General features: G+C 32.5%; 73 protein-coding genes and 1 pseudogene. 14 read left to right on the forward strand and 60 right to left on the reverse strand.

Going from position 1 to position 88,518, the window contains the following annotated elements; genetic code table 11:
• Nucleotides 1-181 precede the first annotated feature (181 nt).
• Both SD960_RS19955 and SD960_RS19960 read right to left on the reverse strand, forming a co-directional pair.
• Nucleotides 182-589: a cupin domain-containing protein gene (locus SD960_RS19955; RefSeq protein ID WP_318805571.1), complete on the reverse strand. Its 408-nt coding sequence runs from the start codon at nucleotides 587-589 to the stop codon at nucleotides 182-184.
• A 161-nt stretch (nucleotides 590-750) separates the two neighbouring features.
• Nucleotides 751-2,049 (reverse strand): amidohydrolase family protein, encoded by a 1,299-nt coding sequence (locus SD960_RS19960; protein WP_318805572.1) that lies wholly within the window; start codon nucleotides 2,047-2,049, stop codon nucleotides 751-753.
• Between the two features lie 99 nt (nucleotides 2,050-2,148).
• Here SD960_RS19960 and SD960_RS19965 point away from each other — a divergent pair, with 99 nt between their 5' ends.
• The 4 genes from SD960_RS19965 to SD960_RS19980 all read left to right on the forward strand — a co-directional run bounded on the left by SD960_RS19965 (nucleotide 2,149) and on the right by SD960_RS19980 (nucleotide 5,517).
• Nucleotides 2,149-3,108 (forward strand): AraC family transcriptional regulator, encoded by a 960-nt coding sequence (locus SD960_RS19965; RefSeq protein WP_318805573.1) that lies wholly within the window; start codon nucleotides 2,149-2,151, stop codon nucleotides 3,106-3,108.
• A gap of 188 nt (nucleotides 3,109-3,296) precedes the next feature.
• The gene (locus SD960_RS19970) at nucleotides 3,297-3,944 is read left to right on the forward strand and encodes a hypothetical protein (protein WP_318805574.1); all 648 of its coding nucleotides are present in this window, start codon (nucleotides 3,297-3,299) and stop codon (nucleotides 3,942-3,944) included.
• Nucleotides 3,844-4,974 (forward strand): chromate transporter, encoded by a 1,131-nt coding sequence (locus tag SD960_RS19975; RefSeq protein ID WP_318805654.1) that lies wholly within the window; start codon nucleotides 3,844-3,846, stop codon nucleotides 4,972-4,974. Before SD960_RS19970 ends, SD960_RS19975 begins: the two co-directional genes overlap by 101 nt.
• 69 nt (nucleotides 4,975-5,043) lie before the next feature.
• The gene (locus SD960_RS19980; protein WP_318805575.1) at nucleotides 5,044-5,517 is read left to right on the forward strand and encodes a hypothetical protein; all 474 of its coding nucleotides are present in this window, start codon (nucleotides 5,044-5,046) and stop codon (nucleotides 5,515-5,517) included.
• Nucleotides 5,518-5,580: 63 nt separating this feature from the next.
• On the opposite strand, the gene SD960_RS19985 is transcribed toward SD960_RS19980, so the two are convergent.
• From SD960_RS19985 to SD960_RS20170, 38 genes are all read right to left on the reverse strand, one after another.
• On the reverse strand, nucleotides 5,581-6,177 hold the full coding sequence (locus SD960_RS19985) for a hypothetical protein (protein WP_318805576.1): 597 nt from the start codon (nucleotides 6,175-6,177) through the stop codon (nucleotides 5,581-5,583).
• A 40-nt stretch (nucleotides 6,178-6,217) separates the two neighbouring features.
• The gene (locus SD960_RS19990; RefSeq protein ID WP_318805577.1) at nucleotides 6,218-6,652 is read right to left on the reverse strand and encodes an SMI1/KNR4 family protein; all 435 of its coding nucleotides are present in this window, start codon (nucleotides 6,650-6,652) and stop codon (nucleotides 6,218-6,220) included.
• A 120-nt stretch (nucleotides 6,653-6,772) separates the two neighbouring features.
• Nucleotides 6,773-7,123: an immunity 51 family protein gene (locus SD960_RS19995; protein ID WP_318805578.1), complete on the reverse strand. Its 351-nt coding sequence runs from the start codon at nucleotides 7,121-7,123 to the stop codon at nucleotides 6,773-6,775.
• 12 nt (nucleotides 7,124-7,135) lie between these two features.
• A complete protein-coding gene (locus SD960_RS20000; protein ID WP_318805579.1) occupies nucleotides 7,136-7,636 on the reverse strand; it encodes an Imm26 family immunity protein in 501 nt (166 codons plus the stop codon).
• Between the two features lie 14 nt (nucleotides 7,637-7,650).
• Nucleotides 7,651-8,055: a hypothetical protein gene (locus SD960_RS20005; protein WP_318805580.1), complete on the reverse strand. Its 405-nt coding sequence runs from the start codon at nucleotides 8,053-8,055 to the stop codon at nucleotides 7,651-7,653.
• Nucleotides 8,056-8,128: 73 nt separating this feature from the next.
• Entirely contained in the window at nucleotides 8,129-8,752 is a 624-nt protein-coding gene (locus SD960_RS20010; RefSeq protein WP_318805581.1) for a hypothetical protein, read from the reverse strand.
• Nucleotides 8,753-8,945: 193 nt separating this feature from the next.
• The gene (locus SD960_RS20015) at nucleotides 8,946-9,641 is read right to left on the reverse strand and encodes a hypothetical protein (RefSeq protein WP_318805583.1); all 696 of its coding nucleotides are present in this window, start codon (nucleotides 9,639-9,641) and stop codon (nucleotides 8,946-8,948) included.
• A gap of 50 nt (nucleotides 9,642-9,691) precedes the next feature.
• Complete coding sequence (locus tag SD960_RS20020; RefSeq protein WP_318805584.1) at nucleotides 9,692-10,315, reverse strand: hypothetical protein; 624 nt, start codon at nucleotides 10,313-10,315, stop codon at nucleotides 9,692-9,694.
• 606 nt (nucleotides 10,316-10,921) lie between these two features.
• The gene (locus SD960_RS20025; protein ID WP_042566682.1) at nucleotides 10,922-11,356 is read right to left on the reverse strand and encodes a hypothetical protein; all 435 of its coding nucleotides are present in this window, start codon (nucleotides 11,354-11,356) and stop codon (nucleotides 10,922-10,924) included.
• An 8-nt stretch (nucleotides 11,357-11,364) separates the two neighbouring features.
• A complete protein-coding gene (locus tag SD960_RS20030) occupies nucleotides 11,365-12,030 on the reverse strand; it encodes an RHS repeat-associated core domain-containing protein (protein WP_318805586.1) in 666 nt (221 codons plus the stop codon).
• A 283-nt stretch (nucleotides 12,031-12,313) separates the two neighbouring features.
• Complete coding sequence (locus SD960_RS20035) at nucleotides 12,314-12,835, reverse strand: hypothetical protein (protein ID WP_318805587.1); 522 nt, start codon at nucleotides 12,833-12,835, stop codon at nucleotides 12,314-12,316.
• A 37-nt stretch (nucleotides 12,836-12,872) separates the two neighbouring features.
• Nucleotides 12,873-13,460 carry a DUF6707 family protein gene (locus SD960_RS20040; RefSeq protein WP_318805588.1) on the reverse strand — a complete coding sequence of 196 codons (588 nt, stop codon included), beginning with the start codon at nucleotides 13,458-13,460 and terminating at the stop codon, nucleotides 12,873-12,875.
• A gap of 2 nt (nucleotides 13,461-13,462) precedes the next feature.
• Complete coding sequence (locus tag SD960_RS20045) at nucleotides 13,463-14,128, reverse strand: RHS repeat-associated core domain-containing protein (RefSeq protein WP_318805655.1); 666 nt, start codon at nucleotides 14,126-14,128, stop codon at nucleotides 13,463-13,465.
• 39 nt (nucleotides 14,129-14,167) lie between these two features.
• A complete protein-coding gene (locus SD960_RS20050; RefSeq protein ID WP_318805589.1) occupies nucleotides 14,168-15,049 on the reverse strand; it encodes a hypothetical protein in 882 nt (293 codons plus the stop codon).
• 5 nt (nucleotides 15,050-15,054) lie between these two features.
• Nucleotides 15,055-15,954 (reverse strand): RHS repeat-associated core domain-containing protein, encoded by a 900-nt coding sequence (locus SD960_RS20055; protein ID WP_318805590.1) that lies wholly within the window; start codon nucleotides 15,952-15,954, stop codon nucleotides 15,055-15,057.
• Nucleotides 15,955-16,075: 121 nt separating this feature from the next.
• Nucleotides 16,076-16,663: a hypothetical protein gene (locus tag SD960_RS20060; RefSeq protein WP_318805591.1), complete on the reverse strand. Its 588-nt coding sequence runs from the start codon at nucleotides 16,661-16,663 to the stop codon at nucleotides 16,076-16,078.
• 7 nt (nucleotides 16,664-16,670) lie between these two features.
• Nucleotides 16,671-17,240, reverse strand: a complete 570-nt coding sequence (locus SD960_RS20065) for an RHS repeat-associated core domain-containing protein (protein WP_318805592.1) — start codon at nucleotides 17,238-17,240, stop codon at nucleotides 16,671-16,673.
• A gap of 242 nt (nucleotides 17,241-17,482) precedes the next feature.
• Entirely contained in the window at nucleotides 17,483-18,154 is a 672-nt protein-coding gene (locus SD960_RS20070) for a hypothetical protein (RefSeq protein WP_318805593.1), read from the reverse strand.
• Complete coding sequence (locus SD960_RS20075; RefSeq protein ID WP_318805594.1) at nucleotides 18,145-18,921, reverse strand: RHS repeat-associated core domain-containing protein; 777 nt, start codon at nucleotides 18,919-18,921, stop codon at nucleotides 18,145-18,147. The genes SD960_RS20070 and SD960_RS20075 overlap by 10 nt, the downstream gene beginning before the upstream one ends.
• Nucleotides 18,922-19,161: 240 nt before the next feature.
• Entirely contained in the window at nucleotides 19,162-20,091 is a 930-nt protein-coding gene (locus SD960_RS20080; RefSeq protein WP_318805595.1) for a hypothetical protein, read from the reverse strand.
• A 10-nt stretch (nucleotides 20,092-20,101) separates the two neighbouring features.
• Nucleotides 20,102-24,265 carry a DUF6531 domain-containing protein gene (locus SD960_RS20085; protein WP_318805596.1) on the reverse strand — a complete coding sequence of 1,388 codons (4,164 nt, stop codon included), beginning with the start codon at nucleotides 24,263-24,265 and terminating at the stop codon, nucleotides 20,102-20,104.
• Between the two features lie 2 nt (nucleotides 24,266-24,267).
• Entirely contained in the window at nucleotides 24,268-25,617 is a 1,350-nt protein-coding gene (locus tag SD960_RS20090; protein WP_318805597.1) for a hypothetical protein, read from the reverse strand.
• A 9-nt stretch (nucleotides 25,618-25,626) separates the two neighbouring features.
• Entirely contained in the window at nucleotides 25,627-27,396 is a 1,770-nt protein-coding gene (locus SD960_RS20095; RefSeq protein WP_318805598.1) for a type VI secretion system Vgr family protein, read from the reverse strand.
• Between the two features lie 29 nt (nucleotides 27,397-27,425).
• Complete coding sequence (locus tag SD960_RS20100; protein WP_318805599.1) at nucleotides 27,426-28,085, reverse strand: hypothetical protein; 660 nt, start codon at nucleotides 28,083-28,085, stop codon at nucleotides 27,426-27,428.
• Complete coding sequence (locus SD960_RS20105) at nucleotides 28,072-28,965, reverse strand: glucosaminidase domain-containing protein (RefSeq protein ID WP_318805600.1); 894 nt, start codon at nucleotides 28,963-28,965, stop codon at nucleotides 28,072-28,074. Before SD960_RS20105 ends, SD960_RS20100 begins: the two co-directional genes overlap by 14 nt.
• A 72-nt stretch (nucleotides 28,966-29,037) precedes the next feature.
• On the reverse strand, nucleotides 29,038-29,679 hold the full coding sequence (locus tag SD960_RS20110) for a hypothetical protein (protein WP_318805601.1): 642 nt from the start codon (nucleotides 29,677-29,679) through the stop codon (nucleotides 29,038-29,040).
• Between the two features lie 325 nt (nucleotides 29,680-30,004).
• Nucleotides 30,005-30,400: a type VI secretion system tube protein TssD gene (gene tssD, locus SD960_RS20115; RefSeq protein WP_042563897.1), complete on the reverse strand. Its 396-nt coding sequence runs from the start codon at nucleotides 30,398-30,400 to the stop codon at nucleotides 30,005-30,007.
• A 333-nt stretch (nucleotides 30,401-30,733) separates the two neighbouring features.
• The gene (locus SD960_RS20120; protein ID WP_318805602.1) at nucleotides 30,734-31,510 is read right to left on the reverse strand and encodes a DUF5457 domain-containing protein; all 777 of its coding nucleotides are present in this window, start codon (nucleotides 31,508-31,510) and stop codon (nucleotides 30,734-30,736) included.
• A 10-nt stretch (nucleotides 31,511-31,520) separates the two neighbouring features.
• Entirely contained in the window at nucleotides 31,521-33,845 is a 2,325-nt protein-coding gene (tssR, locus tag SD960_RS20125) for a type VI secretion system protein TssR domain-containing protein (protein ID WP_318805603.1), read from the reverse strand.
• Complete coding sequence (locus SD960_RS20130; RefSeq protein WP_318805604.1) at nucleotides 33,846-34,784, reverse strand: PKD domain-containing protein; 939 nt, start codon at nucleotides 34,782-34,784, stop codon at nucleotides 33,846-33,848.
• Nucleotides 34,774-35,244: a type VI secretion system TssO gene (tssO, locus tag SD960_RS20135; RefSeq protein WP_042566691.1), complete on the reverse strand. Its 471-nt coding sequence runs from the start codon at nucleotides 35,242-35,244 to the stop codon at nucleotides 34,774-34,776. Before tssO ends, SD960_RS20130 begins: the two co-directional genes overlap by 11 nt.
• A 9-nt stretch (nucleotides 35,245-35,253) precedes the next feature.
• Complete coding sequence (locus SD960_RS20140) at nucleotides 35,254-35,745, reverse strand: hypothetical protein (RefSeq protein ID WP_318805605.1); 492 nt, start codon at nucleotides 35,743-35,745, stop codon at nucleotides 35,254-35,256.
• A 10-nt stretch (nucleotides 35,746-35,755) separates the two neighbouring features.
• Entirely contained in the window at nucleotides 35,756-36,892 is a 1,137-nt protein-coding gene (locus tag SD960_RS20145; RefSeq protein ID WP_318805606.1) for a hypothetical protein, read from the reverse strand.
• A 73-nt stretch (nucleotides 36,893-36,965) separates the two neighbouring features.
• Complete coding sequence (locus tag SD960_RS20150) at nucleotides 36,966-37,847, reverse strand: TssN family type VI secretion system protein (protein ID WP_318805607.1); 882 nt, start codon at nucleotides 37,845-37,847, stop codon at nucleotides 36,966-36,968.
• Between the two features lie 35 nt (nucleotides 37,848-37,882).
• On the reverse strand, nucleotides 37,883-38,788 hold the full coding sequence (locus tag SD960_RS20155) for a hypothetical protein (RefSeq protein ID WP_318805608.1): 906 nt from the start codon (nucleotides 38,786-38,788) through the stop codon (nucleotides 37,883-37,885).
• Nucleotides 38,789-38,791: 3 nt separating this feature from the next.
• The gene (locus tag SD960_RS20160; RefSeq protein WP_318805609.1) at nucleotides 38,792-41,224 is read right to left on the reverse strand and encodes an ATP-dependent Clp protease ATP-binding subunit; all 2,433 of its coding nucleotides are present in this window, start codon (nucleotides 41,222-41,224) and stop codon (nucleotides 38,792-38,794) included.
• A 4-nt stretch (nucleotides 41,225-41,228) separates the two neighbouring features.
• Complete coding sequence (locus SD960_RS20165) at nucleotides 41,229-42,986, reverse strand: hypothetical protein (protein WP_318805610.1); 1,758 nt, start codon at nucleotides 42,984-42,986, stop codon at nucleotides 41,229-41,231.
• A gap of 8 nt (nucleotides 42,987-42,994) precedes the next feature.
• A complete protein-coding gene (locus SD960_RS20170; RefSeq protein WP_318805611.1) occupies nucleotides 42,995-43,414 on the reverse strand; it encodes a GPW/gp25 family protein in 420 nt (139 codons plus the stop codon).
• A gap of 158 nt (nucleotides 43,415-43,572) precedes the next feature.
• Here SD960_RS20170 and SD960_RS20175 point away from each other — a divergent pair, with 158 nt between their 5' ends.
• The 3 genes from SD960_RS20175 (at nucleotide 43,573) to SD960_RS20185 (ending at nucleotide 47,135) form a co-directional block, all read left to right on the forward strand.
• A complete protein-coding gene (locus SD960_RS20175) occupies nucleotides 43,573-44,028 on the forward strand; it encodes a hypothetical protein (RefSeq protein WP_083691681.1) in 456 nt (151 codons plus the stop codon).
• Between the two features lie 2 nt (nucleotides 44,029-44,030).
• The gene (locus SD960_RS20180; protein WP_056250647.1) at nucleotides 44,031-45,395 is read left to right on the forward strand and encodes a DUF5458 family protein; all 1,365 of its coding nucleotides are present in this window, start codon (nucleotides 44,031-44,033) and stop codon (nucleotides 45,393-45,395) included.
• A 747-nt stretch (nucleotides 45,396-46,142) separates the two neighbouring features.
• The gene (locus SD960_RS20185) at nucleotides 46,143-47,135 is read left to right on the forward strand and encodes an AraC family transcriptional regulator (protein ID WP_318805615.1); all 993 of its coding nucleotides are present in this window, start codon (nucleotides 46,143-46,145) and stop codon (nucleotides 47,133-47,135) included.
• 87 nt (nucleotides 47,136-47,222) lie between these two features.
• On the opposite strand, the gene SD960_RS20190 is transcribed toward SD960_RS20185, so the two are convergent.
• Nucleotides 47,223-48,053, reverse strand: a complete 831-nt coding sequence (locus SD960_RS20190) for an OmpA family protein (protein ID WP_318805617.1) — start codon at nucleotides 48,051-48,053, stop codon at nucleotides 47,223-47,225.
• A 399-nt stretch (nucleotides 48,054-48,452) separates the two neighbouring features.
• Between SD960_RS20190 and SD960_RS20195 the strand changes: the two genes are divergently transcribed.
• On the forward strand, nucleotides 48,453-48,902 hold the full coding sequence (locus tag SD960_RS20195) for a DUF1810 domain-containing protein (protein WP_318805620.1): 450 nt from the start codon (nucleotides 48,453-48,455) through the stop codon (nucleotides 48,900-48,902).
• A 103-nt stretch (nucleotides 48,903-49,005) separates the two neighbouring features.
• On the opposite strand, the gene SD960_RS20200 is transcribed toward SD960_RS20195, so the two are convergent.
• The 16 genes from SD960_RS20200 to SD960_RS20275 all read right to left on the reverse strand — a co-directional run bounded on the left by SD960_RS20200 (nucleotide 49,006) and on the right by SD960_RS20275 (nucleotide 79,268).
• Nucleotides 49,006-49,986, reverse strand: a complete 981-nt coding sequence (locus SD960_RS20200) for a M20/M25/M40 family metallo-hydrolase (protein WP_318805622.1) — start codon at nucleotides 49,984-49,986, stop codon at nucleotides 49,006-49,008.
• A 222-nt stretch (nucleotides 49,987-50,208) separates the two neighbouring features.
• Nucleotides 50,209-51,255 carry a sialidase family protein gene (locus SD960_RS20205; RefSeq protein ID WP_318805625.1) on the reverse strand — a complete coding sequence of 349 codons (1,047 nt, stop codon included), beginning with the start codon at nucleotides 51,253-51,255 and terminating at the stop codon, nucleotides 50,209-50,211.
• 71 nt (nucleotides 51,256-51,326) lie between these two features.
• On the reverse strand, nucleotides 51,327-52,655 hold the full coding sequence (locus SD960_RS20210; RefSeq protein ID WP_318805626.1) for a sugar MFS transporter: 1,329 nt from the start codon (nucleotides 52,653-52,655) through the stop codon (nucleotides 51,327-51,329).
• A gap of 190 nt (nucleotides 52,656-52,845) precedes the next feature.
• On the reverse strand, nucleotides 52,846-54,447 hold the full coding sequence (locus SD960_RS20215; protein ID WP_318805627.1) for a SusD/RagB family nutrient-binding outer membrane lipoprotein: 1,602 nt from the start codon (nucleotides 54,445-54,447) through the stop codon (nucleotides 52,846-52,848).
• Nucleotides 54,448-54,467: 20 nt separating this feature from the next.
• On the reverse strand, nucleotides 54,468-57,575 hold the full coding sequence (locus tag SD960_RS20220; RefSeq protein WP_318805629.1) for a SusC/RagA family TonB-linked outer membrane protein: 3,108 nt from the start codon (nucleotides 57,573-57,575) through the stop codon (nucleotides 54,468-54,470).
• A gap of 255 nt (nucleotides 57,576-57,830) precedes the next feature.
• A complete protein-coding gene (locus SD960_RS20225; RefSeq protein WP_318805630.1) occupies nucleotides 57,831-60,491 on the reverse strand; it encodes a glycoside hydrolase family 3 N-terminal domain-containing protein in 2,661 nt (886 codons plus the stop codon).
• Nucleotides 60,492-60,503: 12 nt separating this feature from the next.
• Nucleotides 60,504-62,744, reverse strand: coding sequence for a GH92 family glycosyl hydrolase (locus tag SD960_RS20230; protein WP_318805631.1), 2,241 nt, complete (start codon nucleotides 62,742-62,744; stop codon nucleotides 60,504-60,506).
• Between the two features lie 9 nt (nucleotides 62,745-62,753).
• Nucleotides 62,754-64,238 carry an alpha-L-fucosidase gene (locus SD960_RS20235; protein WP_318805632.1) on the reverse strand — a complete coding sequence of 495 codons (1,485 nt, stop codon included), beginning with the start codon at nucleotides 64,236-64,238 and terminating at the stop codon, nucleotides 62,754-62,756.
• A gap of 157 nt (nucleotides 64,239-64,395) precedes the next feature.
• Nucleotides 64,396-66,717: a beta-N-acetylhexosaminidase gene (locus SD960_RS20240; protein WP_318805634.1), complete on the reverse strand. Its 2,322-nt coding sequence runs from the start codon at nucleotides 66,715-66,717 to the stop codon at nucleotides 64,396-64,398.
• A gap of 6 nt (nucleotides 66,718-66,723) precedes the next feature.
• Entirely contained in the window at nucleotides 66,724-69,861 is a 3,138-nt protein-coding gene (locus tag SD960_RS20245; RefSeq protein ID WP_318805636.1) for a glycoside hydrolase family 2 TIM barrel-domain containing protein, read from the reverse strand.
• A 493-nt stretch (nucleotides 69,862-70,354) separates the two neighbouring features.
• Nucleotides 70,355-71,380 (reverse strand): N(4)-(beta-N-acetylglucosaminyl)-L-asparaginase, encoded by a 1,026-nt coding sequence (locus SD960_RS20250; protein WP_318805637.1) that lies wholly within the window; start codon nucleotides 71,378-71,380, stop codon nucleotides 70,355-70,357.
• A 210-nt stretch (nucleotides 71,381-71,590) separates the two neighbouring features.
• Nucleotides 71,591-72,670, reverse strand: a complete 1,080-nt coding sequence (locus SD960_RS20255) for a putative glycoside hydrolase (RefSeq protein WP_318805638.1) — start codon at nucleotides 72,668-72,670, stop codon at nucleotides 71,591-71,593.
• Between the two features lie 6 nt (nucleotides 72,671-72,676).
• Nucleotides 72,677-73,744 (reverse strand): carbohydrate-binding family 9-like protein, encoded by a 1,068-nt coding sequence (locus SD960_RS20260; protein WP_318805639.1) that lies wholly within the window; start codon nucleotides 73,742-73,744, stop codon nucleotides 72,677-72,679.
• A gap of 9 nt (nucleotides 73,745-73,753) precedes the next feature.
• Nucleotides 73,754-74,719: a glycoside hydrolase family 130 protein gene (locus tag SD960_RS20265; protein WP_318805640.1), complete on the reverse strand. Its 966-nt coding sequence runs from the start codon at nucleotides 74,717-74,719 to the stop codon at nucleotides 73,754-73,756.
• A gap of 393 nt (nucleotides 74,720-75,112) precedes the next feature.
• Nucleotides 75,113-76,990 (reverse strand): sodium:solute symporter family protein, encoded by a 1,878-nt coding sequence (locus SD960_RS20270; RefSeq protein ID WP_318805642.1) that lies wholly within the window; start codon nucleotides 76,988-76,990, stop codon nucleotides 75,113-75,115.
• 34 nt (nucleotides 76,991-77,024) lie between these two features.
• On the reverse strand, nucleotides 77,025-79,268 hold the full coding sequence (locus SD960_RS20275; protein ID WP_318805643.1) for a GH92 family glycosyl hydrolase: 2,244 nt from the start codon (nucleotides 79,266-79,268) through the stop codon (nucleotides 77,025-77,027).
• Nucleotides 79,269-79,389: 121 nt separating this feature from the next.
• Between SD960_RS20275 and SD960_RS20280 the strand changes: the two genes are divergently transcribed.
• Nucleotides 79,390-80,448, forward strand: coding sequence for a sensor histidine kinase (locus SD960_RS20280; RefSeq protein ID WP_318805644.1), 1,059 nt, complete (start codon nucleotides 79,390-79,392; stop codon nucleotides 80,446-80,448).
• 67 nt (nucleotides 80,449-80,515) lie between these two features.
• Nucleotides 80,516-81,229, forward strand: coding sequence for a LytTR family DNA-binding domain-containing protein (locus tag SD960_RS20285; protein ID WP_318805645.1), 714 nt, complete (start codon nucleotides 80,516-80,518; stop codon nucleotides 81,227-81,229).
• 327 nt (nucleotides 81,230-81,556) lie between these two features.
• Here SD960_RS20285 and nagB read toward each other — a convergent pair whose 3' ends face one another.
• Entirely contained in the window at nucleotides 81,557-83,470 is a 1,914-nt protein-coding gene (gene nagB, locus SD960_RS20290; protein ID WP_318805647.1) for a glucosamine-6-phosphate deaminase, read from the reverse strand.
• Nucleotides 83,471-83,614: 144 nt separating this feature from the next.
• A complete protein-coding gene (locus SD960_RS20295; RefSeq protein ID WP_318805648.1) occupies nucleotides 83,615-85,714 on the reverse strand; it encodes an alpha-L-fucosidase in 2,100 nt (699 codons plus the stop codon).
• 212 nt (nucleotides 85,715-85,926) lie between these two features.
• Between SD960_RS20295 and SD960_RS20300 the strand changes: the two genes are divergently transcribed.
• From SD960_RS20300 to SD960_RS20315, 4 genes and pseudogenes are all read left to right on the forward strand, one after another.
• A complete protein-coding gene (locus tag SD960_RS20300; protein WP_318805650.1) occupies nucleotides 85,927-86,946 on the forward strand; it encodes a proline-specific peptidase family protein in 1,020 nt (339 codons plus the stop codon).
• A gap of 244 nt (nucleotides 86,947-87,190) precedes the next feature.
• Nucleotides 87,191-87,376, forward strand: a pseudogene (locus SD960_RS20305) (transposase); the annotation flags it as partial.
• Nucleotides 87,377-87,521: 145 nt separating this feature from the next.
• On the forward strand, nucleotides 87,522-87,815 hold the full coding sequence (locus SD960_RS20310) for a transposase (RefSeq protein WP_318805651.1): 294 nt from the start codon (nucleotides 87,522-87,524) through the stop codon (nucleotides 87,813-87,815).
• Between the two features lie 139 nt (nucleotides 87,816-87,954).
• Complete coding sequence (locus SD960_RS20315) at nucleotides 87,955-88,338, forward strand: transposase (protein ID WP_318805657.1); 384 nt, start codon at nucleotides 87,955-87,957, stop codon at nucleotides 88,336-88,338.
• Here SD960_RS20315 and SD960_RS20320 read toward each other — a convergent pair.
• On the reverse strand, nucleotides 88,335-88,518 hold a 184-nt coding region (locus SD960_RS20320), incomplete at its 5' end, for a hypothetical protein (RefSeq protein WP_318805653.1). The genes SD960_RS20315 and SD960_RS20320 overlap by 4 nt on opposite strands.

Genomic DNA, 88,518 nt, shown 5'->3' on the forward strand with positions numbered 1-88,518 from the left:
GTTGTTACGATTGTTTTTAAATTGGTTTTCATTTGTTTTGTGTTTTAATTGTTATTTTAAAGTTTTGATTTTTTATCTCTGTCATTTCTTATTGACAGGACAAAATTGCGGATTTCTTAATTATAAATCAAATTAATAATTTTTAATACTTATAAATTATATTTATAATCGTGATTTATTATTACTTTTTCATTACCAGAACTGGTTTTCCTTTTTCTACTATATAGGTTGCCAGTTCAGAAGCTTTTGCGTGGCTGTTATTTCTTGCTGAGTGCACTACGCCTGCCGGGATAAAAAGTACTTCTCCAGCCTTTAAAATAACAGGAGACTGACCTTCAACCTCATACTCTAATTCGCCATCAAGGACATAAATAACTTCCTCACCCGGGTGAGAGTGCTTTCCAAAAGCGGTATGAGCTTCAAAATCAATACGTGCCTGAACCGTTTCGTATCCGGGAACGCTAAGATCGTAACGTTGTAAATCAGTGCGTTTTATTCCTGATTGCTGGGCAGAAGCAGTACTTGTAATAATTAATGCTAAAAAGCTAAGAGCAGAAACTGCGGTCGATGCAAAATTTAAAGTTTTCATGTTTTTAGTTTTATTTAATTTGTTGTTTTATTAATTTCCTTATCAAAAGTACCAAGGCATTACTTGTATTAAAATGACATTATAGCCCGAATGGACAAACGGAGTAATGAAGTGGACAAAAGTGGAGTTATGAGTATTATGGATTATAAAATCCTGAAAGATTAGATGTGATAAGATTCACCTTCTTTCCATATACCCATTATAGACAGAGAATCTGAAATATTTTTGGTAGGATCACCTTTAACTAATAGTAAATCAGCTCTCATTCCTTCGGCAATTAATCCCCTGTCTGATAAATTAAATCTTTTGGACGTTACTGATGTTGCAGATCTTAATGCCTCAATTGGGCTTAATCCGGCTTCTACCAACAGCTGCATTTCATGATGAACGCTCACACCATGTGCAAGACCGCCCAAATGAGGCATCGGTACCGATACATCTGTTCCAACAAGTATATCTACGCCTGCATCGCGTAAATCTTTCACGTTATTAAAGTTATCTTCCATATTGCCTTCCGGAAAAGTATTGAAACAAGAGCACATTGTCATTTTCCAGTCTTCATTTAATTTGTTTTCAACTCTTTCATCATGCGCAACATGACAGGCAGAATTCCCTATGATCGATGAATTCAATACCAGACAAGGCGTTACAAAAATTCCTTTGCTGGCAATTGATTCTATAAGATCTTGTGTCCAATCGGGTCTGTCAATAAATAAATGAGCCAGTCCATCAACACCAATTGCTACAGCTGTTTTTGCTGCTTCGGCTGTTAAAACGTGCGCTATGGCAATTTTGCCTAATTTATGAGCTTCGTCTACTGCCGCTTTTAATACGTGAGTTTCAATAACAGGTAAGCCCGGAGCATTCATTACGGTTCCTTCCTCAATCATTATTTTGAAATAATCTGCACCATTATTTACCTGACGATTCACAAAATCTATCGCTCCTTCAAGTGAGGTAACATCGGGGCCTAATTCCTCTTCTTCTTTCTGAGCCTGGTGGGCAGCTATAAATATGGCTTTTTCTTCTTCGCTCATTTTCTCCATTTCTTTTAACACAAATTCAGGAATTCCATTCCCTTTAGGAATCAGCTCGTCAGGATGACCGCCGGGAGCTGTCAGGCCCATTCCTGCAGAACGAACATCTGCAGCACCAGTGATTCCTTTTAATTGTGTATCACGTCCTTTTTTGGTAAACCCTCCCATCATTTCCAACTCGGTGGTGATACCAAATTTTAATGCATCTTTTAAAAATTCAACTGATGTATGAACATGGGCATCTATTAAACCCGGCAGAAGAGTACATCCCGTTCCATCGATCACCTCATCTATATCGTGTGGCAATTCATCAGCAACGAAAACAATTACACCGTCGATAAAAACAACGTTTTTTTTACCAATCACATTTTTACCATCAAACACGTTCGCATTTATGATGGCCTTACTTTTAGTATTTGTCATTTTGTATTTTTTTAAATTATTTTTTGCCAAAATTATCTAATCAATAAGGGTTAAAATAGCTACATTTGACACAATAACAGCTCTAAAAGGTCAAAATAAATGGAATTAAATGTTAGAAAAGAATTCGGTTTTTTAGAAGGTTTTTCAGATTTATTAGGTACCGAAGTAAAAAACGGACTATTAGTAATACCCGAAACTAAAGGCAAAGGATATCTAATGGGATTTAGATTAGATAATTCAATAAATATGCTTGTCAGTTTTTATGAGTATAATGATAATCTGCTTGCCAAGAGATTTGGAGGTCAAAATACATTAAACAGAATTCTATTTTCTTTTAATAATATTTTTCCGGACGCTCATTCAAAAAATAAATATTCAAGAGAAGATTTGCCTTCGATTCAAATTTTTAAAGGAAAACTAAATATTGAAACATTTTATCCGGGCAGAACCAAATTCAATTCTATTTTTATCGGAATTGATTCAGAGCAATTAGCAAAAATTTTAGGGTTACATATTGATAATGAAATTTTTAAAAACATTATTAACAGCGAACAATCCATTCTTTTTGAAGAGTTAATTTCTCCAAAAATCCAACAAGTAGCTTTGGAAATTATTCAGGCTGAAGTTCGGGATTCTTTAAGTGATTTTTTCTTTAAAATTAAAGCCGAGGAATTAATATATCTCACTTTAAAAGAGCTTTTTAAAAGAGAAAATCCTACCACGCACGCCCTGAACCAAATCGATGTTCAAAAAATTTATAAAGTGAGAGATCTGATTTTAACCGATATTAATGAACCTCCGGTTATTAAAGATCTTGCTTCTCAAATAGGAATGAGCGAATCAAAGTTTAAAAGATTATTTAAACAAATATTTGGGGACAGTTTTTTCAGTTATTACCAAAAATTCAGAATGAAAGAAGCTGCACGATTACTAAAAGAAAACGAAATGTCTGTTTCACAAGTTGGTTTTAGTGTGGGATTTTCTAACTTAAGCCATTTTGCTAAAGTTTTTGAAGAACATATCGGAATGAAGCCCAAATCTTTTCAAAAAAAGAAATGAATTCAGGATTAGACTGACGCTTAATTTCTATTTGATTTAAAACAAATTTCAAGCGAAATTAAAATCAATCCCTCCTATTTTTTTACCAAAAAAATAAAGAAAAGTAATCCAGATACAAAAGGTAAATAAGATTCTATTTACGGTGATTTGATAGTTATAGTTTTGTTTTTATTATTAAAAACAAAACTATGTCACTCAGATATTTACTCCTTTTGCTTGCCGTGCTTATAAGCCCGGTTTTATTTTCACAAACAGTTTATCCAAAAATTACAGGCTATTTTGGGATAATGCATCCGGTGGTTAGCTTTAGTGAACATGAAACCAATGTCAATTTTAGAGATTATTATGCTGTTGGTTTTCCAACCGGAATTAACATCTGGAAAAGTGAAAAAATCGGATTCTCTTTTGAAATAGTTCCCAACATAAAAGACGATCAGGGAACAGACAAAGTAACTAACTTATTATTTCATCCCGGTGTTCTTGTGGCTCTGGGCAATGGCTATACTTTTGCCGGAAGGGCTGCTTTTGAAAGCAGCGGCAGGTACGGTGTTACTCCGGTATTTAATAAAACCATCATAAAAAATAAAACCTGCAGTTACTATGCGGCAGTACCATTACCTGTTCGCTTTGGCAATGATCATCCCGCTTCTTTTACAATAGGTTTCCAATTGGGATTGCTTTTTAAATACTACTATCATGAGCGAAAATCAACAATATACCTTACGGGAATTAATCTTGTACTTTTTAAAGCTTGGCACAATTGGCTTTGGCGGTCCCGTTGCTCTGGTGGGTTATATGCACAGGGATTTAGTAGAAAACAGAAAATGGATTTCTGAAGAAGAATACAAACAAGGTTTGGCACTGGCACAATTAGCGCCTGGCCCTTTGGCGGCACAATTAGGAATTTATATTGGATTTGTACATTATAGAATATTAGGGGCGACTTTGGTTGGATTTGCCTTTGTTCTGCCTTCTTTTATAATGGTTTTACTCCTCGGAATTGTTTATCAGGCCTATGGTGGTTTATCCTGGATTCAGGCTATATTTTATGGTGTTGGCGCTGCCGTAATAGGAATTATCGCGTTGAGTTCTTATAAACTCACCTTAAAATCTATCGGGAAATTTAATTTGGAGTCTTTTAAATCTAAGTGGCTTTTATGGCTTTTTTTTATTTTTACAGTGATTATCACTTATATAACCGAACAAGAACAGGTACTTTTATTTATTGCCGCCGGACTTTTGTATATGTTTATAAAAGCACCAGCTAAATGGTGGAATACAAAAACAGTAAATTCAATAGTTCTTTTTCAATTTGCTTTTTGGAATCATGAAAGTACTTTACTTGTAAAAATTGCTGTTTTCTTTGGCAAGGCCGGCGCCTTTGTTTTTGGAAGCGGACTTGCTATTGTTCCCTTTTTGCATGCGGGCGTGGTAACAGAAAACCATTGGCTCACCGAACAGCAATTTCTGGATTCGGTGGCTGTAGCCATGATTACTCCTGGCCCGGTTGTTATTACAGTAGGTTTTATAGGATATCTGGTTGCCGGATTTCTAGGAGCCTTAACAGCTGCATTGGCAACATTTCTACCCTGTTATTTGTTTACAATTGCATTAGCGCCATACTTTAAAAAAATTGCCGAAAACAAATCTGTCAAAGCATTTGTCGAAGGGATAACTGCTGCCGTGATTGGCGCTTTGGTAGGATCTGTAATTGTCATTGCAAAAAGGAACATTATTGATATTCCTACCATTCTAATAGCTATTGCAACTATTTTTTCTTTACTTTATATAAAAAAAATTCAAGAACCTTATATCATTCTTATTGCGGCTGTTTTAGGAGTAATCATTAAAATAGCCATCGTTTAAAAAGGTAAATAATACTTTAGGTACGCTTTTTGTTTCACTATCATTATTAATAATTTAAAAAACAAAATTATGAAATCATTAAAATATTTATTCATAGGTTTTTTTCTTTTGACTATTCATTTTTCAAATGCGCAAGTGAATGTAAATGTCAATATTGGTACACCTCCGGCATGGGGTCCTGTTGGTTATAATGAGGCACGTTATTATTATTTGCCGGATCTAGAAACTTATTATGATGTAAGCACTTCAAATTATATTTACATCAGTAACGGAAAATGGTTAAGAGCCAGAACATTGCCTTCTGTTTATAGAAATTATGATCTTTACAACGAGTATAAAGTAGTACTAACAGACTATAGAGGAAATACCCCGTATGACAATTTTAAAACGCATAAAGTAAAATACGGAAAAGGTTATAAAGGAAAACCTCAAAAAACGATTGGACAAAAACCAGGAAAGGGAAATAATAAACAAGGAAAAGACAAGGGAAATAATGGAAATGGCAACGGCCACGGAAATGGTAAAGGAAACGGAAAACACTAAAATTAAGAGGCTTTTGATAGCCTCTTTTTTTATTTAGCAAATTTATTGGTTGTAAATTTATTTCTATTCTGGTTTGCTTATGATCGTGTTTCCAGCTAGAATATTTAATTCATCTTTTTTATTTTCTTTTATTAAATCAAATGCTTGTAATTGTATTTTGTACTCACTTTCAAAAATTGGATCTAAAAAATCATCTAAATCTTCCTCATCACAATTTATAACTTTAAAAAAATATTCAGAATTTAATTGATTAAGAATTTCTAAATTATTCTCAGAACAATTATAAATAAAATCTTCACTCTTTTCTAATTCAAAATTTAATAAATAATCCAATCCTTGGGCTACTAATGAAGCAACAGTATTTGGTACGTCATTATCAAAAATATCCTCAACATCTAAGATTAATGAATAACAGATATTTATTCTATTTTTAATTTCGGCAACTGAAGGATTATTTGTTTCTTTTAAAAATTGATATATAGACTTTAAAGTTAGAAAAGCTGTTCCTTTTTGAATATTTTTATCAGCTTTACTTATATCAATATTTAAATCAACATCTGCATATAAATCTATTATTCTGTCTAAACAAAAGAAACTGAATTCTTTAGTTTTCTCAAAATTTAATAAACTTATAGATTCTTGTACTAGTTTTTTATTCATAACTAAAATGACTTTTTCTTATTGTTGGTGTATCATACAATTACACCATCAAATTTTGTTCTATTAGTTCTTCAAAAGACTTATTTAATTCTTCCGTTTCATCATCATCATGATAATATATCCAAACTTTATTATCTGGCGAAATAAATACAGGATCTCCATTTCCACTTATAGAAATAACATAACTCAATTGTATTAATTCGCACCTGTTATCTATTGAATAACTATTTCTAAAATCCTTTGTCAAATCTATTACTGTTTCCTCTGATAACATTTCACAGTTATTAAAACCATACACTGGAAAACCTGTGTAACTGCCACCAAAAAGCCTTAAAAATTGAACATAGTCATTATCAAAATTCACATTAAGTTCCTTTTCAGCTTTTTTAATTGTTTCTTCATTAACAGATTTACCGGCGAAAAAATCATTAGTCGATAATGCTAACTTAATTTTACTTATTAACTCTTGTTTCATACCTCATTTTTCCTCTCTTTGTTTAATGTCTTTTAATATTGTATGATTTCTATGTAAAAAGACTGTCTAAAAAATAATTTTCAAGCAGTCTTTTTATTACTATTTAATATTTAAAATATATCAATCTAACTCTGCCCTTGAAAACAAATCAAGTATCAATGTTTTATCCTCACAAGCTTCTTTAAATGATATAATAAATGTTTTCAGCGCATCTGCATCAGAAGAGTAGGCACAAAACATACTCCCTTCTGGGTCAAACTTAACTATATTGATAAACTCAGGTTTTTTCTCCTCCAAAAAAACTTGTGCCAATGAAGCCCAGTCATATCCATTTCCTTCAAAACCTTCCTCTTCTCTTGTCTCAAAAATTTCCGTTTTGTAATCTCCTACGTTTACACATACCGAGACACTTTTATCATGTTCTACCCAAAAAAACGGGATAATTAATTCTTTAAAATTACTAATATCCATACTGTACTATTTTTAAATAATCATTGAAAAATCTTTGCTCCTAATAGCATCTTCAATTCTTGTCGGATGATGAACTACCCACCTTTTATATTTTTTGGCTTCCTCTATATTTATGTTAGACTTATTTCCTCCTTTCCATAGAATTGGTAGATCTCTATCTCCTAATAAAAAACAGATTTCTTTATAATTAGAATCTATTTCTTTATTATAGTTCTCTGTTTCAAAAATAAATCTCCATCTATTTTTACTAAATGCCATAGCTATATGAATAGGTTCAAATAATAAACCTGAATCCAATATTATTTTATTATTCTCGGGTATCGTTCCTATATAATTAAAAATTTCTATTAAATCTCCTGAAGATTTATTAATTTCAATTAATCTTCCAAAAGCATATTCTAAATTAGAATCATACTTAGAACGAGAGTAATTCTTTCTATTATCTTTAAAATCATTTGATAAAAACAATGGTAGACAAAATATATTTCCTTCTTTTTCTTCTAAATAATTCATAATTACTGATATTTTCACATTTCCAATATATGATTCCAAGCTCCTTTTCTATATACGGTTATTGTTTTTTGTTCTTCCTTTTCAGCATAACCTGAAAGTGCTATTCCAATTTGATCAAATATTAAAAAACCATATTTATAAACAGCATCATAATTTTGCTTAAATATTTCATGAAAAGTATCTGAAAAAACATCTAGATTTTCAAAAAATACCTGATCACTTTCCAGTATTGAAAATTCACTTAATTCATCATTTGTAAATTTCATTGAAACCATTCCCATTCCATCAATTATTTTCTTTTCTTTTTTGTTTTCGATTATTTGAATTTGATCATTCAAGGATTTTTTGGCTTCATCAAATAACATTCCTAATTTATAAGTTTCAGTTCCAATAAATGGAAGTATATTTAATTTATACATATTACCATAAAATTATTTTTTAACAAATTAACCTGCGTCTTAGAATATATTAATCTAACTTTCGTTGAAACAATCAAGTAAGTGATCTCGATAGCAATTTCTCAATTAATTCTGTATACATGTTTTTTGAATAATCACTTTTAGCGTCATTAATGCATTGCTCAAAAAAAACAATCGTTTCTTGTACATATTTATTCGGTAACTGGTTTAAGAAAAATTCGATTCTTTCTTTAAAGGAGGTTTCGGAATCTTTTAAAGGTTTAATATTTTTAATAGACATAATATATTCCCATTTTTTTTCATACTTATCAAATTGAGGCAAGTATGGCAAAAAGAAAGATACATAAAGAGCAATTTCTTTTGCTTGAGCTTTTTCTAAAAAAAAATTAAAGATTTCTTGGGATGATTCTAATTTGTATCTTTTTATCATATTACCCAATGCAGAAACTACATAAACATTCATTTTTGTATTTTCTGGATATTTATTTGCGATAGCAACTAAATTAGAAGCCAGCTTTTTATCAGATAACGTTTCTTCAAACCAAAATGATCCTTCATCTCTAGGTTTTTTCTCAAATTCCTTAACTATTTGAGAAACTTCTTGTTCAGTGTAAGATTTCCAATTATCTATTTGAGTTTTTAACGCTAAAATAATATCTAATTGTTTTTTTATTTTAACACTAATTATATTCTCCATATTAATGACATTTCATTTCAAACATAAGCATTAATTTTTAATTTTAACATGAAAAAACTCAAAAAAAATTATAATATATAAAAACGATTAATAATAACGTTTATACAAATTTCAAAGAGCTATTTGATAAACAAAACCCGCTAAATTAGCGGGTTTTGTTGTTATTCTCTTATAAAAGCTTGCGCTTACTAAATTATCTAAAATAAGTATTTAATATACTTTCTTTTTTTTCAGCATTCCCTCCTGCTGACAAAATATCTATCGCTACGCTATATTCTTCAGGGATTTCTCTATTGAAAACTAAATCTTTATAAGGATCTACATTTTTATCTAGTTTATAACATAAATAAAGTCTTTCATTTAATGAAGGATAAACAGCTAAATTTGTTAAATCATGCTTATCAATAATATCATTTGCATTTAATGGTATATCCTCCAATATTACAGAATCAATAACACCGCTTGGATGGGGTCTTGTGGGATTACCAGGTGTTGGTGACCACCATAAATTTTTTTTAACTAAACTACCTCCTGATTTCTCCCCTATTATCGTAAATTCTAATTCATTTTCTGTTCCAGCCCATGTTTTAACCTTCCTGAATCCACTATTTTGCTTTATCCAAGTATCTGAATCTTCTCTTTTAGTATCAGGTATTGCTTCTTTTATTATTGATATATTACTAGATTTTAGAAATTGTGCTATTACAGCAGTTACAGTTAATGTATCAAAAATACTTGTATCAACTTTCCCCCAATTCTCATCTTCTCTAAAGGCTTTATAAAACCTTATATAAGGTTCTTTTAACATTTGAGCCAATACAAATATGCCTTTTCTTGTTTCTATACTAATAATTTTACCTTCTTTCCAAGGTGTTGCTCTTTTTGACATATGACATAATCAAATTTATTTTAATTACTAAAAAACATCTAATGGATGATTTATTTCCAATACTTTTCTAATTCTTTATAATCTCCAAACCAAAACTTAAAAGCCTCTTTATTAATACCATCTTTACCAAGCCAGAAATCTACAGGGTAATTCCAATCAGAACTATGGGTTTTTCTTGGGGCAACAGCAAGATTAGTATATTCTTCTAATAAGCCTTTGTATTTTTCAGTCTCCAAAATACTACAGTACCCTAAAGTTTCTAGTAAAACTTTTCGGTCTTCTATTGTCGTCTTAAAGCCCTTAATTTTCCCTATGTTTTTCTGAACTTCTTTTTTTAAGGTATCACCTTCTTCTGCTTTAAGTATAATATCAATTATTTCAGAAAAAATTCGAATATCTTCGCCATTAATCTTTATATTTTCTTTTTCTTTTTTTTTGTTAAAATAATGCAAATAACAGAAATAACTAGTCAGTCGATGACCTATTAATCCCCCTGTATTTACGGACATATTTAGTATTTCTATATCTTCTTCTTCAAGTTCTTTAGGATAACCATAAGCTGTTGAGCAAATTCCACATGGAGATTCTCTTCTTAAATCTTGATTTTCCCTTAAAACAAATTTATGATTAGGGAATGTTTGCATTATTGCAAAAACTGGTAAAGCTGATCTCAAATCATGCTTATTGGAGATAAAACTTCCTATAAAAGATTCAATAACCTTTTCTTTAACACATTTTTTGTATTCTTAAACAATTTATCAATCCAAATATCGTGGATATTTTCTAGTTTTTCTTGCATATCAATTATTTACAACCTCTAAATTTACTGTCAAATTCTAACTCTTGAAGAGATGGCAATTCGCTTACTTTTTTACCGTTACGAAACTTATCTGCTTGACGTAGCCTATCTTTCCCAGTAACAGTTCCTTGTTTCGCTTCAGAAGTACCATTTATTTTATTATCTCTTGCTTTATCACTACCGTAGCCTAATAAATCATTTTCTTCAACACCTCTTTGTTCAATACCTCTAACTAAATCTTTATCTGAGATTTTACTTTGACATAAAAAAACCTCGTTATACTGACGAGGTTTTTTTATGTTTTGTCTTGTCCTAAAAAAAGTTGACTATAATTTATTAATTATGTCAACAGAAAGAAAAGAGTTTAAAAAACCTCACCGGAATGGCAAGGTTTCTCTTTTATGGTTACCAATTCAATTTAGAAATTCGAAGCCCGGAGATATTCCCACATATTTCAATAGGCTTGTAGAGCGGGTACTTATCAATTTAATTTAAAAAAGTATTCTAAAAATTCATTAAAACTATTCCACTTCTTATCAAAATAATTATCATTTGATAATTCTTTCATATTTTCCCCTTCTATTAACTTAACACTATCATCTTCAATATCATACAACAAATAGTCATCCAATTCTAAATTATAAAGAGAAAAATATTTAGTATTTAAATTATCTTGTTTTCTTAAATGTTGAGTTACACTATTCTCAAAGTCAATTAAATCATTAGCAACATCCATGATAAAACCTTCTTTTCCAGAATATTCATCACTATATTTAATCATAAATTCTAAAAAACTAGAATTTGTTTTATCATTAAAGCCCAATGCTCTAAGATTGTTCTCGTGTTTGATTTGAAATTCTTTCAATGTCAAATCTGCATTCTTTTTTAAGTATTTTAAAATTTTTTCTGATAACATAAAATTGATTATTTACATTTAATTTTTCTTCTAGCTTTTTCAACTCTTGCTCTTTTCCTCCAATATGAACCTCTATCTATATCAAATGCATCTCTATCAACAGGGAAATGTGGATGCTTTCCGGTACCATCACTCCCTAAAGGAGCTGTTCCTTTTGTTGCTCTCTGTAAATTTGTTCTCCCTTTATCATCTAATCTATCCCAATCTATATCTTGTTGATAAACAGTATATGTGTTTCCAGTCCCACTAGTAGGAGCCGTCCAGGTAATTGGATTAAATACATCTAAACCAAACACATCCACTTGACTGTTTGCATTATATACATATCCATACAAATTTGGATTATTTCCTGCTATTCCAATAGGATCTTGAGATAAATAAGTTCCTGTATTGGGCGAATAATACCTAAACCTATTATAATATAACGAAGTCTCTATATCTTCATACTGCCCAAGCTGTCTAAAAGGTATAAAACTTCTATCACCTTTTAGGTTTCTTAAATCCCCATATATATCATAATCGGTTTCCCAAACGAGATCGCCTTTTTCATTATATGCTTGTACAGGACGACCAATATAATCATTAATGATAGAAAATTTGTTGTTGCCAACAATCTTAGCACTTGGCACAAAACTTCCACCTTCATAGATAGACCCAGGTAATGAGATTTTCAATTGATTCCGGTTTGTCATAAACTAAATCATCATCAATGACAAGTTTTAGATCTCTCTTTTAGATTGTATTTTCCTTCATACAAAAAAACATTTCCATTCAAACATATTAAGAAGTTCTCATTCCAGATCTATATATCTTCGTATGGTCTAAAAGGTGTCCTTCATTTTTATATCCCGATTTCTGTATAAAATAAATACAACAAAAAACCCACTAAATTAGCAGGTTTTATTTTGTTTTAAATTGTTTTATCACACGAGTTAAAAGCTTACATCAGAATATCGATTAAACAATCTCAATTATTGGTGCTTTTTCATTATACATATCTGTTACAAAAAGTTTACTTCCTACTAAATCTTTTTGATAAAAATAGTTTCTATGTATCACTGAGTTTCCTTTTACTCCCATTCCAAAATTTTCGTCTTTTTTTAACTTATTTTTTATTGCATCAAATAGTTTCTTTATTGTTTTGTCTGGAGATTTAGATATTATTCTTAGAGAAATTCGTTCAATTCTATCTGTATCTACTCTACCTCCCATTCCTTCAATCGCATATTGACAAATTTCATCATCATAAAAACTTTCATTCGTACTTTCAAGCTTCTCTGTTGATATAAAAAAATTAAGATTTTTACTGTTATAATTTTTTAATATTTGATCAAACTCATTTTTTGCTAACAATACTTTACTAATTGAATTATCAACATCTCTTTGCTCTACATATATATAAGCATGATTGCTTTTTAAAATCTCCTCAGAATAAACAATAAAATCTTTAAGAGAGATAACTATATTTAAATTTGACATAAAAAATACCTATATTATTTAACATTGGAAATTTAATTTAGTAAATATTTTTACTCAAGAAATTAATATTTTCTATTATTTCATTTTCAACTTTCAACTTAGACATTTTTTCACTATAACCTAATTCACTAATAAAGAATAGTTTTTTTAATTGAACTATTCGATAATCATATTCTAATTCAATATTTCCACTTAAAATTGCTTCTCCAATTTTATCATACAATAAATCGTCTCCATCTAATCTTCTTTGCCTAGCTCTAGAATTTACCTGAACAGCCATTTCACTTCCAACATTAAATGCAGTTTTTATTTTTTCAATAGCTATAACACTATCTTCAATTTTTAATAAATCTCTATTAACTCTTGATATTAAGGTTAAAGAAGATTCAACCCAAGTCCAAATATTTTTATTAGAAGTTATCGCATATTCCAAAAAATAATCTTGAAATTGTAAAATAGCTTCTTTTTCATTTAAAATATACAACGCAAATAACAAGTCGTTTAAATTTTCTTGAATTTCAGGTTCTTCTAAATCCTCAGAATTATAGATAAGAAGATTAGCTATTATATATATTTTTTTATCTTTAGGAAGTATATCAATTATCTGTTTTATTATTTCTTTCATTTTTAATCTATAATGTTAATTTTTACTAATGTTCCTGGATCATATTCAGATAAAGCATTACCAATTGCTGAACCCGCCCCTCTGTTATCTGAAGGATTTATATATTTAACACTTGCTCCCGACCCTCCTTCTTTAAACATTGCCATTGGCCATTCATCTCTGTCAAATCCTTTTTTAGTTGGAATTCCGTCTAATGATGCTTTCCTATTTGCCCCAGCTGTTAATCTGTCAATAGTTACAATTTCTGGATGACCTTTTGCTATTGCCTCTTCTATATGTTTTGTCGTTTCAGGATAATCACTTCTTTTAATTGTTGCAACAATATCATGCGTAACGCCATCACCTGCTGATATTGTACATTTATTTAATCCAAATATATCTACAAAGCCATTTGGATTGTGAACATATCCATATAATTTACTTCCTCCAAACAATCTTATTGGGTCTTGAGAAATATATCCACCAGTTTCAGGGCTATAATAACGATGTCTATTATAATAAAGTCTTGTCTCTACATCTTCATACTGCCCAAGCTGCCTAAAAGGAATGAAATCTCGGTCTCCTTTTAGGTTTCTTAAATCACCATAAATATCATAATCTGTTTCCCAAACAAGATTTCCTAATTCATCATAGCATAAAAAACCTCGCCAATATCGCGAGGTTTTTATAGTTTACTGATTTGCGTTGTACAGAAGAGTTTAGGAAAATTAGGCGTAATCTATAACTAACGAGCTATATCCTTTTTCAAAAAAAACATTTTTCCCTATTCCTTTAAATGGATTATTACAAGATTTAATTAATATTCTTTTTATATTCTTATGTTCCAATATTTTTTCAACATTGATAACATTTTTAATATTTAATAAATTTAATTCTTCTAATTCTTCTAATTCAAGTAAAATCGTACAATCAAAAACAACAGAAATATTATTAATGTACAAGCTTTTTAGACTTTTAAATCCAATAATTTTTTCAATCAAAAAATTTTTATCAATACATGCAAACAATTCTAAAGTCTCAATTTTATGATTAAAAAAGAAAGGGAAAATATCTAATTTTTTTGCATGCCCAAATATTAGATGTTTTAAATTATTTAATTTTGATAGTTCGCTAATTCTATTAGTATTCTTTTCCGCAGCTAAATCGTAATCTATCCATTCTATATTTGGAAAATTTAAAATATCAAACACATATGGTTTTACAAGTTCTGGAATTGCTAAATATTTTAAATCATTTAAAACTAAATTACTTGGCCATTGGTGCTGGCTATCAAACTTAGATACAGGAGAAGTTAACTTTAAAACTTCAATACTTAGTGGTATTTCTATTTTATCTAACCAATCTATTGGAATAGTTAACGATTTTAAATTTAAAAGTTTTACAATAAAATCTGGATATTTTTTTATCTTATCCTCATCATTTGAAGTAATTGAAAAAGTAATTGTTCTAATATCTAAGTACTCTTTTTCTTGTGGAAAATCTAGATATTGTCGATATTCCACATTTCCACCAAAATCTTGCTTTTCAATTGAAAAATACCAATTTGTACTATCTGCATTTATAATTGTTTTTTTAATTTGTGTGTACATATTAATTATTTACATTTTATTTTTAGTCCTTTTGAAGCTTTTTTATCTTTTACAATACCAGCATTTCTAGTTTTTTTAATTGCGGCTTCTGGATTATTTGAGTTTAACATGTCATATTGCCCCGTATTTTTAACATTTTCAAACTCTTGTTGTTCAAAATGCCTTAAAATTCTGTTTTGACTTTTCCAGTCTTTCGCATCACCTAAGTCTACAGGCGTAAAATCAACTTTTGTATCAGGATGAGATAACATGGATTGTGCTTTTGTATGACTGGTGTCAGACATTCTACTATTAGCATCTAGTCCAGATCCAACATATGCTTCTCCTGTTGTTGGGTTTGTTAAAGTGTAGACTCCTGAAGAATTTGGAACACTAGAAGGTGCTTTTATTAAACCTAGTGGGTCGACCCAGGCATTTGAATCATGAACATAAGAATATAATCTATTCCCTCCAAATAATCTTATCGGATCCTGAGTCAAATACAATCCAGTTTCGGGAGAATAATATCTAAATCGATTATAGTACAATGAAGTTTCAATATCCTCATATTGTCCTAATTGCCTAAAAGGAATAAAACTTCTATCTCCTTTTGAGTTTATTAAATCCCCATAAATATCATAATCAGTTTCCCAAACCAGATTTCCTAATTCGTTATAAGCTTGTACAGGTCTGCCCATGTAGTCACTAACAATAGAAAAATTGTTACCGCCAATAATCTTAGCACTTGGCACAAAACTTCCATCCTCATAAATCCAAGCAATCAAATTATCAATTGGCTCCTGTTTATCGTAAACCAAATCATCACCATCAATGACAAGTTTAGGTCGATCCTTTAATTTGTATTTCCATTCATGAATAAGAACATTTCCATCCCAAACATAGCGATTTATTTCTTTTAAAAGCATTAAAAAACAGTATAAATATTACAATTTATACTGTTTTTTATTTCAACTATTTGAAACTCTATCAAACTAAAAAAGCAGGGAATAATATCCCTGCTTTTTTAGTTCTTTTTATAAGCTCGATCTAATATTTTGATATATTAAATAGGTATTTATCATCTTCCCTAGGATCCAAGTAACCATTAAATTCATTTACTTTTTTAAATTCAAATGAATAACCATAATTAGCCTCAGGATATTCTAACTTATCTTTTCTTTTATAACCAATTATATTAACAAGGTATTTACCACTTTCTAATTTGAATTTAAATGATTTATACAAAGTAATCCCATCTAATGTTTGGTATGATATACTATCGTTATTAGAATTTGTAAATTGTTCTACATTTAAATTTAATAAATTCCCGAACGATCCAACCCAAAATGTATTATCACTCAAATCAAGATTAAAATTTTCATATTTAAATTGCTTTTCCCAATCGTTATTGAAATAAATATCGTTTTCACTAATAATATATTTCGTTGATTCAATAGGTACAATAGGAATCCAAACACCTTCTTGCAATGACTTTATATACAAATCATGATTCTTTTGAAAAACTTCTAATATTTTTTTACTCTTTATTTTATTTTCTTTCAAAAAAACCAGTAATTTATCTACTGACATTATATATATTCCGTAATCTGTAATAGTTAATTTCTTTTCTAACATAATAATATTATTTACAAGGTATTTTTTTGCTTTTATATAATTCTTTTAATTTATCTAACGCTTCGCCAGGTGTCATATTTTCATATAAAATATCATCTGTTCCTGGTATCTTCATATATCCTTTGGTATCAATGTCTTTATAAGCTTTTGCTCCCTTATCAAAAAAATCATCAGCAGTTCCAGTAAATTTAGAACCATGATAAGGCACTCCTTCATTTATCAGATTTGTATGCATCTCGCCATGTAATGCTGCGGTATTTGCTCCATCATTAGGATACCAAGCAATAGAATTTGTCTGTGCCAATTCGGTTATACCTAAATTATTAGCTACAGATCTAGGCATAAGATGATGTCCCATACCGCTACCTAATAAATCTGAATACCATCCAAATTTATCAACCCGGCTATTTGGGTCCATTACATACGCATAAAATGCATTCCCTCCCAAAAGTCTAATTGGATCTTGAGACAAATATAATCCAGTGCTTACAGAATAATATCTAAAACGGTTATAGTATAAGCCTGTCTCTACATCTTCATATTGTCCAAGTTGTGAATTAGAACATTTCCATCCCAAACATAGCGAGTTTAATGTTTTTAGTTTGCTTATTCGCTTTGCGTAGAAAGAGTTTCCACACCATCATTGCGCATTATTTCAGATATAAAAAACCTCACATTTCTGTAAGGTTTTCTATTTTTATTCTTTGTAGACTCGCGAGACGTTCGCGCTAGCCGGGGGTGGTGTAGATGCAAACTAAAAGCTTTTGAAAGCTAAGATAATTCTAGAAGTCTTTCTAATAATCTCTAAAGCATTACCTTTTATTTTATTATTTTTATATCAACTCTATCTTTAAGACTATCTAAAAAATCATAATCCGTAAAATTTTTACATTTCTCAATAAGTAATTCTTTCAATGTTTCTAACTCTTTCAAAGCCTTTATATTTTCCAAAGCACTATTCCTTACTAATGACAATTTTTTAATAGGAAGCTTCTCAATACCGTTCAAATTTTGAATTTTAGAACTGTAAACATGTAGTATTTGTAGCTTATCTAGTTCCGATAACTCTTTTAGATTTATATTAGGAAGTTTTAAAAGCACCAAACTTTGTAATGAATACGCTTTGTTAAAATTGATTAATCCTTTCCAATATTCCCCTCCTAAATGTACAATTTTAGGAAACCTCGATATATCTATTTTAAATTTCTGCTTATGTTGAAAATATAATTTCTCAATATTTATTAATGAATAAATAGATTCTAAATTAATTACATTTTCTACAATACTAATGAATGAAAATACTTTTAGATATTCAGATATTTTTTCTAATTCCTTAAAATCAACTATATCCTTAATTCCAGAAACACCAATTAAATGGATTTGACTAATTTTTATCTGAGTCGCATAATCTATACCTTCCTTAAAGTAATCCGCATGAATAGTTATATATTTTCCATTCGAATTTTCTCTTATCGTTTTATCTAATGACATTTTATTCCTTTTACTTTATTAAATTTTGCTTCAAAATCATCTGCTTTTTTTACAATATCATTATACAATGCTTTGTCATTTTTATAAGCATCTGCTAAAAGTTTTTCTCCTGGCGAATTGATTGCGTTTTTATAATCAGCATCTGCAATAGCATCAGTTCTTCTCATAAGTTCTGCTTCAACCATTAGTCCTTTTGTATTATCCCCATAATCGACATGAATACCCTTTGTTACTTTTGCTTTCCCTCCAACTCTTTCTGTCATAGAGGCATACATACGGTCAGAAGGTCCTTTACCTATGTAAGAACTTGTTCCATCGGTAAACATATATGTTCCTGTTAATCCAAATATGTCAATCCAATAGTTAGAATCATGAACATAAGAATATAATCTTCTACCGCCTAAAAGCCCAATAGGGTCTTTTGATAAGTAAATACCGGATTCATAGTCATAATAGCGAAATCGATTGTACACAAGACCTGTCTCCTGATCTTCATACTGCCCCAGCTGCCTAAAAGGTATAAAACTTCTATCGCCTTTTAGGTTTCTTAAATCTCCATAAATATCATAATCAGTTTCCAAAACGAGATTTCCTTCCTCACTATATGCTTGTATTTGTCTACCAATATAATCATTAATAATAGAAAATTTGTTGTTGCCAACAATCTTAGCACTTGGCACAAAACTTCCACCTTGATAGACCCAGGTAATGAGATTTTCGATTGGTTCCGGTTTATCGTAAACCAAATCATCACCGTTAACAACCACTTTTGGTCTTTAGAAGTAACTTGTTTAACATCATAATCCGTTAATATCATATCACCCTGTCACTATAAGCCTTGTGCATTAATAACAATTTTCAATGTAGTAAAAATACTATTTAATATAAGAAAACAGGTTTTTAATTTTTACTATTTTAATCTATTGAAAAATATTTATAAAAAAAACAGGCAACTAAAAAAGTTGCCTGTTTTTTTTATAAATCTTAATATAGTTACCTAATTTACTCTACCAATTAACTAAATTATTATTAAAACCTTGTGCATTTGCAATTTTTTCAAAAGCATCATTTTCCGTTCTTGATTTACTTCTAAAATAAAAATTTATAAAATTTAATTTAGATAACTTAATTATTTCTTCAAAATCTACAGCAGAATCGGTAATAGCAATTTTGCTTAAATTACTCAATTTAAAAATCACCTCGATATCCTTTAATTTTTTGTTTGTTAACAATTGTATCTTAGTAACACTATTACTTACTTTAGGAAAGACCTCGATGTTAGTGTTATTTATTATTATAGTTTCTAAGCGTGTTAAATCTGTCAGAAAAGAAAAGTCTATGATTTTTTTACAGTTAACAAGTTCAACATTAACAATGCTTGGGTATTTTTCAGCTAATAATTTTTCATTGATCAACTCTTTAGAAATTTTGAAATGCTTTAAGTTTGGATTTACTTCAACTTTTGCTAAGTCTAACTTTTCTATTGCTAATTTTTCAAGATTAAAATTATCTAGTAATTTATATTTCTTACTATCACTTAACGCTTCAATTTCAAATACTTTTAAATTTTTAAACTTGTTTAAAACCTCTATGTTAATATTTTTATTGTAGAACCCTGATAATTTAAAACTATTTAAGTCAGTAATATTTTGAACGTTATTTATTTCTTCTAATTCTTTTGAAGAATTAGACAAAATGGATATACTATTAATATTATTTAAATAATTTAGAACATCTAAGTTTCTTTTTAAAATATCAGTACTCACTTTATTAGAGTCACAAACTAACACTAACTTTATTTCTTTTCCTTTAATTTGGCTGTTTAATTCTAGTAAAACTTCTTCTTTACATCCCTTTTCAATTGCAATTATTTTATCACTTAAAATTCGATTAAGATTAGTTTTTAAATCGGTAATTTCAATATTATCTATATCCATATTTATTTTATTATTTACACATTTTTAAAGGTCTATAATGATCTTTTACTCTTTTATCGATAACATCTTCATAATTATCTCCAAAGGTATCTTTTAACCATTTTTCTCCCAAATCTCTACGGAATATTTTCTTTTTATTTCCCATATCAACAGGTCTTTGCGCATTTGTTAAAGGATCTAATTCACCTTTTTCGACCATTTTATTCATTCTTTCATAAGTAATTTGTTCTACACCTTGCGCCGTGTCGGTATTGGGAATATCTTTAAAAATATCAGTTGCAGTAGATTTGTTTCCATATCTTCCAGCAGCATTATTTTTTGCTTTACCAACATAGACTTCTGCATTTCTTAAATATACAGTTGAAAGACCAAAAATATCAATCCAGAAATTCGTGTCTCTAACATAAGAATAAAAAGCACTTCCACCTTCAAGTCCTATTGGGTCTTGACTCAAATATCTTCCAGTTTCAGGACTATAATAACGATGTCTATTATAATATAATGCCGTTTCTATATCCTCATATTGCCCTAACTGTCTAAAAGGAATAAAACTTCTATCGCCTTTTAGGTTTCTTAAACCTCCATATATATCATAATCGGTTTCCCAAACTAGATCGCCTTTTTCATTATATGCTTGTATAGGACGACCAATATAATCGTTTATAATGGAGTATTTTTCTTCTCCTACAATTTTAGCACTTGGCACAAAACTTCCACCTTCATAGACCCAGGTAATTAAATTTTCAATTGGTTCTGGTTTATCGTAAACCAGATTGTCTTCATCGACAACTATAAGTTTCGGTCTTTGTTTTAAATCATATTTCCACTCATGTAAAAGAACATTTCCATCCCAAACATAGCGATTTATTTCTTTGTTTGCAATTTTTGCAGTACGTCTTCCAAGTGCGTCGTATTCAAAACTTACTGTTTTTCCGTCTGGTTTTTTTACGCTTTCGAGCATTCCGTTTGCCAGCCAGTTATATGCGGTATCTCCGTCCTGCCACTGCTCATGTTCTTCTTGTAAACTTGCTTCTTCGGCTTTATTGCCTATAAGCTTATCAAAGAAGTTTGTTGCTTTTTCAAAAACTAATGGCTTGGTAATATCACGGGGACTTTTGTGTATTAAATTCCCCAGTTTGTCGTATTTGTAATAATACTTTTCGTCTTTCAGCAATTTTCCACCTTTGCCATATTTACGGTCACTGCGGTCTATGGTTTTGTATAAATTACCCACTGCATCAGGGGTTTTGTACAGCTCTTCTTTTCCATCATAACTGGCTTTGGCAAGGTTTCCAAAATCATCATAATCAAAATAAGTTAAACTTTGGGTCATTTGGTTTACCGCGCTTCTTAATTGCTGGTTGGTATCCCAATTATAAAAACGCGCTCCGGTGCGTTTGCCATTGGCAAAAACTTCCTGCTCTTTTTGCTTGCCGCTATTGTTGTAACTCGTTTTTATGTGCAGTCCGCCTGTGGCAAAACGCTCTATTTCCCTGCCCAAATCGTCTCTTTTCAGCGTAGTTTCCCAAGCTTGGTGCTGTTCTTTCAGTTCGTTGCTTTGGGCTTCTATGCGCTCGAGTTCTCCTTTTTGGTTGTAATGGGTGTTTATATCTGCGCCAAGACTGGTGCTTAAACGGGTACGCTGTCCTAAAACATTGTACGTTGATGTAAGGGTTATGCCGTTTTCGTCAGCATCGAGCTGTTGCTTTTGGGTTTCTTTTATAATGCGCCCAACAGCATCTCGCTCAAAGTAGATGCTTACGTTTTGGTTAACGGCTTCTATCAGCTGTCCGTTTTTATTGTAGGAGTAGGTTTCCCAGGTTCCGTCATGATAATCGGCCCTTGTAATGCGTCCTAACGCATCCTGCTCGTATTCGGTATATTTTCCATCTCCGTGGTCTATTCGGGTAACTTCTCCGGCCAGGTTGCGGCTGTATTTTTTTTCGATACCATCAAAAGCGGTTTCCTTTACAATGTATCCGGCTTTGTTTCGAACAAAATAATAAGCTTCGTGGTCTTCGTTTTTAATGCCAACAAGCTGTTCCATCTTATCGTAGTCAAAACGCACTTTTACGCCGTTTTGCTCCCTTGTCGAAAGACTTCCTAATGGTGTGTAGGTAAACTTAATGCTGTTTTTGTTGTCTTTTAAGGCTACTACATCGTCATAACTATCGTAGCTAAATTGTATTACATTGCTGTCTTTCTCTACAATTTGCCTTACCCTGTCAAGCGCATCATAGCTGAAATAATCTGCCATTTGCATTGGGGTATAGATCGCACGTACGCGACCACGATGGTCATACTCCCATGTTTTTAGTTTCTTCTCGTTTTCACGCCATTCAATAAGGTTGTATTGCTCGTCGTAGATCAGTTCGAGTTCGTTATTATTCTTGGCAACCGTTGCTAAAAGTCCGTCAGCATTATAGGTAAAATGGGTACTGGTTTTGTCTGGTGCAATTATGGTTTTTAGCTGGTTCGGGTTTTGGGCATGGTACAAATAAATGGTCTTTTGTCCTTCAGGATCAATGGCAATCGATGGACGGTTCTGGTCATCATAAATCATCATTTCTTCGGTACCGTCCGGGTAAACAGTACCTGTTTTATTGCCTTTTTCATCGTAAATGAACCCGGTAATTCGGCCTTCCTGATCGATCTCGCGATAGAGTTCCATAAACTCGGTATAGTCATAAAAAACACTGTTGCCCATTGGGTCTTTTACCTGGGTTACCAACTGGTTGGGCTCATAATAGTAGGTAGTTACCGCTCCGTTGGCATCGGTTACAAGGTTGTAGCCTTCTTCGGGATGGTATTCAAGCCAGCCTTCCTGCCATCCGCCATCGCCCCAGGTGTGTACACAGCGGTTTTTAGCGTCGTATTCCCAATAAAAAGTCTGTCCGTTACGGTCGGTTTTCTCGACCATCAGATGGTTATGGAATTTAATAACGGTCGGTTTACCCAAAGCATCTATAATGGCAGACATGTTTTGATGCTCATCATATTCATAAGCGATCAAAAGTTCGTCTCCTTCGGGTCCTTCCAATTCTAATTTCTGGATAAGTCCGTTTATGGTACTTACTTTTATTTCCCTGCCGGCGGTATCGATAATTTTGTTCAGGCGATATCCTGTAAATTCAAAAATAATGCACAGCCCATCGTGATTGGTAATTTGCGTAAGCTGGTATTTTTTACCGTCAAAAAGGGTAAAATCATAAAAAAGTTTGCCTTTATGATCGTAAGCCTGATAACCGTCTGCGGTTCTTTTTAGGGTTGTTTTTTCCTGACGCAGGTAAAATTCTTCTTCGGGCAGTAGTGATGGGAATGCCACTATTCTTCCATCGTCCATACGAAGCCCCAGGGCATCATCTTCCGGATATAACTCCACGGCCCTGTCATATACACAATGCACACCGTGGCCAAGCCAGCCGGTATACGCTGAATCTGAGTACCAGCGACGTTCCCAATTAAGGGCTATCGGACCGGTGATATCAAAATCGCTTCCTTCGTAGATCACTGCTCCGTTGATAAGGTTTACGGGCTCAAAACCTGCTTTACACAAAAGTTTACTGAGCCAGTTGGGACCAACGGATCCTTTTAGAAGTTTATTGAATGCTTTTTTTCCATATTTCATCAGGGTACTAAATCCTATGCTGGCCAGTAATCCGGTCAGCATACCTCCCCAATCCGGCGGATAAGGGCCTCCAACCATTACCGGTTTTCCTGTTGGAATTGGAAGCGAAAAGGAAGTGGGCGCAAAAAGTGTTGGCGCAAAAGGAAGCATTTTTTTGCCTATTTTGGTTTTTCCCAGCGACAGCGATAACGGAATCCCGATATCATTACAAGTCATCAGCATATGTCCTTTGGGACTCATTCTCGTACTGTCTGAGAAAACGGTTTGAGAAGCAAAAAAGTTCATGCTTTCATGACCGATAATAGGCGTCATAAGCCATGGCGGGGTAAAAAGCGGAATATGCACCAGAGGAATAATAATTCCTCCGGTATCTGAATTCCCTCTCTTAAAACCGTTGACATGTACGCTGGTGCCTAAAAAAGGAATATAATCGGCTGGATCAATAACAATACCTATGTAAGGATGAAACGGATTAAAAGGCGGCAGGGTAGTAAAATGGATATCTATCCCTACGACCATAGTCAAATGATTATCGGTCAATAACATAATTAATAGGTGTTGTTTAATTGATATTCCTCTTGTATTTGTTTCGCAATTTGTTTTGGATTGTCTTTCCAGTTTTTTCCAAAAATTGACTTCATTCTGTCCGAAATAGCTTCTTTTTCTGAATAACCAATTTTTGACTCGTTTTCTAAATAACTGTTGGCTATAAAAGTAAAATTGATGATTTTGAGTAATTCATCTGTCAAAGCATATCCGTATTCGAAAGCATCGTTTAAAATCTCACTATATTGTTGGTCTCTATTTTTTGCAGCCAATAACAGTGCATAATTATAGCCGTTTATGACCTGCATTTCCTGCTGGACTTCTTTAGCTATAGCGGTTTGCTTTAAAAAATAATCTATAGCAGTATCGCGTTTTCCCATGATGCTGTAATGTGAGCCTTTGTACATGAGCAGCTGCATCAAGATGCCTGCAATATCTTGCTTGTCCTTATAAAAAGGTGTTGTTATTTTTATCCCTTTATCCAACAATTGATGAATAAGTTCCTGCTCCTCTTTAAACTGAAATAAAAAACTGGCGTAAACAAGATAAGAGGAAGCCCAAAAACTGGTTTCTCCTGTACTCTTGCTAATGTCTATAAGCTCATTGCCCAGTTTTTTTACTTTTTCCTGCTTTTTATCTTTTGCCGCTTCACCAATTTCAAATAAACATTTTCTATAGCGCACCTGCGGATCATTTGGGTTTCCTTGTGTCGCGATTTCCTTGTAGGCTTTATTAATTTCCTGATTTGGAATTTCGATCATGATGCCTTTTTCTTTTACTGAGGCAATCACTTCCTTATATTGTTGTCTCTCCTTATAATCAAGAAACAGGAATCCTATATTTTCAGGCAATAAAACTATCAGTTCTTTTATGCTTTCATTTAGCAAATCAAGGTTGCTTACTTTTTTTATTAAAAAACTAACAATTAAAAGATTGCCTGTTCTCGCTTCAAACTTTTTGAAACTTATCAGCATGTTGATGTAAAAATCTTTTAAGCTGGCAACACTTAATTTATCAATCTCCCGAAGAGCAGCTTTAAAAGAATCAAAATCTTCCCAATTCCATCCGCTGTTTTTTTTCAGGTCCTCATCAAAAGCCAGAATCCATTGTTCTATAATAGTGGTGTAAAAGTCTTTTTTATCATAAAAATCAATTGAAAAAGCTACAAACGAATCCTCTGATCTGCCGTAAGCGGAAGATTCTAACCGAATAAAACTATCTACCAATGGATAATCTTCGGTATAACAAACCATACTAAACACTTGTGCTTTTGGTTTGGCTGTTCTGGTCTTATTCCATATTTTTTGAATGTTTTCGACCCTTACAGCAATAGGATTGTGAGCGTTATTCATTTCTAATTTTTAATTTAAATTTACGATTCCACCTTTAACGTTCGTCATGGTTTTTCCATCTATATCAACGACCATTCCTTCTGCCAGAATTGTATTTTTCCCTTTAATATTAATACTTGGTGCTTCATCCGTAATTTGGGTATCACTTTTAACGGTCACTTCATCTGTCCCGGAAACGAGTACTTTTTTACTGTCAACACTTACTTCATTAGTTCCGCTAATATTTACTTTTTCATCAGCAATAAGGTTTATTTCTTTTGATTGTATATCGACCTTATTTGGCGCATAAATCGTCATTGTTCCGTCTCCGTTAAGCATTATCATATTACCACTTGGGTCTGTCGCCGTAAAGGTGTTTTTTTCTTCATCCAGAACAAGCGAAGTTCCGCCTCTGGTGGCAAAGCTTCTTTTGTTATTGTCTTTTCCGCCGCCGCCGCCGCTTTTTCCGTGAAAAACACTTCCTAAAATAAAAGGTCGGTTAGGGTCGCCATAACGAAAATGTACCATCACATGATCGCCTACATCCGGAATAAATACCATTCCACGATTGGTTCCTACTTTATCGCTGCTACCCGCATCAGGCGTCATGACACGCAGCCAGGCGGTTTTCATTTGAGTACCTTGCTGCCAAAGCATCTGAACTCTCACTCTTCCTTTATTTTGAGGATCTGTATTGCTTTCTACTATAGCTTGCTGTGTTTGAGCAATTGGATATGCAACATCTGGTTCCGGTAAGCTTAGTACTTTTGAAGGTATGGCTCTGAAATTATTTTCATACTCTCCCAAATGTGTTGCATAATGACTAATTTCTGTAATTATAAAAGAACCTACTTCTTGTGTCAACATACTGGAGTTTTCTAAAACACTCGATTGTATGTTAACTATGCTTCCTACTTTTAGTTTTGAGTTTTTTGTAGTTGCTGAAACATAATTAGTATTGGCTGCTGCACTTTCTTGTTTCTTTTTTAAGAAGGATTCTAAAACAACGTCATCACCGGTGCTCACTATACCATGCGTAAACGAAGGTGTTGCAAACACTTCCTTTGAACTCGCAAATGCTTCATTACCTAATTTTGGCAAACCGCTTACTGTGTCTTTTGATTTTGCAGTATAGCGTTTGTCAGCACTTTCATTGTATGTAAAAGCACTAAATTTATTAGGTACTGCCTGCACCGATATTTTTAGTTTGGAAATCTCACTATTGTAAGTTAACGATATAGGGCTATCAAAACTTTTTGGTTTACCGAATATCAGCTTTTCACCATCATAATACATCCACTCATTATATTGTTTTGCTAATCGCTGGATGAACTGAAAATCTGTTTCGAGGTATTGATTCTGATAATCCATCTTGCTGGTGTATTCAGGATTGATATCATTTTGCAGTTGTTCTCCTGCTCCATTTTTTATTACCTCTTTTATGATGTCTTTTAAAGGCAGTTCTTCCCAGGAATGTAACTTTTCACCAGACTCTAATAATATGGTTTTAGAATAGCCCGAAACCACAATATGATTTCCTGAATGTCCATCTTCCTGATCGAAATCTATATTGGTAACAACGCCCAAAAAATTATTATTTTCTTCGAGCACAATGTGTACTACTTTACCCAACCATGCCTGTGCATTTTCGAGCGTATAGGCCAAAGGGCTTTCTACAGCAGCATGTGGAACAAGAATTTCAAATCGATGATGGTCATTTATTACCTGTACCAACTCAATGCTGGTAAAGTGGCTTATTTTTTTAGAATCTATTCCAAAAATTATTGTTGGTGGTGTCATAGTTTATTTTTTTGTATTAGTAGCTATTATTAAGGAATATTATTATTACCTGTATTTAAAAACTTAAAAAAAGCTTCATTGCTTTCAAGCATTTCAGCTGTTAAATCCAGGTCTTTAGTTCCTTGATGTGTTATTGTTTTTTTTCCTAGTTTGTAATAATGAACGATTGTTTTTCCTTCATAATTCAAACTATTTGTACTTATAATTATCTTGCTTTTTTCATTAAAATAAAAAGAATTAATAGCTGTTGTCAGGATATCATCGGATGTCTCTTTAAATTGATAGTTAATTTGTTTTTTATTTATTAGATCAATTACTATCAGGTTTATTCTATTGTTAACCTCACTTAATGGTAATAAAAGCATTTGATTATCTGTAATATAACAATCTCTGGATTTATCGTTTACAATCAGTCCATTTAAAGGAAATACTTTATCGAATCGATTTAGATATCCTATTTTTATAATATTTCTTTTGTTTTGACTAATATGAATACTATCATTATAATACTTAATCGTATATAAAGCTCCTACTTTGTCTTTAACTTCAAGACTGTCAATTTCTAATTTATTTTGCTCATTTTTGACTACATGTTTTGAAATATCCTTTTCTTTGGTCTTTGCATTACATCCAAAAAAAACAAAAACAATTAAAATTATTTTGAGTTTAAAAAAATTAGTTAATTTCATTTGAAATAGAATTGAATTTTTCGTTTTGTCTAATAAGTAATCTCTTTTCATCCTCTAGTTTAATTTTTCCCGGATCTGTGAATAAAATGGAGTTGTTTGTTAAGAGGGCATTTATCTCCTTTAATCTTTCTTTATTTTCCTCAACTTGATAGTCTAAACTCTTTTTAAAACGTTTTTTAAAATCGCCTATCTGATTTAATAAATGTTCCCCATAATGATTTTTACCTGCACTATCCTTATCGGCATTATAAGTATATTTACCAGCATGTCTTTCTTTTTCTGTTGGATAATATTTTCCTGTATTGAAAGCTTTATCAATATCATCTGCTGTTATATTATCCTGAGTTATTATTGTTGAAAAATAACTCCAGTTTTTATTTATTTTATTAAAATAATCTGTCAAAGCCGCCTGATAACCTCCTAAGCTTGAATAATCTTTCACACTACCGTGAGTAGTACTTCTTTTAGAAGGTTTCCCCATTACTCCAAATAAATTATAATCACCGTTTTTTATTGCAGATACTCCATATCCGCTTTCTAAACTTGCCTGCGCTAAAACTAATAATGCACCCTTACCAGATGCTCCTTTTGCTTTTGCAAAATCATAAATATCAATGGCAATTGTTGTCAAAAACTCATGATGAAGAAGTTTTTCTTTTTTAAATGATGAACTTAAATTTTTAGATTTAACATCTTCTGCAACACGATAGCCTTGTACGCTTCTTCGCTGCATCATCGACGACAACTTATCTGTATTTTCCCATTGACCTGTTTGCCTATTATATTGAGGACCTTTAACGCCTAATGAGCTGGCATTTTTATGTTTTCCTGAGGATGAAGATTTGGCCATGGTAAAATTTATTAATTTGAAATATTTCAATATTCAATCATATATCTTATTTCGGTTTATTCTGAATATTATTCTTGGTTTAGTTACTAAGGTTTGGTCATTTCATTTTATCAATATTTTAGAGCTTGTATCAAGAAATTTATTTTTGATCAAAAATCCCCCGGCAAAAAAATACGACGAGAAAAAAACAAATACAACTGTTCCAAACCAAAGAAATATATCCGGAAATGATTTGATATATAAAACTGATGGATAACCTGGGGGATCCATTATAAAAAAACGTTCCAGATTTTCGCATAATAAAAGTGCTAATAATGAAACTACTCCTGAGAGACTATTTCCTTTTTCTTTTTTATATATGAAGTAAAAAAAAAGCCCTGTTATAATACCAATAGAATATTTTAAAACCCAAAAAGGACTATTCTTAAACATATAGGCAAATACAACCGAAAAGAAACTGGCAATAAATAATAGCAGAAGTAATTTTGAAATAGATAAGAGAGGATTTTTTTTATCATAAAATAAAAACATGAATATACAACTCAAAGATGTTGCTATTCCTACTCTCATTATATAGAAATATTCAGCTAAAAAATTTCTGTCAATCGATTCAATACTCATCAATATAATAAAAGAATACATGTAAAAAATTCCAAATAGCAGCAAGAATAAAATACCAGATAACGTCTTTTTCAGTAAAAAGTTCTTATCCGAATTACTATAGAGAAAATCTTGTTGTTGCATATCTTATTATTTAGTATAAGTCAACTTATAAATTTCAATTCAAGGCATTAAGAACAAATAAAACACAGCTAGATAACTACTCATTTTTAATAATAACTAGCCTAAATTTGTTGATCTTGTAATTCTAATTTATTTTTATTCTTCTAATAAAAAGGAAGAATAAAATATTACCACGCAAATAGTTCTCAAAAAATCATAGATATTTTCTTTGTAATTAGAAAACTCGTATAAGTTAGATCGGTGAAAAAATATACTATTTTAAAAAAACTAAGATTTTATAAAAACAAGAAGCGGCATTTTACCGCTTCCTGATAATTGAGATAAATTAGATTTTAGCCCAATTGTTATCTAATGTTGCATTACCTAATGTAATTTTTTCTGCTGAGAAAGTGATCTCAGTAGTCATTGGAGTTTCTGCCATAGCATCAAGCTGCTCGCTGAAGAATACAATAAATGCATTTTCAAAAGAAAGTTCTTTCATTACTTGCTCAGAATCTGCCTTGAAAAATTTCACTTTTCCGCTTACAGGTTTGTGCTGACTGTTTACTGCCTGTTCGATAACAGTAGTATTGTCTGTAGATTTTAATTTTAGGTTTAATCTACCTCCTTTAATTTCAGATGAAACTGCTCCTTTACCGTCAGTATGTCTTAACATATCAACTTTTGAGAATAATACTTGGTACTCGTTTCCTTCGAATTCTAAAATTGCTTTAAATGCCATAATAAAAATAATTAAGTTAAAAAATGTTTTTTTTTAGAATCCTCTTTATTTTGTATGACTAGTATTAACAAAAAAAAGAGGTATTCTACATGATTTTAGAATACCTCTTTTTTGTACTAACGTACTTTTTTAATTGCTTCTTGTAGGAAGATGAGGGTGATTCGCAATCAATAATTTGTACGAATATACAAATACAAATCAAACAAACAAGTTTATTCGTAATCTTTTTCATCAAAAATCGTAAAATATTTTTTTGACGAAAATTAAAATATGTAAGAATACAGTATTTGCTGGGCTTGCAGAGAATTTATATGAATTTTTAGATTTGAAATATTAATTAATAATATTTTTCATAAAAAATAATAAAATGAATCCCAGAAGCACAACCGTAATATGCAAGATGATAGCATTGACCTGAGGCTGCAATGAATTTATCTGAGTTTTTATATCTGAAGTCGCAATTGTATGGATTTCATTTATTTTGTTTACCTGTTTTTGTAGCGAATCAATCGTTTTATTTAAATATAAAATGTTCTGGTGCTGATTAGAAAACAAGCGCTTGACTTCTTTGTCTGATAAAGCTGCTCTTTTCTTAATAACTCCGGTTTTAGGCTCTTTAAGTGTTAACTCACTTACATCCTCAATTTTACTGTTATTGACTTCAAAACTTTTATTTAGCTTGTTTACCAAAAAAAAGATAAAAACAATATAGGAAAGTAAAAACGTTGGTAAAATGTACTGAACAATTATCTCTATGGGTTTTGGTCTCACCGCACTATGAATATTGTTTATAGTACTGTAATTAGTAAAAAAAATAGGTTCTTGTTTTTTCTCTTTATTCAATCTTTCGTTTTTAAATTTTTCTTCTAAATCTATTAATTCAAAGCGATCCAGAGAATAGACCCCCAGACTCTCTGTTAGTTTTTTATGATGTACCATCCAATTGAGCACTTCTTCCATTTGGTATTCAGTAATGCCCGGATCTTTAAGCCTCCATAAAATTTCATTTTTTGTGAGTTCACAAGGTTTTCCTTTGCTTTCAAAATAAAATAACTCTAAAATTATTTCATGCAAAGGTTTTGTCATTTCTATTGTATTCATAATCTCCATAATCCTTATTTTATAATAGAAGTTTTTTTGATATATAATAATATTTAGTCTGAGATTCATCGTCAAAAACCTCAAAAGTATTATTGCGCTGCATTTTTTCTAAAACTTCAACCTTGCTGTTTAAGGTTGTAAAAATTGTTCTGAATTGGTCTGGCTTTTTCTTAAACTTTCGAATATCTTTAATCCTTATTTCATGCAAATCAGGACTGTTTACAAATACTCTTGTTTTGAAATAAAGCAAATCTGCCAAAGAACTTCTATTTTTTATTGACTCTGTTTGTCTTATTTTACTAGCAAAAATTTTACATCTGTCCCTAAAGCTTAAAATCTCAACTTTATCAATATTTGCGTTTGTATATTCTTTGCTGATTAATTCTCTGTAGTTTTCTATAAGCTGCTTAATTTCGCTCTCTGTCAGTAAAATATGGACTTTGTTTTCTAAACTACTGTTAAGGGTATCTTTTGCATTTATTACAAATGTTTCGCTTTTATAGTTTTTAGGTATTTCGGTGCTTGTACTATCTTTTCGAGGATAATTTTGAATAAGATTATTAATCGTTCCACTTGGCTGACTTCTTAAAAAGCTGAATTCATTTTTGTATTGTGTCAGCGATTTTAATAATGTATTATTTGTTTTAATAGTTTTACTAATAACGCTGTCAATAGCTTTATTGATAGTTTCCGGTGTAAGTTCTCCGTTTAATTTAGGAAAAATGATACCTCCGTTAAAATTACTTTTTAATGGTGCATCGTAGATATAATCATTATCTACATCGCCATTGTATATAAACTCATCGTTTTTTGCAATCAGCTTTGGGTCAACATAATAATTCTGGATATTTTTTTTATTTGCATTACTGGCCTCGCTTAAATACATTTTACTCTGCAGAATAAAATCCTGGTTATCGGAGTTGTTTTCATTTTTAAAAAGAATGAACAATAATTTAGCATTATTTTTTGCCAAAATATTAAAACTATCCGGTAAGACATTATTTATGGACCCGTCTAAACCTGTCAAAATAAAAAAGTTATTTTCAAAATTTGTTTCTGAACTCAAAAACTGGCTAATATTTGTATTGCTTCTGGGTAAAATATTCTCATCCAAAATTTCATCTGGTGTCTTTATACTTTTCTCTATTAAATCAAACCATTTTGAAAAAGATTGAGATTTAATCAAATAATAACTTTTAGATTTCCCTTTTGCTATAAACGAATATGTAAAATTATAATTCGCATATAATTCACTACTGATTGTTAGTTTAAGATTTTGTAATGCCGAAAGTGTTTTTTTTAAATATTGCTTAGTTGAGTTGTTGTTCTCAAAAACGTAATAAAAATTAATATTCTTACTTTCCAAAGCGATTTGTTCGATGGTTGTAATCGAAATATCATCGCCTTTTAAATTTGTAATTTTATTTTTGTCGTGGTTCCAAACATTTATAGGCAGCGATATCTTACTTGTGCTTTCGAACTTAATTGGATCGCTTGACTGATTTTCATTTACAAAAAAAGTATTCTTATACAATTCATTAGCCCGAAAATTAATTTTTCCCGAAGAAAAATGCAGCGTATCCGTAGGATTCAGCCTGACAACCATATTATCTTCTATAGGATTTAAATATTGCAAAGGAACCCAGCCATATTTAAGATTGGTCGTATCTTTTGGCATAACATCATCAAAATTTGATACAAAAGCTGAATTGGTTGTTTTGTTGATTTTATATACATATACAAAATCATTTAGTTTAATATTCTTTTTAGATGCCGATTCTAAGTTGGGATCGTTCTTTAATAAAAGTGTACTTTTTTTGACATTTTTGCCACTGGAAAACAAGTTGTCTAAGTTATTTGAAGCTACAAAATATTTCACATACTTTAAATTTACCTGATTTTGCATCGCCCTGCTGTATTCAATGACGTTCTCTTTTTTTATCCAACCTAAATACTGTACTTCTTTTGCATTAGAAAAGTGATTTTTTTTACTGCGTAAAACAGAAAATGTTCCTTTTGGTTTTCCAATCAATTTTTTATCTGCCACAACAACCTCATAATAGTTTTTATCTTCATTGATCACATACATTGGAGACAAAATATTGGCTTTATTATTTACCTTGGCTCCATAAGGTTCTTCATAAATACTATTATCACTTCTGTCTGAAAAAACTAATTTAAGCTGTGATTTTTCGCTTTCTTTTTGCTTTTCATTATCATAAGTGTTTACTGTTTTTCCTGTTTTTTCGATAACACTTGTGCTATTTTTAACCTGAGAAAAAACACCATTTGTTACCAATAAGCAAATCAACGAGGTATATCGAAGTAAAATACTAATTTTCATCTATTTACTTTGTTTTTTAGTTTTTTGAGTAACATTTATTTGCTTAAAGCATTTAATGGTATCTAATTTTACTTCCTGAATTATCGTAGAATTTCCATCTAAGTAATGAAGTCCCTGACAATAACTTAAAAAATCATTGTATTTTTCTTCATTTACCACTACTACTACATCGGATAAATCATTGCAGATGTATTTATTTTTCAAGTAATTGACCTGTTCCTTATACATTCTTGTATCCCTTGCTCCCAGATTGGCAATAATTTGCAAGCGCTTTTTTATATCGTTCAAAACAATACCTGCAGAATCTACAACTTCTGGTTCTTTGAATGGTTCGTACAATTGAAGAATCTCTATTTCTTTTGTTATAGGATATCTGGTTTTATCTGTTTCCAATTTTACGGTATAAATACCGGGCTGCGTAAAAACATAAATAGCCTGCTTTTCATAAGAATCAATCGTTCCGGTTTCACCAAATTCCCAATACCAATTGTTTGAACTTGGCGAATATCCTGTAAACACAATTTCTTCGCCTACATAACCAAACTCTGAGCAAAATATCTTTGGAATAGAATCTTTTGCTGTCAATGCTCTTCCATTGACGATATTAATTTGTTTTGAAAAATCGAATTTATTATCAATTTTTAGCGTTACTAAGTATTTACCTGCTCGGTCATAAGTATAGTTTACGCTTCCTTTACTAACAAGCGAATCACCGTTACCAAAATACCAGACTGCTTTTTTATCTGATATTAACGTACTGTCGTTTATCTTAAAAGATAATTTTTCATTTAATTCGTATTGATGATTATCATTATCGTCTAATATTGAAAAATCAAGATTACTTAATCTTTTATTGTACGGAAATAATAATGCCACTATAAACAATATTATTGCAATACAAAACAAAACGATAACTACTGTTTTATTTTTAATGTTCATTTTTAAAATTTGCTTTACATTCGTTAAGACTTGTTTGTACAAGAGTATCGTTTTTTTTCACGGTACTTTCTTCAAGGTTTATCTCTAAAAAAACATTTAACAGGTTGCCGCCAATTAAACAAAAGTTATATGACGAATGAAATTCGTTATCCTTATACAATCTCTTATAATCTGATATTCTTCTTTTTACTTCATCAATTCGCTGTACCTGATTGATGTCATATTTAATAGTATCAATGGTCTGGAAAATTTTTCTTGATTTATTAGCATAATCTACTTTAATCTTCTGCATTTTTTCGTAATCATTGATTCTGTTGAGCATATCTGTATTATTAAAATTTGGTGTTTTTAATAAAAACTTGGTAACAACAATAAATATAATACAAGCACTGATGATAAATAATAAGTTGAATTTTACCTTTTTCCAATATGTTTCATCAAATTCTATTGCCTTCTTCATAAAATGGGATTATTTTTTTTTATTTTCCTGATCGTGTTTATCAATACATTTTTTAAGCTGAGTTTTATTTATGTCGTAATTTGTCTCGGCTTCTTTCAAAACATCAATTTTAGTCTGTATATGCTGAAGTTCTACTAAAAACTCTTCATATAAAACAAAAGAATTTGTCAAATTTGTTTTTGATTTTTGAATCTCATTATTGATTGCAAATCTTTTCTCATTGATCAGAGACTGAAGATTTTTTCGCTCGTTTAAGGTTCTGTCTTTAAATCTTAAATCGTTGATTTCTATTAATATTTCATCTAAAAGCAGGTTCATTTCGCCTTGTTTTACTGCGATATCATTGTAGTATTTATGTTTTTGCTCCAACTCTGCAACACCTTTATTGGCAGTTATCAGCGTGATATAAAGGCAACCAAAAACAAAGGCGAATGTTATGAAAAACATTATAAAAAACTTTCGTTTTTTACTGGTTATTTTAGCGTGATTAAGTGGTTTCATAGTTTTCTGTTTAATCTAGTATTGACCATGTATTGCTTTTTGGGGCTGACACTTTGGTTTCTTCGCTAATTACAATATTTTCTTTTCTGATTCCGATGTATTCTAATTCACTTAATTTTTGCCATAAACGTTTTAAAATTCCTAGAAACTGATTTAGTTTATCCAGCGTTTGTGCAATATCATTATGGTCATAAACAGCGCTTTTTGCTTCAAATAATACACTAAGTAATTCAGAAGGTTTTACATCAATCCATTCGTAATAATATTGTAAAAGCATTTCTTTCTCCTTGTCGTCCATTAGCGTTAATGTTGAGATCAGATGATTTGCCAACACAATTATTTTGTCAAACATATACACTGGAGCTTCTTCAGAAGCTATATTTTTAAGATAAAAACAATGCTCTGCATAGTAATCAATTATTTTGGTACACAAACTAAATGTGTTCGATACCAATTTGTTATTACTGGAACTGTGTGCGTTTTTTTTATGAATTTTTATCGAAAAATCGTTTAACTGATATAATTCGGTATTAACTTTTGTAATGAATTGATTTAAAGTTTCATTGTTTTTTGTTTTTACAACCGGAGCGATGTATTTTCCGTCGTCAAGGAATGTACCATTTTGGAATGTTAATTTTTTTACGATTAAAAAGTAACCAGATAAAAAATTATCGTTCACCTCATTTTTTTTGACAATATGTAACTTTATCTCCGGCAGAGCATGCGGATGGTGTAATGGAATTATTTCCGGATCTGGAATACCTACAGGAATTAGATCATAAGGATTTATAGAAACTATAACATAATAATACTCTGCAGAATTTCGGTCTAGATCATTTGCATTGATGCTTGCTTCAGGGAGTTTTGTACCATAAATATCCTGATTATAAGAAATTACATATCCGTTTTTGGCAATTACATCGCATTTTTTTAAATAAGCAACTAATTGTCCGCCTTCAATTTTTATTTCAACATCTATAGATATATTACCTGCCGGCTGAATAGCCCCATAATTAAAGTTGTTTAACTGAACTTTATTATAATCACTGACAATTGTTATAAAATTGAAATAATTATTGATAAAATGGTCTTTTGTTAGTTTTACACCATCCGTCCAGTTAATTGGTAAATGTATGTTTGATTTCATAATTGGTGAGTGTTATATTCTGGTATTAGTTAGTTTTATTTTATGTAATGGAGTATTGAATACTTCATTATAATTATTCCTCTATTGGATTTTGCTTTTTCAACGTAACTCTTTTAGCAAAAATGGTTTGTTTGTTTTTTAGTTTACCCTCTGAAATCGTCTGATAAGGACTCAGGTTCCTGATAAACAAAGGAAAACTGAAATATTTTGCTGTATAAAAAGTCCATCCCTTATCTTCATGCTCGGCACTTGATTCAATGGCATCATTAGGAAATCTATAATTTTGGTCTTCAATAAACTTATCAAACCAATTACCCAGATTAACATCCTGAGCAATTTTTACATCAAACTTTGAAAAAAATTCAGAATTGCTTTTTTTCTTTATATGTATTGATACCTGCATTAAACGAAACTTATCAATATTGTCCCAATACTCAATGTCTTTACGTTCTTTTCCAACCCTCCAGTATTCATAAAATGACTCAGGAATCTGTAAATATTTTTTCTTTGATTCCTGAAAAAAGATTGGCGCAAATAACCATAGAATATTAAGCATACTGATATGAGCATAGCTGGAAATAGCGATATAATTAAACACCAGATAGTAAATCCAGGAAGAGAGAATTGCTACAATTAAAAAAAGAAAAACTTTTGCCGGGGCACTATTTTGTATTTCTATCTTTTGAAACATGGCAGAATCCATAAAGTACAACAATCCAACTCCGAGTATTAAGTACCATAATACTGAAAACAATAAGCCAAACCAAACAAACTCATTGTTAAAAAAGGCAAACAAGCAAGGTAAAGCCGCTAAAAGTGAAAAACATAAAATAAATATTATAGCCGCCTTGGCTTTTATTTTTATACTCGAAAACTGACTCATAATAAGTGTTATAATAAGTATCAAAAACGGCGCTAAAAGGTATTTTAAAAAAAAGGGTAGTATTGTATTCATAGGTGAATGTTATCTCTTTTATTATAGTTTAAAAATTATAAAATGGTATTTATACCTAAATAGTTTTCGTTTAGTTTTATTCCTAATTGATAGTTATTAAAAAAAACAATATCAACTTTTCTGTTGCTAATAAGAAAGTACTCTAATACTTTTCGCGTAAGTTCCATCTTGTTTTCTAAAATGGGATAATCAATATTTCCTTCAAAATATAAGGTCACCTCAACATCATCAATCTCACTTTCTACCGCTCCGCTAAGTCCTAAATCAAAGCCTAAAGTACCCTCGCTTAGTTTTAAAAAAGGAGATGTCGTAAATACATGTTTTTTATATTTTAGTTTTACTACATTGCCTAGCAGCATTTCTAAAACTTTCTCCAGCTCCGGAAGGTTTTCTTTTAGTTTTTCGGCCTCACATAAATAAATGAACAGATTCTTTTTTTGTTCTTTAGATAAATTAAAATCAATACCAACTAGTTCATCTACTATATTTAGAAACAAATCAATCTTGTCCTGAAACAAGTGTAAGCTTCTGATCGCATAATGAGTATTGGCAAAGAAAATCTCATTATCAAAAGGCATAAAGAAATCTAAAGCATTCTTTTCTGTTTCTTTATTTTCTCTGACCGCCTCTACAATCTCCTTGTTTGACATTGTAGGATTGCTAACAGACAAGGGATGAAAAAGCAGTTCAGGTAAATTATGGTAAATGCTGTTCTTGGCCAAATGCAAAACAAGTGCTTCTTTTGTAATTCTCGAATCTTCCTGATATAACATTGAAGAGAGATCTATAGCATCTCTTGAATTGTTTCTTTTTGAAAGACCTGTATGTCTGACAAAAACTTCGGTATCATCTTTTAGAATATTCTGCAATTCATAAAAAAGAATTTCACCTCTTAAATTAAAATTAATCTGTTGCTTTAAAACTGAAATATCCTGTTCCATAACTTACCTTTTTTCCCAAATAAACTCATCTTCTTTTATATCTAAAACAATAGCTTCATTCTCAAGAATAGCTTCTGATATAATTAATTTTGAAATTGTTTTCTTTAGATACGTTCTCACGATTCCGGCAATAGGTCTGGCTCCATATTTCTTAGAAAATCCTTTATTTGTCAGATATTCTAAAGCACCATCTGACAGATCAAATGAAATATTTTTGATACTTATTAATTGTTCTTGTAGACGATTTAAGTGTAATTTAAAAATGGCTTTGGCAATTTCTATATTGATAGGGGCAAATGGAACAACCTCTGTCAAACGGCCTAAAAATTCAGGTCTGAAATGCTGGCTCATTATCTCAATTAATTGATTAGAAGTCGGTAAATGACCGCTTTCTATTTGCTCCTGAATCCATTGGCTTCCAATGTTTGAAGTAAAAATGATGATCGCATTAGAGAAATCACCTTCACGCCCTAATTTATCATGAATTTTTCCTTCATCCATAATTTGCAAAAACACATCATAAACAGAGCTGTGCGCTTTTTCAATTTCGTCAAAAAGTACAACAGAATACGGTTTTTGCCTGATTTTATTAACCAGCATCCCTCCTTCTTCATATCCTACGTATCCTGGAGGAGCACCATATAATAAAGCTGCTGAATGTTCTTCTTTAAATTCTGACATGTCAAATCGAATCATCGCATTTTCATCATCAAACAATAATTCAGCCAGCGTTTTTGTCAATTCTGTCTTTCCTGTTCCTGTTGGTCCTAAGAAAAAGAAGGATCCAATAGGCTGTTTAGGATTACTCAAACCACTTCGGGATTCGATAATAGCTTCAGATAGCGTTTTTATAGCATGCGATTGTCCTTTTACCCTTTCCTGTAATTTGTCTTCGATTGTTAAAAGCTTCTCTTTTTCGCCCGCACTTATTTTTCCCAACGGTATTCCGGTCGCATTAGAAACAACTGCCAGAATCTCAGATTTTGTTACAACCGTAATTTTTTCTTTTGCTATATCTTCAATGTTCGATGCTAGTTTTTCAATATCTTCAAAAGTAACAGGTTCGTTTTTTTGTCTCTTCGAATTTTCCGAAACATCAATTTTACTGGTTACAACACAGCTTATTCGGTTGTATATTTCCTTTTCAAGCAAACTCATTTTTGATTCATCAGCCGGATCAGATTCTTTTATCTGTTCTTTTATTTTTACAATTTCTACCAATGAATTTGCATTTGAAACAATTACTGATGAAGCCGTTCTGTCTAATAAATCAATTGCTCCGTAAGGCAGCTTTTTTTCTTTATAAAATCGTTTAGACAAATGAATTGCCTCCTGTATTACCTCTTCGTTAATGGCTATTTTATAATGCTTTTCTAATTTATTTTTATAAATATTCAAACATTCAACCAATAAAGAATAATCCAGCTCTTCGATAAAAATATTCTCAAATTTTCCATTTATTGTAGTTCCTTCAATTGATTTTCTATAAGAATCCGCATCAATTGAGGCAATAATATTAATATCACCCTGGGTTAATTGCGTATTAATGATATTGATTACAGCGTTTGATTTAGAGTTTGATGAGTTTAACAGCACCTGTATATCATCAATAAAAAGAATGCTTTTTCCATTTTTGGATAATTTTTCAAAAATTTCGATAAGTTTTTTCGAAATCTCATTTTCATTACTGCAATTGGCAACGAGTTTAGAAACATTTAAAGATAAAACAAGTGTTTCTTCAAAGAAATTAGGATCTGTTTCGTGTAAATTGTGAATAAGATTTTTTATAATACTTGTTTTTCCAATACCAGATTCTCCAATTAATAAAATACCATGGTTTTCATATCTTTCTATATTTTCAAGTATCAGTCGAACTTCTCTATTTCTGCCAATGATACTGCTTCCTTCTTCAATAACATTTTTTTTATATAAGGTATCACAATAGCTAATATCGATCGTTTCCTGCTCATCAGCATTATCTGCCAGACTAAAACTCTTTTGATTATTTCTAAGTCCAAAGTGTTTCAAAAGTTCCTTATCACTTAAGTTTAAGCCATCAATTTGTTTGTCACTATAAACCAATCCGGGTTTAATGATAGCAATAAAAACACAAAAGGCATCGATAGAATCAGCTCCTAATCTAATTTTATTGAAATTTGATTCTGTAAAAACATGCTCAACTTCGCCATCACTAGTAATGCTATTATCATTGGTTTGAGATGAAGTATATACTTCTTTTCTCACATCAAACCATTCTTTTATATATTCTATATCTTTAGATAATGATTTTAATACTTCTACTAATCCTGTTGGTTCAAATAATAAGGCATAAGCTAAATGAGCTACCCCATATGTACTGTGACCATCCTGAATTGCTAATGATTTAGCAGATTTAATTGCAGATAATAAGCTTGGACTATAATCTAATTCGTTCATAAGTTTAATTAATTGTAATTTGAAACGGAATGTTCATAACCGATTGTTTTTCTAATGTTTCTTTTAAAAACATCTCTATTTTTTTCTTGTTTTCTATCTGCAAAGCATATTTTTCCTGTAAAACAACTTTGATATCAATGGTTCTGTATACTCCTTGTTTTCTATTGCTGCTTATTCCTACTCCATCTGTAATTAAAACATCTTTGGTAATATCTCTTAAATGATAATGCACTGCTGATTTTATATCTTGTTTGGTTACTAAGCGTTCTTTTGACAAGAAACCATAACGTAAATTGATTAGTTTTTCGACTTTGTTATTCCTGTAAATTCCTCCAATTGAACTTGTTTCAAAAATCGTTGAATCTTGAGCTAATTCGGATATAGAAGTTTGTTTTAAGACAGTGCCTTTTTTTAAATTATTGGCCACCTGTCCATTCGAAGTCCAATACGAGTAATAAAGAATTTTAGATTTCTCAGTTTCGTGGATTAAAGCATATACTTCCTCCTCGTTAACCTGACTGTAACTGCTATTAATTTTGTTTTCAATCGAATTAAGTTCTTCGTTGATTCTGGTCATTGTAGCATCTATATAATCTGCATTTATATTAGAAAAAGAACCAATATCTTCTCGTAATGCCCTTGCCAATTTTTTAAGAAAAAATTTTGCATTTCGTGAATCATAATTTTCTAATCCGCCATAAAAAATAGTAAACGTATTTGAGGTAAGCGAATTAGCTTGTTTTATACCATTTGTAAATTCAATGTTTTTTTCGTTAAAAATTTTCATTACATCAAGAAAATGGGTATTCCTTTCGGCTTTCATCGGGAACAAACGCCCTTCGATCTGAGCATTATGAACTCTGTTGTTTAACTTTCTATTGACAATTGGAAACGTATTTATTTTTATTTGAATTTTATCGAATTCTGCTTTAGTAAAAATTTCAGGAAATATAAATTCTAACCAGATCAGTCCTGTATCTTTTTTGCTGGTTTTTAGCTCTTCTTTGCCTATTTCAAATCTGTCTAATATCGATTCGTATACCAGGTTTTCTGCGTTAAGCTTTACTTTGTAAATAGAATTTTTATAAAATGATTTTATATTTTCGGCATAATGTTTATTATCCTGAACTTCATCAAAAATTTCATTTTCGATTTCAATATTATTCCCCAAAGAATCCTTTACTTTTATAAATTGCAAAAAGTTGTCTAATGATGAGTTTTCTGTTATAAAAGTAAATTTCAATGAATTAAGTTTTTCCAGATTTTCTTTCGAAACATCTAATCCAACCCAAATACGATGATCTAAAACCTTATTTTGTGCAGATAAATGCTGTACAGTTTTTGAAGAATCTATCAAAAATGAGTCATACATTTGAAAACTAATCTCCCCTTCTACAATATTTTCATTGGTAAAAGGTGTAAAGTAGATATCATAATCAACATTGGTGGCCATTCCTGATTTTACAACAAATTCAGTATCATTATTTAGCATAACAATACCTTTAGTAGCGGTGGTACTTGCCAAAGTATGAGCCGGCATTGGCAAATTCCATTGACTTGGTACGATCTCCTGGGCAATTCGTTCGATAATTTTATTATCAGATTCCACGCCTTCCTGATGCAAATAGTAAAGTTCATGAACAAAAACATCTAACAACATCATCACCAAAGGATCTGCCATATTGATATCTTCAATTCCCCAAATTTCAAGGCATTTTTTTTGTATCCTGTTCTTTATTTCGATAAACTTAACGTCCTTCATATTTTATTTTATTGCGAAATTGGGCTAATATTCAACTTTGTGTGAAAATTAAATGGAATTAAACTTTCTATAATGGAACCTTTTACGACTATATTCGCTTTTCTTCGAATGCTTGATCCTAATTCTTTATCATTAATTTCATCTAAAGAAATAGAAACTTCGCTTAGAATTAATCTTTTTTCGAAAGCCTGAATTGAATCATATAATGATTTTCTGACCAAATCTTCCCAGTCTCTTTTTTTAATATGTTGATTAAATTCTAAATCCCAAATAATCGTCCCATAGCTTGGTGTCTCTGGAATCTCACCAAAAGAAGTTGTAATTATCATCATAATATTATACGCAATCGACTCGTCAATCTTACAAAAATTCTCCTGTGAACCTCTAAGCAGAGACTTAAAATTAACTGGGTATTTCAGATATTTCATCTTAAAAAAATATTAAGTTGTTTTTTGACACAAATTATGGCGTTTCGGGATTTTTAACATAGTACGACAAAAATCCAAATAAAATACTTACAAATCAATATTATTTAGAAGTTTTTTTTTATTAGTTTTACAAAATTAACTAAAAATCTTATAAAATTATGAGCATGTTCAATTATGGTATTGGTGGCAATGAAGTGAAGGTTGATGCCAATGAATCAATTTTAGAAATTCCTTCAAACAGAACGTTACTAATTCAAAAACTTACAAATGAGCAACCGGTAGGACCTGAGGCAGTGTATGATTTGCAAACAGTAGAGGCGGTGTTTGAAAAGTACAAACCAAGTGTAGATTTTGAATTTACTACTGAAGAAGGTTCAGATTTAAATGAATCTATGGTATTTCAAAACTTAGGAGATTTTGGTGCAAAATCAATTAAGGAGAATAGTCCTTTTTTAAATAAATTAAACACTGAAAAAGAACAAGCTTATAAAATTGTGCGTCAACTGTCCAGTAACAGAGGATTAATTAAAGCTATTCAGGACCCTGCTGTCAAAGAGGCTATAATTGAATTACTTGAAAACGCTAAGAATGAAATTAACAACAATAAACAATAAATATGGCAACTCAAACTAAAGAACAAAAAAGTCATGGTTCTTCAACCGAACAATTGCTACAGGAACAAGGCAGCAAAATAAATTTATTAAATGAATATGGTGGTTTTGCCTTCTTAGAAAATGTAATCGACGGATTGTCAAACTTAAATCCTACTAGAAAAGCGAGAAAAAATATTTTTCTTAATGATGCCCAATGGGAAAATGAAAGAACAACGCTAACCAATAGACTTGAGTTATGGCTGGATCTATTAAAAGGCAACGATTCTGTTGAATCAATGATCGAAGTAGCCAATACAAAAGCTACATCTGCAGATTCAACATTAAACAGGAATTTAAAATATGCATTAAATGTTTCAAGAGAGTTAGAAACATCTTACCGCAGTGTCGCTTTATTTTATAAAAATGCTGAAAGTGATAAAATTAAAAATGTAACTATCGTAAATGCAGATATATCTCAATTAAAAGATTTAGATAATACTTTGTTTATTGATTATGTTTCAAACGAATTAAAACAAAATTTTGACCGATTAGATTTGAGAAAAAACTACTCTATTCTTTCAGTACCTGGTTATTTAGGTTCTAATGCTGTTTTAGATAAATGGTCTAAAATAGCACATGAAAACAAAACAGTATTACTAACTGATTTTCAAGATCTTGAAACTCCAGATGATGTTATAGATATTTTCTTTAATGCGAATCATACAGGTGGTGATGTATTTAAATCTAATACAATCATGACTTGTAACTATTTACTGGGAAGAAGTAAATATGATGAAGTTGGAGAGGAAGATAATTTATATGTACCGCCATCAACTTCTTTAGCTGGTAAAATCTACAAAACGCTAATGTCTCAGGTTGTTGCAGGTAAAAAATTTGGCGGTCTAAACGAAGTCGAAAGTGTTCGTTTTGATTTGAAAAAGAGCGAAATTTCAGAACTTGAAAAAATGGGTCTTGTACCAATGGTAAATGAATATAGTAAAATTATGGCTTTCTCTGCTAAAACATTATTTAACGGAGATAACCTAGGTTTACAAACTTACTCGGTAGTAAGAGTATTTGACCACATTACAAAAGTGCTTTTCGACTTTTTAAACAGAAGAGCTTTTGAAAACTGGACAACAAGAACAGAAGCTGATTTAAGAAGCCAAATCATTAAGTTTTTAGATGGAATTAAAGGTCCAACTAATCTTATTGAAAAATTTACAGTAATGAAAATTGAACAAGATAAAACTCAAAAAGACAGAATTTTATTGGATATTCATATTACACCATATTTTCCAGCTAAAAGCTTTGTAATTCAATTAGATGGACATAAAGGAGATGGTCCAGAAGAAGCTGTTTGGCATAGTGATTATAAACAAGTTTAGACAAAATTATATATAATATTTATTTTTTACCCCGAAAAGTTTTTAACTTTTCGGGGTTTTTTAATATAAAAATTATAAAATATTAAATAACTAACGAAAGATAATTTGTTTTTTTATTTACTATATTCAATTCTTTCACAGAGTTTTTTAAATAATACCAAAGTTTGTGAGGCAATTGTTTTCTAAATCTTCTCTTTCTATTGATATAATTTATAATCATCTTTTTAGGCGAGACGTATTACTAATGCCTAAGAATGAAAAAAAATCAATATTATAAAATTCAAAAAACTACTCTGTGCAGATGTGGAAAAATAAGATTTTTTTTGCTTTTTACGACGAAAAATTTAAGGTGCTTGAACATTGATAATAAATAATTTAGTGACTTAAAACAAAAGTGATTTTAAGAAACTATTACAAAGTAAAATTCTATTAGCGCCAACTTCTTTTTCAGACAAACTTCAAGATAGTTATGCCCCTAAACATAAATAACTGCAAATCAAAAAATTAAATAAAAAAATATTAACTTTATAAGCACTAACAAAAACCTTATTCGTAATTCAATAATCTCATGATTCAAATCTTAAGATGGTTCTATTGTTACAGAACAATTTAGTACAAGAAGAAATTAACTAATCGGTTTAGGCTTCCAATAGTTTGCTTCTATTTTCAAAAAAATATCTGTGAATTTTTCGAAAACATTTCTCAGACAACTGTAATATATTTTTTTATTAACAATATATATATTTTATGAAAAACATTACACATTTCTATAGCTTAAACCCTGAGTGGCAAAATGATTTTGCAAAGGGATTAGGAACAAAAGTTATTGATAATAAAATAATGATTTTTCCTGAAACAATAGGTAATGGACATGCCTATTTTACTCAAGTAACAGCAGGTATTTCAGCTTTGTTTTTTGATTTTGAATTAACTAATCCCGTAAAAATAACACGATTAAATTCTAATCATCATTTATATATTTTTCACTACGACTTAAGTGAACAAATAAACTTAATAAAAATCAATAATATTAATTATGAAATTGGTTCATTCGAAAAATTAGAACTTGCCATAATTGACAATAAACTAGACAGTGTTTTTCAGCCTCCTCTGAACAAAAGAATAACGGCATTACGTATATTGGTTGACAAAACCTTACTCAACGATTTCATGCAAAAATATCCTGAAAGAGAAATAACAAAGAACACTGCTCAATATGAAAGTAATGCACTATACCATTATGGAAATATAGACAGCAACAGTATGTTACTGATTCAATCGATGAAAAACAGATCGATCCATGACATTTCTTTTGATTCTTTGCTCAAAGGTATTTCCTTAAAATTGCTTGGAAATTTTTTTAATAAATTTTATAAATCTTTCGACAGTACCAGAGATATTACAGAGATGGATCTGAATGCCGTTATAAAAACTAAGGAATATTTGCTTAATAATTTATATGGTCCTTTTCCTTCGGTAACTTTTATAGCAGCAATGGCAGGAATGTCTGAATCGAAATACAAAATTCTATTTAAAAAATGCTTTGACGATACTCCAAATAATTTTTTCATAAAAGAAAAAATGCTTCTTGCTCAAACATTATTTAAAAGTGGTCAATTTAAAACTATCAATGATGTTGTTTACACATTAAGTTACAGCAAAACTAGTTATTTCACAGCTAAGTATTTTGAAATCTTTCAACATAAACCAATGGATGATTTTATTAAAAAAACTAATTAATATATGCTGTAGTATTCAATTTATTAAAGAGTTCATGATAGTAAATAAAAAAAGGGTATTTTACAATACCCTTTTTTTAATCATTCATTAATTATTTACGTGAATTATGAACTCAGAACGTCTGTTTTCCTGATGTTCCACTTCAGAACATTTTACACCATTCGTACATCTGTTTATTAAACGGGTTTCACCATACCCCTGTCCAGTCACACGACTTTCGTCAATTCCATGTTCTACGATATAGTCCACGGTCACTTTAGCTCTATTTTCCGACAGCTTCATGTTAAATTCGTCCCTACCTCTACTATCTGTATGGGAATTAATTTTTAAAGAAATACTCGGACGGGTTTTCATTAATTCTACCACTTTGTTCAATTCTGCTTTAGAAGATTCTCTAATCTTAAATCCATTGTAATCAAAATAAATAGGATTTAACTTTAATTTATTTGTAAGATCATCTCCTTCCTGCAACGTAACTTTTTGATTATCAACAATTACCTCCAATTCATTAATAAAATCAAATGAGTAATCACGTTTTTCAGCTGGTTTCATTGCAGGTACAGCTTGTATTTTTTCAGCAAGTCCAGGTTTTTTATATACTAATTTGTAATCCTTATAAGATTCAAGATCAGCAGTATATTTACCATTTTTATCACTATAAACCGTTTTCACAGCACCACCGGCTGCATTATAAATTTCAACAGCAACACCTTCAATTGGAGTACCATCTGTATATTTCAATTCTCCAGATACAATTGGATTAATATTAAAATCAAAAATTACTTTTCTATTTTCTATGAAAGAATACATATCATCATTTCCACTTCTGTTAGATGAAAAATATCCTTTTCTTGTTTTGCTCTTGTTGCTCCTATTGCTCCAGCTAATCCCTGTGTCATGTTGCTCCTTTATCGGCATACGTCTTTAAAATTATAAATTAGGGCAATTCAATAAATAAAAAAATATAATACACTGTTTGTCAACAACATATATACAAAAAATCCATATTCACTTAAATAACTTCTTAGTATGGAATCGCTTTCGATCCATTAGATATAAATTTCGACATTTAATATTTTAAATACAGAAAGCAATAAGTATGAAAAATAAAAAATGTGTTCGTTAACTAAAATTGCACTTAAAGTTGTTATTATATAACAAGTGACTAAAATTATATAACCAGAAAAATCCATTCAGCATTTACATTTGACAGGTCGTTAAAATATTTTGAATAATCAAATTAGACTTTTGTTTATCTAAATCAAACGATAAGAAACGCCCAAAAACTTTTTATGAATCCTTTTAAATTCAATACAAATGATTTACTTAGATACTGACTTAATGCGATTTTTAGATGCACAAAACAAACTTTATCTTACTGCATTTTCAGAAATCAAAAAAGGCAAAAAACAAACTCATTGGATGTGGTTTATCTTTCCACAAATAAAAGGACTTGGTACTAGCAGTATCGCAAACTATTATGCTATAAAAGATCTTAAGGAAGCTGGGGAATTTTTGCAGCATCCTGTATTAGCCAAACATCTTATAGAAATTTCAAAACTTTTACTGACCTTTAAAAGAAAATCTATTGAATCTATTTTGGGAGATTTGGATGCTCGCAAACTACGTTCTTCAATGACTCTTTTCTCTCAGGTCGAAAATGCTGACCCGGTTTTTAGAGAAGTTTTAGATACTTTTTTTGCCGGCGAAGTTGATATGCAGACTTTGTCATTGCTTAATTCTAGTATTAAGTTGGCTGTGGCATAATTAGAATAAAAAAAAGTGTACAAAAAATGTACACTTTATGAATTCATTATTTACTAATGTTTTTACTTTATTTCTAACTCTATCAATAAATCTTTTTAATTCGCTAATCCCGATTTATAAAATAAAGCTTTTGCTCATAATCCGAAATCGAAACCAAAGCCCTATAAATATACTTCGCCACGAAAGCCCCACCATCAATATTAATTAAATCAACATCATCTTCCGGAGTATGATATTGCGGATGTCCTCCTGTATGAAAACCTATTACAGATATTCCAGATTTGTAAAACGAAACATGATCAGATCCTCCCACTTCTCCGGCGTGTACGACAGGATTGAGGCCACTGTTTTCGCCTAGCTTTTTCATTAGTTCTACTCCTTCGGGAAAAGTTCCGGCGCCGCCCATATAGATTTGTTTTTCTGGGTTTAATCTTCCTACCATATCCATGTTGAGCATTACTTTTACGGCGGTTTTTTCGACTGGTAAATGAGAAACGAAATATTTAGATCCTAATAAACCTTCTTCTTCTCCGCTAAAGGAAATAAAAATAATACTTCTTTTCGGTTTCACTTTAGCTTTTGATAATTCTTCTAATATGCAAAGCAAAGCCGAAACTCCGGATGCATTATCATCTGCTCCGTTGTGAATCGCTACAACATCTTTCTTTTTACTTCCGGAAGTTTGTCCGCCCCAACCCCAATGGTCGTAATGCGCTCCAATTACTATAAATTCGTTTTTCAGGTTTTCATCTGATCCTTCGATATAACCAACAACATTTTGAGTAGTAACGCTGTCTGATTTCACTTTATTCAAACCTTCTTTTACAAAAAGATTAAAAGATTGGTAATAACTATCGTCGAACTTTTTTAAACCATATTTTTTAAAATATTTTTCGATATAAGCTGCTGCATCATTATTGCCTTTTGTTCCGGGAAAGCGGCCTTGCATTTTATCTGACGAAAGATATTTATCGTGTTCATAAAATGTTTTGGCATTGATTCCGTCCTGAGCATTGACTACTAGATTGGCAAATAATGCAAATAGTAATACGATCTTAAATTTTGAATTTTGGATGAGTTTCATAATTAGGGTTAATTAGTTTTAACACATGGAGACATAGTATTATTCATAGCTTTAAAAAAGGCGTTTCACTTGCATTAACAAACATAGTTTCTTTGTGACTATGTGTGAGAAACTAGTTTCTTTTTATATTCTTTTTTTACTCATTTCAATATAAATCTATGTTTTTATGTGTTGAACAAATTTTTTTTGAATTACAGTAAACAGGTTATTTTTCTATTTTATCTAATTCACATCAAAACTTACGTGCTTGATATATTTTCGATTATACGTATATAAAATATGTACTTTTTTGTCTGAAGTCTGAATAATCGCCGGATAACTGAATTCGCCTTCTGGTTGATATTCTAAATCGAAAAGTTTTTCCCAATGAATTCCGTCTTTGGAATGTTCTACGTCTAATACATTTCGTCCGTTGAACCAGTCTTTTCCTTGTTTTAGGGGATTATTAACCAGTAAAAAAGATTTTTTGGATAATGTTAAAGCATCAATTCCTGAATTTGAATTCACGACATTAATACTATCTGTTTTACTCCAATTTTGACCGCTATCTTCAGACCAGCTTGTAATTAGTTTATTGTGTTTACTTCTAAACAACATCTGAATTGTTTTATCTGAATGCATCAAAAATGTCGGCTGAATAATATCAAAATTCTGATTGTTTTCTATATTAATTTTCTCCCATTTTCCGGTTGCTTCTGTATATGTTTCGACGTGACTTCTCCATTCGTTTTTTTCTACGCTTTCGGTACTGCTTCCGCATAAAATAACTCCGGGAATTACTTCTATAGGTTTGTTTTTTATTGGTCCTAAAATACCTTCAGGTAAATATTCGGGATTACTCCAAGTTGTTCCATCATCTTTAGAAGTAATCATAGCGCCAAACCATTCTCTTGGATTTTTACCGACTTTATAAAATAAATACAAGATTTTGCTTTTGGATTTAAATAAAACCGGATTCCAACAAGCCAAAGTATCTTTTTCCTTTATTAAAGGTTTAATCAAGTTTTGAGGTGCAGACCAGGTTTTGTTTTTATAGTTTGAGAAATAAATCCCAACGTCTTTTGCACCTTCGTAACTTCCGCCAAACCAAGCGGCCATGATTTCGTTTGGTTTTATTTCAACCAAAGTTGCAGCATGACTGTTTGTGGTAATTGGTTTTTCTGTTATAAAAGTATTTCTAATATTATAAGCTTGTGTGTTCTGTTTTTGAGAAGTACACGTAATACTTATCAAAACGAATAATAGTATTGAATAAAATTTTGAAATCATTGTATTGTAAAAGTTTTTAAAGTGAAATTTGAATGGTAATTTCAAATCTTACTTTCATTTAATGGCAGGAATTATTTTTTGCTCAAGCCTAATTTATGTCCCCAAACTGCATAGTATAAAATAATGATATAACATGGCAACAAAATCCAATATCCTTCTGTAGCTGCATGAGCTGTTGCAAAAGTATCATTGATTCCAAACGAAACCATATCTGCTTTGGTTAAATCTACAATTTTTCCATATAAAGGAGGAATAACTGCTCCTCCGGAAATTGCCATAATCAATAATGCCGAAGCCGTTTTGGTAAACTTTCCCAGACCTTTTAATGTTAATGGCCATATTGCCGGCCACACCAATGCATTTGCAATTCCTAGTGCTGCTACAAAAAGTATAGACACAAAACCTGTAGTGAAAACAATGCAAAAACAAAATATGATGCCCAAAATGGCACTTAATCTTAAAGCCAAAGCCTGAGTAATAAATTTCGGAATTAAAAATACACCCAAAATATAAGTTCCTACCATTGCCATCAAAGTGAATGTTGTAAAAAACTTAGCATCTGCTGCAGGAAAACCTAATGAAATTCCATAAGCTATAATCGTGTCTCCAGCAATAACCTCAACACCAACATACATAAATAACGTTAATACGCCTAACCATAAATGTGGGAACTGAAAAATACTTGTTTTTGTTGTTTCACCTTCTTTTGATTCTTCAATTGGTGCGGCTTCAACATCCGGCAAAGGTGCTTTTAGAATTAAAACTCCCAAAACAAATAAAACAAGAGCCATTATTAAATATGGTGCTACTACACTATCAGCCATCGTGTCTAATAATTGTGCTTTTTCTGTAGCGTTTACAACAGTTAATTTCTTTTGAATTTCATCAATTCCGGATAATAAGATTGCTCCAAAAATTAAAGATCCAAGTGCACCCGCTATTTTATTGCAAATTCCCATAATAGAAATGCGTTTCGCAGCGCTTTCAATTGGGCCAAGAATTGTAATATAAGGGTTTGATGCCGTCTGTAGTAATGTCATTCCTGTTCCCTGAATAAAAATACCTGTTAAAAACATCCAATAGGTTCTGGCTTCTGCCGCCGGAATAAAAACCAAAGCGCCAACTGCCATAACAAATAAACCTAAAGACATTCCTTTTTTATATCCAATTTTACTTAGAATATAAGAGGCTGGCAATGCCATCACGACAAATGATATATAAGATGCTGATGCTACTAAAAGTGATTGCGCGGATGTCAATTCGTTTATCGTTTTCATAAACGGGATTAATGCGCCATTAATCCAGGTTACAAATCCAAAAATAAAAAATAGTCCGGCAATAATTAGTATTGGTATTAATGTGGTTTGGTTAGATGAGGATGGTTTATTGGTATTAGCCATAATTTTATTTTTTGTTGATTATCGTCTTCTACATTTTTAACTGACTCACGTTAAAATTTGCGATAACCCTTTTAATAATTTTTTTTCATTGTTTTGTCTTTGGCTATTTTAGAAATAGTCGTATAAAACAAAAGGAGAGTTACCTCTCCTTTTATCTTTAAAGTAACGAACCTCTTTATCTTTACTTTATTTATTTGATGTCCCACCAAAGTCTCGTACCACCTGAGTCCGGACCTCCAAGTTTTGTGATAGCATCTGTAACGGCGTCTCTGTTTGAAGAGTATTCGTTTGTAACAAAGATTACACGTTTCATTAAACTTTTTCCAACACCTGCTTCAACATTATCTGTGTTAATGGGTGGGTAGATTACTTTTGCATCACTTCTACGTAAATCGGCCCATGCTTCCCAAGATTCAGGGAATATTGCTAAATATTTTTGAACCGCAATTTGTGTACGTTGGTTTGCTTCAGAAGCATCCCATGTTACAGGAAGTGTAACTGGAACTGTCTCTAATCCTATAGTTGGGTAAAGAGCTGCAGCAGATGGTACAGATGGTGTAGATGTTCCTGCAATATAATTAGCAATTGCAGTTGCATCAGTAACTCCCCATTGTCTCAATGATAATGCAATACCCTGCTCGTACAAAGTTTGTGCATTATTGCCCATATTCCATCCGTTCAATGCACCTTCAGCTCTGCTTAAATAATTTTCAGAAGCCATGAAGATTTCAATGTTTTTAGTTTCGCTTAGAGTTCCGTTAGAACCGCTTCCTAATACATCATTATTAAACATAGAGAAAGTTGTTGTTCCAAACTGACCTTGTAAACCTCCAACTGGTCGACCTCTATAAAATTGAGCTGCAGGTGCAGCTGTAGGGTTAGCTGGTGAGAACCATTTAGCAAGTCTAGGATCATCATATCCTACAAGTAAACTTTCCATAGACGCAGTCATATAATACCCCCAGGCATTTACAATCATATTCAGGTTGTTTGGCGTAATATTACTAACTTTGAAAGTTGCACTTTGCTCATTAGTTTCTATAACACCTGCGGCTACTGCAGCTTCTGCCTGAGTTTTTGCTTTTGCAGGATCTACATCAGAAATTCTTAAGGCTAAACGTAATCTCATACTGTTACCAAATCTTTTCCAGTTTGCAACATTTCCTGAATACACTCTGTCATTTGGCTGAAGTGCAGCCACTGTAGTTACAGAAGTACTATTAAGTGTAGCATTTGCTTCGTCTAACAATTTGAAAAAATCTGCATAAATAAAATCTACACTATCATAAGGTACTTTTTCTTTATTATTTCCTGCTTCTGTATAAGGAATTGGACCGTAACAATCTACCATTTGATTGTACATGAATACTTTCCATATTTTCAATACAGCAAGAGCTTCTGCATTTCCTTCAGATGCTTTAATAGCATTGTTCAAAGCTGGCACAGCAACTGTGTAAAATCTTAACCATCCACGTCCTTCATAACCATTTACGAAAGCATTTCTTTCTGTACCGTATCCACAACTAAGATATTGTGTAAACGTTGAAGGTAAAATACCTGTCGCAATACCCCAGGTTCCCTGATCATCAACTCCTGGAGATGAATAAGAACCATTGTGTATTCCTGCATATAATGCTGAAGCAAACGCAGGACCTGCAAGAGTTTGATCTAACTGATCTTCTGTTAAGGTATTTTTGTTAGTATTTATTTCATCAAAATCCTTCGTACAGCTTGAAAAAACAGCGAGCATCGACACGACAACTCCTATTGTTTTAATTTTATAATTTTTCATATTATCTCTCTTTTTTTAAATTAAAATCCAAACCTTACATTAACACCGTACTCTCTTGTTGAAGGAATATTGAAAGATTCAATACCTTGCAAGTTTCCTGTACCTGCTCCAGCTTCCGGATCAAAATATTTTGCTTCGTTTAAGAAAAAGAATAGGTTTCTTCCAACTACTGAAAAGTCGATACTTGCGAATCCAGAATTTTGTAACATACGTTTTGGAAGAGAATATCCAAAAACAAGTTCTCTTAATCTGATATTTGTAGCATCATAAATAAAAGGTTCTGCGACCGGAGTTCTTTGCCCGATTGCTGTCCAATATTGTTCTGCTGTAATACTTGTAGTGTTTGGAGTATAAGTAGTTACACCACCAGTAGTTGTTCCTACAACACCATCAACAACAATTCCGCCTTCTCTTCCTGCCAAAGTAATATCACTTACACCTAAACCAGCTTGTCTTGCTTGTGTATAAGAGATCACTTCTCCACCAATTCTGAAATCAACTAGGAAACTTAGTGAAAAATCTTTGTATTTGAAATTATTTTTTAATCCTGCAGTCCAGTCAGGGTTAAAGTTACCGGCACGAACACTAAAATCATCAGTTGCTAAAGGTATACCTGCAGCATTTACAATCATTTGACCATCTGGAGTTCTTTGGAATCCTTTGATGTAAAGATCACCATATTCTCCACCTTTGACAACTTTACTTCTAACCAATCTTCCTTCACCAATAACCAATTCCTCTCTGTTATCATAAATAGAAGTGATTTTAGATTTATAAGAAGCATAATTCGCCATAACATCCCAAGAGAAATTCTCTGTTTGAATAGGAGTTGCAGTAAGCGTAAGCTCGATACCTTTGTTTTCAATGTCTCCACCGTTTAATACAGCTCTTGATTTTGAAGAAGATTCAGGAGTATTAATGTAGAAAATCTGATCTGACGTTTTTGTTTGGAAATAAGTAAAATCCAATCCTAAACGATTTTTGAAGAATCTAACATCTGCACCAAACTCAGAAGAACTTGACATCTCTGGTTTTAAATTAGGGTTTGCAGCTGTAGTTTGAGAATACAACATACCGCCATTTCCACCAATATATGATAATTGAGAACTTGTTTGGTAAGGATCTGTATCGTTACCTACTTTTGCGTAAGAAGCTCTTACTTTTGCAAAACTAATAACTTCCGGCAAAGTAGCCATATCAGAGATTACTGCTGAAAGACCTGCTGATGGATAGAAGAAAGATCTGTTTTGAGAAGGTAAAGCAGAAGACCAATCATTTCTCGCCGTGATGTCTAAGAATAAGTAGTTTCTGAAACCAATTTGAGAGAATCCGTAAACAGAGTTAACTTGTTTTTCTGACATTGCTGAAGTTGATGTAACTGTTGCAACATTGATCAAAGAAAAATAGTTTCTTTTACTTAAAACTCCTCCAGATGTTAAAGAAGAACTAGACTGTTTCAACATGTTGGCACCAGCATTAAGACCAATTGTGAAATCTCCAAATTTCTCTTTATAAGAAAGTAATGCATCAGTATTAAATTCACTTACTGTTTCATAGAATTCACTATATGAACCTAAGTTGTTATTAAATGCTCTGGTTGCATATCTGTTTCTAATTGTTTTGTTAGTCATTTGATCTAAACCAGTTCTTACTTGTAAACTTATCGTATTTGTAATATCATATTTAAGAGATGCAAGACCAATAAATCTGTTTCTTCTGTCATCTCGTGAATCGTCACGTAATGCAGACCAGTAAGGGTTTCCTCCTGGAGAACCTGCTTCGTCAATAAAATAATTTTGTTGCAATTGACCTGCAGCATCAGTATATTCAAAATCTCTGTATTCGTTAAATTTAATACTACGAGGCAATAAATAAGCAGAAGTACCAATAGACTCCTCACCAGTTCTTAATAAATTGTCAATGTTTTGAACGATGTAGTTTGTTTTTACATCCAAAGAAAATTTATCAGATAATTTACTAGTCAATCTTAAGTTAAGGTTGTGTCTGTCTAAAGCATTCCCCTGAACGATACCTTCTGCACGTGTATTTGTATAAGAGAAATACCCTTGTGCTTTTTCATTTCCGGTAGTGATAGATAATGTATTTGCTAAATTATAACCTGTTTTATAAAAATCGATAACGTTGTTTGGCTGTGGGCTGTAATCCGTAGTTGCAGGTCCTGCATAATTAGGATTACGTTGCAACTGCCATGCTGCAACCTGTCTTCCGTCTAATTTTCCTCCCCAGCTTGATACAGAAATAGGATTATAAACTCCTCCATCTCCCTGACCGTACTCGTTTTGGAAATTTGTCAAATTGTAAGCTGTAGAAGCCATAAAATTAGATGACAATGAAACTGAAGTTTTACCAGCTTTACCAGACTTAGTTGTAATAATAATAACACCATTACTCGCTCTGTTTCCGTAAAGTGCTGCTGCAGATGGTCCTTTAAGAACTGTCATCGAAGCAATGTCTTCCGGGTTAATGTTCGAAATACCATCTGGCTGTGTAGTTCCTCCTGTATCAATATCAGGATTACCAGTTGTAGTTCCGTTACTAATTGGCACACCGTCCACTACATATAGAGGCTGGTTGTTACCGTTAAGAGACCTGTTACCTCTTAAAGTAATTCTTGATGAACTTCCTACACCATTTGAAGTTGTAGAATAGTTAAGTCCTGCTACCTTACCAGAAAGTGAGTTGGCAACGTTTAAAGACCTAGCTTGAGATACCTCAGCTACATCAATGTTCTGAGCAGAATAAGTAACCGCTTTTTTCTCTCTTTTAATACCAAGAGCAGTTACTACTACTTCGCCTAACTGATGCGTATCTGCACCTAATGTTACATTGATAGTAGTTTGTCCTGAAACAGGAATCTCTTTTGAGGCAGAACCAACATAAGAGAAAACCAAAACTGCTGATTGATTGGGAACATTGATACTAAATTTACCATCAAAATCTGTTGATACACTAGTTTTCGTTCCTTTAACGACAACATTTGCTCCAGGGATCGGAATTCCGCTAGAAGCATCTGTTATCATTCCCTTTACTGTTGTAGTTTGTGCCTGAAGATTTTGAAATCCAAACAAGCAAACCAACAACAATAATTTTAGTACGTCTTTAATCATATAGGTTGTTTTTTGAGTTAATAACATGTTAAATTTAAGGATCCCGTTTGTTAACTAAATCATTATTTCGACAAATGACAGCTTTGAAAAGGTGTTTGACAAACTTTTGTTTAAAACCCCTGATTTTACTATTAAAATCCTTACGTTTTCAGGGGTTACATATTATTAATCTTTGCATTTTATTAATTTCTTAAAGGAATTCGAATCAAAACACTTAAAACACTAAATATTTTACTTTCCCCTTCGTCGAAAATACTATTCTACAACCTTAAAATTTAACTTTTGCAAATCGGTAGAATTTCCACCTACCATAACTTCAAAGTCTCCCGGCTCAACAACACGCTTCATTTCTCTGTTCCAGATAGATAATTCATCAGCCGTTAATGTAAATTCTACTTTTTTGGTTTCACCTTTTTTAATAAACAGCCTTTTGAAACCTTTTAATGTTTTTCTCGGAGTCGTTACACTACTATATACATCCTTTATATATAATTGTACGACTTCATCCCCATCATAATTCCCTGTATTTTTAACATCTACACTTACTTTCAATTCACCGTCGGCTTTAATTTCTTTAGTATTGATGGCAAAATTTGAATATTCAAACTTGGTATAACTTAAACCGTAACCGAATGTATAAAGTGGATTTTCGCTTTCTGAAACATATCTGTGAATGGCAGACGGTTTTTGGTTATAATATATAGGTAGCTGCCCAACTGATTTTGGAACTGTAATTGGCAATCTTCCACCCGGATTATAATCTCCAAATAAAACATCGGCCACAGCCCTTCCTCCTGCTTCACCCGGAAACCAGGCTTCAACAAGTGCCGGAATATTTTCGCTGATCCAGTTTGTTGAAAGTGGACGACCGTTTAACAACACACAAACGACCGGAGTTCCTGTTTTCTGAATCGCTTCGATTAATTCCTGCTGCATTCCGTGTAAGTCTAAACTTGCTACGTCTCTGTTTTCTTCAACCAATTCGTTTGATTCTCCTAAAACTACAATCGCAACGTCTGCTTTTTTAGCAATATCTATCGCTGGCTGAAAGTTTACTTTTTCCAGATTCCAACGCAAGTGCGCTCTGGCTCCCCAGCCGCCTTCCCACATTTCGATGCGGACTTTGTATTTTTTTCCTGCTTCGATATTTTTTGGAGTCGTAACCATACTTGTAGCTCCTTTTGTCCAATTGTCAATCACTAACTGATCGTCAACCCACATTCTGATTCCGTCATCTGAACTTAAGCCTAACCAGCCATCAAATGATTTTTCTGATTGAATATAACCTGTCCAACGAATAGAGAAATCATCATCTGTAACACCATCGCCAGGAGACCAAGGCCAGTCAAATTCCAATTGATTGTCAATACGAGTTAATACCGGATTTCCTTCTACATTCCTGTTATTGAAATATTCACCTTTTAATCCGTTTTGAGATCCATCAGGAGTAAATAAAAATTTCGACGGAATAATTTGTCCTTTTACAATCAAGGAAACACCCTCTTCATAAAGTACATTTGTTTTTGCACCGGCAACTTGCTTAATTCCTTCCAAAACCGTAGTTCCTACTTTGTTTTTTACAGCATATCCTCCTAATCTTGATGCATCAGCATTTGGTCCGATCACGGCAACTGTCTTAATATCTTTGCTTAAAGGCAAAATATTATTATCATTTTTTAATAAAATAATAGATTTACGACCTGCTTCTAAAGCAGCTTCCTGATTTTCTTTCGTATGAAAACGCTCTTTAATCAGTTTTTTATCTGTGTATGGATTTTCGAATAATCCCAATAAAAATTTAAGTCTTAAAACACCGCCTGCAGCACGGTCAATTTGCTCCATTGTCAGTTTCTTTTCGCCTACCAATTCTATAATGCTTTGTTGCCAAAATTCATTTGTAAAATCATAAAACTGCATATCAACTCCAGCAGCAACCGCTTCTCTAATACTTTCTTTTGGAGAATTAGTTACGTAGTGTGTTGTTTGTAAATATTTAATAGCACCTAAATCTGATACTACAATTCCTTTAAAACCCCATTCTTTTCTCAAAACATCCGTCAACAACCAATGATTTGCAGCACAAGGAATTCCGTCTAATTCAGAATAGGCACACATGGTTCCTAAAGCGCCGCCTTTTCTAAATGCTTTTTCAAATGATGGAAGATGATCTTCACGAGCCGAACGCTCTCCTACCAAAATTGGTGATGAATTTCCTCCTGCTTGCGGTATTCCGTGAACGGCAAAGTGTTTTGGTTCTGAAATTATAGTACGATCTGATCTTAAATCATCGCCCTGCATTCCTTTAATCATCGCCAAACCAATCTCGCTATTTAAATAAGCGTCTTCACCAAAAGTTTCTGCAACTCTTCCCCAACGTGGTTCGCGACCCAAATCTAAATTCGGTCCTAAACCAAAATGAACCCCGTGTGCTCTTGCTTCCATCGCAATAACTTTACCCACTTTATCCATTACATTCGTGTCCCAGGTTGCACCCAAACTTATATTCATTGGGAAAGCTGTACTTCCATCATCCAGATACCCGTGAAGCATCTCACACATAATAAGTGCCGGAATTCCCCATTTGTTATTTTTAATCACTTCACTTTGAAGATCATTGATCATTTTTGCCGAACGCGGATAAAGATCATGGATCGCTCCAATTCCTAAATTTCCAATTTTAGCATCTGATTTTGATTTAGAGAAATCTTCTTTTTCCTTAAAAAGTTCTCCTCTGTACATATCCATTTGGCGGGCTTTTTCCTCCAGAGTCATTCGGCTTAACAAGTCTTTTACCCTATCCTCAACAGGCAATTTTGCATCCTGATATGGGTATTTTTTCTGCGCATAGGTTTGGTTAAAAAAACCTACAGCCATTACAAAAATAATGGCTGTTTTTTTGATTTTTAGTTGTAACATAGTTGTGAGAGTTTAATTTTGAATCACTTTTAGTGTATTTCCATTCACAAAATCGTCATGAGAAATGAAAAAGCTATTAAGTGTTTTTCCGTTTAGTTCAATCGCATTGATTTTTCCATCAGTATTGATTTCTTTTTCAATTACAATATTTTCTTTTTTATAATATTTTGGATCTAATTTGATGGTTATTTTATCAAACATTGGCGTTGTAATCGTATAAATTGGATCTCCCGGAGAAATTGGATAAATTCCCATCATTGAATAAACCAACCAAGCCGACATTGTTCCGGTATCATCATTGCCCGGTAAGCCTTTTGGTTTATTTTGAAAATATTCCTTCACCAGTTTTTTCACCATTTCCTGTGCTTTCCATTCGTCTCCTTTTACATAATTAAACAAATAAGGATTTGCAATATCAGGCTCATTGGCCATATCAAATTGTTTGATATCGAATACTTTTTGCAATTGATTAGAGAACTCTTTTTCACCGCCCATCAATTTGATCAATCCCTTAATATCATGCGGAACCATAAATGCATATTGCCATGCATTTCCTTCGATAAAACCAACATTTTCTTCAAAATTTGCTCCGGATGCAGGATCGAAAGGTTCATACCATTTTCCGTTTGCTAATCTTGGTCGAAGTAATTTTAAATCGCTGTCATATAATTTTCGGTAGGATAATGAGCGTTTCGTAAAACGGTTATAATCGTCTTTTTTACCCAAAGCTTTCGCTAAAAGTGAAATTGCATAATCTGAAGTATTATATTCCTGCGTAGTAGAAACGGGTCCACGATAATTGGTTGATAAATATCCTTTTTCGATATATTCTTTAAGTCCCGGACGCAACGGATTATTTTCGATTTGATCAGCACCTTTTAACATCGCATAATAGGCTTTGTAAATATCAAAATCCTGAATTCCCTTTAAACAGGCATCAACGATAACAATACTTGCCGGATCTCCTACCATAGTAAATGTTTCTGTCGAATTTAATTCCCATTTTGGCAGCCAGCCGTTTTCATCATACATTTCCAACATGCTTTTTATCATATCAGATTGTTGTTTAGGATAAACCAAAGATGTTAACGGATGCATGTTTCGATACGTATCCCACAAAGAAAACGTGGTATAACGGGTATCTTCGGTTTTAGCAATCTTAGTTCTTTTTATTACAGGATATTCTCCGTTATAATCGTTTAAAGTATTGGGATGAATTAAAGTGTGGTATAATGCGGTATAAAAAATCGTTTTATCGTCTCCTGAACCGCCTTCAACCAAAATCTTCGAAAGTTCTTCGTTCCATTCGTTGTAAGTATCTTTATAAACCGCGTCAAACAATTTGTCTCCGGTTTCTTTTTCTAAATTTTCTCTTGCATTTTCAATACTTACATACGAAATTCCAATTTTTACCTCAACCGTTTCCTGTTTAGTAAACTTGTACGTAAAATAAGTTCCAATACTGTCACCAACAACCGTTTTAATAGTATTGTCCATCATTCTGGTTTTGCCGTTGTAGGTCATCCATTGCGCTTCTGTACCTTCATATTTTGATGTCTTTTTCCAAACGCCGAATTTATCTGCAGGTTTAGAAAACTTCGCCACAAAATATACAGGATAAGCATCTTCTGGACTATTATAACAAAACGAACCAACGGAACGCATTCCTTCAATTTCGGTCGAAGACACCACTTTTACCATCGCACCTTCTTCATTGGTTAAACCTAAACCAAGATTCAGTAAAATATTCGATTGCCCTTTCGGGAAAGTAAATTTGCTTACACCAACCCTTTTCGATGCCGTAAATTCGGCTTTTACATTGTATTTGTCAATGTCTACGCTGTAATATCCAGCTTTTGCCACTTCATTTCTATAGGCAGAACCGTATTTTAAATGATTGGTTTCAACAGCTCCCGTTGTTGGCATTAGTATTAAAACACCCAACTCCGGACATCCAACGCCGCTTATATTTACCTGACTGAATCCTGTTAAAAATGTATTTTCATTTACATACGGATTCGAAAGCCATTGACTGTCTTTTTCTAATTTATTCTGTTTCCCCGCAACATTAAACGGGCTAATACTCGCCATTCCTCTTGGCGCGATTGGTCCCGGAAAAGTTGCTCCGTAATTTGAAGTTCCAATAAACGGATTTACAAAATCTGCGGGCTGCTGTGCAAAAATACTAATGCTAAAAAACAGCATGTAAAAAATACATGCTGTTAGTGTGGTTATTTTTTTAGTAAAAATCATACTTAATTTTTATCTGTTAATCGCTTCAATTTTTAAGGTCCATGCTTCTTTGCAAGGTAAATTATTTCTTAAACTTTCCGGAATTACAACTTTAAATCCTTCTGCTTCTTTTGTCCATTTCAATGCTGTTTTCGAACCTAACATGGTGATTTTTGTTCCTTTTTTAGGGTTGATAGATTTCACTGTAACTGTTGCAGGAATTTTATCTTCTCCGTCTTTTGCTAAATAAAACAAGAAGACATTTCCGGTTTTGTTTTGCGTCATACAAATATTTTCTTCTTTAAAAGGTTCGATTGGCTTTGTGTTGTAAATCGCTGTGCTGTTTACTTTCATCCAGTCGCCGTAAGCTGCCAGTAAATCATATGCGCCTTGCTGCCATTCTCCTTCCGGACTTGGCGCAACATTTAGCAATAAATTTCCACCTTTTGCAACAATGTCAACCAACATATGAATTCCTTGTCTTCCGGTTAAATATTTTGCATCCGGAGTATAAGACCAGCCACCGCCAGAAGTAATGCAAGATTCCCAAGGATAAGGCAATGTTTTTGCAGGAACACGACCTTCAGGAGTTAAGTAGTTTTGATTTTTTCCGTGAACGGCTCTGTCAACCACAATTAATCCCGGTTGTTTTTGGCGCGCTTTTACAACCAGTTCATCCATTTTAGGATCCTGATCTACAACTCTGTGTTTTATGAAACCATTTTTAGATTCATTTTCTGCGAATTTTTCTTCGTAGTTTTCTTTTAGGTTTTGTTGGTCTCTTTTTCTAACCCATCCACCATCTAACCATAAAATATCGATTTTACCATAATCCGATAATAATTCTAAGATTTGGTTATGAGTGAAATCAACGTATTTCTGCCATTTTTCAGGATATAAAGACGGATCGTAATTTACGTTTCTGTCAAAAGGAGGAAAATAAGGATCCCAGTAATTTTCGTTATGCCAGTCTGGTTTAGAGAAATAAGCTCCAGTTGAAATATTTTCGGCTCTAAAAGCATTAAAAATTTCTTTCGCAATATTCGCTTTCGGATTTGTACTAAAAGCACATCCCGCATCAGTTACTTTATAATCAGAATATTTAGTATCGTACATATTAAATCCGTCATGGTGTTTTGTGGTAAAAACCATGTATTTCATTCCGGCATTTTTAGCGGCTTTTGCCCATTTTGCAGGATCAAATTTTGTTGGATTAAATGTTTTTTTTAAGCCTTCATAATCTTTTACATATTGATTATAATTCGCCGGATTACTCCCTTTTTTACGCTCACACCATCCATAATCTTCCGGGCAAATAGACCATGATTCTACAATTCCCCATTCGCTATATGTTCCCCAGTGCATTAATAATCCGAATTTTTTGCCCTGCCATTCATCTAAATTTTTCAATACCAGCGGATCCGTTTCCGGTACATAGCGCTCATCTTCGTAAATGGCTTGTGAAAACATTTGAACCGAAAATAAAAGTGCGATTATGAATATTCCTCTTTTCATCTTTAATCTGTTTATTGTTTATTATTCTTTGTTTTTTGGTTTTATGCGTAATTCAAGCTTTGTCAAAGTTTGAAACTTTGACAAAGCTTCTGTGTGTTTCCGTTTCGTTTGTCATTTCGACGGAGGAGAAATGACAAAATTGTGGTTATTTTTTATTTTAATTCACTAAAATCTCATCAACAAACAACCATGAAGATTCGCCTTTTGGGCTTTTCTTTAAATTATAAGCGATTACTTTTACAAATCTTGCGCTACGTTTTTCAAAACTGATTTTAAAATCTTTCAATTCCGAACTGACATTCGCTGCATACGGACGTATAATTTTTCCAACTTCTTTATACGTCATTCCATCATTCGAAACCAAAACTTTGATCTGAGTTGGAAAATTAACTCCCGCGCCCTGACTTTCTAAAGTTCCAATGGTTACTTCCTGAATACTTTCTTGCTTTTCAAGATCAACTACAAGTTCCATGTCGTTTACCAGCCAGGCTTGCCATTGTCCGTCATGAAAATTCTTCGAACCTCTTATCGTATTGATCATCGTCGTTTTTCCGTCTCCTTTATAATTATCATTAAAAGGCGTTAAGTAACTTACTTTTTTGGCAAATCCTTTATGAAAAATAATGGTATCTATAAATGTTTTTCCAACTGGTTTATCATCCTGAAATAAAGACGCTTTTAAAACTGTAGTTGCCGAAAATTCAATTGGACTTGTATATTTTATTGGATTGTGTTCAATATTTTTATCTCCCAAAACATATCGAATATCCGGATTTGGAAATTCATTTTTCAACGTTACATTAATTTGTTTTTTAGCCAAATCTGCTGTTGAAAAAGCCGTTACCAAAAAAGCGCTTTTTGCATAATTGATTCCTAAATAATTGTAACGCTGCATTAAAGAAATTAATCTTGGAGTAAAATCATTCCAGTTACGGCTTTCTTTTGTACTCCATAAAGTTTCTGATAAAGCTGCCAATCTGGGGAAAATCATGTATTCAGAATCTTTTGGCCCAGGCAAATGTTCTGCCCATAAATTTGCCTGCCCGCCTAAAACATGTTTGGCTTGTTCAGGTGTCATTCCGGGAACAACAGGATCAAATTTGTACACTTCATTTAGCGGGTTGTAAGCATCAAAAGCGACAGGTTCTTCGTTTTGCGGGCCTTGGTAAAAATTAAAATAGCAAGGAGTTTCTGGTGTCATAATCACATCATGACCTTGTTTTGTTGCATCGATTCCGCCTTGCGTTCCTCTCCAGCTCATAACGGTTGCATCCGGAGCCAAACCGCCTTCTAATATTTCATCCCAACCAATGATTTTTTTGCCTTTAGAATTGATGTATTTCTCCATTCTTTTTACAAAATAGCTTTGTAATTCGTGGGTATTTTTCAATCCGTTGTCTTTCATCCTTTTTTGACAATTCGGACATTTTTCCCAATTGGTTTTTGTGGCTTCATCACCTCCAATATGAATGTATTTTGATGGAAAAATGGTAATTACCTCATCAATTACATTTTGCAAAAATTCAAATGTTGTTTCTTTTCCTGCACAGTAAATATCTGTAATTGGCCATAATCCGCCTGACGGAACGCCAATACGCTGATCAAAACAAGCCAGTTCAGGATACGATGCGATTGCACTGCTTACGTGCGCCGGCATTTCGATTTCAGGAATAATTTCGATGTTTTTTGTTGCTGCGTATTTTACGATTTCTTTTAATTCTTCCTGAGTTAAAAATCCGCCGTAAGTTCCTTTTTCATCTGGATTTGTAGTCAATCTGGCGTTCCAGGCAAGGTTTTCCTGATCGACTCTCCACGCTCCTACTTCGGTTAATTTTGGATATTTTTTTATTTCGATTCTCCATCCCTGATCGTCTACCAAATGCAAATGCAAAACATTCATTTTGTGCATTGCCAAACGATCAATAGTTTCGATTACGTAATTTTTATCAAAGAAATGACGTGATAAATCCAACATTAATCCACGCCATTGAAAACGCGGTTTGTCATTTATAACTACATTCGGAATTTGCCATTTTTGGTTTGGCTGAGCATTTTTACTTTCGATAACAACCGGCAATAATTGTCTGATACTTTCTAAAGCATAAATAAAACCTGCATTTCCTTTGGCCGTAATCGTGATATTTTTAGAATTTACATCTAAGATATAAGCCTCTTTTTCTAAATTCTGATCAACTTTAAACTGTACAAAATTACTTTGCGGAACTGCTGTAGAAAACTGAGGGCGAAACCCTCCTGCTTTTTCAAATTTATTGATCAAAGCATTTGAAATTTCTTTTTGAGAATCTGTAGCTGCCACAAATTTGGTAGCCGCCGAAAATTCAAAAACACCTTTGTTGATGAGTAATTGTGTTGGTTTTGGTATAATCTGAATATCCTTTTCTGTATATATTTTTTGGCTGTAGCCAAAGTTAAATACAGTCAGGAAGATTACGATAAGGAATGATTTTAATATCCTCATAATGAATTATTTTATTGATGGTGTTATATTAAATTGATATTGATATGTTTTGTCTTCAAGCAAATATTTCTTCATTGGCCAGGCTTGCCAGCTGTCAATTCCGCCTACGCCCATTTGTTTGTAATCGATTTTTAAACTGGTTAAATCTCTTTCTTTCAATTCGGCAGCGTGTCTTTGGTCTTTTTGCAATCCATCGTCTAAATCTTCATTTAAAAAATGTAAAGCCGTAGTTGCCAAAAATTCATCTGAAGTCACTTTTATTTTCAGTTTATCATTTGATAATTCATACCAACGAACTTCTGTTTTATTTCCGGTTTCCTGCGGACGGATATAAGGATAAAATTGATCTGAAACCGTTTGATTGTAAACTCCAACTTGCGAACTGTAATTTCTGTCAATGTAATTTTCATGCGGCCCTTTTCCGTAATACGTAATAGAGCTAAAATCTTTCGGCAAAATCATTTCCATACCAAATCTTGGCAATATCGGTGTTTCTTTTGTTTTATCTATATTCAGTTGCTCTTTTACACATAATTCTCCGTTGCTGTTAAATTCGTAATTCAATATGATTTTTGAAGAAACAGTAGGTAAATTATACGTTGCCGTTACTAAAATTTTATTGTCTTTGGTAACAGACGATACCCAGTTTACAAGTACCGGATTTTCTGTTGCGTCTTTCCAGGCTTTTAAATTGATTTGAAAATTAGCCCCGAAATCATTGTCGTTTGGCGCTCTCCAAAGGTTTGGTCGCAATGGATATCCTTCTTTTATAATTGGCTGATTATTGAATGAATAACCTGTAATAAATCCTGTTTTTTTATCGAAAGTTAAAGTCGCTCTATCACTTTTAAATACAGTAGCATTGGGTTGTTTTTCTACAGAAATTTTAGCTGCGCCAACAATTTTGATGTCATTCTTCCATGTTCCTGTAAATGGCAATTGTTCTGTCGCAATTTGAAACCCTTTTGGTAAAAATGGCTCATCTTGTTTTACATGATACGTTATCACAATAAAAGCCTCCTGAAATTCTTTTTGTTCTACATTAACCGGAAGCTGGTAGGTTTTAGATTCATTCGATTTGATATCTAAATTATCAATTGTACCCATTGCATCATCTTTTCCATCCAAAACTAATTTCCAGTGTAAACTAACGTTGCTTAAATCCTTAAACGAAAATTCATTATAGACTTTTATTGTTGCTGTTGCTTTATTTTCCCACGAAGTGAGAATGTTTTGATATACGTTTCGCATTTCAAAAGCATGCGGATTTGGTTTTCTGTCGGGACTAAAAACACCATTATCAAGGAAATTATTATCGCTTGGTACATCTTTTGGTCCAAAATCGCCTCCGTAAGCAAAAACTACTGTACCATCAGGCTGTGTTTTATAGACAGACTGGTCGATCATATCCCAGATAAAGCCTCCCTGAAAATTTGGATATTTACGAATTACATCCCAATAATCTTTGAAATTTCCCATGGAATTTCCCATCGCATGCGCATATTCGCATTGAATATAGGGCCTGTCCGGATTTGGATTTGCCAGAATATATTCTTCCATTTTATTTGGCGAACTGTACATTGGATCAATGATATCCGAGTTCCATTCGTATTTTAAATCTTTTCCGTCCCAAGCTCCTGCAGTTGCTCTTTCATACTGAATTGATCTTGATTTATCTCTATTTTTTATCCACAAATAACCTCTGTAAAAATTATAACCATTCCCAGCTTCATTACCCATACTCCAGATAATGATCGAAGTATGATTTTTATCTCTTTCCACCATACGCTGCATACGCTGCAAATGCGCCAACTCCCAATCTGGTTTATTGCCCAGTGTTTTGGTAATGTCATAACCCATTCCGTGCGATTCTAAGTTGGCTTCATCGACCACATAAATTCCGTATTTATCGCATAATTCATAAAAATATTCATCGTTTGGATAATGAGCCATTCTCACCGCGTTGATATTAAATTCTTTCATTAATTTAATATCTTCTTCCATTCGCTGTCTCGAAACCGTTTGCCCCGTAACAGGATCTGTTTCATGACGGTTTACCCCTTTTACATAAATGGCTTTTCCGTTTACTAAAAGCTGTCCGCCTTTAATTTCGACTTTTCTAAAACCTGTATTTTGATTGATAACTTCAATAACATTTCCTTTTTTATCTTTTAAAAGAAAAGAAACCTGATATAAATTCGGAATTTCTGCACTCCACTTCTTCGGATTATTTACTGCGAAATCAAATGTTTGTTTTTCGCTTAAAGCGGAAATAACTTTTGAAGTAATAATTTTATCGCCGTCTTTTAACTGAACATCTAAAGTGTAACTTTCTTTTGGATTTAAATTCGAAAACTGAGTAGAGATTTTTAAACTTCCGTTTACATAAGAAGCATCTAAATCCGGAATAATTTCATAGTCTTTTAAGTGCGCTTTATTTCTGGCAATCAAATAAGTATCTCTAGTAATTCCGCTCATTCTCCAGAAATCCTGACACTCTAAATACGAACCGTCGCTCCATTTCATTACTTGTAAGACGATGCTGTTTTTCCCGGTTTTTACGTATTTATTTAAGTTGAATTCCGATGGCAGTTTTCCATCTTCGCCATAACCTACATAAACACCATTTACCCAAACCGTAAGATTTGATTTTGCTGTACCAACATGCAGAAAAATATCTTTTCCTTCCCAAGATTTATCAATGGTAATTTCGCGTCTGTAAACTCCTGTCGGATTGTATTTTGTTGGAACAAAAGGTGGATTTATTTTAATGTATTTTGCAAAATCATAGGTTGTATTGGTATAAATAGGATATCCGTAACCATTAACGTCCCAGGTTGCCGGAATTTTAAAATTATCCCACGCAGTATCATTAAAAGTTGTTTTTTCGAATGCAGCTGGTAAATCATTTGGACTATCTACATATTTAAATTTCCAGGTTCCGTTTAAGTCTAAATAGTTTTTTGATGCTTTCCAATCGTTTTTTGCGGCTAATGCTTCATTTTCAAAAACATAATAAGCAGCGTGCATTGGCTCTCTGTTTTCTTCATTGATTTTTTCATTTTGCCAAAAGGGAGTTTTTTCCTGTGCTTTAACCGAAAATATTGAAACTATTAATGTTATTATGAATACCGTTTTTTTCATTCTTTTGTTTTTTACTTTTGTGCAAAATTTAATTTTAGACACATAGAAACATAGATTTTAAAGTTTAAAAGAAAAGGTGTGGGGCTTTTATTTTAATCTTATGAGAGTTGTAAAATCTATGTTTCTATGTGGTTAAAATTTTTACGCAATTCTATTTTGCTTAAGGCTTATCATTTCAATTTCTATGATAAAAATCTTTTTTCAGGAGCTAATCCCGCTATCCGTTCCAATCTTTTGTGGCGAACCCCGCCACAAAAGGATTTCCACTTCTATCGGGGCTAGGGCAATCATTTTCATAAAAATATTTTCGTCTGCTTTGTCATTTATATCATCCTGAGCGAAGTCGAAGGACCTCAAAATATTTTCCTAAATTGTCGAGCTACTTACGAAGATTTCTCGTTCCTCGAAATGACAAAAATGACGGTAAAAGGCGCAACAAAAAAATCTGTTTTTATCTGTTTAATCCGCGTCATCCGTGTGCAATACATCAATACTATTTATCCCACGACATTTTAAATTTTGCATCTTCCATTCTGTGCCCGTTTTCGTCGTCAGAAACGGCGTAGTTAAACCCAGATCTTAAACTGTAACCCGCGTGTTCTCCATTTTTATTTAAAGCAATAAAACCAACCTGAAGATATTCCATGTCTTTGTGGTTTTTATGCTTGTTGTAAATACGTTCTGTAATTTCTTTACAGGCGTCAAAAGGAGATTTTCCCTGACGCATCAATTCTACAACCATTGCACTTCCTGCAGTCCTAATAACGGCTTCACCTAAACCAGTTGCCGCAGCGGCGCCGACTTCATTATCCAGAAAAAGACCCGCGCCGATTATTGGGGAGTCACCAACGCGTCCGTGCATTTTCCAGGCGGCGCCACTTGTTGTACAGCCTCCGGCAAGATTTCCATCTTGATCTAACATTAGCATGCTTATCGTATCGTGATTTTCGATATTAATCACGGGTTTGTATTTTGAATCTTCCAGCCATTTTTTCCAGTCTTTTTCAGATTCTGGAGTTAACAAATTTTCTACTTTAAATCCTTCCGACAAGGCAAATTGTAAGGCACCTTGTCCGGCCAGCATAACGTGAGGTGTATTTTGCAACACTCTTTTTGCTACCGAAATAGGATGCATAATTCCCTGTAGAAAACATACTGAACCACAATTACTGTTATGGTCCATAATGCAGGCATCTAATGTCACTTTTCCTTCGCGATCCGGATATCCTCCATAACCAACACTGCGGATATTCGGATCTGCTTCAGGAATTTTCAAACCGGCTTCGAGCGCATCTAAGGCTGATTTTCCAGCTTTTAATTCTTTCCAGGTTTCCTGATTAGCAGGCAAACCGTGATTCCAAGTTGAAATTACAACTGGCTTTTTTGTCTTTTTCAAAGGATTTTCTACTTCCTTTTTTTCATCTTCCTTGCTATTGGCAAATCCGCTATAGCCTAAAACTGAACTTACGGCCAACGTACCTAAGGTTGTTTTTTTGATAAAATCTCTTCTATTTGACATGTGCTTATTTTTTAGTTGAAATCCCTGTGTTGTTTATTTTATTGAATTCTTTCCAATTTGTTTTTAACATATAGAAACATAGTTTCAATATATAAAAAAGTCCTTTTACTTAGAATAAATCTCATAGTTGTATGCGAAAAAAAATAGGATTTACAAAAATGACTTTTAATTTAAATCTATGTTTCTATATGTTAAACAATGTTCTAATTCTTATTTTAAACCGTCTTTTGTTTCTTTGATGGTTTTTAAATTACTGGCTGTTAAAGCATTTCCGTCAAAAAACGAAACTCCTGTGGCTCCATTATCTTTCGCCAATAAAATTGCTTCTTTTAATTCTTTATCTGATTTTAAACCCGGAATATAAATTCCTGTATTGATTTTTGTTTTTTTATCTTCTAAATCTGCTACGCCTTGTTTTGTTGCGTATCCAACCCAGTCAATTTCTTCGTTATAAAAACAATGGTAAATCATTGGATAAACTTCGTCAATATTCCATTTGTCCCAACGCTGACGCACCATATGATCTGCCATTTCAGGATAAGGAAATACGGCTGCGGTTAATTGTTTATTATGTTTGTGGGCAATTTTATATGCATCATCAACAACCGCTTTTATAGCATTCAATCTGAAGTTTTTCCACTCCATATCAATAGAAGTGTTATGGCTTGTTTTTGGATTTTTATGATGGATTTTTTCGAATGCTTTGATACATTCGTCACAATAACAAAAGTCGAATTGAGGTAATTCTTCGTCCTGAACTAAGTTGTATTTTGGCAATAAACTTATTGGTAAAAAGATGTCCGGAAAACGGATATAATCTAAGTGAACGCTTTCTATTCCTTCTACTTTTGCTAATTCTTCTACCAAATTTAAAACGTGATTTCTTGATTCTTGTCTGGTTGGACATAACCATTGGTAATAATCGACATAAGGGCGATTATCAAAACAAGATTTTCCTTCTTTACTAACCTGATACCAGTCTGGGTGCTGCAATGCAATGGAATCTCCGGGTCTGTTCATGGCCATAATCCAGGCATGCACTTTTAAACCTTCTTTTGTAGCGAGAGGCACTAACCTTTTTAAGAGTTTCGGGTCTGTTGATGTATTGATTAATACTTCGTCGATTCCGCCATCTTTATATTTTTTAAATTCTTTGGTATAGTCTGCATCTGATTTTTTAGTATCAGCAGTTGTCCATACTCCAAATTTAAAAGTGGTTGGTTCTTCTTTTTGAACACATGAGAAAAGACTCATTGCCAGTAAAAGAAGTAATAGTTTTGGTAGTTTCATAGTTGGTTATTTTGATATTATTTTGCCATCTTCTCTTATAATCAGTATTTGATTAGAAAAAGGGCTTTTTACTGAAATATTATATCCTGAGGCGTGATTTTCTAATACCGGTTTTAAAATTTTACCGTCGACCGTAATTGGTTCTTTAGTAAGATTTTGTATTGATTTTGCCCAGGTTTTGTTTTTCTGATAATATTCTTTTTGAGCTCTGAATAAACTGTATAATTCCCATCTCACTTTTTCTTCCTGCGGAATTGTGAAGGTCTCTTTTCCTTCTTTCGAAGAAAAATAAACATAACCCCATTTTTCTGGCTCATGCATATTGATCACGCCCATTGGTGACCAAACCCAATTGTACTCGGGTAAAAATTTTCCTTCGGCATCTTTCTTTCTTTCGTAACTTCCATCTCTTATGGTATGTTGCCAATTAACTCGCGAAAAATTGACTCTCCAAAATTTATCTTCCGGCACATTTTGTTCGTTATAGGATTTTCTATAAGATGCCCAGGGAATTGCCATTTCTAATACCCAACCTTGATCTGTATCGTTTGGATTATTAAGCGTTCCGTTGATTTTTACCGCTGATTTCAGGCCCGGAATATTCCAGTCATTTAATACTACGTTATCATTTTCTCTATATGGTTTTGACAGAAACAGGTCCCAAGCTGTATTTAAAGCATTAATTTCTAATTCATAATAGTTAAAAGTGTCGCTATCGGGATCAATGAAAACTTCAAAATCGTTGTTGTAAAAAATAATGGTGTCGCGTTGTTTTAAATTTGCCCAAACATGTGGCTCATCAAGCTTTGCTAATATATAAAAATTGGTTTCATCCCAGAGCATTTTAACTTTTGTTCCGTATTTTGGCTTTATGCCGTTTTCTATATCTTCAAAAAGATCTGTCCAATCTACTTTATTCCAGGAAACATCTGATTCATCTCCGTCTATTACGACTGGAGATGAAGTTTTTGCGGCCACATAAGTTTTAGGCACTACTTTGTTTTTCGATTGAGAATACCCCATTATCGAAACAAAACCTAAAACAACTATTAACCATTTTAATTGTAAACGCATGCTTATTTTTTATAAACTATTATCTTTTGTAAACTGAATTACTTCGCTTAATTTACCAAATGCCATTGCTACAACAGTATCTGCTGCACCATAATATACGGCTAATTTATCTTCTTCGATGTTATGCAAAGCGGCACATGGGAAAACTACATTTCCTACGTCTCCAACTTGTTCGTAAATTTCTGCTGGCCCTAATAAGTAAGGCTGTGTTCTGTATTTTACATGATCTGGCGCATTTTCTTCTAAAAGTGCTGCTCCCATTGCATAACGGAAACCGTTGCAGGTATTGATAACGCCGTGGTATAACATCAACCAGCCATCTTCGGTAAGAATTGGAATTGGCCCCGCTCCTACTTTGGTACATTGCCATGCACTTTGCTCAAACGGAGATGGCTTCATCACCAAACGGTGTTCTCCCCAATATTTCATATCAGGACTATAACTGATCCAGATATCTCCAAAAGGTGTGTGTCCGTTATCACTTGGACGGCTTAACATGGCGTATTTTCCGTTTATTTTTTGTGGAAATAAAACCCCATTTCTGTTGAAGGGTAAAAAGGCATTTTCGCACTGAAAAAATTCTTTGAAGTCAAAAGTGTAACCAATACCAATTGTTGGTCCGTTGTAACCATTACACCATGTAATCCAGTAACGATCTTCAATCCAAACCACACGAGGGTCATATTTATAAGCCGATTCGATCATTTCTGTATTACCAGACTGCATTACAATTGGTTCGTGATTAATGTCCCAATCGATTCCGTTTTTACTAAATCCGGCAAAAATATTCATTTGAACCGCTTTGTTATCGCATCTGAAAACACCTGCAAATCCGTCTCCAAAAGGTACAACCGCACTATTAAAAATACTATTTGATGATGGAATTGCGTATCTGTCAATAATTGGATTTTCAGAATATCTCCACATTACATCGTTACTGTTTTCGGGTCTGTCTTGCCAAGGAATTGTACTCATTATAGTTTGTTTTTTGTTTGTTTAATCTTTGTCATTCTTTTTAAACACATAGGAACATAGTTTTTGTAACCGCATAAAAAGGCGTTTCACTTGTTTAAATTCACATAGCTATGTGTTAGAAACTTGTTTCTTTTTGTATTCCTTTTTTTTTAAACGCATTTGAAATCTATGTTTCTATGTGTTTATTTTTTTTTGTACTCACTATTATTGTGCGCATTTTTGTCATTTCGACGGAGGAGAAATCACACTAGAAACTCCGCATTGCAAATCGCCAATCTTTGTCGAGTTACGTGTGTGATTTCTCCTCCGTCGAAATGACAAACCGGGCGTTTAAAATTGTCCCAGTTCTTTTAATGTTCTATGTTTTAATTATCTAATTGACTAATTATCTAATTAATCTTCTATCCTGCGAACTTTATCTAACCATGTAAATTTCAAAATTGTAGTCGTCACTAAAAACACTACTAATGCTGTAATTGCTTTTGGATAGTCTCTGATGATGAAAAATATCGGAAGCAAAATCATGCTCGATTGCCATACAATTCCGATGGCGCAATTCATCATATCTGTCCAGAAATCATTATTTTTTTCGAAAGCCTGATCTTCTGCTTTTAATGTTTTATAAACGGGATTCCAGAAACCCCAAGGTCTTACGTTTTTGTAGAAAGATCTTAAAACTTCCATATCTGTTGGTTTGCTTAATAAAGTTCCTAAAAGACATCCTAAAATAGAGAAACCGAATATTATTGGAAATAAATAAATAGCCTGTACTTGCGCTAAATCGTATAAGAATGAACCTTCGGATAAACTTCCTTTCGCCTGACCTAAAGCAAATTGTAAAGACGCTACAACTAATCCGGCGAACATTCCCCAGAAATAACCCCAGCCGTTAAATCTCCACCAAATCCATTTTAAGAAATTGGCTGCGACATAACCTCCATATAAGGCACTTGTAATCCAAAGCGTTAATGAATTAATAGAATCTGCGAAAAATCCCATGAAAACCCCTAAACCAACAACAAGGAAAGATGAAATCTGACTTACCTTAATATAATGTGCGTTTGTAGCAACGGGTTTGAAGTATTTTTTATAAATATCATTTACGATATAAGCCGGGCCTGCATTTACAAAAGCAGAGAATCCAGACATAAATGCAGCTAATAAACCAGCAAGAAGAATTCCTTTTATTCCAACTGGAATGTATAGATTAACCACTTTTGGCATTAATAATTCTAAATCAGCTCCTGTTAAACCAGTGTTGGCATTTAATTCCGGCGCAAGGTTTACCAATGCAATTACTACGATTCCAGTAATTAATAAATATCTAGGAATGAATAAAATAAGATTTGTAAAACCACTCATATAAGCGGCTTCTTTTACAGATTTTGTAGAAAGAATTCTTTGTAAATCGTAACTTGGAGTTGGTCCTGCAACACTTGCAAAAAATCCTTTGAACAATGTCATTCCAATGAAAGCTCCAAACATTTTATATCCTTCAGAATCAATTAAATTATTAAAGGTTTGAAATTTATCACTCCATTGGGTCTCAAACTGCCATCCGAAGAAAACATTTTTCCACTCTTCTGTAATAACAGAATTAATTTGTAAATCTGAATAATTGATAAAAGCGTAACCGGCGATTAAAACTCCGGCAACAATCATAATTAAATATTGTACAACTTCTGTAGCCACTACAGAAAACATTCCGCCTTTTACAGTGTAAATTGTAGTTAATAAAATGATTATTAAAGCATAAGATCTTTCTGAAGTCAGAAGAATTAAATCGCCATAATGAAGCGTTAAATCCCAAGGAAGAATAATGGTTACAAATTTTCCAATTCCTTCAAAAAAGTAAGCGATGAAACCAATTGTGGAAATAATGGCAAAAATCGCAACAATAATATGAGATGCTTTTCCAGCTCTGTCGCTTCCAAAACGGGTTAAAATCCATTCAGAACCTGTCATTACTTTTGATCTTCTGATCCATACGGCGAGGAACATCATCACAAAAATCTGATTCCATATCGGCCACAGCCACATAAACATAAAACTTTTTACGCCATATAAAAACAGTACGCCAATCATCCAGGAAGTTCCTGAAACATCAAACATTCCAGATCCGTTGCTCAAACCAAGGAAATACCATTTAATTGTTTTCCCGCCAAGGAAATAATCATCTAAACCTTTTGATGCTTTTCTTGAAATCCAAATTCCTATTCCCACGGAGAGCAGGATATAAGCTACGATGATTGATACGTCAATAATGTCCATTAATTTTGTTTATTTTTTAGTTAGTTACGTGGTTTTATTTTTTTGTTCCCCAGTTTTTATTGGGTTCAGCTCCCATTACAAAATGCAAAATTCCGCCTTGTAGTATTTGTTGATGGGTGATGACTGTTTTATTGAATGGAATACCGTTAAGCGTTGCCGATTGTATATAAAAGTTTTTGTCTGAAACATTTTCTGCTTCGATTACAAAAGATTTTCCTCCTTCGAGATTGATTTTTGCTTTTTCGAAAATCGGACTTCCAATTTCGTATTCGCCAGAAGCAGGATTCATTGGATATAATCCCATTGAACTGAAAACATACCACGCCGACATTTGTCCGCAATCTTCGTTTCCGCTCAAACCGTTTGGTGTTGTGTTGTATTGAGTGTCTAAAATATGACGCACCCAATATTGTGTTCTCCACGGCTGATTGGCATGATTAAACATATAAGCAATGTGGTGGCTTGGCTCGTTTCCGTGTGCATACTGACCAATTAATCCTGAAATATCTGCAGAAACATTGCTTCCTGTGATTTCTGAACTTTCTGTAAAAAGCTGTTCCAATCTTTTTGTAAACACTTCATTACTTCCATGAAGCGCAATAAAATCGTCTACATTATGAGGCACAAACCAACTGTGCTGCCACGCATTTCCTTCGGTATAATCTGTGTGTTCTCTATGATTTGAATGTTTTGGATCGAAAGGTTCGTTCCATGATTTTCCGTCTTCCGATTTTCCTCTCATAAATCCGGTTTTCGGATCAAATAAATATTGATAGGCTTTTGAACGGTTTAAGAAAAATTGATAATCTTCGGTTTTACCTAAAGCTTTTGCCATTTGCGCCACACACCAGTCATCATAAGCATATTCTAAAGTGATGGTAACAGATTCGTCAAGTAAATTATAAGGAATGTAGCCGTATTTTTTGTAGAAATTCAGTCCGCGTTCGTCCTGCATCATGGTGGCTTTCATGGCCTGGTAGGCTTTTTCGGCATCAAAACCTTTAATGCCTTTTTGGTATGCGTCAACAATTACCGGAATGGAATGATATCCTGTCATTGTATTTGTTTCGTTGGCGTAGAGTGTCCAAACCGGTAATATTTTTTTAGTATCGTAATACGCTAACATTGAGTTTACAATGTCTGATGTTTGCTTTGGAGCCAATAAAGTCAATAAAGGATTTTCGGCTCTAAAAGTATCCCATAGTGATAAGGTCGAATAAGCGGTATAATCTTTTGCTGTAACAATTTGATCATCCTCTCTTCTAAATTGACCGTTTTTATCACTATAGGCTACAGGGGCAACTTGGGTGTGGAACATCGCGGTATAAAAGATGGTTTTTAATGAGTCGACCGGCGTTTCGACTTCTATTTTATTTAAAGCAGCATTCCAGGTATTGGCTGCGTTTGTTTTTGTTTTTTCGAAATTAGAACTTTCATCATCCAGATTATCTTTGGCATTAGCCACGCTTACAGATGATAAGGCTACTTTTACAAATAGTTCCTGATCATTTTTGGCGTCAAAAAATAATTGTGCTGATGAGTTTTCTCCTTCTGCTGATTTACCTGTAACTATTTGTCTATTAGCTAATAAAACAGATTCCGTGATAGGTTTTGAAAATTTTGCAACAAAAAATACTTTTTGATTTTTTGCCCAGCCCATACTATATCGATAACCACTTATTGTAAATTGATCTTCAACTGTTATGGAAGTTTTTAATGCTTTATCCCAATTAATTGCAAAACCAAAATCGATTACAACAGATTGTTTGTCGTTTTTGGCAAAGGTATATTTATGGAATGCGGTGCGTTGTGAAGAAGTTAATTCTACATTGATTTTAGGATCTTCAAGAAAAACCTGGTAAGAGCCCGGTGTTGCTTTTTCGTTAACATGACTGTATTTTGATTTATAAGGTAATTGATCTCGTGAAGTTGTTTTTGTAGTTAAATCCAGTTTTTTATTTGTTGGCATAAATAAAATGTCTGCCAAATCCCCTATTCCAGTTCCGCTTAAGTGTAAATGACTGAAACCGGAAACAATAGAATCTGAATAATGATACCCTGAACACCAATCCCAGCTCGAAATACCATTGTCAGGACTTACCTGAAGCATTCCAAACGGAACAGTTGCACCCGGATAAGTATGTCCGTGACCGCCTGTACCGATAAAAGGATTTACGTGATTAGTAAAAAAATTATCTTGTTGGTTATTTTTGTTTACATTTATTTTGCAACTTGTAACCAAAATGACGAACAAAACAAGCAGAGTAAATTTCTTCATATAAAACAATCTTAATTTAACTTTAAATTTAAACAAATACGACTTTTACCAAAACTAATTTAGACGGATGACGTATAAACTTAGATAAACATCAAAAAAAGTCACAAAACGTCACATTATTATGATTTTAAATTCAAACAGGTTATACCGCATTCAATTGCAGTATCACATTATATTTTGGTTAACTTATTTCATATTTAATACTTTTAGATGGGGAAGTTATTTTAATGATTATGGCTATTCATTCAAAACAAATTTGTTGGGATTTCCTATTCATATGGCGTTATGTTATTTGAATATTCTGGTTTTGATGCCTAACTTGGTTTATAAAAAGAAATACCTGCAGTATGTTATTTCTATTTTATGCGCTATTTTTATAATGGTAGTTTTAAAATTCAATCTTACCTATTTATTAATAACTCACGAAGTTTGGCCCGAAGGTCCTGAAACAATAGATAAATTGACACTCAATTATACTATTGATATGATGATGGGTGAACTTTATGTGATGACTTTTGTAACGGCAATTAAGATTACTTTCGACTTTTTGAAAGAACAAAAAAGAGTTACAGATCTTGAAAAATCTCAGTTAGAAACCGAATTGCTTTTTTTGAAATCTCAAATTTCTCCGCATTTTTTCTTTAATACGCTTAATAATATTTATTCTTTATCTGTAGAAAAATCAAACAAAACGCCAAAAATCGTTCTTAAACTATCTGAGTTAATGCGCTATATGTTGTATGACACAAAAAGCACGAGACAAAGTTTGGAAAACGAAATACTATGCATTCAAAATTATCTGGATTTAGAAAGAATCAGAAACGATGATCGCCTGGAAGTAAATATGGAAATTTCCGGAGACATTCATGACAAAGAAATTAGTCCTATTATATTATTGACGTTTCTGGAAAATGCATTCAAACATGGCGTTAATAAAAACACAGGAAAAGTACTAATTGATATCAAATTCAAGGTAAAAGGAGATTTTCTGCATTTCACTATTAGTAACCCTATGCCCGAAATTACGCAACATAAGGACAATTTTAACAAGTCTAGTGGTATAGGTTTAGAGAATGTCAAAAAAAGACTCGAATTAGGTTATAATAAAAACGACTATAAGCTTTCATTTAAAAATAAAAAGGATATTTTTGTCGTAAAGCTTGTAATCAAGGTCTCTTAGCAAGTATTAGCATTTTTTTTACCAACTATACTTACTAAAATTATTTCTCTCACAAAAATAATCGAAAATGAAAATAAACTGTTTGATCATAGATGATGAGCCATTAGCGATTAATGTTATCAAAAACTATTTGGAGCCTATTGAAAATTTTGAGGTTATAAATACTTTTAGTAATCCGATAGAAGGTCTGAATTTTTTAAAAAACAACAAAGTTGATGTGATTTTTCTGGATATTAACATGCCGGTCCTTGATGGTATAAATTTTATAAAAAGTCTGGATAATCCGCCAATACTTGTCATAACAAGCGCTTACAGTCAGTTTGCAATAGAAACTTACGAATTGGACGTTTTGGATTATTTAGTAAAACCTATAGAATTTCCAAGGTTAATGAAAACGCTAAACAAGATTAGCAAAAGACTAAACACTAATAGTAGTCTTCCTCAGGAAAGCAGCCCTGAAAGCCCTTTTATTTTTGTTAAGATTGATAAGAAGAGAATGAAGAAAATCTTTTTTAATGAAATCTTAGTGATCGAAAGTTTAAAAGATTATTTGAAAATAAATACCCTGACAGGAAAATATATTATACACAGTACATTATCTGATTTTACAGATTTATTGCCTGAAAGAAATTTTTTAAGAATACACAGATCTTACACCATAGCCATTGATAAAATCGACGCTGTTGAAGGAAATAGCATTGAAATTGAAGGACTTAGATATGTAATTGGAAGATCATATATCGATCATGTAAAACAGAGAATTTTGAATTCTTCGATTTAGAAAAAATACTTAATTATTATGAGAAGACCTTTGTTTAAGTTTGAAACTTTGACGAAGGTCTTTTTTTGTTTAACTTCTAGTTTGTCATTTCGAGGCACGAGAAATCTCCACAAGAAACTCCGTTCCAAAATTCTTTCTTTGTCGAGCTACTTGCGAAGATTTCTCGTGCCTTGAAATGACAAAACAAAGCAAAAAACCTTTGCGCTCTTTGAGGTAAAACTCACAAAAAAACAAAAAAAAATGCGGCCAAAAGGCCGCATCTTCATACAGGTAACTAACCAAAATAAACCATTTAAAAAATAATTTATTGTATTGTAAAAAAATTAACTAAAAATAATATCTTTTGAACGCTTCAATAGCTGAATAATCTGCCAAACCTAAAGCATGATATTTTTCTGCTGTTAATCTGTTTCTGTCTTCAACCCTTACCCAGAATTCTCTGCTATCATCACCCTGAAACATAACTCCGTCTTTTTGAGATTGGTGATAGAAAATGGCATGACGTTTTTTAAGAACCTGATCAGGGCTCATCGGAACCGCCATCTCGATTTGGTATGATTCCCATTCATGCCACGCTCCTCTGTATAACCAGACCCAGCATTCGTCCATAAATTTTTTGTGCTTTAATCTTTTTAAAGCTTCAAACAAACTATCTAAACAAACTTTATGGGTTCCATGTGGGTCTGCTAAATCTCCTGCTGCATAAATTTGATGTGGTTTTATCCTTTCGATAATATCACACATAATTTGAATATCAGCCTCTCCAAGGTTATTTTTCTTAACTGTTCCAGTTTCATAAAATGGTAAATCTAAAAAGTTAACATTAGTATCCGGTAAACCTAAATATCTTGTAGCGGCCAAAGACTCGCTTCTTCTAATTCTTCCTTTTAATTTTCGAACTTCTAAAGAATCAATATCATTGTGTTTCTTGGTTTTCAAAAAGTTAATGATCTTTTCAGATTCAGAAGAGTTCGGATTTAATGACAGCGAAATCTCAGCAAATTTTAAAGCTTCTTCGTTTGAAACTGCAATATTTCCTGAAGTCTGATATGCAATGTGCACATCGTGCCCCTGCTCTACCAATCTGTCAAAAGTTCCTCCCATTGAGATAACATCGTCATCAGGATGCGGACTAAAAATGATGATTCTTTTTCTTTCCGGCGTTGCACGTTCCGGTCTGTAAGTATCATCGGCATTTGGTTTTCCACCTGGCCATCCCGTAATAGTCTGCTGCATTTTATTAAACATTTTAATGTTCAAATCATACGCAGTTCCTTCTTCCGTCAACACACTAGACATACCATTATCGTTATAATCTTTGTCTGTTAATTTCAGGAAAGGTTTTTTAGTCAATTCACTTAACCAGGCTACAGCTTTCAGTTTTAACTCTTCGTCCCAAATCACTGATTTTACCAACCAAGGTGTTTTTACACGTGTTAATTCTGATGAAGCTTCGGTATCTAAAACAAAAGTTGTGTTGTTGTGCTGTTGTAAATACGTTGCCGGTACTTGCGAAGAAATATTTCCTTCAATTGTTTTTTTAATGATTTCAGCTTTGCTGATTCCCCATCCAAGAAGTACAATTCTTTTGGCATTTTTTACAGTACCAATTCCCATTGTAATTGCTTTTCTAGGCACATTGTCTATACCTAAAAAGGATGATGCAGCGTCTGTACGGGTCAAATGATCCAATGTAATACTTCTCGTTCCTGAATTAACGTGAGATCCTGGTTCGTTAAAACCAATATGACCTGTTCTTCCAATTCCTAAAAGTTGAAAATCTAAACCTCCGTAGGCTTTAATTTTCATTTCATAATCGATACAATATTGTTGTAAATCTTCATTACTTATTTTACCGTCCGGAATATTAATATTTTCCGGATGAATATCAACATGATTAAAAAGATGCTCATGCATAAAGTGATAGTAACTCTGAATATTATTTTTATCCATTGGATAATATTCGTCCAGATTAAAGGTCACTACATTTGAAAAACTCAAACTCTCCTCTTTATGTAAGCGAACTAATTCTTCGTAAACTTTTACTGGCGAAGATCCGGTTGCTAATCCTAAAACGCAAGGTTCGTCTAATTCTTCTTTTCTCTGAATTATATTTGCTATTTCCTGAGCAACTAATATTGAAGCCTCTTTTGATGATTCGAAAATCACGTTATGAATCTTCTCAAAACGAGTTTCTTCGAATTTTCCAGCTTCTTTAAAATTTATGCCTTCTTTAATCATTTGCCTGTTTCATTTAATTTATAGTATAAAATTAAGAATTACTCTGCCGATAAAATTAAAAATTCGACTAATGACCCGTTAGCTTCGGTAAAAGACATAATTGGAAACTTTAAAATTTTTCAGTTCTAATTATGATGACATATTTTATTTTTCTACAACATTTATTTCGCTGATAGAAACTGTTTGTCCTTTTCCTTCAGCAGATTTCGCAACAAAACGAAGGTATCTTGCTTTTGTTTCGGCAAATGTTTTTATTTGTTCTATTGGATTGTTTTTAATGTTAGAAAACTCACCTTCAGATTGCAATGTCCACTTTAAGTTATCCAAACTTGTATAGAATTCATATTTTGAAATCAAATTAAGATTATTACCAACTTGCTGCGGAACATAAGTAAAACCAGCAATTTTAAGAATCCCTCCCATATCAATTGCTACTTCTTGCGGAAGTTTATTGGTTTCATTTCCAAATCCCCAATCCGTATTTGGGTTTCCATCTATTATCTTGATAGCCGAATTTAAATCTCCACTCGAAATAGCTACGATTTTCCATTTTTCTTTCGAAATCCCATACTTTGCTGTTTTAACAGCGCTATATATTTTTTCTTCTTTATTGAATGAAACCGCTTTTATCTGAACGGCTTTATTGTATTTAAATATACCTTTATATAATGTCCTTTTTGTTGTTGGATTACTTCCGTCAACAGTATAATAAATACTATTTCCTTCCTCCGTTTTTATAGTAACATTTCCGTTTTTATCACGTTGAATTTCCGGCATTCGCACAAAAGTAGGTGCATTAAAAGCCTGAATATTTGAAATCACAATACTTGCTTTCGAATCTGTAATATTGACTCTTAATGCTGATGCAATAACTCTGTCGATTCTTAAAATTCTTTTATATCCTATGGTTGTTTCAGTTGCGACCGTTTTCCAATCTCCGTTAACTTTGGCTTCAACAGTAAAAGCTTTTACACGTTGTCCTAATTTTATATATTCCTGAAGCAGAATACGATCAATAGCTGTCGGTTTATCAAACTCAAATGTAATTGATGCTGTCTTTGCATTATCAGCTGTTGCCCAATAAGTATTTTTATTTCCGTCACTAACATTTTGGGCAGCAAATTCGTTACTATTTCCTCTAATATTATCCGCAGTAATTTTACTTCCGGCTAATAATTCTGTTTTAAAATCTTCTTTTATAGTGGCGACTAATTCTTTCAATCTTGCTTCATCATTTTCATGAACCAAACCCCTTCTGTCTACAGGAAGATTCAATAGTAAAGTAGCATTTCGGCCAATTGATTCATAATAAATATCCACCATTTCATCTAAAGGTCGCACTTTGTCATCTTCAACACTATGATAAAACCATCCTGGTCTTATAGATACATCGGCTTCACCTGGAACCCATTTTTCACCATCTTCATGTCCTGACATAAATTCAGTGTAATGTACTTTACCAGCCAATTCATCCGTCTGACGTAAAAGCGACCAATTTGTTTTTCCTGCTCGCCCTTCCTCATTTCCAATCCATCTTGCTTCTGCAGGTCCAACTCCCCAAACTAATGTTTTTGGAGCTAATCCATAAATCATTTTATAAGTTTCGTCCCAATTATAATATTCAAGCGTATTTATTTTTCTTGTTTCGTTTGCTCCACCATAATATCCATCGCCGCCGTTAGCACCATCAAACCACATCTCAAAAACATCACCGTAATTAGTTAATATTTCTTTTAACTGATTTCTGAAGTAAGTAATATATTCTGGTTTTCCATATTCCGGATGATTTCTATCCCAAGGTGAAAGATATAAACCTAATTTTAAATCATATTCTTTGCAGGCGGCCGTTAAGTCCTTTATAAGATCCCCTTTTCCGTTTTCCCAAGGCGAATTTTTAACCGAACGTTCTGTATAAGCTGATGGCCATAAACAAAATCCGTCGTGGTGTTTTGCAACTAAAATAATTCCTTTCATTCCGGCAGCTTTCACTACACGAGCCCATTGACGAACATCTAAATTTGTTGGATTAAATAGTTGCGGAGATTCATCACCATAGCCCCACTCTTTATTGGTAAAGGTATTTAATGAAAAGTGCACGAAAGCATAAAACTCCATTTCATGCCAGTCAAGCTGCTTTTGCGTTGGAAGTGGCCCAAAAGGTTCAGGAGATTTTACTAATTCCTGACTATTAACAGATGATGATAGTAAACAAAAAAAACTCAGTAAAAGAAAATGGTTTTTCATTACGATTGCAATTAAATTTTTGGTGGTTAGCTAATTAAAAATATAAATTTAATGTAAATGAGTATTTGATTGTATAGTATTTCGACCAATGACGTTTTTAAAAGAGTATTGGGACATTTTTTTTCTTCGTAAACATAAATATTAAAGTGTAATTAAAATTTGTATTTTAGATGTAAATAAATCCACCAGAAACTAATAATTTAATTACAAATATGCGTCCAATCATCCTCCTAGCATTCGTTGCTCTATTTATTTCATGTAAAAATGAAAATAAATCACAAACACTTTCAGATTATTTTACCTATGATCAAAATACCGCCGTCGAATCAGCCGGAGTAAAAATGATTCCAATTAAAACACCAGTTGGGGAATTTAAAGTTTGGACAAAGCGTTTTGGAAAAAATCCAAAAATAAAAATTTTATTATTACATGGTGGTCCAGCCATGACACACGAATATATGGAGTGTTTCGAAACTTTTTTTCAACGTGAAGGTTTTGAGTTTTATGAATATGATCAACTAGGATCTTATTATAGTGATCAACCAAAAGACAGTAGTTTATGGACAACAGAGCGTTTCGTCGAAGAAGTTGAACAGGTTCGAAAAGCAATTGGTGCAGATAAAGACAATTTTTATGTATTAGGAAATTCATGGGGAGGGATTCTAGCTATGGAATATGCTTTAAAATATCAGAAAAATCTAAAAGCTTTATTAGTTGCAAATATGGTTGCCAGTGCGCCAGAATACGGAAAATATGCGGATGAAGTATTAGCAAAACAAATGAAACCCGAGATATTAGCAGAAATAAGAGCTTTAGAAGCCAAAAAAGATTTCAATAATCCTCGTTATATGGAATTACTGATTCCAAATTTCTATAAAGAGCATTTATGCCGTTTAAAAGAATGGCCGGACGGTTTAAACAGAGCAAGTAAACATGTAAATGGAGAAATCTACACCTTAATGCAAGGACCGAGCGAATTCGGAATTAGTGGTCGTTTAGCGAAATGGGATATTAAAAATCGTCTCCATGAACTTACAATTCCGACCTTAATGATAGGTGCAAAATATGATACTATGGATCCAAAAGCAATGGAAGAACAAAGTAAACTAGTCCAAAATGGACATTACTTATATTGTCCAAATGGAAGTCATTTAGCAATGTGGGATGATCAAAAAGTTTTTATGAGTGGCGTTATTCAATTTATAAATGATGTAGATAATAATAAATTTTAATTTAAAAGTTTAAAAGATAAATCATATAGCTAACGTTGCAATCAAAAACTCCTTACTTAGGAGTTTTTTTTATAATTATTAGTTACTTTAATCTTATAAAAGAACAAATCTAATGGTTTAAGTAATCAGACAGACTATAAAACACTATCGTTTGAATGTATACAAATATCCAAAAGCACATAACTTACCAAGGATTTATCATTGAACGAAATACTTATAAAAAAGATCGATAAGTGTCAAAAAGTTTTTAGACGAGATTACTATTCAGGATTTCCCATTACGTGGTAAGTTTGTCCATTTTCATATCAAAAGACGCCGCTGGACTAATAAAACCACTGGAGAAATTATTAAAAGAGATTGGACTTTAATGGCCAAAGGAACACGTATGACCCGAGAGTTTGCGGCTTTTTTAAAAGAAATTAATCGATAGCAGTGCTACAGATTGCCATACCATTGGAGGCTTCTTTGGAGTCAACCACAAAAAACTTCAAAGACAATATAAAAAACATCTGAGTTCCTTTACCACATGGGCTCCGCGAGAGCATGCGCACCAATGGATTATTTACCCTGAAAATATGGGGACACATTTATCTATTGACGAAGTGGCTTTATCCCAGGGTGAACTTTATACTATTGTGACCAACAAGAAAGACTCCTTAGTAGTTATTGTTGCCGGAACCAAAGCCGATCAGGTCATAGAGCACATCTGTAAAATTGACTACAAAAAGAGGTCTCTTGTTAAAGAAATAACCCTCGACATGGCTAATTCCATGAAATTGATCTCAAAGAAATGTTTCCCAAAAGCCATACAGATTACCGACAGATTTCATGTTCAAAAAATTAGCTTTGGAGGCATTACAGGAAATTAGAATCAAACATCGATGGAAGCCATGGATTTTGAAAATCAGTTGATCTTAAAGGCAAAATCAGAAAACAAAACATACATTGCTCAGCTTTTGTCCAATGGAGATTCCGTAAAACAGTTACTGGGCCAGAAGCAGGTATCTACTGTATAAATCTCGTGAAAAATGGACTGAAAGTCAAAAGGAAAGAACACAGCTGATATTTGAATTATATCCGGATATAAAAACAGCTTACAATCTAAATCAACAGCTTCGGGGAATTTACAATAACAATAATGATAAACATATTGCCATGACCAAATTGGCACATTGGTATAGAAACGTAGAGGAATCCGGTTTTAAAAACTTTAATATCCTGCTCAATACCATAACTTTTAATTACCAGTCAATCTTAAACTATTTCAACAACAGAAGTACAAATACTTCAGTAGAATCTTTCAATGCAAAAATAAAAGCGTTTAGATCGCAATTTAGAGGAGTCAGAAATATAGATTTCTTCTTATTCAGATTATCCAATCTTTTTGCCTAATCCCCAACTTTTGCACCTGATCCTAATTTTTGCCTCTTCTCAGATTTACGGCTTGATCCTGAAAAACTCTTATAAACAAAAAACCCTATCCGTTTTGGATAGGGTTTTTCAAAGAAAGGCGACGACATACTCTCCCACATAACTGCAGTACCATCTGCGCAGGCGGGCTTAACTACTCTG

It is taken from the genome of Flavobacterium sp. MMLR14_040 (assembly GCF_033657265.1).
Taxonomy (GTDB): domain Bacteria; phylum Bacteroidota; class Bacteroidia; order Flavobacteriales; family Flavobacteriaceae; genus Flavobacterium.

Bases quoted from the DNA above. Each gene is read 5' to 3' on its own strand.
- SD960_RS19955 (WP_318805571.1), bottom strand. From the start codon at position 589: ATGAAAACTTTAAATTTTGCATCGACCGCAGTTTCTGCTCTTAGCTTT.
- SD960_RS19960 (WP_318805572.1), bottom strand. From the start codon at position 2,049: ATGACAAATACTAAAAGTAAGGCCATCATAAATGCGAACGTGTTTGAT.
- SD960_RS19965 (WP_318805573.1), top strand. From the start codon at position 2,149: ATGGAATTAAATGTTAGAAAAGAATTCGGTTTTTTAGAAGGTTTTTCA.
- SD960_RS19970 (WP_318805574.1), top strand. From the start codon at position 3,297: ATGTCACTCAGATATTTACTCCTTTTGCTTGCCGTGCTTATAAGCCCG.
- SD960_RS19980 (WP_318805575.1), top strand. From the start codon at position 5,044: ATGAAATCATTAAAATATTTATTCATAGGTTTTTTTCTTTTGACTATT.
- SD960_RS19985 (WP_318805576.1), bottom strand. From the start codon at position 6,177: ATGAATAAAAAACTAGTACAAGAATCTATAAGTTTATTAAATTTTGAG.
- SD960_RS19990 (WP_318805577.1), bottom strand. From the start codon at position 6,652: ATGAAACAAGAGTTAATAAGTAAAATTAAGTTAGCATTATCGACTAAT.
- SD960_RS19995 (WP_318805578.1), bottom strand. From the start codon at position 7,123: ATGGATATTAGTAATTTTAAAGAATTAATTATCCCGTTTTTTTGGGTA.
- SD960_RS20000 (WP_318805579.1), bottom strand. From the start codon at position 7,636: ATGAATTATTTAGAAGAAAAAGAAGGAAATATATTTTGTCTACCATTG.
- SD960_RS20005 (WP_318805580.1), bottom strand. From the start codon at position 8,055: ATGTATAAATTAAATATACTTCCATTTATTGGAACTGAAACTTATAAA.
- SD960_RS20010 (WP_318805581.1), bottom strand. From the start codon at position 8,752: ATGGAGAATATAATTAGTGTTAAAATAAAAAAACAATTAGATATTATT.
- SD960_RS20015 (WP_318805583.1), bottom strand. From the start codon at position 9,641: ATGTCAAAAAGAGCAACACCTTGGAAAGAAGGTAAAATTATTAGTATA.
- SD960_RS20025 (WP_042566682.1), bottom strand. From the start codon at position 11,356: ATGTTATCAGAAAAAATTTTAAAATACTTAAAAAAGAATGCAGATTTG.
- SD960_RS20035 (WP_318805587.1), bottom strand. From the start codon at position 12,835: ATGTCAAATTTAAATATAGTTATCTCTCTTAAAGATTTTATTGTTTAT.
- SD960_RS20040 (WP_318805588.1), bottom strand. From the start codon at position 13,460: ATGAAAGAAATAATAAAACAGATAATTGATATACTTCCTAAAGATAAA.
- SD960_RS20050 (WP_318805589.1), bottom strand. From the start codon at position 15,049: ATGTACACACAAATTAAAAAAACAATTATAAATGCAGATAGTACAAAT.
- SD960_RS20055 (WP_318805590.1), bottom strand. From the start codon at position 15,954: ATGCTTTTAAAAGAAATAAATCGCTATGTTTGGGATGGAAATGTTCTT.
- SD960_RS20060 (WP_318805591.1), bottom strand. From the start codon at position 16,663: ATGTTAGAAAAGAAATTAACTATTACAGATTACGGAATATATATAATG.
- SD960_RS20070 (WP_318805593.1), bottom strand. From the start codon at position 18,154: ATGTCATTAGATAAAACGATAAGAGAAAATTCGAATGGAAAATATATA.
- SD960_RS20080 (WP_318805595.1), bottom strand. From the start codon at position 20,091: ATGGATATAGATAATATTGAAATTACCGATTTAAAAACTAATCTTAAT.
- SD960_RS20085 (WP_318805596.1), bottom strand. From the start codon at position 24,265: ATGTTATTGACCGATAATCATTTGACTATGGTCGTAGGGATAGATATC.
- SD960_RS20090 (WP_318805597.1), bottom strand. From the start codon at position 25,617: ATGAATAACGCTCACAATCCTATTGCTGTAAGGGTCGAAAACATTCAA.
- SD960_RS20095 (WP_318805598.1), bottom strand. From the start codon at position 27,396: ATGACACCACCAACAATAATTTTTGGAATAGATTCTAAAAAAATAAGC.
- SD960_RS20100 (WP_318805599.1), bottom strand. From the start codon at position 28,085: ATGAAATTAACTAATTTTTTTAAACTCAAAATAATTTTAATTGTTTTT.
- SD960_RS20110 (WP_318805601.1), bottom strand. From the start codon at position 29,679: ATGCAACAACAAGATTTTCTCTATAGTAATTCGGATAAGAACTTTTTA.
- tssD (WP_042563897.1), bottom strand. From the start codon at position 30,400: ATGGCATTTAAAGCAATTTTAGAATTCGAAGGAAACGAGTACCAAGTA.
- SD960_RS20120 (WP_318805602.1), bottom strand. From the start codon at position 31,510: ATGGAGATTATGAATACAATAGAAATGACAAAACCTTTGCATGAAATA.
- tssR (WP_318805603.1), bottom strand. From the start codon at position 33,845: ATGAAAATTAGTATTTTACTTCGATATACCTCGTTGATTTGCTTATTG.
- SD960_RS20130 (WP_318805604.1), bottom strand. From the start codon at position 34,784: ATGAACATTAAAAATAAAACAGTAGTTATCGTTTTGTTTTGTATTGCA.
- tssO (WP_042566691.1), bottom strand. From the start codon at position 35,244: ATGAAGAAGGCAATAGAATTTGATGAAACATATTGGAAAAAGGTAAAA.
- SD960_RS20140 (WP_318805605.1), bottom strand. From the start codon at position 35,745: ATGAAACCACTTAATCACGCTAAAATAACCAGTAAAAAACGAAAGTTT.
- SD960_RS20145 (WP_318805606.1), bottom strand. From the start codon at position 36,892: ATGAAATCAAACATACATTTACCAATTAACTGGACGGATGGTGTAAAA.
- SD960_RS20150 (WP_318805607.1), bottom strand. From the start codon at position 37,847: ATGAATACAATACTACCCTTTTTTTTAAAATACCTTTTAGCGCCGTTT.
- SD960_RS20155 (WP_318805608.1), bottom strand. From the start codon at position 38,788: ATGGAACAGGATATTTCAGTTTTAAAGCAACAGATTAATTTTAATTTA.
- SD960_RS20160 (WP_318805609.1), bottom strand. From the start codon at position 41,224: ATGAACGAATTAGATTATAGTCCAAGCTTATTATCTGCAATTAAATCT.
- SD960_RS20165 (WP_318805610.1), bottom strand. From the start codon at position 42,986: ATGAAGGACGTTAAGTTTATCGAAATAAAGAACAGGATACAAAAAAAA.
- SD960_RS20170 (WP_318805611.1), bottom strand. From the start codon at position 43,414: ATGAAATATCTGAAATACCCAGTTAATTTTAAGTCTCTGCTTAGAGGT.
- SD960_RS20175 (WP_083691681.1), top strand. From the start codon at position 43,573: ATGAGCATGTTCAATTATGGTATTGGTGGCAATGAAGTGAAGGTTGAT.
- SD960_RS20180 (WP_056250647.1), top strand. From the start codon at position 44,031: ATGGCAACTCAAACTAAAGAACAAAAAAGTCATGGTTCTTCAACCGAA.
- SD960_RS20185 (WP_318805615.1), top strand. From the start codon at position 46,143: ATGAAAAACATTACACATTTCTATAGCTTAAACCCTGAGTGGCAAAAT.
- SD960_RS20190 (WP_318805617.1), bottom strand. From the start codon at position 48,053: ATGCCGATAAAGGAGCAACATGACACAGGGATTAGCTGGAGCAATAGG.
- SD960_RS20195 (WP_318805620.1), top strand. From the start codon at position 48,453: ATGATTTACTTAGATACTGACTTAATGCGATTTTTAGATGCACAAAAC.
- SD960_RS20200 (WP_318805622.1), bottom strand. From the start codon at position 49,986: ATGAAACTCATCCAAAATTCAAAATTTAAGATCGTATTACTATTTGCA.
- SD960_RS20205 (WP_318805625.1), bottom strand. From the start codon at position 51,255: ATGATTTCAAAATTTTATTCAATACTATTATTCGTTTTGATAAGTATT.
- SD960_RS20210 (WP_318805626.1), bottom strand. From the start codon at position 52,655: ATGGCTAATACCAATAAACCATCCTCATCTAACCAAACCACATTAATA.
- SD960_RS20215 (WP_318805627.1), bottom strand. From the start codon at position 54,447: ATGAAAAATTATAAAATTAAAACAATAGGAGTTGTCGTGTCGATGCTC.
- SD960_RS20220 (WP_318805629.1), bottom strand. From the start codon at position 57,575: ATGATTAAAGACGTACTAAAATTATTGTTGTTGGTTTGCTTGTTTGGA.
- SD960_RS20225 (WP_318805630.1), bottom strand. From the start codon at position 60,491: ATGTTACAACTAAAAATCAAAAAAACAGCCATTATTTTTGTAATGGCT.
- SD960_RS20230 (WP_318805631.1), bottom strand. From the start codon at position 62,744: ATGATTTTTACTAAAAAAATAACCACACTAACAGCATGTATTTTTTAC.
- SD960_RS20235 (WP_318805632.1), bottom strand. From the start codon at position 64,238: ATGAAAAGAGGAATATTCATAATCGCACTTTTATTTTCGGTTCAAATG.
- SD960_RS20240 (WP_318805634.1), bottom strand. From the start codon at position 66,717: ATGAGGATATTAAAATCATTCCTTATCGTAATCTTCCTGACTGTATTT.
- SD960_RS20245 (WP_318805636.1), bottom strand. From the start codon at position 69,861: ATGAAAAAAACGGTATTCATAATAACATTAATAGTTTCAATATTTTCG.
- SD960_RS20250 (WP_318805637.1), bottom strand. From the start codon at position 71,380: ATGTCAAATAGAAGAGATTTTATCAAAAAAACAACCTTAGGTACGTTG.
- SD960_RS20255 (WP_318805638.1), bottom strand. From the start codon at position 72,670: ATGAAACTACCAAAACTATTACTTCTTTTACTGGCAATGAGTCTTTTC.
- SD960_RS20260 (WP_318805639.1), bottom strand. From the start codon at position 73,744: ATGCGTTTACAATTAAAATGGTTAATAGTTGTTTTAGGTTTTGTTTCG.
- SD960_RS20265 (WP_318805640.1), bottom strand. From the start codon at position 74,719: ATGAGTACAATTCCTTGGCAAGACAGACCCGAAAACAGTAACGATGTA.
- SD960_RS20270 (WP_318805642.1), bottom strand. From the start codon at position 76,990: ATGGACATTATTGACGTATCAATCATCGTAGCTTATATCCTGCTCTCC.
- SD960_RS20275 (WP_318805643.1), bottom strand. From the start codon at position 79,268: ATGAAGAAATTTACTCTGCTTGTTTTGTTCGTCATTTTGGTTACAAGT.
- SD960_RS20280 (WP_318805644.1), top strand. From the start codon at position 79,390: ATGATTTTAAATTCAAACAGGTTATACCGCATTCAATTGCAGTATCAC.
- SD960_RS20285 (WP_318805645.1), top strand. From the start codon at position 80,516: ATGAAAATAAACTGTTTGATCATAGATGATGAGCCATTAGCGATTAAT.
- nagB (WP_318805647.1), bottom strand. From the start codon at position 83,470: ATGATTAAAGAAGGCATAAATTTTAAAGAAGCTGGAAAATTCGAAGAA.
- SD960_RS20295 (WP_318805648.1), bottom strand. From the start codon at position 85,714: ATGAAAAACCATTTTCTTTTACTGAGTTTTTTTTGTTTACTATCATCA.
- SD960_RS20300 (WP_318805650.1), top strand. From the start codon at position 85,927: ATGCGTCCAATCATCCTCCTAGCATTCGTTGCTCTATTTATTTCATGT.
- SD960_RS20310 (WP_318805651.1), top strand. From the start codon at position 87,522: ATGGGGACACATTTATCTATTGACGAAGTGGCTTTATCCCAGGGTGAA.